This window comes from Pseudomonas sp. GW821-FHT09H03, assembly GCF_059415945.1.
This window is the reverse complement of the sequence record NZ_JBWKOF010000013.1, coordinates 1-105,205: the sequence shown is the minus strand read 5'-3', so window position 1 is coordinate 105,205 and position 105,205 is coordinate 1. Positions and strand designations below refer to the sequence as shown.

General features: G+C 60.1%; 104 protein-coding genes, 4 tRNA genes and 1 riboswitch. Of the genes, 31 read left to right on the top strand and 77 right to left on the bottom strand.

Going from position 1 to position 105,205, the window contains the following annotated elements; translation table 11 throughout:
- Positions 1 to 300 precede the first annotated feature (300 nt).
- Complete coding sequence (locus AC07OG_RS19180; protein ID WP_495067789.1) at positions 301 to 1,263, bottom strand: zinc-binding dehydrogenase; 963 nt, start codon at positions 1,261 to 1,263, stop codon at positions 301 to 303.
- Positions 1,264 to 1,401: 138 nt separating this feature from the next.
- Between AC07OG_RS19180 and AC07OG_RS19175 the strand changes: the two genes are divergently transcribed.
- Positions 1,402 to 3,483: a carboxy terminal-processing peptidase gene (locus AC07OG_RS19175; RefSeq protein ID WP_162237391.1), complete on the top strand. Its 2,082-nt coding sequence runs from the start codon at positions 1,402 to 1,404 to the stop codon at positions 3,481 to 3,483.
- A 228-nt stretch (positions 3,484 to 3,711) separates the two neighbouring features.
- Here AC07OG_RS19175 and AC07OG_RS19170 read toward each other — a convergent pair whose 3' ends face one another.
- The 9 genes from AC07OG_RS19170 to AC07OG_RS19130 all read right to left on the bottom strand — a co-directional run bounded on the left by AC07OG_RS19170 (position 3,712) and on the right by AC07OG_RS19130 (position 7,311).
- A complete protein-coding gene (locus AC07OG_RS19170; protein WP_218425125.1) occupies positions 3,712 to 4,116 on the bottom strand; it encodes an SEL1-like repeat protein in 405 nt (134 codons plus the stop codon).
- Complete coding sequence (locus tag AC07OG_RS19165; protein ID WP_003223109.1) at positions 4,117 to 4,488, bottom strand: hypothetical protein; 372 nt, start codon at positions 4,486 to 4,488, stop codon at positions 4,117 to 4,119.
- Positions 4,485 to 4,826, bottom strand: a complete 342-nt coding sequence (locus AC07OG_RS19160) for a helix-turn-helix domain-containing protein (protein ID WP_495067788.1) — start codon at positions 4,824 to 4,826, stop codon at positions 4,485 to 4,487. Before AC07OG_RS19160 ends, AC07OG_RS19165 begins: the two co-directional genes overlap by 4 nt.
- A 115-nt stretch (positions 4,827 to 4,941) precedes the next feature.
- Positions 4,942 to 5,397 (bottom strand): YkvA family protein, encoded by a 456-nt coding sequence (locus tag AC07OG_RS19155; protein ID WP_495067787.1) that lies wholly within the window; start codon positions 5,395 to 5,397, stop codon positions 4,942 to 4,944.
- A gap of 294 nt (positions 5,398 to 5,691) precedes the next feature.
- Positions 5,692 to 6,408 (bottom strand): BamJ family beta-barrel-assembly machinery protein, encoded by a 717-nt coding sequence (gene bamJ / locus AC07OG_RS19150; RefSeq protein ID WP_060541519.1) that lies wholly within the window; start codon positions 6,406 to 6,408, stop codon positions 5,692 to 5,694.
- A 361-nt stretch (positions 6,409 to 6,769) separates the two neighbouring features.
- Positions 6,770 to 6,846 (bottom strand) — tRNA-Asp (locus AC07OG_RS19145).
- 19 nt (positions 6,847 to 6,865) lie between these two features.
- Positions 6,866 to 6,941 (bottom strand) — tRNA-Val (locus AC07OG_RS19140).
- Positions 6,942 to 7,139: 198 nt separating this feature from the next.
- Positions 7,140 to 7,216 (bottom strand) — tRNA-Asp (locus AC07OG_RS19135).
- 19 nt (positions 7,217 to 7,235) lie between these two features.
- A tRNA-Val gene (locus AC07OG_RS19130) sits at positions 7,236 to 7,311 on the bottom strand.
- Between the two features lie 159 nt (positions 7,312 to 7,470).
- On the opposite strand from AC07OG_RS19130, the gene rdgC reads away from it, so the two are divergent.
- From rdgC to sugE, 3 genes are all read left to right on the top strand, one after another.
- Positions 7,471 to 8,391, top strand: coding sequence for a recombination-associated protein RdgC (gene rdgC / locus AC07OG_RS19125; RefSeq protein WP_007969735.1), 921 nt, complete (start codon positions 7,471 to 7,473; stop codon positions 8,389 to 8,391).
- A gap of 146 nt (positions 8,392 to 8,537) precedes the next feature.
- Positions 8,538 to 9,503, top strand: coding sequence for a bile acid:sodium symporter family protein (locus tag AC07OG_RS19120; RefSeq protein ID WP_060541518.1), 966 nt, complete (start codon positions 8,538 to 8,540; stop codon positions 9,501 to 9,503).
- A 119-nt stretch (positions 9,504 to 9,622) separates the two neighbouring features.
- Positions 9,623 to 9,937 carry a quaternary ammonium compound efflux SMR transporter SugE gene (sugE, locus tag AC07OG_RS19115; protein WP_060541517.1) on the top strand — a complete coding sequence of 105 codons (315 nt, stop codon included), beginning with the start codon at positions 9,623 to 9,625 and terminating at the stop codon, positions 9,935 to 9,937.
- A gap of 123 nt (positions 9,938 to 10,060) precedes the next feature.
- Here sugE and AC07OG_RS19110 read toward each other — a convergent pair whose 3' ends face one another.
- Positions 10,061 to 11,935, bottom strand: coding sequence for an MFS transporter (locus AC07OG_RS19110; RefSeq protein ID WP_495067786.1), 1,875 nt, complete (start codon positions 11,933 to 11,935; stop codon positions 10,061 to 10,063).
- A gap of 83 nt (positions 11,936 to 12,018) precedes the next feature.
- Positions 12,019 to 13,170 carry a TDT family transporter gene (locus tag AC07OG_RS19105; protein WP_495067785.1) on the bottom strand — a complete coding sequence of 384 codons (1,152 nt, stop codon included), beginning with the start codon at positions 13,168 to 13,170 and terminating at the stop codon, positions 12,019 to 12,021.
- Between the two features lie 297 nt (positions 13,171 to 13,467).
- Between AC07OG_RS19105 and AC07OG_RS19100 the strand changes: the two genes are divergently transcribed.
- On the top strand, positions 13,468 to 16,938 hold the full coding sequence (locus AC07OG_RS19100; protein WP_495067784.1) for a hybrid sensor histidine kinase/response regulator: 3,471 nt from the start codon (positions 13,468 to 13,470) through the stop codon (positions 16,936 to 16,938).
- A 77-nt stretch (positions 16,939 to 17,015) separates the two neighbouring features.
- Here the strand turns inward: AC07OG_RS19100 and AC07OG_RS19095 are convergent, their stop codons facing one another.
- The gene (locus tag AC07OG_RS19095) at positions 17,016 to 18,380 is read right to left on the bottom strand and encodes a DNA recombination protein RmuC (RefSeq protein ID WP_495067853.1); all 1,365 of its coding nucleotides are present in this window, start codon (positions 18,378 to 18,380) and stop codon (positions 17,016 to 17,018) included.
- A gap of 175 nt (positions 18,381 to 18,555) precedes the next feature.
- The gene (locus tag AC07OG_RS19090) at positions 18,556 to 18,879 is read right to left on the bottom strand and encodes an SEL1-like repeat protein (RefSeq protein ID WP_082457525.1); all 324 of its coding nucleotides are present in this window, start codon (positions 18,877 to 18,879) and stop codon (positions 18,556 to 18,558) included.
- A 991-nt stretch (positions 18,880 to 19,870) separates the two neighbouring features.
- Between AC07OG_RS19090 and AC07OG_RS19085 the strand changes: the two genes are divergently transcribed.
- From AC07OG_RS19085 to AC07OG_RS19075, 3 genes are all read left to right on the top strand, one after another.
- A complete protein-coding gene (locus tag AC07OG_RS19085; protein ID WP_007898912.1) occupies positions 19,871 to 20,095 on the top strand; it encodes a hypothetical protein in 225 nt (74 codons plus the stop codon).
- A gap of 274 nt (positions 20,096 to 20,369) precedes the next feature.
- Positions 20,370 to 20,852 (top strand): hypothetical protein, encoded by a 483-nt coding sequence (locus AC07OG_RS19080; RefSeq protein WP_495067783.1) that lies wholly within the window; start codon positions 20,370 to 20,372, stop codon positions 20,850 to 20,852.
- Positions 20,853 to 20,998: 146 nt separating this feature from the next.
- Complete coding sequence (locus AC07OG_RS19075; protein ID WP_060541510.1) at positions 20,999 to 22,270, top strand: OmpP1/FadL family transporter; 1,272 nt, start codon at positions 20,999 to 21,001, stop codon at positions 22,268 to 22,270.
- Between the two features lie 89 nt (positions 22,271 to 22,359).
- Here the strand turns inward: AC07OG_RS19075 and AC07OG_RS19070 are convergent, their stop codons facing one another.
- The 14 genes from AC07OG_RS19070 to cobO all read right to left on the bottom strand — a co-directional run bounded on the left by AC07OG_RS19070 (position 22,360) and on the right by cobO (position 33,910).
- Positions 22,360 to 22,911: a glutathione peroxidase gene (locus AC07OG_RS19070; RefSeq protein ID WP_218425131.1), complete on the bottom strand. Its 552-nt coding sequence runs from the start codon at positions 22,909 to 22,911 to the stop codon at positions 22,360 to 22,362.
- Positions 22,912 to 22,966: 55 nt separating this feature from the next.
- Positions 22,967 to 23,089, bottom strand: coding sequence for a hypothetical protein (locus AC07OG_RS19065; RefSeq protein ID WP_495067782.1), 123 nt, complete (start codon positions 23,087 to 23,089; stop codon positions 22,967 to 22,969).
- Positions 23,086 to 24,294, bottom strand: coding sequence for an MFS transporter (locus tag AC07OG_RS19060; RefSeq protein ID WP_495067781.1), 1,209 nt, complete (start codon positions 24,292 to 24,294; stop codon positions 23,086 to 23,088). Before AC07OG_RS19060 ends, AC07OG_RS19065 begins: the two co-directional genes overlap by 4 nt.
- Before the next feature lie 51 nt (positions 24,295 to 24,345).
- On the bottom strand, positions 24,346 to 24,750 hold the full coding sequence (locus tag AC07OG_RS19055; RefSeq protein WP_060541507.1) for a MarR family winged helix-turn-helix transcriptional regulator: 405 nt from the start codon (positions 24,748 to 24,750) through the stop codon (positions 24,346 to 24,348).
- Between the two features lie 139 nt (positions 24,751 to 24,889).
- On the bottom strand, positions 24,890 to 25,621 hold the full coding sequence (locus AC07OG_RS19050) for an adenosylcobinamide-GDP ribazoletransferase (RefSeq protein ID WP_495067780.1): 732 nt from the start codon (positions 25,619 to 25,621) through the stop codon (positions 24,890 to 24,892).
- Positions 25,622 to 25,623: 2 nt separating this feature from the next.
- A complete protein-coding gene (cobC, locus tag AC07OG_RS19045) occupies positions 25,624 to 26,199 on the bottom strand; it encodes an alpha-ribazole phosphatase family protein (RefSeq protein WP_495067779.1) in 576 nt (191 codons plus the stop codon).
- Complete coding sequence (gene cobT / locus AC07OG_RS19040; protein WP_060541504.1) at positions 26,196 to 27,251, bottom strand: nicotinate-nucleotide--dimethylbenzimidazole phosphoribosyltransferase; 1,056 nt, start codon at positions 27,249 to 27,251, stop codon at positions 26,196 to 26,198. Before cobT ends, cobC begins: the two co-directional genes overlap by 4 nt.
- Positions 27,248 to 27,769, bottom strand: a complete 522-nt coding sequence (gene cobU / locus AC07OG_RS19035; RefSeq protein WP_495067778.1) for a bifunctional adenosylcobinamide kinase/adenosylcobinamide-phosphate guanylyltransferase — start codon at positions 27,767 to 27,769, stop codon at positions 27,248 to 27,250. Before cobU ends, cobT begins: the two co-directional genes overlap by 4 nt.
- Before the next feature lie 147 nt (positions 27,770 to 27,916).
- Positions 27,917 to 29,368 carry a cobyric acid synthase gene (locus AC07OG_RS19030; RefSeq protein WP_495067777.1) on the bottom strand — a complete coding sequence of 484 codons (1,452 nt, stop codon included), beginning with the start codon at positions 29,366 to 29,368 and terminating at the stop codon, positions 27,917 to 27,919.
- Positions 29,365 to 30,357: a threonine-phosphate decarboxylase CobD gene (cobD, locus tag AC07OG_RS19025; protein ID WP_495067776.1), complete on the bottom strand. Its 993-nt coding sequence runs from the start codon at positions 30,355 to 30,357 to the stop codon at positions 29,365 to 29,367. The genes AC07OG_RS19030 and cobD overlap by 4 nt, the downstream gene beginning before the upstream one ends.
- Positions 30,350 to 31,258: an adenosylcobinamide-phosphate synthase CbiB gene (cbiB, locus tag AC07OG_RS19020; RefSeq protein WP_495067775.1), complete on the bottom strand. Its 909-nt coding sequence runs from the start codon at positions 31,256 to 31,258 to the stop codon at positions 30,350 to 30,352. Before cbiB ends, cobD begins: the two co-directional genes overlap by 8 nt.
- Complete coding sequence (bluB, locus tag AC07OG_RS19015; RefSeq protein WP_495067774.1) at positions 31,255 to 31,905, bottom strand: 5,6-dimethylbenzimidazole synthase; 651 nt, start codon at positions 31,903 to 31,905, stop codon at positions 31,255 to 31,257. Before bluB ends, cbiB begins: the two co-directional genes overlap by 4 nt.
- Complete coding sequence (locus AC07OG_RS19010; RefSeq protein ID WP_495067773.1) at positions 31,902 to 33,302, bottom strand: cobyrinic acid a,c-diamide synthase CobB; 1,401 nt, start codon at positions 33,300 to 33,302, stop codon at positions 31,902 to 31,904. Before AC07OG_RS19010 ends, bluB begins: the two co-directional genes overlap by 4 nt.
- A complete protein-coding gene (gene cobO / locus AC07OG_RS19005) occupies positions 33,299 to 33,910 on the bottom strand; it encodes a cob(I)yrinic acid a,c-diamide adenosyltransferase (protein ID WP_060541497.1) in 612 nt (203 codons plus the stop codon). The genes AC07OG_RS19010 and cobO overlap by 4 nt, the downstream gene beginning before the upstream one ends.
- Positions 33,911 to 33,991: 81 nt before the next feature.
- A riboswitch (cobalamin riboswitch) is annotated at positions 33,992 to 34,226 on the bottom strand.
- Positions 34,227 to 34,379: 153 nt separating this feature from the next.
- Here cobO and AC07OG_RS19000 point away from each other — a divergent pair.
- Positions 34,380 to 34,964 (top strand): hypothetical protein, encoded by a 585-nt coding sequence (locus tag AC07OG_RS19000; protein ID WP_495067772.1) that lies wholly within the window; start codon positions 34,380 to 34,382, stop codon positions 34,962 to 34,964.
- Positions 34,965 to 35,031: 67 nt separating this feature from the next.
- Positions 35,032 to 36,345, top strand: coding sequence for a PQQ-dependent sugar dehydrogenase (locus AC07OG_RS18995; RefSeq protein ID WP_495067771.1), 1,314 nt, complete (start codon positions 35,032 to 35,034; stop codon positions 36,343 to 36,345).
- Between the two features lie 140 nt (positions 36,346 to 36,485).
- On the opposite strand, the gene AC07OG_RS18990 is transcribed toward AC07OG_RS18995, so the two are convergent.
- From AC07OG_RS18990 to AC07OG_RS18965, 6 genes are all read right to left on the bottom strand, one after another.
- Positions 36,486 to 37,148, bottom strand: coding sequence for a class I SAM-dependent methyltransferase (locus tag AC07OG_RS18990; RefSeq protein ID WP_495067770.1), 663 nt, complete (start codon positions 37,146 to 37,148; stop codon positions 36,486 to 36,488).
- Between the two features lie 18 nt (positions 37,149 to 37,166).
- On the bottom strand, positions 37,167 to 37,703 hold the full coding sequence (locus tag AC07OG_RS18985) for a C40 family peptidase (RefSeq protein WP_060541493.1): 537 nt from the start codon (positions 37,701 to 37,703) through the stop codon (positions 37,167 to 37,169).
- A 166-nt stretch (positions 37,704 to 37,869) separates the two neighbouring features.
- A complete protein-coding gene (locus AC07OG_RS18980; protein WP_060541492.1) occupies positions 37,870 to 38,505 on the bottom strand; it encodes a C40 family peptidase in 636 nt (211 codons plus the stop codon).
- Positions 38,506 to 38,727: 222 nt separating this feature from the next.
- Entirely contained in the window at positions 38,728 to 39,432 is a 705-nt protein-coding gene (gene hda, locus AC07OG_RS18975) for a DnaA regulatory inactivator Hda (protein WP_007898944.1), read from the bottom strand.
- 229 nt (positions 39,433 to 39,661) lie between these two features.
- Entirely contained in the window at positions 39,662 to 40,735 is a 1,074-nt protein-coding gene (locus AC07OG_RS18970) for an AI-2E family transporter (RefSeq protein ID WP_495067769.1), read from the bottom strand.
- Positions 40,736 to 40,769: 34 nt separating this feature from the next.
- Positions 40,770 to 41,819: a DUF2066 domain-containing protein gene (locus AC07OG_RS18965; protein WP_495067768.1), complete on the bottom strand. Its 1,050-nt coding sequence runs from the start codon at positions 41,817 to 41,819 to the stop codon at positions 40,770 to 40,772.
- 386 nt (positions 41,820 to 42,205) lie between these two features.
- Between AC07OG_RS18965 and purM the strand changes: the two genes are divergently transcribed.
- The 5 genes from purM (at position 42,206) to AC07OG_RS18940 (ending at position 46,209) form a co-directional block, all read left to right on the top strand.
- Entirely contained in the window at positions 42,206 to 43,264 is a 1,059-nt protein-coding gene (gene purM / locus AC07OG_RS18960; protein WP_060541489.1) for a phosphoribosylformylglycinamidine cyclo-ligase, read from the top strand.
- Positions 43,265 to 43,275: 11 nt separating this feature from the next.
- Positions 43,276 to 43,926 carry a phosphoribosylglycinamide formyltransferase gene (gene purN / locus AC07OG_RS18955; RefSeq protein ID WP_060541594.1) on the top strand — a complete coding sequence of 217 codons (651 nt, stop codon included), beginning with the start codon at positions 43,276 to 43,278 and terminating at the stop codon, positions 43,924 to 43,926.
- Positions 43,927 to 43,934: 8 nt separating this feature from the next.
- Positions 43,935 to 44,648, top strand: coding sequence for a DUF3108 domain-containing protein (locus tag AC07OG_RS18950; RefSeq protein ID WP_218425144.1), 714 nt, complete (start codon positions 43,935 to 43,937; stop codon positions 44,646 to 44,648).
- 221 nt (positions 44,649 to 44,869) lie between these two features.
- The gene (locus AC07OG_RS18945; RefSeq protein WP_060541487.1) at positions 44,870 to 45,286 is read left to right on the top strand and encodes an OsmC family protein; all 417 of its coding nucleotides are present in this window, start codon (positions 44,870 to 44,872) and stop codon (positions 45,284 to 45,286) included.
- A gap of 62 nt (positions 45,287 to 45,348) precedes the next feature.
- Complete coding sequence (locus AC07OG_RS18940) at positions 45,349 to 46,209, top strand: pirin family protein (RefSeq protein WP_495067767.1); 861 nt, start codon at positions 45,349 to 45,351, stop codon at positions 46,207 to 46,209.
- 121 nt (positions 46,210 to 46,330) lie between these two features.
- Here the strand turns inward: AC07OG_RS18940 and AC07OG_RS18935 are convergent, their stop codons facing one another.
- From AC07OG_RS18935 to AC07OG_RS18920, 4 genes are all read right to left on the bottom strand, one after another.
- Positions 46,331 to 47,059, bottom strand: a complete 729-nt coding sequence (locus AC07OG_RS18935) for a dienelactone hydrolase family protein (protein WP_495067766.1) — start codon at positions 47,057 to 47,059, stop codon at positions 46,331 to 46,333.
- 67 nt (positions 47,060 to 47,126) lie between these two features.
- Positions 47,127 to 49,031, bottom strand: a complete 1,905-nt coding sequence (gene htpG, locus AC07OG_RS18930) for a molecular chaperone HtpG (protein ID WP_495067765.1) — start codon at positions 49,029 to 49,031, stop codon at positions 47,127 to 47,129.
- A gap of 81 nt (positions 49,032 to 49,112) precedes the next feature.
- Positions 49,113 to 49,565: a PaaI family thioesterase gene (locus AC07OG_RS18925; protein WP_060541484.1), complete on the bottom strand. Its 453-nt coding sequence runs from the start codon at positions 49,563 to 49,565 to the stop codon at positions 49,113 to 49,115.
- Entirely contained in the window at positions 49,562 to 50,038 is a 477-nt protein-coding gene (locus AC07OG_RS18920; RefSeq protein WP_495067764.1) for a PaaI family thioesterase, read from the bottom strand. The genes AC07OG_RS18925 and AC07OG_RS18920 overlap by 4 nt, the downstream gene beginning before the upstream one ends.
- A 158-nt stretch (positions 50,039 to 50,196) precedes the next feature.
- Between AC07OG_RS18920 and AC07OG_RS18915 the strand changes: the two genes are divergently transcribed.
- The gene (locus tag AC07OG_RS18915) at positions 50,197 to 50,433 is read left to right on the top strand and encodes a hypothetical protein (protein ID WP_034146354.1); all 237 of its coding nucleotides are present in this window, start codon (positions 50,197 to 50,199) and stop codon (positions 50,431 to 50,433) included.
- 66 nt (positions 50,434 to 50,499) lie between these two features.
- Here the strand turns inward: AC07OG_RS18915 and AC07OG_RS18910 are convergent, their stop codons facing one another.
- The 12 genes from AC07OG_RS18910 to sdhC form a co-directional block, all read right to left on the bottom strand.
- Positions 50,500 to 50,901, bottom strand: coding sequence for an MAPEG family protein (locus AC07OG_RS18910; protein WP_495067763.1), 402 nt, complete (start codon positions 50,899 to 50,901; stop codon positions 50,500 to 50,502).
- The gene (locus AC07OG_RS18905; protein WP_060541481.1) at positions 50,901 to 51,638 is read right to left on the bottom strand and encodes a DUF599 domain-containing protein; all 738 of its coding nucleotides are present in this window, start codon (positions 51,636 to 51,638) and stop codon (positions 50,901 to 50,903) included. Before AC07OG_RS18905 ends, AC07OG_RS18910 begins: the two co-directional genes overlap by 1 nt.
- A gap of 320 nt (positions 51,639 to 51,958) precedes the next feature.
- Positions 51,959 to 53,272 (bottom strand): branched-chain amino acid transport system II carrier protein, encoded by a 1,314-nt coding sequence (gene brnQ / locus AC07OG_RS18900; protein WP_060541480.1) that lies wholly within the window; start codon positions 53,270 to 53,272, stop codon positions 51,959 to 51,961.
- A 452-nt stretch (positions 53,273 to 53,724) separates the two neighbouring features.
- Positions 53,725 to 54,606, bottom strand: coding sequence for a succinate--CoA ligase subunit alpha (sucD, locus tag AC07OG_RS18895; protein WP_060541479.1), 882 nt, complete (start codon positions 54,604 to 54,606; stop codon positions 53,725 to 53,727).
- Entirely contained in the window at positions 54,606 to 55,772 is a 1,167-nt protein-coding gene (gene sucC / locus AC07OG_RS18890) for an ADP-forming succinate--CoA ligase subunit beta (RefSeq protein ID WP_007919879.1), read from the bottom strand. Before sucC ends, sucD begins: the two co-directional genes overlap by 1 nt.
- Before the next feature lie 338 nt (positions 55,773 to 56,110).
- On the bottom strand, positions 56,111 to 57,547 hold the full coding sequence (lpdA, locus tag AC07OG_RS18885; RefSeq protein WP_060541478.1) for a dihydrolipoyl dehydrogenase: 1,437 nt from the start codon (positions 57,545 to 57,547) through the stop codon (positions 56,111 to 56,113).
- Between the two features lie 97 nt (positions 57,548 to 57,644).
- Positions 57,645 to 58,865 carry a 2-oxoglutarate dehydrogenase complex dihydrolipoyllysine-residue succinyltransferase gene (gene odhB / locus AC07OG_RS18880; protein WP_495067762.1) on the bottom strand — a complete coding sequence of 407 codons (1,221 nt, stop codon included), beginning with the start codon at positions 58,863 to 58,865 and terminating at the stop codon, positions 57,645 to 57,647.
- 42 nt (positions 58,866 to 58,907) lie between these two features.
- Positions 58,908 to 61,739: a 2-oxoglutarate dehydrogenase E1 component gene (locus AC07OG_RS18875; protein ID WP_060541476.1), complete on the bottom strand. Its 2,832-nt coding sequence runs from the start codon at positions 61,737 to 61,739 to the stop codon at positions 58,908 to 58,910.
- A 260-nt stretch (positions 61,740 to 61,999) separates the two neighbouring features.
- Entirely contained in the window at positions 62,000 to 62,704 is a 705-nt protein-coding gene (locus AC07OG_RS18870; RefSeq protein ID WP_060541475.1) for a succinate dehydrogenase iron-sulfur subunit, read from the bottom strand.
- A gap of 11 nt (positions 62,705 to 62,715) precedes the next feature.
- On the bottom strand, positions 62,716 to 64,488 hold the full coding sequence (gene sdhA, locus AC07OG_RS18865; protein ID WP_060541474.1) for a succinate dehydrogenase flavoprotein subunit: 1,773 nt from the start codon (positions 64,486 to 64,488) through the stop codon (positions 62,716 to 62,718).
- 3 nt (positions 64,489 to 64,491) lie between these two features.
- Positions 64,492 to 64,860: a succinate dehydrogenase, hydrophobic membrane anchor protein gene (sdhD, locus tag AC07OG_RS18860; RefSeq protein WP_034146346.1), complete on the bottom strand. Its 369-nt coding sequence runs from the start codon at positions 64,858 to 64,860 to the stop codon at positions 64,492 to 64,494.
- The gene (sdhC, locus tag AC07OG_RS18855; RefSeq protein ID WP_016773673.1) at positions 64,854 to 65,228 is read right to left on the bottom strand and encodes a succinate dehydrogenase, cytochrome b556 subunit; all 375 of its coding nucleotides are present in this window, start codon (positions 65,226 to 65,228) and stop codon (positions 64,854 to 64,856) included. Before sdhC ends, sdhD begins: the two co-directional genes overlap by 7 nt.
- 364 nt (positions 65,229 to 65,592) lie before the next feature.
- Here sdhC and gltA point away from each other — a divergent pair, with 364 nt between their 5' ends.
- Positions 65,593 to 66,882 carry a citrate synthase gene (gene gltA, locus AC07OG_RS18850; protein WP_053156800.1) on the top strand — a complete coding sequence of 430 codons (1,290 nt, stop codon included), beginning with the start codon at positions 65,593 to 65,595 and terminating at the stop codon, positions 66,880 to 66,882.
- A gap of 199 nt (positions 66,883 to 67,081) precedes the next feature.
- Here the strand turns inward: gltA and AC07OG_RS18845 are convergent, their stop codons facing one another.
- Entirely contained in the window at positions 67,082 to 67,450 is a 369-nt protein-coding gene (locus tag AC07OG_RS18845; RefSeq protein WP_495067761.1) for a hypothetical protein, read from the bottom strand.
- Between the two features lie 225 nt (positions 67,451 to 67,675).
- Here AC07OG_RS18845 and AC07OG_RS18840 point away from each other — a divergent pair, with 225 nt between their 5' ends.
- Positions 67,676 to 68,974 (top strand): serine/threonine protein kinase, encoded by a 1,299-nt coding sequence (locus AC07OG_RS18840; protein ID WP_060541471.1) that lies wholly within the window; start codon positions 67,676 to 67,678, stop codon positions 68,972 to 68,974.
- Entirely contained in the window at positions 68,967 to 69,755 is a 789-nt protein-coding gene (locus AC07OG_RS18835) for an MlaA family lipoprotein (protein WP_495067760.1), read from the top strand. The genes AC07OG_RS18840 and AC07OG_RS18835 overlap by 8 nt, the downstream gene beginning before the upstream one ends.
- Positions 69,756 to 69,912: 157 nt before the next feature.
- On the opposite strand, the gene AC07OG_RS18830 is transcribed toward AC07OG_RS18835, so the two are convergent.
- On the bottom strand, positions 69,913 to 70,827 hold the full coding sequence (locus AC07OG_RS18830; RefSeq protein WP_060541469.1) for a DUF808 domain-containing protein: 915 nt from the start codon (positions 70,825 to 70,827) through the stop codon (positions 69,913 to 69,915).
- Between the two features lie 134 nt (positions 70,828 to 70,961).
- Here AC07OG_RS18830 and AC07OG_RS18825 point away from each other — a divergent pair, with 134 nt between their 5' ends.
- Positions 70,962 to 71,567: a TetR/AcrR family transcriptional regulator gene (locus tag AC07OG_RS18825; protein WP_060541468.1), complete on the top strand. Its 606-nt coding sequence runs from the start codon at positions 70,962 to 70,964 to the stop codon at positions 71,565 to 71,567.
- Positions 71,568 to 71,681: 114 nt separating this feature from the next.
- Here the strand turns inward: AC07OG_RS18825 and AC07OG_RS18820 are convergent, their stop codons facing one another.
- Positions 71,682 to 72,140: an REP-associated tyrosine transposase gene (locus tag AC07OG_RS18820; RefSeq protein ID WP_495067759.1), complete on the bottom strand. Its 459-nt coding sequence runs from the start codon at positions 72,138 to 72,140 to the stop codon at positions 71,682 to 71,684.
- Positions 72,141 to 72,337: 197 nt separating this feature from the next.
- Positions 72,338 to 72,778 carry a GlcG/HbpS family heme-binding protein gene (locus AC07OG_RS18815; RefSeq protein WP_495067758.1) on the bottom strand — a complete coding sequence of 147 codons (441 nt, stop codon included), beginning with the start codon at positions 72,776 to 72,778 and terminating at the stop codon, positions 72,338 to 72,340.
- A 267-nt stretch (positions 72,779 to 73,045) separates the two neighbouring features.
- On the opposite strand from AC07OG_RS18815, the gene gcl reads away from it, so the two are divergent.
- The 9 genes from gcl to AC07OG_RS18770 all read left to right on the top strand — a co-directional run bounded on the left by gcl (position 73,046) and on the right by AC07OG_RS18770 (position 84,147).
- Positions 73,046 to 74,821, top strand: coding sequence for a glyoxylate carboligase (gene gcl / locus AC07OG_RS18810; protein WP_060541466.1), 1,776 nt, complete (start codon positions 73,046 to 73,048; stop codon positions 74,819 to 74,821).
- A gap of 178 nt (positions 74,822 to 74,999) precedes the next feature.
- Positions 75,000 to 75,782 carry a hydroxypyruvate isomerase gene (gene hyi, locus AC07OG_RS18805; RefSeq protein ID WP_060541465.1) on the top strand — a complete coding sequence of 261 codons (783 nt, stop codon included), beginning with the start codon at positions 75,000 to 75,002 and terminating at the stop codon, positions 75,780 to 75,782.
- Between the two features lie 200 nt (positions 75,783 to 75,982).
- Positions 75,983 to 76,876, top strand: coding sequence for a 2-hydroxy-3-oxopropionate reductase (locus AC07OG_RS18800; protein WP_060541464.1), 894 nt, complete (start codon positions 75,983 to 75,985; stop codon positions 76,874 to 76,876).
- A gap of 151 nt (positions 76,877 to 77,027) precedes the next feature.
- Positions 77,028 to 78,308, top strand: coding sequence for a glycerate kinase type-2 family protein (locus AC07OG_RS18795; RefSeq protein WP_060541463.1), 1,281 nt, complete (start codon positions 77,028 to 77,030; stop codon positions 78,306 to 78,308).
- Positions 78,298 to 79,713, top strand: a complete 1,416-nt coding sequence (gene pyk / locus AC07OG_RS18790; protein ID WP_060541462.1) for a pyruvate kinase — start codon at positions 78,298 to 78,300, stop codon at positions 79,711 to 79,713. Before AC07OG_RS18795 ends, pyk begins: the two co-directional genes overlap by 11 nt.
- A gap of 147 nt (positions 79,714 to 79,860) precedes the next feature.
- Positions 79,861 to 80,775 (top strand): urea transporter, encoded by a 915-nt coding sequence (locus AC07OG_RS18785; RefSeq protein WP_495067757.1) that lies wholly within the window; start codon positions 79,861 to 79,863, stop codon positions 80,773 to 80,775.
- Between the two features lie 21 nt (positions 80,776 to 80,796).
- On the top strand, positions 80,797 to 81,621 hold the full coding sequence (locus AC07OG_RS18780; RefSeq protein ID WP_060541460.1) for an ion transporter: 825 nt from the start codon (positions 80,797 to 80,799) through the stop codon (positions 81,619 to 81,621).
- A 107-nt stretch (positions 81,622 to 81,728) separates the two neighbouring features.
- Positions 81,729 to 82,727, top strand: coding sequence for a sulfate ABC transporter substrate-binding protein (locus AC07OG_RS18775; protein ID WP_495067756.1), 999 nt, complete (start codon positions 81,729 to 81,731; stop codon positions 82,725 to 82,727).
- Positions 82,728 to 82,941: 214 nt separating this feature from the next.
- The gene (locus AC07OG_RS18770) at positions 82,942 to 84,147 is read left to right on the top strand and encodes an MFS transporter (RefSeq protein WP_495067755.1); all 1,206 of its coding nucleotides are present in this window, start codon (positions 82,942 to 82,944) and stop codon (positions 84,145 to 84,147) included.
- A 155-nt stretch (positions 84,148 to 84,302) separates the two neighbouring features.
- Here AC07OG_RS18770 and phnP read toward each other — a convergent pair whose 3' ends face one another.
- From phnP to ccmA, 23 genes are all read right to left on the bottom strand, one after another.
- On the bottom strand, positions 84,303 to 85,052 hold the full coding sequence (gene phnP / locus AC07OG_RS18765) for a phosphonate metabolism protein PhnP (protein WP_060541457.1): 750 nt from the start codon (positions 85,050 to 85,052) through the stop codon (positions 84,303 to 84,305).
- Positions 85,043 to 85,612, bottom strand: coding sequence for a phosphonate metabolism protein/1,5-bisphosphokinase (PRPP-forming) PhnN (gene phnN / locus AC07OG_RS18760; RefSeq protein WP_060541456.1), 570 nt, complete (start codon positions 85,610 to 85,612; stop codon positions 85,043 to 85,045). Before phnN ends, phnP begins: the two co-directional genes overlap by 10 nt.
- The gene (locus AC07OG_RS18755; protein ID WP_060541455.1) at positions 85,612 to 86,757 is read right to left on the bottom strand and encodes an alpha-D-ribose 1-methylphosphonate 5-triphosphate diphosphatase; all 1,146 of its coding nucleotides are present in this window, start codon (positions 86,755 to 86,757) and stop codon (positions 85,612 to 85,614) included. The genes phnN and AC07OG_RS18755 overlap by 1 nt, the downstream gene beginning before the upstream one ends.
- On the bottom strand, positions 86,747 to 87,466 hold the full coding sequence (phnL, locus tag AC07OG_RS18750) for a phosphonate C-P lyase system protein PhnL (protein WP_060541454.1): 720 nt from the start codon (positions 87,464 to 87,466) through the stop codon (positions 86,747 to 86,749). The genes AC07OG_RS18755 and phnL overlap by 11 nt, the downstream gene beginning before the upstream one ends.
- A gap of 28 nt (positions 87,467 to 87,494) precedes the next feature.
- Positions 87,495 to 88,301 (bottom strand): phosphonate C-P lyase system protein PhnK, encoded by an 807-nt coding sequence (phnK, locus tag AC07OG_RS18745; protein ID WP_060541453.1) that lies wholly within the window; start codon positions 88,299 to 88,301, stop codon positions 87,495 to 87,497.
- Positions 88,298 to 89,170 carry an alpha-D-ribose 1-methylphosphonate 5-phosphate C-P-lyase PhnJ gene (locus AC07OG_RS18740; RefSeq protein ID WP_495067754.1) on the bottom strand — a complete coding sequence of 291 codons (873 nt, stop codon included), beginning with the start codon at positions 89,168 to 89,170 and terminating at the stop codon, positions 88,298 to 88,300. Before AC07OG_RS18740 ends, phnK begins: the two co-directional genes overlap by 4 nt.
- Positions 89,163 to 90,239: a carbon-phosphorus lyase complex subunit gene (locus AC07OG_RS18735; protein ID WP_495067753.1), complete on the bottom strand. Its 1,077-nt coding sequence runs from the start codon at positions 90,237 to 90,239 to the stop codon at positions 89,163 to 89,165. The genes AC07OG_RS18740 and AC07OG_RS18735 overlap by 8 nt, the downstream gene beginning before the upstream one ends.
- Complete coding sequence (phnH, locus tag AC07OG_RS18730) at positions 90,239 to 90,829, bottom strand: phosphonate C-P lyase system protein PhnH (protein ID WP_060541450.1); 591 nt, start codon at positions 90,827 to 90,829, stop codon at positions 90,239 to 90,241. The genes AC07OG_RS18735 and phnH overlap by 1 nt, the downstream gene beginning before the upstream one ends.
- A complete protein-coding gene (phnG, locus tag AC07OG_RS18725) occupies positions 90,829 to 91,278 on the bottom strand; it encodes a phosphonate C-P lyase system protein PhnG (RefSeq protein ID WP_256352724.1) in 450 nt (149 codons plus the stop codon). The genes phnH and phnG overlap by 1 nt, the downstream gene beginning before the upstream one ends.
- 11 nt (positions 91,279 to 91,289) lie before the next feature.
- Positions 91,290 to 91,994, bottom strand: coding sequence for a phosphonate metabolism transcriptional regulator PhnF (phnF, locus tag AC07OG_RS18720; protein ID WP_495067752.1), 705 nt, complete (start codon positions 91,992 to 91,994; stop codon positions 91,290 to 91,292).
- 39 nt (positions 91,995 to 92,033) lie between these two features.
- Positions 92,034 to 92,816 carry a phosphonate ABC transporter, permease protein PhnE gene (gene phnE / locus AC07OG_RS18715; protein WP_060541447.1) on the bottom strand — a complete coding sequence of 261 codons (783 nt, stop codon included), beginning with the start codon at positions 92,814 to 92,816 and terminating at the stop codon, positions 92,034 to 92,036.
- A gap of 149 nt (positions 92,817 to 92,965) precedes the next feature.
- Positions 92,966 to 93,979: a phosphonate ABC transporter substrate-binding protein gene (phnD, locus tag AC07OG_RS18710; protein WP_495067751.1), complete on the bottom strand. Its 1,014-nt coding sequence runs from the start codon at positions 93,977 to 93,979 to the stop codon at positions 92,966 to 92,968.
- A gap of 43 nt (positions 93,980 to 94,022) precedes the next feature.
- The gene (gene phnC, locus AC07OG_RS18705) at positions 94,023 to 94,856 is read right to left on the bottom strand and encodes a phosphonate ABC transporter ATP-binding protein (RefSeq protein ID WP_095061677.1); all 834 of its coding nucleotides are present in this window, start codon (positions 94,854 to 94,856) and stop codon (positions 94,023 to 94,025) included.
- A 586-nt stretch (positions 94,857 to 95,442) separates the two neighbouring features.
- The gene (locus AC07OG_RS18700) at positions 95,443 to 95,850 is read right to left on the bottom strand and encodes a hypothetical protein (RefSeq protein WP_060541444.1); all 408 of its coding nucleotides are present in this window, start codon (positions 95,848 to 95,850) and stop codon (positions 95,443 to 95,445) included.
- 14 nt (positions 95,851 to 95,864) lie between these two features.
- The gene (gene ccmI / locus AC07OG_RS18695; RefSeq protein ID WP_218425163.1) at positions 95,865 to 97,067 is read right to left on the bottom strand and encodes a c-type cytochrome biogenesis protein CcmI; all 1,203 of its coding nucleotides are present in this window, start codon (positions 97,065 to 97,067) and stop codon (positions 95,865 to 95,867) included.
- The gene (locus AC07OG_RS18690) at positions 97,064 to 97,534 is read right to left on the bottom strand and encodes a cytochrome c-type biogenesis protein (protein ID WP_495067750.1); all 471 of its coding nucleotides are present in this window, start codon (positions 97,532 to 97,534) and stop codon (positions 97,064 to 97,066) included. Before AC07OG_RS18690 ends, ccmI begins: the two co-directional genes overlap by 4 nt.
- The gene (locus AC07OG_RS18685; RefSeq protein ID WP_060541441.1) at positions 97,531 to 98,067 is read right to left on the bottom strand and encodes a DsbE family thiol:disulfide interchange protein; all 537 of its coding nucleotides are present in this window, start codon (positions 98,065 to 98,067) and stop codon (positions 97,531 to 97,533) included. The genes AC07OG_RS18690 and AC07OG_RS18685 overlap by 4 nt, the downstream gene beginning before the upstream one ends.
- Positions 98,064 to 100,052, bottom strand: coding sequence for a heme lyase CcmF/NrfE family subunit (locus tag AC07OG_RS18680; protein ID WP_060541440.1), 1,989 nt, complete (start codon positions 100,050 to 100,052; stop codon positions 98,064 to 98,066). The genes AC07OG_RS18685 and AC07OG_RS18680 overlap by 4 nt, the downstream gene beginning before the upstream one ends.
- Before the next feature lie 3 nt (positions 100,053 to 100,055).
- Positions 100,056 to 100,511 carry a cytochrome c maturation protein CcmE gene (gene ccmE, locus AC07OG_RS18675; protein WP_060541439.1) on the bottom strand — a complete coding sequence of 152 codons (456 nt, stop codon included), beginning with the start codon at positions 100,509 to 100,511 and terminating at the stop codon, positions 100,056 to 100,058.
- On the bottom strand, positions 100,508 to 100,684 hold the full coding sequence (ccmD, locus tag AC07OG_RS18670) for a heme exporter protein CcmD (RefSeq protein ID WP_218425164.1): 177 nt from the start codon (positions 100,682 to 100,684) through the stop codon (positions 100,508 to 100,510). Before ccmD ends, ccmE begins: the two co-directional genes overlap by 4 nt.
- Complete coding sequence (locus AC07OG_RS18665; protein ID WP_060541437.1) at positions 100,681 to 101,436, bottom strand: heme ABC transporter permease; 756 nt, start codon at positions 101,434 to 101,436, stop codon at positions 100,681 to 100,683. Before AC07OG_RS18665 ends, ccmD begins: the two co-directional genes overlap by 4 nt.
- Before the next feature lie 92 nt (positions 101,437 to 101,528).
- Positions 101,529 to 102,197, bottom strand: a complete 669-nt coding sequence (gene ccmB, locus AC07OG_RS18660; protein WP_060541436.1) for a heme exporter protein CcmB — start codon at positions 102,195 to 102,197, stop codon at positions 101,529 to 101,531.
- On the bottom strand, positions 102,194 to 102,829 hold the full coding sequence (ccmA, locus tag AC07OG_RS18655; protein ID WP_495067749.1) for a cytochrome c biogenesis heme-transporting ATPase CcmA: 636 nt from the start codon (positions 102,827 to 102,829) through the stop codon (positions 102,194 to 102,196). Before ccmA ends, ccmB begins: the two co-directional genes overlap by 4 nt.
- Positions 102,830 to 103,028: 199 nt before the next feature.
- On the opposite strand from ccmA, the gene fliK reads away from it, so the two are divergent.
- Complete coding sequence (fliK, locus tag AC07OG_RS18650; RefSeq protein ID WP_495067748.1) at positions 103,029 to 104,603, top strand: flagellar hook-length control protein FliK; 1,575 nt, start codon at positions 103,029 to 103,031, stop codon at positions 104,601 to 104,603.
- Entirely contained in the window at positions 104,600 to 104,929 is a 330-nt protein-coding gene (locus tag AC07OG_RS18645; RefSeq protein ID WP_060541433.1) for an EscU/YscU/HrcU family type III secretion system export apparatus switch protein, read from the top strand. The genes fliK and AC07OG_RS18645 overlap by 4 nt, the downstream gene beginning before the upstream one ends.
- The last annotated feature ends 276 nt before the right edge of the window (positions 104,930 to 105,205 follow it).

Genomic DNA, 105,205 nt, shown 5'->3' with positions numbered 1-105,205 from the left:
TCCTGTGATTAGGGGCTTTCTGTGGTTAAAGGGCTTCCTGTGATTAGGGGCTTCCTGTGGTTAAAGGGCTTCCTGTGGCGAGGGGGCTTGCCCCCGTTCGGCTGCGAAGCAGTCGCAAAACCTGCTTATGCGGTTTTTCTGAAAGAATGCCGGGGAGCGCTTCGCGCTCCAACGGGGGCAAGCCCCCTCGCCACAGGCAAGCCCCCTCGCTCCAAGCCCCCTCGCTCCAGCCCCCCTCACTCCAGCCCCCCTTGCAGCAGCCACCTCACCACAGAGCTCGCACCCACAGACCCCGGGTTTTCAGCTCAGGCTTTCATCAATCACCAGTACCACCTTCCCCGCCACGGTATTGCTGGCCAGCTCGGCAAACGCTGCCTCGGCATCCTTGATCGCGAAAGTTCTGGCCAGTTGCGGGCGCAACCGTCCTTCGGCGAATAATGGCCAGACGTGCTGGCCAAGCTCACTGAACAAATCGGCCTTGAACTGATCGTCGCGACTGCGCAGGGTCGAACCCAGCAACTGCACACGCTTGGCCAGCACCTGGGCCAAGTCCAGTTTAGCCTCGCGGCCGCCCATCAGGCCGATCAGCACCCAGCGACCATCCTGGGCCAGCAGCTTGAGGTTCAGTTGCGCGTAATTGCCGCCCACCGGGTCGAGAATCACGTCGAACGGCCCCAAGTCGCTCAGGCTGTCCAGGTCGCCATTGCGCACCACGCCACCCTGGGCCCCCAGTGCCTCGCAATAGGCCAGACGCTCGGCGGAACCCACACTGACCCAGCACGGATTGCCAAATGCCTTGCACAGCTGAATGGCGGCTGAACCGATTCCACTTGCACCGGCGTGCAGCAGAACTTTCTCACCCGGCTTGAGCGCAGCCAGTTGAAACAAATTCAGCCAGACGGTTGCGTACACTTCCGGCAATGCAGCTGCTTCCACAAGCGACATCCCGTCGGGAACCAGCAGCACGTGCCGCCCGTCGACGACCACCTCCTGGGCCATCCCGCCCCCGGCCAGCAAGGCGCAAACCCTGTCGCCCACTTGCCAGGACGAGCCCGCCCCGACTTCGCTGATCACCCCTGAGCACTCTAGACCGAGCACCTGGCTAACGCCGGGCGGGGGTGGGTAAAGGCCAGCTTTCTGCAGCAAATCGGCGCGATTGAGGCCCGATGCCGCCACTCGAATACGAACTTGCCCTACATCGCATGTAGGACTCGGCTCATCTACCCACGCCACTTGACCGTCAACGCCTTGCAATGCTTTCACAGTGCCTCCATAGTGAGTCTGGACTGAGCCCGAAGCTGTAGCGCCGGGCTTTTTGCATTATGCGACCGGCCCTCGTGGTACCGGCGACTTCAAAGACGGCCTAATATGCGTTATCAATTGTCCCCGCGTCGAATCAGCATGAAGCATCTGTTCCCCAGCACCGCCCTCGCCTTATTCATCGGTATCGGCCTGCTGCCGATGTCGAGCAATACATTCGCAGCCAATAGCTGGGACAAGCTTCAACCTGATCGTGACGAAGTGATCGCCAGTCTGAACGTCGTGGAGTTGCTCAAACGCCACCACTACAGCAAGCCGCCGCTCGACGATGCGCGCTCAGTGATCATCTACGACAGCTACCTCAAGCTGCTGGATCCGTCGCGCAGCTACTTCATGGCCAGCGACATCGCCGAATTCGACAAGTGGAAGACCCAGTTCGACGACTTCCTCAAAAGCGGCGACCTCAACGCCGGGTTCACCATCTACAAGCGCTACCTGGACCGCGTCAAGGCGCGCCTGGACTTTGCCCTTGCCGAGCTGAACAAGGGTGTCGACAAGATCGACTTCTCCGCCAAGGAAACCTTGCTGATCGATCGCAAGGACGCCCCTTGGCTCAAATCCACTGCAGAACTCGACGACCTGTGGCGCAAGCGCGTCAAGGATGAAGTGCTGCGCCAGAAAATTGCCGGCAAGGATTCCAAGCAGATCCAGGAAACCCTGACCAAGCGCTACAAGAACCAGTTGGCGCGCCTGGACCAGACCCGTGCCGAAGACATCTTCCAGGCGTACATCAACACCTTCGCCATGTCCTACGACCCGCACACCAACTATCTGTCGCCGGATAACGCGGAGAACTTCGACATCAACATGAGCCTGTCCCTGGAGGGCATCGGCGCCGTGTTGCAGAGCGATAACGACCAGGTGAAAGTCGTGCGCCTGGTGCCGGCAGGCCCGGCGGACAAGACCAAGCAGGTCGCTCCGGCCGACAAGATCATCGGCGTTGCCCAAGGCAACAAAGAGATGGTCGACGTGGTGGGCTGGCGCCTGGACGAAGTGGTCAAGCTGATCCGTGGTCCGAAAGGCACGGTGGTGCGCCTGGAAGTGATTCCGGCGAGCAATGCGCCTAACGACCAGACCAGCAAGATCGTACCGATCACGCGCGAAGCGGTGAAGCTCGAAGACCAGGCCGTGAAGAAGTCGGTGCTGAACCTGAAACAGGACGGCAAGGACTACAAGCTCGGTGTGATCGAGATCCCGGCGTTCTATCTGGACTTCAAGGCCTTCCGTGCCGGCGATCCGGATTACAAGAGCACCACTCGCGACGTCAAGAAACTGCTGACCGAGTTGCAGAAAGACAAGGTCGACGGCGTGGTCATCGACCTGCGCAACAACGGTGGCGGCTCCTTGCAGGAGGCTACCGAACTGACCAGCCTGTTCATCGACAAAGGTCCGACCGTGCTTGTGCGTAACGCCGATGGCCGGGTCGATGTGCTGGAAGATGAAAACCCGGGCGCGTTCTACAAGGGCCCGATGGCGTTGCTGGTCAACCGCCTGTCCGCCTCGGCTTCGGAGATTTTTGCCGGCGCCATGCAGGACTACCACCGCGCATTGATCATCGGCGGCCAGACCTTCGGCAAAGGCACCGTGCAGACCATTCAGCCGCTCAACCATGGCGAACTGAAACTGACCCTGGCCAAGTTCTACCGGGTTTCCGGCCAGAGCACCCAGCATCAGGGCGTGTTGCCGGACATCGATTACCCGTCGATTATCGACACCAAGGAAATCGGCGAAAGTGCCCTGCCGGAAGCCATGCCGTGGGACACCATCCGCGCAGCCATCAAGCCTGCGGTCGATCCGTTCAAACCGTTCCTCGCCCAGCTCAAGTCCGAGCATGACGTGCGTACGGCCACGGATGCCGAGTTCGTGTTCATCCGCGACAAGCTGGCCCTGGCGCAGAAGCTGATGAACGAAAAAACCGTCAGCCTCAATGAAGTCGAGCGTCGTGCGCAACACACCGACATCGAAGCCAAGCAGCTTGCCATGGAGAATATCCGTCGCAAGGCCAAGGGCGAAGAACCGCTCAAAGAGCTGAAGAAAGAAGACGAAGACGCCATCGCGGCCGAGCCGGACAAAACCAAGCCGGAGGATGATGCCTACCTGAGCGAGACCGGGCGGATTCTGCTGGACTACCTCAAACTCAACACGGCGGTGGCCAAGCACTAAGGTACAACTTAAGGCTGACGCTTCGCAGAGCGTCAGCAAACAGTGATGGTTCTGTCGTTAGACTGGGAGCACCTCTTCAACCAAGAGCGCTCCCGGTCTTTTTTTTGGCTTCTCCAAGCAATTGCGCAATACCTGTAGGAGCGAGCATGCTCGCGATGGACCCAAGGGCGCCACGTGTAGCCAGTAAACACGCGTTATCGTCGACGACCATCGCGAGCAGGCGCGCTCCTACAGAGGGTCGCGAGCGGCCAGTTGTTTCAATTTGAGCGGAGCCAGCGGATGCCCGGCCCGGGCAGCAATCTCCCAGTACCGCGCCGCTTCAACCGGATCCGGCTCCTTGCTTGCCGTCCCCGCCAGACTGATCACGCCCACCTGATACGCAGCCTTGCCATCGCCCGCCAGCGCGGCCAGGCGCAACAAACGCACACCTTCTTCACGAGCCCCCAGGCCGACGCCGCGAAAGGCCAGGATGTGCCCATAGAAGCTCTGGGCACCGACATTGCCCAGGTTAGCCATGCGGGCGAACTGGCCTTCCAGCCAGCGCCACCCCCGTGGCTGGCGGACAAACCACGACCAGTGGAACAGCCTGCGCGCGAGCCAGTAGCCGGCTCGAGCCTTGAGTTGAAGAAACACTCAGGCCTCTGCCGATTCCGGGTATTCGTATTCAAACACCCGCACCACCTCCGAGGCGTGCCAGGAGGCCGCGGCGACACCGTCCGACGGCCCGGAAAAACGCCCGAGGCGCTCGACACATTCAAAGAAACCGGTGCGTGGCAGGCGGCTGGCGCCCTGGCTTATCACCAGCGAGCTGCGTAATGGTTGTTCGGCCTTGGCGTCCAGCGCAGCCAGATGCTCCAGGGCGGCGGTGAGGGTTTGCATGGCCGGTGTCGGCAGCTGCAAACGCTCAAGCAATGCCCGATAAGTCAGAAGATGGCGCTGGCGGCGGGCCTGATCCAGCTCGCCCAACAATCCGTCCCAGTGTTGACGACTGATGCGTACGCTCACGATTGCTCCCTCCACCCCGGCACCGTCAATTCCCAGGCCAGGCTGCGGCGAATGGCGGCGTCGGGCAGGCGTTCACCGCTTTCGATCATGGCCAGGTAAGACGGGCTGATGCCTACCGTGCGGGCCAGCGCCTCAATGGCGATGCCCTTCCCTTCACGCAAACTGCGCAGTTGATCCAGACCTGGAAGATCCTGGTCGGATGCCTGGGTTTGAACCTTTGCCGCTTCTTTTGGCGGCTGCTCCTTGATCCCCGCTGCGTTCAGCAAAGCCTGATACTGAGCCCATGGCACAACCGCATATTCGGGCTCGCCTTCGCGTGTAATTATCTGAATATCCATGACTACCCCGTAGGACAACAACACTTAGCGAGTCGGCACTTTTCCTTAGAAGTGTAATCCTAACAGCGGCCAAGGTCGCGGGGGTGTATCAATCTGTGAACAACAGGCTATCAGCTCAGTTTTTTTTCCGGCCTTCAAGGTGCAATTGCTTTGGATTTTTCGGCAGGCGCTCGACTACCGCAAGCTTCTCCGGTACTTGCCGATTGCGCCACGCCCGGAAGGCGGCCAGTTCGTCGTCGAAAACCTTCATCAGCCAGGCCAGCACTGCAATGTCATCGAGCATGCCCAAGCCTGGTATGAAGTCCGGGATCGCATCCACCGGACTGAGGAAGTACATCAGGCCTGCAACGATCGAGACCAGCGCCTTGGGGCTGATAGCTCGATACTCACCGCGCCACCAGGCCAGGCAGAGCGCCTGAAACAGGCGCAAGTCATCCTTGAGCTTACCCAGGCGATTGCCCTGGCTCGCACCTTTGCTGGCGACTGCGAACAACAGGGTGGGCAAGCGCCCGCGTGCGAGAAGGCGGCCAGCCAATGGCAGAAAACGAGCGAAACTCCAGGGTGCTTTCATCATTCCTCCCGTTGAAAGGTTATCCACACAAATTGTGGATAACCTTGTGAACAGAGCTGGTTTTCACCGCTGAAAGCCACGTCCTACAAGGGCTCGACTCAGATCGGGCGTTTTTTGCCCATCGAAAAAAACCCCATAATTTCATTGACTTGGCGGGCCCAGATGGCTAGTGCAGCTATCCATAGTGGGTATGACTCCAGTCAGCAGCATCTGTTCGCTTTGTTTACCGTTACCGCGGGCCAGATGCAACAACGCCCCGCTTGAGCGAGGCGTTGTCGTTGAAGCGGACGCTGATTACTTGGCAGCGGCGTCTTCTTTTGCCGGATCCTTGATCGCCAGCAGTTCCAGGTCGAATACCAGCACCGAGTTGGCCGGAATCGCCGGGCTCGGGCTTTGCGCGCCGTAAGCCAGCTCAGCAGGGATGTACAGCTTGTACTTCTCGCCAACGTGCATCAGTTGCAGGCCTTCGACCCAACCCGGGATCACACCGCTGACCGGCAGATCGATCGGGCTGCCGCGCTCGACGGAACTGTCGAATACGGTGCCATTGGTCAGCTTGCCGGTGTAGTGAACAGTCACTACGTCGGTAGGCTTAGGCTGAACGCCGTCGGCTTTTGTCACGACTTCATACTGCAGGCCCGAAGCGGTAGTGGTCACACCGGCTTTCTTGGCGTTTTCCTCGAGGAACTTCTTGCCAGCAGCGGCCGACTCTTCGCTCATCTTGGCCATGCGCTCTTCGGCGCGCTTTTGCAGTGCGGCGAACGCTTCAACCAACTCTTCGTCTTTGAGCTTCTGTTCTTTCTTGCCGACGGCATCTTCGATGCCCTGGGCTACAGCTTTGGAATCCAGGTCATCCATCCCTTCCTGAGCCAGGCTCTTGCCCATGTTCAGGCCGATTCCGTAGGAAGCTTTTTGCGCCGGAGTTTTCAGCTCTACACTGGTCTGCGAGTCACAACCCGCGAGTACCAGGCTAACCAGGGCTACCGCCGCCGCCAACCGATGCTGTTTCATGCTATTTCCTTGTTCATGCGCCTAAAGGGCAATCGAGTAAAGCCGCGAGCTTATCAGGCCGCCACGACCAATGGCTACCGGCATGAGAGCAGGAAATTTCCGATAAGTTCAGGTGTTTAAACGCATTTCAGGTTCGCGGGGATGAAGCTTCCTTCATCTTGCTCCGACACAAGCAAATTTCGGCGCACAAAACAAATGGGGTAATAGCCAATTGCCGCACTTTGCCGCTCAACATGACGCAGAATATACCGGCCGAAAGTCCGCTGGATTCGGGCTTTGCCAAATCCCGGACGGCAAAAAGCCCGCATAAGCGGGCTTTCTGCTTGGTGACCTGGCGTTCAGTGCTCCAGGTTACCGAATATGGCGCAGCGGACGGGACTCGAACCCGCGACCCCCGGCGTGACAGGCCGGTATTCTAACCGACTGAACTACCGCTGCGCGAAACGCTTGAAACGAATGGTGGGTGATGACGGGATCGAACCGCCGACATTCTGCTTGTAAGGCAGACGCTCTCCCAGCTGAGCTAATCACCCTTCGCTTCGTTACGGGACGCATTATGCCACAAGTTTTCTTAATGTGTTGATTTATTTGAAGTTTTTTTCAAATAAATCTGAAAACCGGTGAAACGACACAACCCGCTGGAACAAGGTACAAACTTGAGGCAGAAAAAAACCCGCCTAAGCGGGCTTTTCCGTGGTGACCTGGCGTTCAGTGTTCCAGGTTACCGAATATGGCGCAGCGGACGGGACTCGAACCCGCGACCCCCGGCGTGACAGGCCGGTATTCTAACCGACTGAACTACCGCTGCGCGTAACACTGAAAACGAATGGTGGGTGATGACGGGATCGAACCGCCGACATTCTGCTTGTAAGGCAGACGCTCTCCCAGCTGAGCTAATCACCCTTCGCTTCGGTGTGGCGCGCATTCTACGGAGCGACCCCACCTCTGGCAAGCACTTTTTAAAATAATTTTCTGAGGCCTTCCAAAGGCTTAGAGAAAGGTTGGCCTATGGCACACGGAGGACAATAATGCCCCCCTTTGTATAAAGGAGAGACTTGTCCCATGTGGTTCAAAAACCTGCTTATCTATCGCCTGACCCAAGATCTGCCTGTTGATGCCGAGGCGTTGGAAACTGCACTGGCCACCAAACTGGCGCGTCCATGTGCAAGCCAGGAGTTGACCACCTACGGTTTCGTCGCGCCATTCGGCAAAGGCGAAGATGCGCCACTGGTGCACGTCAGCGGTGATTTCCTGCTGGTGTCCGCGCGTAAAGAAGAACGCATTCTGCCGGGCAGCGTCGTGCGCGACGCGGTCAAGGAAAAGGTCGAAGAGATTGAGGCCGAGCAAATGCGCAAGGTCTATAAGAAGGAACGGGACCAGATCAAGGATGAAATCATCCAGGCCTTCCTGCCCCGCGCCTTTATCCGTCGCTCGTCGACCTTTGCCGCCATCGCTCCCAAGCAAGGCCTGATTCTGGTCAACTCGGCCAGCCCGAAACGTGCCGAAGACCTGCTTTCTACCCTGCGCGAAGTGATCGGCACCCTGCCGGTACGACCGCTGACCGTGAAAATGTCCCCGACCGCCACCATGACCGAATGGGTCACCACCCAGAAAGCCGCGGACGATTTCTTTGTGCTGGACGAGTGCGAACTGCGCGATACCCACGAAGACGGCGGCATCGTGCGCTGCAAGCGCCAGGACCTGACCAGCGAAGAAATCCAGCTGCACCTGAGCACCGGCAAGGTGGTCACCCAGCTGTCCCTGGCCTGGCAGGACAAACTGTCATTCGTCCTCGACGACAAGATGGTGGTCAAGCGCCTGAAGTTCGAAGACTTGCTCCAGGATCAGGCGGAACAGGACGGCGGCGACGAAGCCCTGGGCCAGCTCGATGCCAGCTTCACCCTGATGATGCTGACCTTTGGCGATTTCCTGCCGGCGCTGGTTGAAGCGTTGGGCGGCGAAGAGACACCTCAGGGCATTTAAAGTCTTGTGATGATCAAACTGTGGGAGCGGGCTTGCTCGCGAAAGCGGAGTGTCAGTCAACATACGCACTGACTGATAGACCACTTTCGCGAGCAAGCCCGCTCCCACGATGCTTTGTGATGTTACTTAATAATAAGGATCAGGCCATGCGCGCACTGGCTGCATTGAGTCGTTTTGTCGGCAACACCTTCGCTTACTGGGTACTGATTTTCGCGGTCGTGGCGTTCCTGCAACCAACGTGGTTCATCGGCCTCAAAGGCGCCATCGTGCCGCTGCTGGGATTGGTGATGTTCGGCATGGGCCTGACGCTCAAACTCGAAGACTTCGCCGAGGTCGCCCGCCATCCGTGGCGTGTGGCCCTGGGTGTGGTCGCGCACTTCGTGATCATGCCCGGCGTGGCGTGGCTGCTTTGCCAGGCGTTCCATTTGCCGCCGGAGATTGCCGTGGGCGTGATTCTGGTCGGCTGCTGCCCAAGCGGCACTTCATCGAATGTCATGACCTGGCTGGCACGCGGCGACCTGGCGTTGTCGGTGGCCATCGCCGCCGTCACCACCCTCCTCGCTCCGCTGCTGACTCCGGCACTGATCTGGCTGTTGGCCTCGGCATGGTTGCCGGTATCGTTCATGGAGCTGTTCTGGTCGATCCTGCAAGTCGTGCTGCTGCCGATCGTCCTCGGCGTCGTGGCGCAACGCTTGCTTGGCGACAAGGTTCGCCATGCGGTGGATGTATTGCCGCTGGTGTCGGTGGTCAGCATCGTGATTATCGTCGCTGCCGTAGTCGCCGCCAGCCAGGCGAAGATAGCCGAGTCCGGCTTGCTGATCATGGCTGTGGTCATGCTGCACAACAGCTTTGGCTTTCTGCTGGGTTACTTCACCGGGCGCCTGTTCAAATTGCCACTGGCGCAACGCAAATCCCTGGCGCTGGAAGTGGGCATGCAGAATTCCGGTCTGGGCGCAGCCCTGGCCAGTGCGCACTTCTCGCCGTTGGCGGCGGTACCGAGCGCGCTGTTCAGCGTCTGGCATAACATTTCGGGAGCGCTGCTCTCGACCTGGTTCCGCCGCATGAGTGAGAAACAGGATCGGGAAACGGCTGCCCGCCAGGCCACCGACTGAGCCGGAAACTTGATCCCCGGATTAATGCTGGGCACTATATTGCGCAAACGCGGGGACGACCCCGCGGCTCGATTGAGTCATTAATCTGGGGACGACCCCGTCAAGCGATGAGGTCTTTCATGTCCTGGATCATTCTGTTTTTCGCCGGTCTGTTTGAAGTCGGCTGGGCCGTTGGCCTGAAGTACACCGACGGCTTCAGCCGCCCTCTTCCCACTGCATTGACCGTTGCGGCCATGGCTATCAGCCTTGGCCTGCTGGGCCTGGCCATGAAGGAACTGCCGCTGGGTACTGCCTATGCGATCTGGACCGGGGTGGGTGCCGTGGGTACGGTGATTGCCGGGATCATTCTGTTTGGTGAGTCGATGGCGCTGGTGCGGTTGGCCAGTGTGGCGTTGATCATTATCGGGTTGGTTGGGCTCAAGGTCAGCGCCTAGGCCACTGGCCCCTTCGCGGGCAAACCCGCTCTCACAGGGCCTTTGTTGTTGCACAAATTTTGTGAACACCCAAGATCGCTGTGGGAGCTGGCCTGCCAGCGATGGGGCCAGCACAGCCACCCGCTATCTGGCAGCGCCCCGCAACTCCCCCACCAACGCCTGCAATCTGGCAGGCTCCGCCACCTCAACCGCCACCGCCGACCCCGCCACCAACGTCACCCGTGACCATAACCGGCGAAACAACCCTTTGCCCGGATCACGGCTGAAGAAGCTCCCCCACAATCCCTGCAACGCCAGGGGAATTACCGGCACCGGTGTCTCTTCGAGAATGCGCGTCAGCCCGCCCTTGAACTCATTGATCTCGCCATTGGTAGTCAGCTTGCCCTCGGGAAAGATACACACCAGCTCGCCGTCCTTCAGATACTGCGCGATGCGGGTGAAGGCCCTTTCGTAGATCTGTATATCCTCCTGACGCCCCGCGATGGGAATCGTCCCCGCCGTACGGAAGATGAAGTTCAGCACTGGCAGGTTGTAGATCTTGTAATACATCACAAAGCGAATCGGCCGACGCACCGCGCCGCCAATCAGCAACGCATCGACGAACGACACGTGATTGCACACCAGCAACGCCGCGCCTTCATCGGGGATCTGGTCGAGATTGCGGTGTTCTACGCGGTACATGGAATGGCTGAGCAGCCAGATCAGGAAACGCATGGTGAACTCGGGGACGATCTTGAAGATGTAGGCGTTGACGCCGATGTTCAGCAGCGACACCGCCAGGAACAGCTGCGGGATCGACAGCTTGGCCACGCTCAGCAGGATGATCGAGACAATCGCCGAGACCACCATGAACAACGCATTGAGAATGTTGTTGGCGGCAATCACCCGGGCCCGCTCGTGCTCGGCGGTGCGTGACTGGATCAGCGCATACAGCGGCACAATGTAGAAGCCACCGAAGATCCCCAGGCCGAGGATATCGAACAGCACCAGCCAGGCATGGCCAAAACCGAGGATTTCAATCCAGCCATGTCCCTGGGCACTGTCCGCAATTCCCCCTGAATGCCACCACAGCAACAGGCCGAAGACGGTCAGGCCGAACGAGCCGAATGGCACCAGGCCGATTTCGACTTTGCGCCCGGAGAGTTTTTCGCAAAGCAACGAGCCCAACGCGATGCCAACCGAGAACACTGTCAGGATCAGCGTCACCACGGTTTCGTCACCGTGCATCCACTCCTTGGCATACGCCGGGATCTGCGTCAGGTAAATCGCCCCGACGAACCAGAACCACGAGTTACCGACAATCGAGCGCGACACCGCAGGGGTCTGTCCCAAGCCCAGTTTCAGGGTGGCCCAGGACTGGCTGAAAATATTCCAGTTCAGGCGCATTTGCGGGGTCGCTGCCGCCGCGCGGGGAATGCCGCGACTGGCCAGGTAACCGAGCACCGCAATGCCGATGATCGCGGTGGACACAATGGGCGCGTATTGCGCGGACGACATCATCACCCCGGCGCCAATGGTCCCGGCAAGAATCGCCAGGAACGTGCCCATTTCCACCAGGCCGTTGCCTCCCACCAACTCATCTTCGTGCAGGGCCTGGGGCAGGATCGAATACTTCACCGGCCCGAACAGCGCCGAGTGGGTACCCATGGCGAACAGTGCCACCAGCATCAGCGACAGATGATCGAACATGAAGCCCACAGCACCTACCGCCATGATGGCGATTTCTCCGAGCTTGATCAGGCGAATCAGCGCGTCCTTGGCGAACTTTTCCCCGAACTGCCCGGCCAACGCCGAAAACAGAAAAAATGGCAGGATGAATAACAGCGCACATAAATTGACCCAGATCGAGCGGTCGCCTTCGATGGCCAACTTGTAAAGAATGGCCAGGATCAACGACTGCTTGAAGACGTTATCGTTGAACGCCCCAAGCGACTGGGTAATGAAGAACGGCAGAAAGCGCCGGGTGCGAAGCAAAGTGAACTGTGACGGATGACTCATTCCATGTGTCCCTGAGTGGCCTGGATACAGCTATTTGAGTGTCGTATATCGATCCAGGCCACACATTACCTAATCTTTGCAGGTTATTTCTTCAATCCTGCAATGCACGGCGAGACAAACAGCTCGCCGCGCCATGCTCCCAGCACCGTACGTTTGCCGACGATCATCCACATCACCGCCAGCAACGCCACCAATACACAGCCGAACACACTGAAGAACGTCAGACTCAAGGTGGTGGCCAGCTTCAGCGTCGCCAGAGAATAAACGCCCAAGGGAAAGGTGAAACCCCACCAGCCGAGATTGAAGGGAATGCCTTCACGCAGGTAACGCACGGTGATCAGCACCGCCATCAGCATCCACCACAAACCGAAGCCCCATAGCGTGATTCCGGCCACCAGCCCCAGCCCCGCGGCCGTTTCACCGATACCCGGCAAACCGTTGGCAGTAAAAATCAAGGGTGCATCGCCACCCAGCACCAGCATGCCCAATGCACCGGTGCCGATGGGACCAAGCGCCAGCCAACTCGAAGCGGCCATGTTTTCGTGGGGCAGCTTATGCAGCGCCATGCGCAACAACAAAATTGTCAGAATGCTGAATGCCACCGGCAAGGAAAACGCCCAGAGCACATAACTGGTCACCAGCATGACCAACTGCGAGTGGGCATCGGCCAGGTGCGGCGCCAGCAGACCACCGCTGGCGGCCGCGACTTCCGCCGCCACCACCGGCAACAACCAGACGGCCGTCATCTGATCGATGCTGTGCTCCTGACGGGTGAACATCATGTAGGGAATCAGCACCCCGCAAGCCAGCGACATGGCGACGTCCAGCCACCACAGCACCTCGGCAAGCTGAATCACCCCTTCCCCCCAGCGCGGCAGGCCGAACACCAGGAAACCGTTGATGATGGTCGCCAGTCCCATGGGAATGGTGCCGAAAAACATCGAAACCGTGGAATGGCCGAATATCCGCCGCGCCTCGTCGAAAAACATGACCCAACGGGCCGCGTACACCGCGGTGAACACCAGGAACAGCACGATATTGAAAAGCCAAAGGGCTTCGGCAATGGCACGCACGCCCGGCACGCCGCCAGGTAACTGCGCAAGCGCCAACGCCAGCACGCCGGTGCCCATGGTGGCGGCGAACCAGTTGGGTGTGAACTGACGGATCACTTCCCGCGGGTGCTGCAAATGAGTGAAAGGTTTGATTCCGGGCTTGACGCTATTGGCGCATGTCATGAAGAACTCCTGTCCTCAGGTGAGGTAGGAATCCATCTTAGATCCGCATCGAATATCTATATAACGGGTAATATCTCTATAACTTATCTATTTCACAGATAAGAGTTCAGATCCGCATTTCCATTGGCGGTGCAGAATGGCTCGCGACAGGCCAGTGAAAACACCTGAGCGTCACCACAAACATTCCCTGCGACACCCCGCCACGCCACGACCTTGGTCGACACTGACTAACGCAGGCGGTCGTGCGAGACTGTCTGTCCGGGCGGGAGGCCCGGATGTCTTTCGTCGGGAGTTTCCATGTCGCTGTCCACCGGGCTGATCGCCGCCGTCGCCCTGGCCTATATGGCCATCATGTTCGCCATCGCCTTCTACGGCGACCGTCGCAGCGCGCCTTTGCCGCCGCGAGTGCGAGCGTGGGTGTACAGCCTGTCGCTGGCCGTCTACTGCACCAGCTGGACCTTCTTTGGCGCCGTGGGCCAGGCCGCCGAACAGCTCTGGTCATTCCTGCCGATCTACCTCGGACCGATCCTGCTGTTGCTCGGCGCGCCGTGGGTGCTGCAAAAAATGGTGATGATCAGCAAGCAGGAGAACATCACCTCCATCGCCGACTTCATCGCTGCGCGCTACGGCAAATCCCAGTCATTGGCGGTGGTGGTGGCGCTCATCTGCCTGGTCGGCGTGCTGCCCTATATTGCCCTGCAGCTCAAGGGCATCGTCCTCGGCGTGAACCTGCTGATCGGCGCCGGTGCCGATGCCATGGGCACCCGGGCCCAGGACACCGCGCTGATCGTGTCGCTGGTTCTCGCACTGTTTACCATCGTCTTCGGTACCCGCAACCTCGACGCTACGGAGCACCACCGCGGCATGGTGCTGGCGATCGCCTTTGAATCGCTGGTCAAACTGTTCGCATTCCTCGCCGTCGGGGCGTTCGTGACCTACGGCTTGTACGACGGTTTCGACGACCTGTTCGACCAGGCGATGCTCGCTCCACGCCTTGAGCAATACTGGAAAGAAACCATCAACTGGCCATCGATGGTGGTGCAGACCGGCGTGGCGATGATGGCGATCATTTGCCTGCCCCGGCAGTTCCACGTCACCGTTGTGGAGAACATCGACCCGCAGGATTTGCGCCTGGCCAAGTGGGTGTTCCCGGCTTACCTCGCTCTTGCGGCACTGTTTGTCGTGCCTATCGCGCTGGCCGGCCAGATGCTGCTGCCCAGCTCAGTGCTGCCGGACTCATTCGTCATCAGCCTGCCGCTGGCCCAGGCGCATCCGGCGCTGGCCTTGCTGGCGTTCATTGGTGGCGCGTCGGCGGCCACCGGCATGGTGATTGTGGCCAGCGTGGCGCTGTCGACCATGGTCTCCAACGACATGCTCCTGCCCTGGCTGCTGCGCCGCAACAATGCCGAGCGGCCGTTCGAAGTGTTCCGCCAGTGGATGCTGTCGGTGCGCCGGGTGAGCATCGTGGTCATTCTGCTGCTGGCCTATGTCAGCTATCGCCTTCTGGGATCGACCGCGAGCCTGGCGACCATCGGCCAGATTGCCTTTGCCGCCGTGACTCAGCTGGCACCGGCCATGCTCGGCGCGCTGTACTGGAAGCAGGCCAACCGCCGCGGCGTGTTTGCCGGCCTGGCCGCCGGCACCTTCCTGTGGTTCTACACCCTGGTCCTGCCGATTGCCGCCCACAGCCTCGGCTTGCCCTTGAGCAGCTTTCCGGGATTGGCCTGGCTGCACAGCAATCCGCTGGGCCTGCCGATCACGCCATTGACTCAAGGTGTGGTGCTGTCACTGGCGGGTAACTTCACGCTGTTCGCCTGGGTCTCGGTGCTGTCCCGCACCCGGGTATCGGAACACTGGCAGGCGGGTCGTTTCATCGGCCAGGAAATCAATGCCCGTCCCAGAGCCCGTTCGATGCTGGCGGTACAGATCGAAGACCTGCTGCAACTGGCGGCCCGCTTCGTCGGTGAAGAACGTGCCCGGCAGAGCTTTATCCGCTTCGCCTACCGCCAGGGCAAAGGCTTCAACCCGAACCAGAACGCCGACGGTGAATGGATCGCCCACACCGAGCGCTTGCTGGCGGGCGTACTCGGCGCATCGTCGACTCGTGCGGTGGTAAAAGCTGCCATTGAGGGTCGGGAGATGCAACTGGAGGACGTCGTGCGAATCGCCGACGAAGCCTCGGAGGTCCTGCAATTCAACCGAGCCCTGCTACAAGGGGCTATCGAGAACATTACCCAGGGCATCAGCGTGGTCGACCAGTCGCTCAAACTGGTGGCATGGAATCGGCGCTACCTGGAACTGTTCAACTATCCTGACGGCTTGATCAGTATCGGCCGGCCCATTGCCGATATCATTCGCTTCAACGCCGAGCGCGGACTGTGCGGCCCCGGAGAAGCCGAAGTGCACGTCGCCCGCCGGCTGCACTGGATGCGCCAGGGCCGTGCCCATACTTCCGAGCGCCTGTTTCCGAACGGTCGGGTGATCGAACTGATCGGCAACCCCATGCCCGGTGGCGGCTTTGTCATGAGTTTCACCGACATCACTCCGTTCCGCGAAGCCGCGCAGGCACTGACCGAAGCCAACGAAGGGCTGGAGCAGCGGGTCGCGGCGCGCACCCAGGAGCTGTCCCAACTCAACGTTGCCTTGACCGAAGCCAAAGGCACCGCCGAAGCGGCCAACCAGTCGAAAACCAGGTTCCTGGCGGCCGTGAGCCATGACCTGATGCAACCACTCAATGCTGCACGACTGTTCTCCGCAGCGCTCTGCCATCAGGAAGACGGACTGTCCGCCGACGCGCAGAAGCTGGTCGAACACCTGGACAGCTCATTGCGCTCGGCCGAGGACCTGATCAGCGACCTGCTGGATATTTCCCGCCTTGAAAACGGCAAGATCAACCCTGCCCGCCAGCCATTTGTCCTGAACGAGCTGTTTGACACCCTCGGTGCCGAGTTCAAGGCGCTGGCCCGCCAGCAAGGGCTGACGTTCCGTGTACGTGGCAGTCAATTGCGCATCGACAGCGACATCAAATTGCTGCGTCGTGTGCTGCAGAACTTCCTGACCAATGCCTTCCGTTATGCCAAGGGTCCGGTATTGCTGGGTGTTCGCCGTCGCAAGGATGAGTTGTGCCTGGAGGTCTGGGACCGTGGGCCGGGTATTCCTGAAGATAAACAGCAAGTGATCTTTGAAGAGTTCAAGCGCCTCGACAGCCACCAGACCCGCGCCGAGAAAGGCCTTGGACTGGGCCTGGCGATTGCCGACGGGCTCTGTCGCGTGCTCGGCCATACCTTGCGTGTGCGTTCCTGGCCGGGTCGCGGCAGCGTGTTCAGCGTCAGCGTGCCATTGGCGCGCACGCAAGCAGCGCTGCCGGCCAAGGTGGTCGAACTCAACGGTAAATTGCTCAACGGTGCGCAGGTGTTGTGCATCGACAATGAGGACAGCATCCTCATCGGCATGAACAGCCTGCTCAGTCGCTGGGGTTGCCAGGTCTGGACCGCGCGCAACCGCGAGGAATGCGCCGCACTGCTTGACGAAGGGATACGGCCGCAGTTGGCGCTGGTGGACTACCACCTGGACGATGGTGAAACCGGAACCGAGTTGATGGCCTGGCTGCGCACCCGCTTGGGCGAGCCTGTACCCGGCGTGGTGATCAGTGCCGACGGCCGGCCCGAGACCGTCGCCCAGGTCCATGCGGCGGGGCTCGATTACCTGGCCAAACCGGTGAAGCCGGCGGCGTTGCGGGCGTTGCTTAGCCGGCATTTACCGTTGTAGGGTTTTCTGATCGTTCCCACGCGTGGGAACGATCAATACCGCGACGCGTTCGAACGATCTCTTGATCTTTTGATCCGTTATTCCGGCAGCTCAACCAACCCGTCGACATCCGTCATCGCCCGCTCCAGCAAATCCGCCGGCAAGCTCTTGCTCGCCCGCGCACCCAGCAATTTGAGCTGCTCACTGCGACTGACCAGGTTGCCGCGCCCCTCGGTCAGCTTGTTACGTGCCGAGCTGTAGGCCTTGTCCAGTTGCTGCAGGCGATTGCCAACCTCATCCAGATCCTGAATGAACAGCACGAACTTGTCGTACAGCCACCCGGCGCGCTCGGCAATTTCCCGGGCGTTCTGACTCTGGCGCTCCTGCTTCCACAGGCTGTCGATGACACGCAGGGTCGCCAGCAGCGTGGTCGGGCTGACGATCACGATGTTCCGGTCGAACGCTTCCTGGAACAGCGCCGGCTCTGCCTGCAACGCCGCTGAAAATGCCGCCTCGATGGGTACGAAAAGCAATACGAAATCCAGGCTGTGCAGACCGTCCAGGCGCTTGTAATCCTTGCCGGCCAAGCCTTTGACGTGACTGCGCAGGGACAGCACATGCTGCTTGATGGCGATCTGGCCGATGGCCTCGTCTTCAGCCGCCACATATTGCTGGTAGGCCGTGAGGCTGACCTTGGAATCGACCACTACCTGCTTGTCGCCCGGCAGGTAGATGATCACGTCGGGCTGGAAGCGCTCGCCGTCAGGGCCCTTGAGGTTGACCTGGGTCTGATACTCGCGCCCCTTCTCCAGCCCCGCATGCTCAAGCACCCGCTCCAGAATCAGCTCGCCCCAGTTGCCCTGGGTTTTTTGCCCTTTCAAGGCGCGGGTCAGATTGGTGGCTTCGTCGCTCAGGCGCAAGTTCAGTTGCTGCAGGCGCTCCAGCTCCTTGGCCAGGGAAAAGCGCTCACGAGCTTCGGCCTGATAGCTTTCCTCGACACGCTTTTCAAAAGACTGAATGCGTTCCTTCAACGGATCGAGTAACTGCCCCAATCGTTGCTGACTGGTTTCGGCAAAACGCTGCTCACGTTCATCAAAGATTTTCCCCGCCAGTTCGGCGAACTGCGCACGCAGTTCATCCCGCGAGCCTTGCAGGTCATTGAGGCGTTGCTGATGGCTTTCCTGTTGCTCGCGCAGCTCGGCATTGAGCGAAGCGGCCCGGGCATCCAGCCGGCGCAATTCGGCCTCTTTACCGGCACGCTCGATATTCCACGCATGGGCAGCATCGCGCGCGTCGTCGCGTTCGATTTGCAGCAGTTCGACCTCACGACGCAGGGCGGCCAGGTCTGCCTGCCTGGCGGCGTTGGCCTGGCTCAGATCACCGACTTCATCACGACTGGCTTCAAGTTGCACATTCAGCCCGTCCTGCGCCAATTGCGCCATGGCCAGCCGCTCTTCCAGCAGCAAGACCTCTGCCTGGCTGGAACTCGCCCGACGCTGCAGTTGCCAGGCCAGTACCAGTAATGGCAACGCAGCCCCTGCCAGACCGAGCAAAACGCTGGTCAAGTCCATAGCCATAGCGACTCCTGCCATTGAAATAAAGCCTGAAGGTTAACCAAGGTGTCAGGTCTTGGACAGCTCAGTCTTCGATCAGACCCAGTTCCTGCTGCGCGCGTCGATCCCCGGCGCGAGCGGCCTGGCGCAAGAGGTCCTGGCCGATTCGACGATCCCGGGCGTTGCCGCACTCACGGCACATCAACTGGCCCAGGCGGCTTTGCGCAGCGACTATGCCTTCGCGGGCCGGTTGCTTGAGCAAACGTCCGGCGATGTGTTTGACGTTAGTGTTTTCGCCCAGGCGCGGGCTATCCAGCAGCCACTCGGCCACGCGCATCGAAAAGCGCTTGGGAGGGGTAACAGTGGAGGGTGTAGAGGAAGTCGAAGGCGTTACTGAGCGAAACTTCATAAAGCACTGTGGGGCAGATCGGAAGGCGCGCCACTTTACTCTCTTTTTCTTACAGGTAAAGCTGAAAAAGCCCCAGCACGCCCGTGCTAGAGCAAGCGCTCGGGACAATCCACAGATCCTGTGGATAACTCAGTGGACAACCCCCCTTGAACCCGCGCAAAGCCCTGTGGAATGGGGCTTACAGTCAAACTGACGATTTTTTCACCAGTAAAAAAAAGCGAGATTTTTCATTGACTTAAATTTTGGTTACAGGCACCCATGATGCTGGAACCCGAGATGACAGTGCGGTGACAGTCTGCGCAACTTATGTGCACAAGTGCCTTCACGACGGTTATATCGGCGCACCAGTTCGGCGCATTTTTTCTGTTTTTTAGGGGATAAGCCCCGAAAACCCGGCGATAAGGCGGCTCACGATGTTACAAACTTCGATGACCGATGGTCGGATTCGGCCCGGATACGGGGTTGGCCAGTCAGTACCACCGCACAACCCATTACGGGCAAAACAGCCAAGCGAACCGTGACGAGCAGACTTTTTCGCTATCACACTTCCATTTACCAATTCAATACGTTAGTATCCGCGGCGTTAGTACCAAGCTGAAAGTCAATTCTGGTCGAACAAATCCCCCCGGTCGGTCTTCCCAACGGAAGGCTCCATCGAACAAGCGGGATCGGCCACCTCGATGGTTTCCAGGTAAATCTTGCGCCAACACAGCCTCTGCCAATGCAAAGGGTGTTGCCAGGCTCACTTACTCTGACCGAACCAGCCTGCAAATTGATCAGGATCTTCACCCCGGGCCCAGAACCTTTGCCCTCGATGTGTTGCCTGCCCTCCTAAGTACCTACCTGCCAGCCCAAGCGCGCCAACTTATCAGCGCTTCAAACTGGCTGCTTTGTTCCAGTCGGGTTCTTCGTTCGATCAATGGTGATCGACGTTACTGGAACGTTTTAACGTTGCACGGTTCTTATCCGTGTCATATGCAGGAACACAATAATGTCTACTCAAATCCACACTCAGGATGCCATTCGCACCCTAACCAACGCTTTTGCTCCAATGAACTGCCTGATCATGGCCGCTCGCAAAGGCTGCTTCAGCTTCACCCTGGTCAACGAACACGGCATCGCCCGTCACAGCGAACGCCTGTACCCCGATCAATACTCCAGCGCCGAGCCGCTGCAGGCCGTGATCGAGCGTACCCGTCAGGCACTCGTTGCCTGAGACGCCAGAAAGGCTGAAAACCTCAAAAGCCCTGCCGAAAATGCGGGGCTTTTTATTGCCCGAGATTTCATGTTTCAAAGCCATCGGCTAAGCACCAACCGATATAACGGTTATAACTGTCCGGCAGAAATATTTTAAAAACAGGCCTTTACAGCACGAATATGACACTACACTTCAACTCAAGCGGCCCGTCCGCTTCCGGCGAGCCTGAGCCGATCCATTGCTGCCAAAGCCCATTCAGGTATCGCCGCCCAATTCGGTTTTCGAGGGTCTTATGGGTATCGCTGCCAGCGAACTGTGCCGTTATGTGATTCGTCCAACCCTGATTTATCTTGGACGCCATAGCGCAACCGCCGAATCCCTGCTGCTGGGCATCGCCGCCAGTCAGTCAGCCCTTGGCTCCGCCCTGCATGACCGCCGTGGACACGGTTTGTATCGAATCGCTGAACTGCGTCACCAGGCCCTCTGGGACCATTACCTGGCCCTTGATCCCGAACGCGCCAGCCTGGTTCGCGGCCTGGCCAGCCAGCATGCTTTTCTCAGCGGCCCGCACCTGGAACTGACCGTTAATCTGCGTTATGCCACGGCCATTGCCTGGCTACTGATCGAAGAACAGAACACCCCCCTCCCCGCCCCGGATGATTTGCTCGGTATGGCCAGAATCTGGCGCCAGACCTTTCAACCCCAGGGGCGCCTGCGTGATTTTACGTGCGCCTGGCAAACCTGCGTTGCCCCCCTGAATCAAGTCGCTTGCTGACCCACCAGTTTCGCAAGATCGTGCAACAAGTGGCGAATCTGGTCTGATTGTCCTACAAAACCGCTCTAACTCAAGCGTTACAGCCTATGGCGCTGAGACGAAAATGTTGGTAATTTCCGCCCCGGTGATCACCAGGAGTTCTAATAATGAAAAAAGTAATGCTCAAAACCACCCTTAGCCTCGCTGTTGCCATGGCATCCACCCAGATCTTTGCAAGTGGCTTTGCCATCAACGAACAAAGCATCAGCGGGATGGGTACGGGCTTTGCCGGGCGATCTTCCGCAGCAGACGACGCTTCCACCATTTTTGGCAACCCTGCCGGCATGTCCCGCATCAAGCGCGAACAAGTCACCGGCGGTGTTGCAATGCTCGACGCACACACTGACATCAGCCAGGCAAGCTCCTTCCCGAACGGCGGCAGCAACGACGGCGACATGGTACCGTTCATCGCCGTACCCATGGGCTACTACGTCAAGCCAATCGACGACCAGTGGGCTTTCGGTGTGGGCGTTTACGCTCCGTTCGGTCTGGTAACCGACTACGAAAACGGCTTTGCCGGTCGCTACTTCGGCAGCAAGAGCGAAGTTAAAATCGTCACCGTGCAACCGACTGTCAGCTACGCCTTCAACGACAAGGTTTCCGTCGGATTCGGCCCGACCATCAACCGCATCGACGGCACCCTGGAATCGAATCTGTCGATCACCCAGGCCGCGCCGGACGGCAACGTCAAGATCAAAGGTGATGACACTGCGCTGGGCTACAACATCGGCGTGCTGGTGCAAGCCACCGACAGCACCCGTGTCGGCCTGACCTACCACTCGAAAGTGAAGTACAAGCTCGAGGGTGACACCAAGGTCAATTACAACGTGCTGGGCCTGATCGGCCAGAACCCAAGCCAGAAGTACGACGCATCGCTGGACCTGACCACCCCTGAGTCGGTGGACTTCTCGGTCACTCACCAGCTTGACGACAAGTGGACTCTGTACGCAGGCAGCACCTGGACTCGCTGGAGCCGCCTGAAAGAAATCACCGTCGAAAACAAAGGTGTTCCGGGTATTCTGAACGGTCAGTTCGGTACCATCACCGAAGAGCAGAACTGGCACGACACCTGGGCTCACGCCATCGGCGCGTCCTACCAGTTGAACAAGCAATGGGTATTGCGTACCGGTCTGTCCGTTGACCAGGCGCCGACCAACAACGTCGACCGTTCCCCACGCATCCCGACTGGCGATCGCAAGATTTTCAGCCTGGGCGCCGGCTGGAGCCCAACCGACGACCTGACCATCGACGTGGCGTACTCGTACCTGCGCGAAGATTCGGTCAAGGTCAACAACAGCAACGACCGTGGTCAGACCTACAACGCCAAGTATGAAAACTACGCCAACGGTTTCGGTGTCGGTGCGACCTACCGCTTCTGATGATTCCCGGCGAGCCTGAATCGCTCGCCGACCGAATCAAAAAAGCCCCGCTCTCTTGTACAGAGGCGGGGCTTTTTAGTGGGCGCAGTTCAGGGTTTGGAGGCCAGAGCCTGCTCCACTGCGGCAATGAACTCGGGGTCGTCAGGTTTTGTCAGGCTGGAAAAACTGGCAATCACATTGCCCTTGCGATCGATCACGTACTTGTAGAAGTTCCACTTCGGCGCGCTGCTCTGCTCGGCCAGGACCTTGAACAGGTGCGTCGCATCTGCGCCTCGCACCGGTTGCGGCTCGGTCATGGTGAAAGTCACGCCGTAATTGACGTAACAGACCTTGGCAGTCTCGGCGCCATCCTTGGACTCCTGCTTGAAGTCATTGGAGGGCACGCCGATCACCTCCAGCCCCTGGCCCTTGTAGCGCTGATTGAGCGCCTCAAGGCTTTTGAACTGCGGCGCGAAACCGCAGAAGCTGGCGGTATTGACCACCACCAACGGCTTGCCCTCGAACCGCTGGCACAGGTCGATGGATTCCTTGGCGCGCAGCTTTGGCAGTGAGCCCTGCAGCAGCTCCGGGCACTCGCCCGCGTGGGCCAGCCCGGTCATCGCCACCAGCAACGCAGGAACTGCAATCCAGCGCATCAGCATGTCGGTGCATCCTTATCAAGTAGTCAAAAACGAAGTTACTCGCCCTCGCCGCTTGCTAGCAAGCACCCATCCCCAACTGCATCAGCGCCAGCCCGCCCTCATGCCAGCCCCACCAGGACAACGCCAGCAGCAAGGCGCAGACGGCCGCTACAGCGATGCGCGGCCAGAGACTGTTCATATCGCCCCCACCTGCGCTTGCAGACGCGCTACCGGTCGCTCACGCACCGGCCAGTTCAGGGCGGCGGCCAACAGGCTCAAGAGAATCGCCATTTGCCAGATCAAGTCATAACTCCCGGTTCGGTCGTACACGACCCCGCCCAGCCAGCCACCGAGGAACGCGCCGAGCTGGTGAAACAGGAACACTATGCCGCCGAGCATGGACAGGTTTCGCACACCGAACAAGGTCGCCACGGTACCGTTGGTCAATGGCACGGTAGACAACCACAGGAAGCCCATCGCCATGCCGAACAGATAGGCCGTGGTGGTGGTGACCGGAGCCCACAGGAATAGCGTGATGACCACTGCCCGCAGCAGGTACAAACCGGTGAGCAAACGCGGTTTGGACATGCGCCCGCCCAGCCAGCCGGCGGTGTAGGTACCGAAGATGTTGAACAGGCCGATCAGCGCCAGCACCGTGGTGCCGACCGTCGCCGGAAGATGTTGATCCACCAGATAGGCCGGCAGGTGCACGCCGATGAACACCACCTGAAAGCCGCAGACAAAAAAGCCGAACGCCAGCAGCCAGAACCCGGAGTGGGAGCAGGCTTCGCGCAGTGCTTCACCCAGAGTCTGTTCATGGCCCAATACCGGCAACGGCTTGTCCTTGAGCATGCTCACCAACGGTACGATCAGCGCCACCAACAGACCCAGCACCAGCAAGGCCGCCGACCAACCCAGCCAGCCAATCAGCCCCAGGGTGCCAGGCAACATGGCGAACTGACCGAAAGAGCCAGCGGCACTGGCGATGCCCATGCCCAGGCTGCGCTTCTCCGGCGGCACTGCGCGGCCGACTACGCCAAGAATCACCGAGAATGAAGTGCCGGACAAACCGATGCCGATCAGCAGACCGGCACTCAAGGACAGGGTCAGCGGCGAGTCGGAAAGCGCCATGCAGATCAATCCTGCCGTGTAGAACACGCCACCGATCAATACCACTTTCGCCGCGCCGAAGCGGTCGGCCAGGGCGCCGGTGAAGGGCTGGGCCAGCCCCCAGATCAGGTTCTGCAAGGCGATCGCAAAGGCAAAGACTTCACGCCCCCAGCCGAACTCTGCGCTCATCGGCGCCAGAAACAGCCCGAAGCCATGTCGCACTCCCAGAGACAACGCAAGGATCAGCGCACTCCCCAACAGAACCCAACCGCACGTACGCCACATCGATGTCATTGTTCTTCTCCGGTGCGGGTATATACCCGCTTAAGATCGAACAAACTGGCATCAAGCCAGTTCGTCCAACAGCTTCAACAATATTTCGCGCTTCTCGGCGCCCAGCCGATCGACCAGGCGTTGCTGCGCCGCTTCCCAGGCCGGCAATGCCGCCGCAAGGCGTTCGGCACCGGCGTCGGTCAGCAGGACAATGCGGTTACGCATGTCTTCGCCCTCGACCAGCGTCACCAGACCTTCGCCTTCCAGCACCCGCAAGTTACGCCCCAGGGTGCTGCGATCCAGCCCCATGGCCTCGGCCAGGGTGGAAATACTCGGCTGATCCAGGCGCTGCAGGTTGCACAGCAAAGAATACTGGGCAACGTTGATCCCGAAGCCGTCGAGAGCGCCGTCGTAATGCCTGCTGACGCCACGGGCGGCGCGACGCAGGTTGATGCATAAACATTGGGAATCGAGCATGGTGCGTGTATATACCCGTGAATCGGTTAAATCAAGATACAGGATTGCACAGAAGATCAAAAGATCGCAGCCTGCGGCAGTTCCTACAGGGCAACGCGGTCCCTGCTGGGGCTGCCGCAGGCTGCGATCTTTTAAACCTTCAGGTCAACGCCAACCCCACCAGCACCCCAACCTCCAGCAGTTCGAGCAACGCTCCAGCCGTGTCGCCCGTCGTCCCGCCTAATCGCCGTACCATTACTTGGCGCAACCAGACGAATCCAATAGCCGCCAACACCACTGCCACTACACCGCTCAAACCGCCGATCAGCACACACGCCAGCCCGCTAGCCGCCAGTACCCGCCAACCCGCCGCACGCGGCAGATGGTCAGCCAATGCCTGACCCAAACCTGCGGCGCGAACATAGGGGGTACTCAGGAATAGCCCGAGCATTGCACTGCGCCCGATCAAGGGCACAATAATCAGCGCAACCGCCTGCTGCTGCTCGAACAACGCCAGCAGCGCAGCAAATTTCAGCAGCAACACCAACACCAGCGTGACCACCGCGATCGGCCCGCTACGCGGGTCTTTCATGATGGTCAGCGTACGCTCACGGTCGCCAAAACCGCCGAGCCAGGCATCGGCGCTATCCGCCAGGCCATCCAGATGCAGCCCGCCGCTGAGCAGTACCCAAACGCTCAGCAGTAACGCCCCGTGCAGCAACGTCGGTATGCCCAGTAACAGCCAGTTCACCACCCACAGAATGGCGCCAAAGAGCAATCCCACCAGCGGATAAAACAGCAGCGACCGCCCCAACTCCCGGGGCTGCGGCATGCCCGGCAGACGAATCGGCAGGCTGCTGAGAAACTGCAGGGCAATCCAGAACGGCAACATGGTCAGAGCGCTTCCCTTAACAATCCACCGGGCTCCACCGTCAGCGAAAACAGCGCCCCATGCCCCACTTCAACGTTGAGCAACTGCTCGCGGGGCAACCCCCGGGCCTGCGCCAGCAACAGGCGCATGACACCGCCGTGGCTGATCAGCAACACCCGCTCGCCTGCGCAGTTCGCGTGCAACCGCTCGATCGCTGCCAGCACCCGGGTCGCAAAGTCTGTGACCGGCTCCCCCTGGGGCGGCGTGAACAAATACGGATTCGCCCAGAACAGGCCGAGGGCTTGTGCATCGGTTTGCATCAACGCCGCAGCGCTCTGCCCTTCCCAAGTACCGAAGTGCAGCTCCTGCAGATCCTTTTCCAGCTGCACGGGCACAGTCAATTGCTCGCCCAGCTCTTGCGCGAATAGCGCACAACGCTGCAGGGGCGAACTGATCAGTCGATCCCACGGGCCCTGCTCAATTACCGCCGCGCGCATCTGCGCCCAGCCCGTGGCGGTCAGGGCATCGTCGAGGCTGCCACGCAGGCCGCCGCCGAGCTCGGTTTCGCCGTGGCGCAGCAGATCCAGGCGCAAGGTCATGCCGGACGATCCGCCACTGCGGCTTCGGCGAACGTCGCCATCTGCCCGTGCAGGTCACACGCCAGACGCAACAACGGCACAGCCAGAGCCGCGCCACTGCCTTCGCCCAGGCGCAGACCGAGATCGAGCAAGGGGTGCGCGTTCAAGGTCTCCAGCACATGGCGATGACCCGGCTCGGCTCCCCTGTGAGCAAACAGCAGCCACTGACGACACTCAGGGTTCAAGCGCACCGCGACCAGCGCAGCGACACTGCAGATGAAGCCGTCCACCAGCACCGCAATACCTTCCTGCGCGCACGCCAGATAGGCACCCACCAGCGCCGCGATTTCAAAACCACCCAGGTTGAACAGGGTCTGCAAGGCATCGCCACGCTGCGCATGGTGCAGCGCCAACCCACGCTCGATAACCTGCGCCTTATGGCTGACACCTGCGGCATCGAGCCCGGTGCCCGGCCCGGTCAAATGGGTCACAGGGCAATCGAGCAAAGCACAGGCCAGGGCGCTGGCCGCTGTGGTGTTGCCGATGCCCATTTCGCCACCGATGAACAATTGTGTGCCCGCCGCTTTGGCCCGCTGCACGCTGTCACGACCGGCCTGCAAAGCCAGTTGGCCCTGGGAACCGGTCATCGCTGGCCCCTGCACAAAGTTTGCCGTGCCGGCGCCGATGTTCAAGTGCCGCACGCCCGGCAGATTGAGCGTCGGCGTGATCGTGCCCAGATCAACCACTTCAAGGGAGGCGCCCAACTGCCGCGCCAGCACACTGATTGCCGCGCCACCGCTGACGAAGTTGTGCAGCATCTGCCCGGTGACTGCCTGGGGAAACGCCGACACCCCCTCGGCGACTACGCCGTGGTCGCCGGCGAAAATGGCGATCCATAGCTGATCCAGGCTCGGTTTGACCCGCCCTTGCAAACCGGCAAGCTGCACTGCCACCGACTCCAGCTCACCGAGAGAACCCGCCGGCTTGGTCAGTTGCTGTTGGCGCGCCTGCGCCTGTTCGAGCACTTGCGCATCGATCGGCTGGCACGGGTTCAGCCACCAGGATTGAGTCATAACGCAGTTCCTTTCAGAGTCAGGGGCAGGCCCGCCACGGTCAGCACGACTCGCTGACAGCGCTCGGCCAGGGCTTGATGCAGCCAACCGGCTTCATCGACGTAGCGGCGAGTCAATTCGCCCAGTGGCACGACACCCATTCCGGTTTCGTTGCTGACAAAAATGACTTCACCCGGCAAGGAAGCCAGGCAGTCGAGCAAGGCTTCGCGCTCGGCGTGCAGGCGTTCGGGGTTGTCGAGCATCAACAGGTTGGTCAGCCACAAGGTCAGGCAATCCACCAGCAGGCAACGGTCACTGCCGGCGTTTTCGCTCAGGACCCGGGCCAGTTCCAGGGGTTCTTCGACCAGCGCCCATTCGGCGGGACGGCGGGCGCGGTGGTGGGCCACGCGATCGCTCATTTCACCGTCCAAGGGCTCGCTGGTGGCGATGTAGGTCACCTGAAGCTGACTGTCTGTTGCCAGTTTTTCGGCCAGGCGACTTTTGCCGGAGCGCGCGCCGCCGAGGATCAGTTGGAGCATGGTTCATTCCTTAAGAACTTCGGTGAGGATGCAGGCCTATTCGCGGGCAAACCCGCTCCCACAAGGATCGGGGCTGTTCACAACTTTGGGCACAATCACCGACCCGGTGGGAGCGGGTTTGCCCGCGATGGCGCCCTCAAACTCACCTCAAATCCCACAGAGTTGCCGCAGCTGTCGGGTATCCAGATGCTTCTCCACCAGATCCGCCAAGCGCTCGATATCGCGTTCGCGCAAGGCGTGGTAATCCACCTCCTGTACATCCTGCAAACCTGCCCAGCGCAACAGCGCGCTGCACGCCGCCGGCGACTCGAACAGGCCATGCAGATAGGTGGCGAAGATCTGTCCGTCGGCGCTTTGCGCACCATCACAGCGACCGTCATCGAGTTGCACCGCTGCGCTTTCCAGGGCCGGCCCGGTGGTCACGCCGGCGTGAATCTCATAGCCGGCAACCGGCGCATCTTCCAGCGCCAGGCGACCGCGCACATTGCGCAACTGTTTCTCTTGTTCGAGCTGCGTCTGGAATGCCAGCAAGCCCAGGCCGGCGCTGGAGCCCGGCGCCCCTTCGAGGCCGAGCGGGTCGTGCACTTGCTCGCCGAGCATTTGCAGGCCGCCACAGATGCCCAGCAACTTGCCGCCGTAACGCAGGTGGCGGGCGATAGCGCTTTCCCAGCCGTTGGCGCGCAGATGAGCGAGGTCGCTGCGCACACTTTTCGAGCCGGGCAGAATGATCAGGTCGGCAGGCGGTATGGCCTGGCCGGGGCCGATGAATTGCAGGTCCACCTGCGGATGCAAGCGCAAAGGATCGAAATCGGTGTGATTACTGATGCGCGGCAGCACCGGCACCACGACTTTCAGGACCTGGTCGGCCTTGGCGGTCTGGCGCTGATCGATGCCGTCCTCAGCCTCCAGGTGCAGATCCATCACATACGGCAGGACGCCGATCACCGGCTTGCCGGTGCGTTGTTCCAGCCAGTCTAGACCCGGTTGCAGCAAGGCGATGTCACCGCGAAAACGGTTGATGATGAACCCCTTGACCCGCGCCTGCTCGCTCGCCGACAGCAGTTCCAATGTGCCCACCAGATGGGCGAACACGCCACCGCGATCGATGTCGGCAATCAGCACAACCGGGCAGTCCACCGCTTCGGCAAACCCCATGTTGGCAATGTCACCGGCCCGCAGATTGATTTCGGCCGGAGAGCCCGCGCCTTCGACCATGACCAGCGGATACGCCGCGCTCAGGCGCTCGTGGGAGGCCAGCACCGCCTGCATGGCGATGGTCTTGTAGTCGTGATAGGCGACAGCGTTCATGGAGGTGACCGCACGGCCATGAATGATTACCTGGGCGCCGGTGTCGCTGTTGGGCTTGAGCAGCACCGGGTTCATGTCAGTGTGCGGTTCGAGGCCGGCGGCCTGGGCCTGCACCGCTTGCGCGCGGCCGATCTCGCCACCGTCGGCGGTCACGGCGCTGTTGAGGGCCATGTTCTGCGGCTTGAACGGCACCACTCTCACACCCTGGCGCGTAACCCAGCGGCATAGCGCGGTCACCAGTGTGCTTTTGCCGGCATCCGACGTGGTGCCTTGCACCATCAGCGTGGTCATTGATTTTCCTTGGCGTAATCTTCAAAAGCCTGCGCCAGGCGCACCCAGTCAGCTTCTTCACCAGGCAAGCCGAAGCGCAGGCTGCTGTTGTGGGTGAACAAGCGCAGGAGAATGCCGCGCCGGGCCATGAACTCATGCAGCTCTTCGGCGCGCTCGGTGACCAGCCACTGGAACAAAGCGCAACCACCCTGAGGTTTGAAGCCGTATTGGTCCAGCAGCGCGGCGAGACGTTCGCTGGCCTCCTCGGCGCGCACTCGCTGCCTGATTTGCGCTTGCGTATCTCGCAGACAGGCTTCACCGACCACCCGGGTTGGCCCGCTGACCGCCCATGGCCCCACTTGCTCGGCCAGCAACTTGAGCAGCCTGCGCTCGGCCAGCACGAAGCCCAGGCGCACACCGGCCAGACCAAAAAACTTGCCGAACGAACGCAATACAATCAAACCGACCTGGTGGGCAAATGGCGCCAAACTCAGTTGCGGCGTGTTGTCCATGAAAGCCTCGTCCACCACCAACCAGCCACCGCGCTGAGCCAGTCGCGAGTGCCAGTCGAGCAAGCGAGCGGGCGTCAGGCTCAACCCCGTGGGGTTATTCGGATTAACCACCACCAGCACGTCGAGGCTGTCCAGGAAGAAGTCGACTTCATGCTCCAGCACTTCGCGCACGATGTAACCGTTGCGACGCCATGCTTCGGCATGCTCGGCGTAACAGGGCGACAACACGCCGACCTTGCCCGCACGACGCAAGCGCGGCAGCAGTTGAATGGCCATTTGCGAGCCGGCCACCGGCAAGGCCTGCAAGGTGCCGTAATAATCGCAGGCAGCCTGCTCCAGTCCATCGTCGGTTTCCGGCAAGCGCGCCCAAGCCCGCAACGGAATGTCCGGCACCGCAAAAGGCCAGGGGGCAAGGCCGGTGGACAGGTCGAGCCATTCGGCTTCGTCTATGCAGTAATCGAGCGCCGCCTTGCGCAATCGTCCACCGTGCTCAAGCATAAAATTCGGCCCCTATGCACAGGATCAGCAGCCATAACCATACCCCGCGCTGGACCAATTGCCAGCCCCGGTCGATCGAGTCGGCATCCGCCGGCAAGCCTTCGCCCAACTGTGGACGCTGATGCAGTTCGCCGTGATAAATCGCCGCCCCACCCAGCTCCACGCCCAGCGCCCCGGCTCCCGCCGCCATCACCGGACCGGCGTTGGGGCTGTCCCAGGTCGGCCCCTGGGTGCGCCAGCATTTAAGTGCCAGCCGGGTTTTGCCAAGCACAGCGTAAGTCAACGCCACCAGCCGCGCAGGGATGTAGTTGAGAACGTCGTCGATCTTCGCCGCTGCCCAGCCGAAGCGCTCGAAGCGCTCATTGCGATAACCCCACATCGCATCCAGGGTGTTGCTCAAACGATAGAGCACGACGCCCGGCGCTCCGGCCACGGCAAACCAGAACAACGCGGCGAACACCGCGTCACTGCCGTTTTCCAGCACTGACTCGGTGGCGGCACGGGCGACCTCGGTTTTATCCAGGTCAGTGGTCTTGCGGCTGACCAGATAGCTCACCCGGGTGCGCGCCTCCTCCAGGTCATCCCTGCGCAGCGCTCTGGCAACTGGCTCTACATGCTCGCCGAGACTGCGCATGCCGAGCGCGCAATAAAGCGCGAGGATCTCGACAATCCAGCCAACATAAGGCGCCCAGGAAAATGCGGTGGCCAGCAGAGTCAGCGGCAATACGGCGATCACCCAGGCGGTGACGCCATGGCTGCGCCAGCCACGCCCACCACCATTGAAACGTTGCTCGACGCGCTCGGCAAAACGGCCGAACGCCACCAGCGGATGCCAGCGTTTGGGTTCACCCAGCAGCGCATCCAGCGCCACTGCGGCGACACTCAACAACGCCACACTCATTGACTCACTCCCCAATAATTTTCGTACAGCAGTTCGCTCAACGGACGCGCTTGCGCCCAGCCTTCGAGTACCAGCATCGGCGCTGGATAGAATTCTTTGACCGGCCCCAGGCACAGCACCGCGAGGGGTTTGGCGCCGGGTGGCAATTTCAGTAGATCGGCCAGCGCCTGCGGTTCGAACAGAGATACCCAGCCCATGCCCAGCCCTTCGGCGCGGGAGGCCAGCCACAGGTTCTGAATGGCGCAGGACAACGACGCCATGTCCATTTCCGGCAGGGTGCGGCGGCCGAAGATATGTCGCTCGCGATCATCCATCAGCGCGGCGACCAGCACTTCGGCGCAATCGCTGATGCCTTCGACCTTGAGTTTCATGAACTCATCGCTGCGCTCGCCGAGTGCTTCGGCGGTGCGGATACGTTCTTCTTCCACCAGTTGCCGGATCTGCCCGCGCAGCGTTCTGTCGCCGATGCGGATGAAACGCCATGGCTGCATCAGGCCGACGCTGGGTGCCTGGTGTGCGGCTTCGAGCAGGCGCCGGAGCAGTTCGGGCTCGACGGTGCCGCCGCTGAAATGGCGCATGTCGCGGCGTTCGGCGATGGCGCGGTAGACGGCGGCGCGTTCGGCTTCGGAAAAGGCGTTGTCAGTCATGGCCTCTTCGCGGGCAAGCCCGCTCCCACAGGGTTCTGCATTTCTTCAGGCAATACATCAATCCTTGTGGGAGCTGGCTTGCCAGCGAAGGCGGCTTCAGGCTCGGGGGCAAATAGTGCGGCAATCGCTGATGGGTTGGATGGAAAATAGAAGTGCACGTAGGAAGCCGTCATCCGCCCCTCGCGATAAACCGCCTCGGCCCCACGTCCGCCATTCGGGCTCAAGCCTCGGGCAATCGGCTCAAGTCCAGTGGTGGTCAGCGAATGGTGATACGTGTGCCCACGCAGCACGCCCTCTGGCAACTCCACCGCTTGCAACGCCAGCGCCGCCAGACGCTTTTGCATGACAGCCTCACCCGGCAACAAACCGACCAGTTCGGCGCGGGTGCCCTCGACATCAGTCAACGAGTCGAGCAGGTAAAGCATGCCGCCACACTCGGCCAATAGCGGTTTACCAGCTGCATGGTGGGCGCGGATCGCCGCCAGCATCGACGTGTTCCGCGACAGCGCCACGTGATGCAATTCCGGATAACCGCCCGGCAGATACAAACTGTCCGCCTCAGGCAAACCACTGTCGCGGATCGGCGAAAAGAATGACAACTCGGCGCCCATCGCGCGCAGCAGATCCAGGCTCGCGCCGTAGGTGAAGGCAAAGGCTTCATCACGGGCGATGGCAATGCGCACGCCGGCCAGTAACGGTTCGACTTCAAGCACATCGGGAGTCGCAAACTCTACCGCCGGTGGCAGCGCTACTTCGCAACTGCTGGCCAGGGCGTCGGCCGCGGCATCGAGACGCAAGTCGAGATCGTTCAATTCACTGGCCTGGACAAGTCCCAGGTGCCGGCTCGGCAACTCGATCCCGGTCTCACGGGACAAGGCACCATACCAGCGCAACCCTTCGGTGAGGCTGCCTTCGAGCAATTGCGCGTGACGCTGGGTGCCCACGCGGTTGGCCAGCACTCCGGCAAACGGCAAGTCCGGTTGATAACGCGCCAGACCCAGGGCCAGCGCGCCAAACGACTGCGCCATGGCGGTGCCATCGATGACACCCAACACTGGCACACCAAAATGCCGGGCCAGATCGGCACTGGACGGCGTGCCATCGAACAGGCCCATGACCCCTTCGATAAGGATCAGGTCGGCCTCGCCGGCGGCTTCCCACAACAGGCGACGACTGTCCTGTTCACCGACCATCCACATGTCCAGTTGATACACCGGCGCACCGCTGGCGCGTTCGAGGATCATCGGATCGAGAAAGTCGGGTCCGCACTTGAACACCCGCACCTTGCGTCCTTGATTGCGATGCAAGCGGGCCAGCGCGGCGGTGACGGTGGTCTTGCCCTGACCGGAAGCCGGCGCGGCAATCAGCACCGCCGGACAATGACGGGATTGCTTCACAGCTCGACGCCTTTCTGCGCCTTGATCCCGGCCTGGAAGGCGTGCTTGATCATGCCCATTTCGGTGACGGTGTCGGCCAGCTCGATCATTTCCGCTTTCGCGGCGCGGCCGGTAACCACCACGTGTTGCATGGGCGGACGGGCCTGCAGGTCGCTGAGCACCAGATCGAGGTCGAGGTAGCCGTGCTTGAGGGCGATATTCAATTCATCGAGTACTACCAGGCCTATGGCAGGGTCACGCAGCAGCTCGCGGCAAACCTGCCACGCCGCTTGCGCGGCGGCGATGTCGCGCTGGCGGTCCTGGGTTTCCCAGGTGAACCCCTCGCCCATCACATGAAAGCGCACCTGCTCGGGGAAACGCCGGAAGAACAGTTCTTCTCCGGTGCTGTTGCGTCCCTTGATGAACTGCACCACGCCGCATTGCATGCCATGGCCCATGGCGCGCGCGAGCATGCCGAAAGCCGAACTACTCTTGCCTTTGCCGTTGCCGGTCAACACCAGCAACAGGCCGCATTCATTCGGGGAATTGGCGATGCGTTCGTCGATCACGGCTTTTTTGCGCTGCATGCGCGCCAGGTGACGTTCGTCACGATCGGGGGTATCAGTCATGGGGGAGCTCTCCGTTGAGTCTGGATAACGGCGGGCAGGCACAAGAATAGGTGGCAACAAGCCTGGCATCGCCCACCGTGATGCCACTGGATGAATCAGGCCGGTCTCCGGGCTCATGAGCGGCTTTGCGCCAGGCTGCGCGCCTTCCCATGTCGACAATGGACACAGTGGCTCAAGGCGCAGCTTTCACTCATTTACCGTTGCGGGGGCAGCGCCGGGATTGTGGGCTTTCGAACCCATCGAAGGCTCACTCACCGGCTTCCCTGTTTCACTCTGTCGACCCAAGCCACAGAGCACCTGAAACAAGCCGCGAAGGTTAGAGGGTTGGGGGTGGAGCGTCAATTAAAGCCGGGACGCTGGAGAGCAATTAAGTGCGCTGATCAATAATCCGACAGCGATCTTGTGCCTTGGCCCCAGCAGTGATATCAAAGCGCCATAAATTTACTACACAATAACAAGGGTGAACCCCATGCAAGGCATGATCATCAGCAATCCGAAGCTGGAATTCCTGCGCCCGGCGCTGGAACGCTGGTTCGACTGCATCGACCGTTACAACGCCATACGCGGCGACGGTGAAACGCCGTACTGGCACGACGAAAAGGCCAATCTTGGATTGCTCTCCGTGGCAGCCTGGATGGCCGAAATGGTCACCCTGCAACAGACGCAAACCCGCAAACAGACCGAAGAAGGCGAACGCAACAGCCGCGCCGATCTGTTTCTCGCGACACCCGACACCCGTGCCTACATCCAGACCAGCCAGCGCTGGCCACGGGTCAACAGCCTCAATGTGACTCAGGCATTGCTCGACGTCACCAGCGATGCCAGGCGCCTGAGTCATGCCAGCGAGCTGAAACTGGGCTGCCTGTTCGTCGCCCCGCACAAAGCCCAGCAGGGTGCCACGCCGGAAGAGCTGCAGGACATGGTCGACGACCTGCAAAAGGAGCATACCTGCGCCGTGGCTTGGTACTTCCCCTACGCCTATCGCAAGTTGCGCAACGAGGCCGGCAACTACCACCCCGGGATTGCCGTGCTTTTCAAAGAAGCTCGCACCTGAGGCGTTGAACCTTCGCGCGATAACGCTTCTCTATGATTAGAAGAAGGTATTCATAGGGAAGCCCAGCATGCGCACCTCCCAGCTCTTTGTCATGATTACGCTCGTCGGTGGGCTCGCCGCCTGCGGTGAAAGCGCCAGCCTGAAAGTCGCCGACGGCACCGGGCCGTCCCCCCAGCTCCCGCAACCCAACAAAACCCTGCTGCCGACGATGAACATAGCGCCGGCAACAGGCTGGCCGCAGGGCGCGAAACCGGTCGCCGCGACAGGAACTCAAGTGGCGGCGTTCGCCGAAAACCTGGACCACCCTAGATGGCTGTACGTGCTGCCCAACGGCGACATTCTGGTGGCGGAAACCAATGCGCCACCCAAACCCGATGATGGCAAGGGCGTTAAAGGCTGGGTAATGAAGAAGGTCATGGGTCGCGCGGGTGCTGGCGTACCGAGCCCGAATCGAATCACATTGTTGCGCGACAAGGACCACGACGGCGTTGCCGAAACCCGCACAGTGTTCCTGCAAAACCTCAACTCGCCGTTTGGCATGACCCTGGTCGGCAACGACCTGTACGTGGCCGACACCGACCGCCTGCTGCGTTTTCACTATGAAACCGGCGATACGGTGATCAAGGCGCAACCAATCAAAGTGCTCGACCTGCCGGGCGGCACGCTGAATCACCACTGGACCAAAAACGTCATCGCCAGCAAGGACGGTAGCAAGCTGTACGTTACCGTTGGCTCCAACAGCAACGTCGCCGAACACGGCATGGACAAGGAAGAGGGTCGCGCGGCGATCTGGGAAGTCGATCGCACCACCGGCAACCAGCGGATTTTCGCCTCCGGCCTGCGCAACCCCAACGGTATGGACTGGGAACCGAAAAGTGGCGCGCTGTGGACGGCGGTGAACGAGCGGGACGAGATCGGCAGCGACCTGGTGCCGGACTACATTACCTCGGTCAAGGACGGTGGCTTTTACGGCTGGCCGTACAGCTACTACGGCCAGCACGTCGACGTTCGCGTAGACCCGCAAAACCCGCAACTGGTGGCCAAGGCCATTGCTCCGGATTATGCCGTCGGCCCGCACACGGCCTCCCTGGGCCTGACCTTCGCCGAGGGCAGCAAGCTGCCTGCGCCATTTACCCAGGGTGCTTTCATCGGCCAGCATGGCTCATGGAACCGTAAGCCGCACAGTGGCTACAAAGTGATTTTCGTGCCCTTCAACGCTGGCAAACCCGCCGGGCCGCCGGTTGATGTGCTGACCGGCTTCCTGAATGACGAGGAGCAAGCCATGGGTCGGCCGGTAGGCGTGGTGATAGACCGGCAGGGTGACTTGCTGGTGGCCGATGACGTGGGGAACAAGGTGTGGCGGGTGTCGGCGGTCAAATAACCGCGACGCGCCCTTAACTGTAGGAGCGAGCATGCTCCGGGCGGCGTTCCGACGATGAACTCAAGAACACCGCGGGGTATCAGACTCCCCGCGTTATCGTTAACGCCCATCGCGAGCATGCTCGCTCCTACAGAGGGGCGCTAGCGTTTGCGGCAAAGGGTAAGCCCATCCCCCAACGGCAACAACGACAGATCCACCCGGGCATCCTCCTTCAACGCACGATTGAGCGTCTGGATGGCACGGGTGTCCGCACTCTCGGGATCGCTCTCCAGCACCCGCCCACTCCACAGCGTGTTATCGAAAACCACCAACCCGCCTGATCGCAACAAACCCAAGGCATGCTCCAGGTATTGCGGGTAATTGGCCTTGTCAGCGTCGATGAATACCAGGTCGAACTGCCCGCCCTGCCCTTGCCGTTCAAGCTCGGCCAGGGTTTGCAGCGCCGGCGCCAGGCGCAGGTCAATCCGCTCGGCGAGGCCGGCCTCCTGCCAGTAACGGCGTGCGGTAGCGTTGTAGTCCCCCGGGATATCACAGCAAATCAACGCACCGTCCGCCGGCAAAGCCGCCGCCATGCACAGCGCGCTATAACCGGTAAAGGTGCCAACCTCCAGCACACGCCTGGCACCGGTCAGTTTCACCAGCAGAGCAAGAAACTGCCCCTGCTCCGGTGCCACCTGCCAACGCGCCATGGCTAACGCCTGGGTTTCATCGCGCAGGCGCTCGAGCAACGGCGTTTCGCGCAGGGAAACATCGAGCAGGTATTGATACAAAGCGTCGTCAAGGTTGAGTGTGCGGGCGGTCATGGCCACAACCTCGGGCTACTACGGATTACGCGCCAGGTGCTCAGGTTCCAGCACACGCTTGGCACTCAGATAGGCCTTCTGCCAATACGCCTTGGACAAACTGTCGAGCTTGACCGTGCCACCCGTGGCCGGTGCGTGCACGAAGCGTCCCTCGCCGACATAAATCCCGGCATGGCTGACCTGGGAGCCGCCATTGGTGGCGAAGAAGATCAGATCGCCGGTCTGCAGGCCTTCCTTGCCCACGTTGGCCGCTCGCATGGAGATCATTTCGCGAGTGGTCCGCGGCAAGGAGATCCCCGTGACATCACGGTACACATAGGCGATCAACCCACTGCAATCAAATCCGGAATCCGGTGTGTTACCTCCCCAGCGATAAGGTGTACCCACAAGGCCCAGGGCGCGAAACAGCACATCTTCCGCTTCAGGTGAAAAGGCTTGTGAGGATCCGAATACGATGGGCGCGCGAACCACCGGCGCAGGAGGCGGTGTGCGACTGGCGCAGGCGCTGAGCAGCGCTGCGAAGCAGATGATTGCGAGGCGGGCCGAGGTCATCATTAGCAGTGCATCCTGATCTGGCTGCGGCTTTTTTCTGCCGGGAGTGCAGAAAAGAAAACCGCCTGCGTGTCACGCAGGCGGTTTGCCATCATTCGTAGATCAGAATTTTAGCGGCTACGCGGCAAACTTCAAGTAAGACTTTAAGTTAACCCTACAAAATGTCGGATTACTTGCGCGCCGTGACGATTGCAGGGCTTGCCGCCGGAGCCATCGCAAGGGCGCGCTTGGCTTCGATGAAGGTCTTGCTCCAGTAGCTGTCGCCCAGGCTATCGATGCGCACACCACCGCTGCGGCGGCTGCTGGAGTGGATGAACTGGTTGTCGCCCAGGTAGATGCCGGCGTGACTGACGCGACCGCGACGACCATTGGTAGCGAAGAACAACAGGTCGCCCGGCTCAAGCTTGCTGCGCGATACCAGCGGCGCATCGACGTTGATCATTTCGCGAGTGGAACGCGGCAGATTCATGCCCGCCTCTTCGCGGAACAGGTAACCGATGAAGCCACTGCAATCGAAGCCGGCTTCTGAGGTACCGCCGAAACGGTAACGGGTACCGATCAGGGACATGCCACGTTCGAGGATGCTGTCAGCCAGAACCGGGAGCTGGTACGACTTGCCATCGGCGAAGTCAGCCAGTTCTTTTTCAGTGGCCAGCTCTTCCTGAAAAACGCTGGAAGACTGGGCGGTAACAGAATTTTTTACCTGCTGTTGCGGGGCTTGCTCGGACACCGGAGTGTGGGCAGCGCAACCAAACAGAAGGGTAACGAGTGCGAGAGGCACGAGGGGTGCGAAGCGATTTAGCATGGGCACGACCGTGGCTGAAGTTGTAAAGAAGCCGAGACTATGCCCGCTATCAACCTCATTTGCAAATTCAATCAATCTTTTTGTGACTTATCAGTTTCTCGTTAACATCTAAGCGCTTAAGCCCATTTTGAAAAGTCGCGCAGCCTGCAACCCTGCAGGAAAGCGTGTTTTCTGGCGCCTGAAATATGCCGAGCCGGCCAAAAGCCCCGGTTTTAGCGGGCTCTACCAGCCCAGGGTTTCTTTGAGGAACGGGATGGTCAGCTTGCGCTGAGCCTGGAGCGAGGCCTGATCGAGACGCTCGAGCAACTCGAACAACGCACTCATGCTGCGGGTACCGCGAGTGAGGATGAAATGCCCGACTTCGTCGGTCAGGTGCAGACCGCGACGTGAAGCGCGCAATTGCAGGGCACGCAATTTGTCTTCATCGGAAAGCGGACGCATCTGGAAAATCAGCGCCAGGGTCAGGCGGGATTTGAGATCCGCCAGCTTGACCGGCAATTCGCGAGGCGAGGTCGATGCTGCAATCAGCAGACGTCGGCCACTGTCGCGCAAGCGATTGAATAGATGAAACAGTGCTTCTTCCCAGTCGGCTTTTCCGGCCACCGCCTGCAGATCATCCAGACAGACCAGCTCGTATTGTTCGAGGTTGTCGAGAATCTCAATGCCGCGATCGAGCAATTCAGCCAGCGGCAGATACACCGCAGGCTCCCCCAACTGTTCGAAACGCAGGCAAGCCGCCTGCAACAGATGCGTACGCCCTACCCCGTCCTTGCCCCAGAGGTAGATCAGGCTCTCGGTCCAGCCGGCGTCGGCTTCGCACAGCCGCTCGACATAGCCGAGTGCAGCGGCGTTGGCGCCTGGGTAATAGTTGATAAAGGTGGCGTCGTCACGCAGACGCACACCTAGGGGCAGCTGAATCGGTTTCATGCTGACTGAACAGTTCCAAAGGAACCGTTAGTGGCCTCTGTGTAAAGTTTGCGAAGTTTATACCCGTGAAGCTGGCCGCACAATGCGACAGACCACAAGCAAAATCAAAGGTTTGCGTTAACGCACTGGTTTTATGACAGTTTCTTTGGCGGTACATGTGACAGTCAGATGACGGACAAGGGCCACCCCGGCATCAAACCGGGTAGCCCGATGAACCCCGGCGACAACCTTATTGCCCAGGCCCCTCTACGTTGCCATAGGCATTTGAAACCTTATATAGGTCATGCATATGTCGCACCAGCACCATGATCACCGCCGCAACGGGCAACGCCAGCAGCACGCCGGTAAATCCGAACAGCTCACCACCGGCCAGAATCGCGAAGATCACTGCCACCGGGTGCAGGCCAATCCGGTCGCCCACCAACAGCGGCGTCAGCACCATGCCCTCCAGCGCCTGGCCGACCATGAAGACGGCGGCGATGCCCATCATCGGATACAGATCGCCACCAAACTGGAACAGACCCGCGATCAATGCCGCGCCAATGCCGATGATAAACCCCATGTACGGCACAATCGCGGCCAGGCCGGCAATCATCCCGATCAACAGCCCCAGCTCCAGGCCCACCAGCATCAGGCCGGCGGAGTAAATCACGCCCAATGCCACCATCACCAGCAACTGCCCGCGAATGAACGCACCGAGTACTTCATGGCATTCATCCGCCAGGGCGACAACGCGCTCTTCGCGATCACGGGGCAGCAGGCCGCGGATCTTGGCCATCATCAGATCCCAATCGCGCAGCAGGTAAAAACTGACCACCGGAATCAACACCAGATTGGCCAGCCAGCCAATCAACGCCAGGCCTGAAGCCGTTGCTTGCGTGAGTACCACGCCGACAATGTCGGATGTCTGGCCCACATGCTCGCTGATTGCCGCCTTGAGCTTGTCGAATTTCCAGAAACCTTCCGACAATCCGAACTTCGATTGCGCCCAGGGCAACGCCGTATGCTGCAGCCAGTCGAGCATTTGCGGCGCCAGCTCATACAAATGAAACAGCTGCCTGGCAAGCATTGGCACCAGCACCAACAGCAGCGCGCTGAAGATCAGGGTAATCAGCGCAAACACCGCGACCACGCTCCAGGTCCGTGACAACCCGGCCTTCTCCAGCCGGTCGACCACCGGATCAAACAGATAAGCCAGCAGCAACGCCACCAGGAACGGCGTCAGGATCGGATGCAGCAACCAGATAAAACCACAAAGCAGGAACACCCCACCAAGCCAAAACCACTGCCGCGTATCGGCCATGCACAACTCCTGCTTTTATATAAGGGAAGAAAAACTACCAGCGAAAACTCAACTGAGGCGTAGGCGCAGGCGCAGGCACAACAGCCGGTGCCGAACCGTCTGCCGCAGGCTGAGCCGGGGCTGGCGGCGCACTCACCGGCTGCTCCTGCAACCTCGCCAGCGACAGTTGCGCACGCAACTGGTCGGCGCTGCCATTGACCCGATAGAGAATCCGCTCGCCATTGACGCTTTGCACACGCCCGCCAAAGGGCTCCAGCAACCGCCCAAGCGTCGCATACCGCTCAAGGTTCATGCCCTGAACCTCGAGCAATTGCTGCCCCGTAGCGCCCGGCTTGGCGACGAATCGCGGCGCCAGGCGCTCGTTGACCGCCAGCATGACTGCATCGGCCACACCGGCCTGATCAGCACCCTGAACGCTGCCTGCCTCTTTCTGGTCGCCCAGCCACAGCCGCCAATTGGCTTGCCATTGCCCACCTTCCTCACGGGCATGCACCGCCAGCAACGCATCGGCGTTGTAGCGCTCGGAGGCAGCATGCAAAGGCGCCGGATCGGCGCTTTCCAGGTTCGGCGCGGTGGCTACTATCTGCTCATTCAGGTCCGCCAGCGGCAGACGCAAGGGCAAACCACGGTGTTGGGCCGCCCGCCGCAGCGCCGCCGCGCTGGCCTGACCGTCACCCACCAGGCTGGTTCCCTCGGCAGATTCGTTCAGCCACCAGCCCAGGATCGACGGCCGATTAGCGCCCCACATGGGTAATCCGGCACGGCGCAAGGCCTGCTCGGTGGTGCCCGGATCGAAATCGACTTTCAACACTTCCGGTGGTCCGGCATCAAAGCCGTACTGGCTGATGATTTGCTGAGGGTCTTTGCGAATGGCCGCCAAACCCGGACTTTGCGCGGCTTTTGGATCGCCGGTCAGGCGCACCACCAGCGTATCGAGTGCCCGCTGAGTGGCCTGATCGCGCTCCTCTGCGGACTGCCCATTCACCGGCTCGCGCACCTGATAAAGGCCTTTGACGGTTTCTGCATGGCTGATCAGGCTGAACAAGGACAGACAACCCACAAACAAGAATTTACATAAACGCATGGAAGATTCCTGAAGACAAGAGCGGCTGGAACTGACCGCATGAAGACAATAGAGCAAGGCTGTGACCCTCGCCCGACGCAAAACATTCACAGGTACCGGGTAAGTTTTCGCACTGTCATAACGATAGCCGGTTAATTGCGATACCTTTATACAGCCGTGCAGGATGCCACCGACACCGAGTCTGTAGCGGTTTTTTTAAGCGGATATGACCCTGTGGTCGGCCTGAGGATGGCCGCTGCGGCTCAAGCCTGATAAAATCGCGCGCCTTCGCAGACCGGCAACAGCCGGGCAGTGTCCGAATAGCGTGCAAGGCTCTCGCCTACGCAGTTTCGGCGTTCCCGCTGGGCTCGGTCGTTACCCAGAAATCCCCCCTAAAGGCCTGGATCATGAGCAAGCAACCCTCCCTGAGCTACAAGGACGCCGGTGTAGACATCGACGCCGGTGAAGCATTGGTCGAACGCATCAAGAGCGTCGCCAAGCGCACTGCGCGCCCGGAAGTCATGGGCGGCCTGGGCGGTTTCGGCGCCCTCTGCGAAATCCCGGCTGGCTACAAGCAGCCTGTGCTGGTTTCCGGTACCGACGGCGTCGGCACCAAGCTGCGCCTGGCACTGAACCTGAACAAGCACGACAGCATCGGCATCGACCTGGTTGCCATGTGCGTCAATGACCTGGTGGTGTGCGGCGCCGAGCCGCTGTTCTTCCTCGACTACTACGCCACCGGCAAACTGAACGTCGACACCGCTGCTCAGGTTGTGACCGGTATCGGCGCAGGCTGCGAACTGTCGGGATGCTCCCTGGTCGGCGGTGAAACCGCTGAAATGCCGGGCATGTACGAAGGCGAAGACTACGACCTGGCCGGCTTCTGCGTCGGCGTCGTGGAAAAATCCGAAATCATCGACGGCTCCAAAGTCGCTGCCGGCGATGCCCTGCTCGCCCTGCCGTCTTCCGGCCCGCACTCCAACGGTTACTCGCTGATCCGCAAGATCATCGAAGTGTCCGGTGCCGACATCGAAAACACCCAGCTCGACGGCAAGCCCCTGACCGACCTGCTGATGGCCCCGACCCGTATCTACGTGAAGCCGCTGCTCAAGCTGATCAAGGAAACCGGCGCTGTCAAAGCCATGGCCCACATCACCGGTGGCGGCCTGCTGGACAACATCCCGCGCGTTCTGCCAAAAGGCGCCCAGGCGGTGGTTGACGTGGCGAGCTGGACCCGCCCGGCAGTGTTCGACTGGCTGCAAGAGCAAGGCAACGTCGACGAAAACGAAATGCACCGCGTGCTGAACTGCGGTGTGGGCATGGTCATCTGCGTGGCTCAAGAGCACGTAGAAACCGCCCTGAAGGTTCTGCGCGAAGCCGGCGAACAGCCATGGGTCATCGGTCAGATCTCCACCGCTGCCGAAGGCGCGGCCCAGGTCGAACTGAAGAACCTCAAGGCACACTGATGCAAGAGCGGATGTCCAACACCTGTGATGTCGTGGTGCTGCTCTCCGGCTCCGGCAGTAACTTGCAGGCCTTGATCGACAGCACGCGGACCGGCGACAGCCCGGTCCGCATCGCCGCGGTGATTTCCAATCGTGCCGACGCCTACGGCCTGCAACGCGCCAGGGATGCGGGTATCGACACCCGTACCCTGGATCACAAGGCGTTCGAGGGCCGCGAAGCCTTCGATGCCGCGCTGATCGAACTGATCGACGCCTTCAACCCAAAACTCGTGGTACTGGCCGGATTCATGCGCATTCTCAGCGCCGGATTCGTGCGCCACTATCAGGGTCGCCTGCTCAATATCCACCCGTCGCTGCTACCCAAATACAAGGGGTTACACACCCATCAGCGCGCGTTGGAGGCCGGCGACACCGAACACGGCTGCTCCGTTCACTTCGTCACCGAGGAACTCGATGGCGGACCACTGGTCGTACAGTCAGTAATACCCGTAGAGTTGCAGGATTCGCCGCAGAGTCTGGCGCAGCGAGTCCATGTTCAGGAACACCTGATCTACCCGATGGCCGTACGCTGGTTTGCCGAAGATCGTTTATTGCTCGGCGAGCAAGGTGCTTTACTGGATGGACAGTTACTTGCGGCCAGCGGCCACTTGATTCGACCCTAGGAGATTTTATGCGTCGCGCCCTGCTCTTCGCTTGCGCTCTGCTCGCCCTGCCCTTTGCCCAGGCGGCAGAACTTCAACCTTTCTCCGCCAGCTACACCGCCGACTGGAAACAGTTGCCCATGAGCGGTACCGCCGAACGTAACCTGGAAAGTCTCGGCGATGGAAAATGGAAGCTCAGCTTCAAGGCATCGATGATGATCGCCAGCCTGACCGAAGAAAGCACCCTGACCCTGGACAAGGACACCTTGCTGCCACAGTCCTACCACTTCGAACGTGGCGGTCTGGGCAAGGCCAAGAAGGCCGACCTGGACTTCGACTGGGCCAGCAAAATGGTCACCGGTACCGATCGCGGTGACGCGGTCAAGATTCCACTCAACCGCGGCATGCTCGATAAATCCACCTACCAGTTGGCGCTGCAGCACGACGTCGCCGCTGGCAAGAAAAGCATGAGCTATCAGGTAGTCGATGATGGCGAAGTCGATACCTATGACTTCCGCGTGCTGGGTCCGGAAAAAGTCGACACCAAGGCCGGCCAGATCGATGCGATCAAGGTCGAGCGCGTACGCGACCCGACACAAAGCAAGCGCATCACCGTGCTGTGGTTCGCCAAGGACTGGGACTATCTGCTGGTTCGCCTGCAACAGGTCGAAACCGACGGCAAGGAGTACAACATCATGCTCCTGGACGGCAAGGTCAACGGCAAGGCCGTCAAAGGCAACTGATCCGCACCGATACGACAAGCCCCGCACTCGCGGGGCTTTTTTTTGTGAATCAAAAGATCGCAACCTGCGGCAGCCCCTACACCGATCTCTAAGCTGCAGCAGGCTGCGATCTTTTGATTTGCCCCCGAAGCAATCCATTGGAACGCGAATCCAGCGTAATGCTCTATACCTTCAAGATCTTTTTGATCGAATGATTTTTCCTGCTACCAGCGAGGTTTGCTATGACTGTTACCGTCAATACCGTCTCCGCCGAAGGTTTTCGCCACAGCGTACAAATCGATGAACACGAACTGTTTGCCGACGTGCCCGTCACGGCTGGTGGCGAAGGTTCTGCTCCCGAGCCCCACGATTATTTCGATGCCGCACTGGGAGCCTGCAAAGCCCTGACCCTGAAGCTGTATGCCAGGAAAAAAGACATTCCGCTCACTGGAGTAGGCGTCGAGGTCAAGCGCGACAACAGTCAGGAGAACAAAGGCCAATACGCGCTGCACGTCAAACTGACCCTCAAGGGCGTGCTCACCGATGCCCAGCGCGATGAACTGCATCGTGTGGCCGATCGCTGCCCGATCCACAAGCTGATGACCACCAGCGACGTCAGCATCGAAACTCACCTGTCCGAAGGTGCGTTCAGCCAATAGCGGCAAGGGCTGAGCAAGCGGGTTATGCTCGACCGCATCACCCGCTCAACCTGGAATGCACCATGAACACTCCGCTCGTGATCCGCCCTCGCGCCGAAGATGTAGAAGGCCAGCCGATTCTGCGTCCATTGCCGTCGGCCAAGTGTCGCAGCGTCGGGCCATTCGTGTTTTTTGACCACATGCTGGAAACCCGTTATCCGGCAGGTAAAGGCATGAACATCCGCCAGCATCCACATATCGGCCTGTCCACCCTCACCTACCTGTTCCAGGGGCAGATCCAGCACAAGGACAGCCTCGGTTCCGATCAGGTGGTGGACGCCGGAGACGTCAGCTGGATGACCGCAGGCAGCGCCATTGCCCACGTCGAACGCACGCCGCAAGCCCTGAAGGACAGCGGTTTCACGATGCATGGCCTGCAGATTTGGCTGGCCTCGCCCAGGGATCACGAACAGGGGCCGGGGCACTACAGCCATCATCCGGCGGCGACGCTGCCGGTCAGCGAAAACCTTGGGGTGAAGATCCGCATGATTGCCGGAACAGGCTTTTGCCTGGAATCACCAGTGCCGGTGCTTTCACCGACGCTGTACGCGCAATTGGAGCTGCAAACGGCGACGACGCTGGCGATTCCCACCGAGCATCAAGAGCGTGCGCTGTATGTATTGAGCGGCGAGGTGCAACTGGATGGCGAACTACTGGAGCCGCATTCGCTGGTGGTGCTGCCGGTCGGGGAAGAAATGACACTGTTCGCCGAGAGCGACTGTCATGCGGTGCTGTTTGGCGGTGCGCCGCTGGATGGGCCACGACGGATCAACTGGAATTTTGTCGCCAGCGACCCGGCGGCTATCGACGAAGCACGCCGGCGCTGGGCAGCCGGGGATTGGCCGACTGTGCCGGGGGAAGTTGAGCGGATCGAGTTGCCCTGATTTGTCTGGTGCCTGTGCTGGCCCCTTCGCGAGCAAGCCCGCTCCCACAGGGTTCGACGGTGAATCAAACCCTGTGGGAGCAGGCTTGCTCGCGAAGAGGCCGGTACAGGCGCCGACTGAGTCAGCCCTTGAACACTTCATCCAGCAAATTGTGCATCGAGGTGAACGCCCGAGCCGCGATCTTCGCGTCATACATCATCATCCCCGGCACCTGGGCGTGCGGGTCGGTGAACGAGTGGAACGCACCGCCGTAGCTGAGCAACTGCCAGTCCACCCCGGCCGCGTTCATTTCATCTTCGAACGCCGGCAACTGCTCTTTCGGCACTAACGGGTCGGAAGCGCCGTGCAACACCAGGACCTTGCCCTTGATGTTGTTCGCATCGGCCGGGTTCGGCGTATCGAGGGTGCCATGGAACGACACCGCCGCTTTCACTGGCGCACCGGTACGGGCGAGCTCCAGCGCACAGCAACCGCCAAAGCAGAAACCGAACGTCGCCAGTTTCGAGCTATCGACCACCGCCTCACCCTGGCTTTGCAGCTGTTCGAACGCCACTTGCATGCGCTTGCGCAGCAATGCCCGGTCATCCTTCAACGGCATCATCGCCGCGCCCGCCTCGTCGTTGTTCTGCGGGCGAAGTGATTGGCCATAGATGTCCGCGATCAACACCACGTAACCCTTGGCTGCCACCGATTTGGCAATCTCTTCGGCACCGGCGCTGACGCCCATCCAGTTCGGCGCCATCAACAGGCCCGGGCGCGGGCCTTTATGGTCAGCGTCGAAGGCCACACGACTTTCATATGGCTGGCCGTCAATCTGATAGACAACGGAACGTACAGTGACTTGGCTCATTTGTGACTCCTGATTGTTGAACACCAGAATGAAAAAACCCGCCGAAGCGGGTTTTTCTGCAACACAGTTAAGCCGATAACTCGACCAACAGCTTGTTCAGTCGGCGCACATATTCCGCCGGGTCTTTCAAGCTGTCACCGGCCGCCAAGGCTGCCTGATCGAAGAGGATGTGCGACAGGTCGCCGAAGCGCTCGTCGCTCTGCTCGTTGTCGAGCTTCTCGATCAGCGGGTGAGCCGGGTTGAATTCGAAAATCGGCTTCGAATCCGGAACCTTCTGACCGCTGGCTTCGAGGATCTGACGCATTTGCAGGCCCAGGTCCTGTTCACCGATGGCCAGGATCGCCGGGGAATCGGTCAGGCGATGGGAAACCCGCACTTCAGCCACGGATTCGCCCAATGCGGTTTTCAGACGCTCAACCAGACCTTCTTTGGACTTGGCGACCTCTTCTGCGGCTTTCTTGTCTTCTTCCGAATCCAGATTGCCCAGATCGAGGTCACCGCGAGCCACGTCGACAAAACTCTTGCCGTCGAAATCGCTCAGGTAGCTCATCAGCCACTCATCGATGCGGTCGGTCAGCAGCAGCACTTCGATGCCTTTCTTGCGGAAGACTTCCAGGTGCGGGCTGTTCTTGACTTGCGCGTAGGTTTCGCCAGTCAGGTAGTAGATCTTGTCCTGACCTTCCTTGGCGCGAGCCAGGTACTCGGCCAGGCCGACAACCTGTTCGCCGTCGTTACCGTTGGTCGAGGCGAACCGCAGCAGGCCGGCGATTTTTTCTTTGTTGGCGAAGTCTTCCGCCGGGCCTTCTTTCATGACCTGGCCGAAGTTTTTCCAGAAGCCCTGATACTGCTCAGGCTCGTTTTTCGCCAGTTTTTCCAGCATGTCCAGGACGCGCTTGGTCAACGCCGACTTCATGGAGTCGATGATCGGGTCTTTCTGCAGGATTTCCCGCGACACGTTCAGCGACAGGTCATTGGAGTCGACCACGCCCTTGATGAAACGCAGGTAAAGCGGCAGGAAGGACTCAGCCTGATCCATGACGAACACGCGCTGTACATACAGCTTCAGGCCCTTTGGCGCTTCACGCTGGTACAGGTCGAACGGAGCACGGGTCGGCACGTACAGCAGCGAGCTGTATTCCAGCTTGCCTTCGACCTTGTTGTGGCTCCAGCTCAGCGGTTTTTCGAAATCGTGAGCGATGTGCTTGTAGAACTCCTGGTATTCCTCGTCCTTGATTTCGGTGCGAGGACGGGTCCACAGGGCGCTGGCGCGGTTGACGGTTTCCCACTCGACAGCCGGCTGCTCTTCGCCTTCGACAGCGGCCACTTCTTTTGGCAACTCGATCGGCAAGGCGATGTGGTCGGAGTATTTCTTGATGATGTTGCGCAGGCGCCAACCATCGGCGAACTCGTCTTCACCGGACTTCAGGTGCAGGACGATGCGAGTGCCGCGCTCGGCCTTGTCGACGGTTGCAACTTCGAAATCGCCTTCGCCTTTGGACGACCAATGTACGCCTTCGCTGGCCGGGCTGCCGGCGCGACGGCTGAACACGTCGACTTTGTCGGCGACGATGAAGGCGGAGTAGAAACCAACACCAAACTGACCGATCAGGTGCGAATCTTTCTTCTGATCACCGCTCAGGTGCTTCATGAAATCTGCGGTGCCGGATTTAGCGATAGTACCCAGGTGGGTGATCGCATCTTCGCGGCTCATGCCGATGCCGTTGTCTTCGAGAGTGACGGTTTTAGCGTCCTTGTCGAAGCTCACACGGATTTTCAGTTCCGCGCCACCTTCCAGCAATTCTGGTTTGGCCAAGGCCTCGAAACGTAACTTGTCGACGGCGTCAGAGGCGTTCGAGATCAATTCGCGAAGGAAAATTTCCTTGTTGGAATACAGCGAATGGATCATGAGGTGCAGCAGTTGCTTCACCTCGGTCTGGAAGCCCAGGGTTTCCTTTTGAGTTTCCACACTCATGGTCATCAAACTCCAATCAGATGGCATAAGCCGCGACCTTGAGGGTCGGCGGCGGGTTGTCATCAGAGTTTGGGGCGCCGTTCAGGATTTCAAGGGCTCCTGGAGTTTGAAATGTGCCCGGGCCGTCGCGATGGGTTCGGCCTCGGTGCTTTGCCAGGCGGTAATCGCCACGTTGGCGACCCGGCGGCCCTGGCGGCAAACCTGGCAACGGGCCCAGGTGTCGCGAAATTGTCCCGCCCGTAAATAGTCCAGGGAGAAGTCGATGATCTTCGGCACTCCGGGCGAGCCGGTAAAAATCAGCAGGTGCAAGGCTGCTGACAATTCCATGAAACCGGCAATCACCCCCCCATGGATTGCCGGCAACAGCGGGTTGCCGATGTTGTCCTTGTTGGCCGGGAGGCGGAACAGCAACTCATCGCCAACGCGAGAGCATTCGACACCGATCAGTCTGGCGTAGGGAATAAGATCGAGCAGCGAGGCGTAGTCGCCCTGCTCATGGGCCTGGCGCAATTGCTCCTGCAAAAACTCAGTCATTTCGCACCTCCGGCAATCCTGCCGGCCATGCCTTTGCCGCCCTTGATGCCCGTGCCCATGCGCATGAAGGTGCCGACTACATGCGCGATCGGTTGTTCGGGATCGTCCTGATAGGCAAAGCCACGGGCGAAAATCACGTCAGTGGTCACTCGGTAACACTGGGCAAAGCCGAAAACATCTTTGTGTGGTTCGGCGGCATGCATGTAATCGATGCGCAAATCGAGGGTCGGGCAGACTTCGAATTCGGGTAGAACGCAGAGCGTGGCCATGCCACACGCCGTATCCATCAATGTGGTCAAGGCACCACCGTGAATGACCCCGGTCTGTGGATTACCAACGATTTGCCGGCTGTAGGGCAGAATGATCGTCATTCCATCGTTGCTGGCGCTGTGAACCTGCAAACCGAGTACCTGACAGTGCCGCAGGGCCGACATAAACCGTGTTGCGCGCTCAAAAACGGTGTTTTCAGCCATTTCATTAAACTCTGATGAGTGTCCGCGCTGTGGGGTAAAAACCCCTGCAAAAGTTCCGTTTTACTCTAAACATATATATCTGAAGGTTTTGAGGAACTTAACCCTGATGCCTGTGCTCGAAAGGCCAAGTAGATATTTTCCATAAGGAGAGACACCCCATGCGTAAGACTTTAGCTATTGCCTTGATGTTGACCGCTTCCCTCGGTCTCGCTGCCTGCGATAAAAAATCCGAGGACAAAGCTCAAGATGCAAACCAACACGCCGAGCAAGCTCAGCAGGACATGAACAAAGCTCAGGATAAAGTGAACGACGCTGCGAAAGAAAACGCCGAAGCCGCCAAAGCTCAGGCTGAATCGAACGAAGCCGCTGCAAAAGAAGCTGCACCTAAAAACTAAAACAGTTTTTAGCGTGATAAAGAAAACCCGCCTGCTGCGGGTTTTCTTTTGCCTGCGTTTTTTTGTTTACAGCAAGATCGTTCTGAAAGTCGGACTGACCATCAGCAACAACGAACACACCAGCCCAACCAACCACACCAGACTGCGCTGCCAGGCCAGGTCTGCCCAGTAGCACAACAGGTACAGGATTCGTGCAATCAAAAAGATGATTGCAAACGCGTCGATCAGCCATCCCGCCGTTTGAGTGGTATGCGCCATCAACACCCCCACCGCGAACAATATGAACGCCTCGAAACTGTTCTGATGAGCCGCAACCGCGCGGGCGCCGAAACCTGTGAGCTGTGCCTGTTGCTGACGCGGCAGGTGATTGTCGTAACCGCCCTGCTCTTTCATGGCCTTGGCCACCGGCATGCGGGCGACATAAATCAACAGTGCACTGATAAACACACACCAGAACGGAATACTCATCAAGCGGCCTCTTTATTCACCTCAGGCAACGGCGCCTCTGTAGGGGTATAGACCATCACGTCGAGAACGTCGGAATGAAACTCGCGGCGATACAACACCAGCACCACGCCGGCACTCATCAACATGAATAGCCAGGGGCTGACGAACCAGGCCAGCATGGTCATGCCGAAGTAGTAAGAACGCAGGCCGAAGTTGAACTGGTTGGCGGCCATGGAGATCACCCGTGCCGCCCGGGCGGCAAAGGCTTTGCGCTCTTGTTCGGAAACAAGGCGCTCGCCGACCATGGGCGCCGAGCCAACCAGAATCGCTGCAAAGTTGTATTGGCGCATGCACCAGCTGAAGGTGAAGAATGCATAGACGAACACCAGCGCCAGGCACAGCAGCTTGATCTCGGACATGCCTTGGGAGGCTTGCTGCACCATCGGGATATCCGCCAGCAACGAGACTGCCCGCTCTGATGCGCCGAGCACGGTGAGAATACCGGCGAGGATAATCAGTGTGCTGGAGGCGAAGAACGATGCGTTGCGCTCCAGATTGCCAATCACGCTGGCGTCGGCGATGCGGTTATCGCGCAGCAGCATGCGACGCATCCAGTCCTCACGGTACAGATGCAGCACACTGGCCAGGCACGCGGTGTCGCGGCCCTTCCACGTTGCGTAACGGGTGTAGCCACCCCAGCAGATGACGAACCAGAGGGCGGCGAGGATGTGGATCAAATTGGCTTGGATGAACGACATGCAGGTCCTTGTGATGTAGTGGCAGAACACCGAAACCTTGTGGGCGCGGGCTTTTGTGTGAGGGGCTTTTGTGGCGAGGGGGCTTGCCCCGTTGGGGCGCGTAGCGGCCCTTTACCAGTGTTCCGGGACTGCTACGCAGTCCAACGGGGGCAAGCCCCCTCGCCACAAGAGCACCCCCCCACATTCGGGTTTTGCATTGCTTCGACGTTAGCCCAAGAAAAAAGACACTGCATCCACTCCATAAAAAAATGCCCCGCATCGATTGATACGGGGCATTTCTTCAAGGCTCGAGACCCGCTTGTGGCGGGCCAATAAGCAGCTTAAGCCAGCGCTTCTTCGCGCTTGCCCAGCAGACGATCACAAACCACCGCAACAACCAGCGTCATCACCGACGGCACCAGCCAGGCCAAGCCCTGCTCACTCAATGGCAGGTGAGACATCTGCTCCGGCATCCAGTCCGCCAGGCCGGCGCCCTTGAGGGCATCGATCAGACCGAAGATGAACGACACCAGCATCACCGGACCGACAATGCGGCCCTGCTCATGCCAGAAGTCCTTGCAGAAGCTCAGGGCCACCAGAGCGATGCATGGCGGGTAGATCGCGGTCAGCACCGGGATCGAGAACGCAATCAGCTTGGTCAGCCCCAGGTTGGACACCAGCAGGGAGAACGCGGCCAGGATAATCACCAGGGTCTTGTAGGACAGTGGCAGCACACGGCTGAAGTATTCAGCGCAGGCACAGGTCAGGCCGACCGCCGTCACCAGGCAGGCCAGGGAAATCAGCACGGCCAGGAAACCGCTGCCCAGCGAGCCGAAGGTGTGCTGCACGTAGGCGTGCAATACCACCGCACCGTTGGTTGCACCGGCGGCCACTTCATGGCTGCCGGAACCGAGGCGGAACAGGCTGACATAAACCAGCACCAGGCCCAGACCGGCGATCAGACCGGCAATGATCGCGTAACGGGTGATCAGCGCCGGCGACTCGACGCCACGGGAACGGATGGCGTTGACGATGACGATGCCAAAGACCAACGCGCCCAAGGTATCCATGGTCAGGTAACCATTGATGAAGCCCTGGGAGAACGGTGCGGCAACGTATTCCGGTGTGGCGACACCGATGTCACCCGCCGGCAGGGCAAATGCCGCGATGCCCAGCACGGCCAGGGCGACGATCTTCAACGGTGCGAGAAAACGCCCCACGGTATCGAGCAGACGCCCCGGGTACAACGAGATGAAGAACACCAGCAGGAAGTACACCGAGCTGTAGAGGAACAGCGCCAGCGGGCTTTCGCCGGTCAACGGTGCCAGGCCGACTTCAAACGATACCGTCGCGGTACGCGGAGTCGCGAACAACGGGCCGACGGCCAGGTAGCAGGCAGCTGCCAGCAGGCCACCGGCAATTTTACCGATCGGGCTGCTCAATGCATCCATTGCCCCGCCGACCTTGGCCAGGGCGACAACGGTGATCACCGGCAGACCGACTGCGGTGACCAGGAAGCCCAGCGCCGCCATCCAGACGTTGGGGCCGGACTGCAAACCGACGATAGGCGGGAAGATGATGTTGCCAGCCCCGACGAACAGGGCAAACGTCATAAAACCAAGTGCCAGGATGTCCTGGCCTTTCAACACTTTCATTAAGGAAATACCACACTACTGAATCGGAATTTAGAGAGGGATTTCCCTATGGGTGAGGGAAATGCTGTCGGTCCGTATGGGACCAACCCTTTAAGCGCGTTACGGCCTTGTGGGCTGCGGACGCAAAAATGGCGCGTAGCCTAACGAATTTGTCTGACAAACGCACTGTTTGGGGGCGAACATTCCGATACGCGACATTTCCATGTCGCATTTACATATCTAATTTACCTCCACAGAACCCTGTGGCGAGGGGCTTGCGCCCGTTGGGCTGCGAAGCAGCCCCGTATGCAGGCGATTGCACGTTGTCAGGTAGTCAATGATCGCTGGTTTTGCGACTGCTGCGCAGCCGAACGGGTGCAAGCCCCCTCGCCACAAATAATGCAAACCCCGGAAACGACAAAGGCCACCCGAAGGTGGCCTTTGTTTGGTGAAGCGTCAGCTAAGCGCGAGGCTTACTTGACAGCCCAACCGGTCAGCTCGGCCAGGGCCTTGCCGATGTCTGCCAGCGAACGCACGGTTTTAACGCCTGCGTCTTGCAGAGCAGCGAATTTCTCGTCTGCAGTGCCTTTGCCGCCAGAGATGATTGCGCCAGCATGGCCCATGCGCTTGCCCGGAGGAGCAGTCACACCAGCGATGTAGGAAACAACCGGCTTGGTCACGTGTGCCTTGATGTAGGCAGCCGCTTCTTCTTCAGCCGAACCACCGATCTCGCCGATCATCACGATCGCTTCGGTCTTCGGGTCTTCCTGGAACAGCTTCAGGATGTCGATGAAGTTCGAACCCGGGATCGGGTCACCACCGATGCCGACGCAAGTCGACTGACCGAAACCGGCGTCAGTGGTCTGCTTCACAGCTTCGTAGGTCAGGGTGCCGGAACGCGAAACGATACCGACCTTGCCTGGCAAGTGAATGTGACCTGGCATGATGCCGATCTTGCATTCGCCTGGAGTGATCACGCCTGGGCAGTTAGGGCCGATCAGGATGACACCCAGCTCGTCGCACTTAACTTTAGCGTCCAGCATGTCCAGGGTAGGAATGCCTTCGGTGATGCACACGATCAGCTTGATGCCGCCGAAAGCAGCTTCCAGGATCGAGTCTTTGCAGAAAGGAGCCGGAACGTAGATAACGCTGGCGGTTGCGCCAGTGGCTTCTACTGCGTCTTTAACGGTGTTGAACACTGGCAGACCCAGGTGCTCGGTGCCGCCTTTGCCCGGAGTTACACCACCAACCATCTTGGTGCCGTACTCGATGGCTTGCTGGGTGTGGAAACTACCTTGCGAACCGGTAATACCCTGGCAGATAACTTTGGTGTCTTTATTGATCAGGACGCTCATTATTTGCCCTCCGCAGCTTTGACAACTTGTTGAGCAGCGTCGGTCAGGCTGGTAGCAGCGATGATGTTCAAACCGCTTTCTGCCAGTACTTTAGCGCCCAGCTCAGCGTTGTTGCCTTCAAGGCGAACAACAACCGGGATTTTCACGCCGACTTCTTTCACTGCACCGATGATGCCTTCGGCAATCATGTCGCAACGAACGATGCCGCCGAAGATGTTAACCAGTACTGCAGCGACGTTGGTGTCGGACAGAATGATTTTGAACGCTTCGGTAACGCGTTCTTTGGTAGCACCGCCGCCCACGTCGAGGAAGTTGGCTGGCTTGCCGCCATGCAGGTTGACGATGTCCATGGTACCCATGGCCAGGCCAGCACCGTTGACCATGCAACCGATGTTGCCTTCCAGTGCCACGTAGTTCAGTTCGAACTTGGCAGCGTGCGCTTCGCGCGGATCGTCTTGCGACGGATCGTGGAAAGTCTTCAGCTTAGGCTGACGGTACATGGCGTTGGCGTCGATGTTGATCTTGGCGTCCAGGCAGTGCAGATCGCCGTCAGCCTTGATCACCAGCGGGTTCACTTCCAGCAGGGCCAGGTCGTGATCCTTGAACAGTTTGGCCAGACCTACGAAGATCTTGGCGAACTGAGCAACTTGCTTGCCTTCCAGGCCCAGCTGGAATGCCAGCTCGCGACCCTGGAATGGCTGAGCGCCAACCAGTGGATCGATAGTGGCTTTCAGAATTTTTTCTGGAGTGTCGTGAGCGATTTTCTCGATGTCCACGCCACCTTCGGTGGAAGCCATGAACACGATGCGACGGCTCGAACGGTCAACGACAGCGCCCAGGTACAGCTCTTTAGCGATATCAGTGCACGATTCAACCAGGATCTTGGTGACTGGCTGACCATTGGCGTCAGTCTGGTAAGTCACCAGACGCTTGCCCAGCCACTGCTGTGCGAAGGCTTTGGCGTCTTCTTTGCTGCGAACCAGCTTGACGCCGCCCGCTTTACCGCGACCACCGGCGTGGACCTGGGCTTTGACAACCCACTCACTGCCGCCGATTTTGTCGCAAGCTTCTGCTGCTGCTTCCGGGGTGTCTACTGCGTAACCAGTGGAAACTGGCAGGCCGTATTCAGCGAACAGCTGCTTACCCTGATACTCGTGAAGATTCATGCTTTTTACCGTCTTCGTTAGGTACTGCGCATTCGGTGCTGCACTTGTTCAAGTGCCGCACCACCTGTGACTGCTGCTTGCGTAGCCTTTCCGGACAACCGGTGCAGCTACGCAAGACTGCGTCCAGCGGATATTCCGCGGTGAGTCTTGCGTGCAAGGCTCACGACGGGCCATGCCGCCGTGGTTTCTTATTATCTCTTTCGGACATGTGAAAACTGCTGCGCTAGGAAATACTGCGTTAAAAACAGGTTCGAAATGCTCATTGACTGACGTCAACTCCGCTTCCTCACCTGTTTTTGCCTTGTCTTTCCGTCGCTCGCTACGTTTTCACAAAGCCCTCAACGCTTCTTGCGGTTGGCGATGTGGATGGCGCCGCCATTCACTGCCAAAGCAGCTTCGTGCAAGGCTTCAGACAGGGTCGGATGGGAGAAAACCATCATGCCCAGGTCTTCAGCGCTGGTGCCGAATTCCATACCGATTGCGCCCTGCTGAACCAGTTCGGCAGCGCTTGGGCCAATCACGTGGACGCCCAGTACGCGGTCAGTCTTGGCATCAGCGATGACCTTGACGAAACCACCGGTGTCGTTGGCAGCCATGGCACGGCCAGAGGCTGCGAACGGGAAGGTGCCGACGTTAACTTCAACGCCTTCAGCTTTCAAGGCCTGCTCGGTTTTACCAACCCACGCGATTTCCGGGTGAGTATAAATAACCGACGGGATCAGATCATAGTTCATCTGGGCCTTGTGACCCTTGATGCGCTCGACGACCATGATGCCCTCTTCCGAGGCCTTGTGCGCCAGCATCATGCCGCGAACCACGTCGCCGATGGCGTAAACGCCCGGTACGGTGGTAGCGCAGTGATCATCAACGTGCACGAAACCGCGCTCGTCCAGGGTCACGCCGCAGTCGGCTGCCAGCAGATCAGTGGTCACCGGACGGCGACCAACGGCTACGATCAGCTTGTCGAAAGTGATGGTCTGTTCGCCGTTGGCATCGGTGTAGTTCACCACGACTTCGTCGCCGTTCACTTTGGAGCCGGTCACGCGAGCGCCCAGTTTGATGTCCAGACCCTGTTTGGTCAGGGTTTTCAGCGCTTCCTTGGAGACAGCGGTGTCTGCTGCCATCAGGAAAGTGTCCAGGGCTTCCAGGACAGTCACTTCTGCACCCAGACGCGACCATACCGAACCCAGTTCCAGACCGATCACGCCAGCGCCGATAACGCCCAAGCGCTTAGGCACGGCCTGGAATTCCAGGGCGCCAGTCGAATCGACGATCACATTCTGGTCAACCGGAGCCGGTGGAATGTCGATCGGACGCGAACCAGGGGCCAGGATGACGTTCTCGGCTTCGATGACTTCTACCGAACCGTCTGGCTTGGTGACTTCGACTTTCTTGCCGGCCAGCAGCTTGCCGTGACCCTGGATGGAGGTCACACCGTTGGCTTTGAACAGGGTCGCGACACCGGAGGTCAGGCCTTTGACGATGGTGGCTTTACGGCCGACCATCGCTGGCACGTCCATGGTCACGCCGGCGTGGTTGATACCGTGGATCGCGAAGCCTTCTTTGGCTTCCTTGTACTTCCAGGAGCTGTCCAGCAGCGCCTTGGACGGAATGCAGCCGACGTTCAGGCAAGTACCGCCCAGAGCCAGTTTGTCATCCTTGTCGGTGTACTTCTCGATGCAGGCGGTCGAAAGACCCAGTTGGGCGGCCTTGATGGCAGCCACGTAGCCGCCAGGGCCAGCGCCGATCACTACTACGTCAAATTTCTGCGACATTCAAAAAATCCTCTTTAGCGAAAAGCTTCAAGCCGCAAGCTGCAAGCCAGGCCGCGGGTTTTCCGCCCGCCCGACTTGCAGCTCATGGCTGCTTCTATCAGATATCCAGCAACAGACGAGCCGGATCTTCCAGCAGGTTCTTGATGGTCACCAGGAAGGTTACAGCTTCTTTGCCATCGATCAGACGGTGATCGTAGGACAGTGCCAGGTACATCATCGGACGGATAACGACCTGGCCGTTGATGGCCATAGGACGCTGGATGATGTTGTGCATGCCCAGGATGGCTGCTTGTGGCGGGTTGACGATCGGGGTCGACATCATCGAACCGAAGGTACCACCGTTGGTGATGGTGAAAGTACCACCGGTCATTTCGTCCATCGACAGTTTGCCGTCACGGGCTTTCTTGCCGAAAGTGGCGATGCCGCCTTCGATTTCAGCCAGGCTCATCAGTTCGGCGTTACGCAGAACCGGTACAACCAGGCCGCGGTCGCTGGACACTGCAACGCCGACGTCAGCGTAGCCGTGGTAAACGATGTCGCCGCCGTCGATCGAGGCGTTGACAGCCGGGAAGCGTTTCAGCGCTTCGGTGGCCGCTTTCACGAAGAACGACATGAAGCCCAGGCGCACGCCGTTGTGGGACTTCTCGAACAGATCCTTGTACTTCGAACGCAGCGCCATGACTTCGGTCATGTCGACTTCGTTGAAAGTGGTCAGCATCGCCATGTTCGACTGAGCTTCAACCAGACGCTTGGCCACGGTGGCGCGAACGCGGGTCATCGGTACGCGCTTCTCGATGCGGTCGCCAGCGGCGAACACAGGAGCGGCAGCCGAAGGAGCAGCAGCCTTGGCAGGCGCGGCAGCCGGAGCGGCTTTCTTGGCAGCAACGGCTGCAACCACGTCTTCCTTGGTCACGCGACCGCCTTTGCCGGTGCCGGCAACGGAAGCGATGTTGATGCCGTTTTCTTCAGCCAGCTTGCGAGCAGCCGGTGCAGCAACAGGATCGTCTTCGCCTTCAGCGGCAGGAGCAGCAGCTTGGGCAGCGGCAGCCGGAGCGGCAGCGGCTGGAGCGGCAGCAGCGCCGCCCGCTTCGATGGAGCCCAGGACTTCGTCGGACAGAACGGTCTCGCCTTCGCCCTTGACGATAGCGCCCAGCACGCCGTCAGCGGTGGCCAGCACTTCCAGTACGACTTTGTCGGTTTCGATGTCGACGATCAGTTCGTCGCGCTTGACCGCGTCGCCCGGTTGTTTGTGCCAGGTGGCAACGGTGCCATCGGCAACCGATTCCGGGAAAGTGGGGGCTTTGATCTCGATAGCCATTGTCTGTGGTTCCTTAAATTCGGTTTCAGGTGCGCGAAGGCGTTAAACAGTAAAGGCCGTTTGCAGCAGTTGTTCCTGCTGTTCGGCGTGCATCGATGCGTAACCGCATGCAGGTGCAGCAGAAGCCTCACGGCCCGCGTACTCGAGTACGAGAGACTTGTTGAGGTTGCTGATGCTGCGACGCATGTGGTGTTGGCTGCAGTACCACGCACCCTGGTTCATCGGCTCTTCCTGACACCAAACGGCATGCTTGACGTTGGTATAAGGAGCCAGGACTTCTTTCAAGTCGTCCTCAGGGAATGGGTACAGCTGCTCGATACGCACGATGGCGATGTCGTCACGACCTTCGGCACGGCGTTTTTCCAGCAGGTCGTAGTAGACCTTGCCGCTACACAGAACAACGCGCTCGACCTTTTTCGGGTCTTGGGCATCGATTTCCGGGATAACGGTCTGGAACGAACCTTCGGCCAGATCTTCCAGCGTCGAGATGGCCAGCTTGTGGCGCAACAGCGACTTGGGAGTCAGGACTACCAATGGTTTGCGCAGCGGGCGAATCACCTGACGGCGCAGCAAGTGGTAGATCTGAGCCGGCGTCGTCGGCATGCACACCTGAATGTTGTGCTCGGCGCACAGCTGCAGGTAACGCTCCAGACGAGCCGAGGAGTGCTCCGGACCCTGACCTTCATAACCGTGCGGCAGCAGCATGGTCAGACCGCACAGACGGCCCCACTTGTGCTCGCCACTGGTGATGAACTGGTCAATTACAACCTGGGCGCCGTTGGCGAAGTCGCCGAACTGGGCTTCCCAGATAACCAGGGCATTAGGCGTGGTGGTCGAATAACCGTATTCGAACGCCAGTACCGCTTCTTCGGACAGGAACGAGTCGTACAGGTCGAAGCGTGGCTGACCGTCGTACAGGTTCTGCAGCGGGATGTAGGTCCCTGCGTCTTTCTGGTTGTGCAACACGGCATGACGGTGCGAGAACGTACCGCGGCCGATGTCCTGGCCAGTCATGCGGATCGGGTGACCTTCGAACGCCAGGGTCGCGTACGCCATGGTTTCGGCGTAACCCCAGTTGATCGGCAGGCCGCCGGCTTGCATCTTCTGACGGTCTTCGTAGATCTTCGCAACCTGGCGCTGAACCACGAAGCCTTCCGGGATTTCCAGCAGCTTGGCGGACAGTTCCTGCAAGGTCTTCAGATCGAAACGAGTGTCGTGACGCGCGGTCCAGGCGTGGCCCAGATACGGACGCCAGTCCACGAACAACTCTTTGTTCGGCTCTTTGACCAGGCTTTTCACTACGTGCAGACCGTTGTCCAGCGCGTTGCGGTACTCGTCGACCTTGGCCTGAACACGTTCAGCGTCCAGTACACCGGCCTGAGTCAGACGATCAGCGTACAGCTCACGGGTGGTGCGCTGCTTGGTGATCTGCTGATACATGATCGGCTGGGTGCCGCTTGGCTCGTCGGCCTCGTTGTGGCCGCGACGACGGTAGCAGACCAGGTCGATCACTACGTCACGTTTGAACTGCATGCGGTAGTCGATGGCCAGCTGGGTCACGAACAATACGGCTTCCGGATCATCACCATTCACATGGAGGATCGGCGCCTGGATCATTTTCGCGACGTCGGTCGCGTACTCGGTGGAACGCGAGTCCAGCGGGTTGCTGATGGTGAAACCGACCTGGTTGTTGATCACGATGTGCACGGTGCCGCCGGTCTTGAAACCGCGGGTCTGCGACATCTGGAAGGTTTCCATCACCACGCCTTGACCGGCGAATGCCGCATCACCGTGGATGGAGATCGGCAGAACCTTCTCACCGGTAGGGTCGTTGCGACGATCCTGACGGGCGCGAACCGAACCTTCGACCACTGGAGAAACGATTTCCAGGTGGGACGGGTTGAACGCCATGGCCAGGTGAACTTCACCACCGGTGGTCATCACGTTGGACGAGAAGCCCTGGTGGTATTTAACGTCACCGGAACCCAGCTCGACCTTCTTCTTGCCTTCGAACTCGTCGAACAGCTCACGCGGGTTCTTGCCGAAGGTGTTGACCAGTACGTTCAGACGACCACGGTGGGCCATGCCGATGACGATTTCCTTGGTGCCGTAGGAACCGGAACGCTGGATCAACTCATCGAGCATCGGGATCAGGCTTTCGCCGCCTTCCAGACCGAAACGCTTGGTGCCCGGGTATTTGGTGCCCAGGTATTTTTCCAGGCCTTCGCCAGCAGTCACGCGCTCGAGCAGGTGGCTCTTGATGTCGGCGGAGTACACCGGACGACCGCGCACGCTTTCCAGACGCTGCTGGAACCACTGGCGCTGCTCGGAATCGGTGATATGCGTAAATTCAGCGCCGATGGTGCGGCAATATGTCTGCTGCAACGCTTCGTGAATTTCGCGTAGGCTCGCTTCCTCTTTGCCGATGAACAGGTCGCCGGCACGGAAGGTCGTATCAAGATCGGCATTGGTCAAGCCGTAATGATTGATCGACAGGTCTGCAGGTGCAGGACGCTGCCACAGCCCCAGCGGATCAAGCTGGGATGCCTGGTGGCCACGCATACGGTAGGCCTGGATCAATCGCAGCACTTCAACTTGCTTCTTCTCGTGCTCACTGCTCACGCTGCCGGCGGAAACCGGTTGGGCGCGGCGCTGGTTCTTTGCCAGCAGGACGAAATGATCGCGAATTGTGGAGTGCGAAACATCGGTGGCAGAGTTGCCGTCAGCAGGCAACTTCTGGAAGTAGGTGCGCCACTCTTCTGGCACAGCGTTAGGGTCGTGCAGGTAGAGCTCGTAGAGCTCTTCCACATAGGCAGCGTTACTACCGGACAGGTAGGCGCTGTTCCACATGCGCTGCATCACGCTTTCTTGCATGCTTGGTCACCCTCGGTTAGGGGAACACCACCGGTGTCGACACCGAGCAAACTTGCAGAAGTCCGAATGCAGCGACCAAAACAAGCCACTAGGATCACACTGATAGTCCGGGTACCAGCCCGGATGCCCCTGCTTGTCTCATTTCTTCAAAATAAGAGCCGCTGCCTTTAAAGCAGCTGCTCTGGTTATAGCTACGGCGCGGGTTGAAGCCCGCGCCGAAGCCTCTACGGCACAGCAGTACTACATTTACAACAGCTGAATCACACGCCGCTCGAGAGCAACATGTTACGGATGTGACCGATGGCCTTAGTCGGGTTCAGGCCTTTCGGACATACGTTGACGCAGTTCATGATCCCGCGGCAGCGGAATACGCTGAACGGGTCATCCAGCGAAGCCAGACGCTCGGACGTCTTGGTGTCGCGGCTGTCTGCCAGGAAGCGGTACGCTTGCAGCAGGGCAGCCGGGCCCAGGAACTTGTCCGGGTTCCACCAGAAGGATGGGCAAGAAGTCGAGCAGCAGGCGCACAGGATGCACTCGTACAGACCGTCAAGCTTTTCACGCTCTTCAGGGGACTGCAGACGCTCGATGGCCGGAGCCGGCGTGTCGTTCTGCAGGTAAGGCTTAACCTTCTCGTATTGCTTGTAGAAGATGCTCATATCCACCACCAGGTCACGGATAACCGGCAAACCTGGCAGAGGACGAACGATCAACTTGTTACCTTTTACGACGGCAGACAGCGGCGTGATGCACGCCAGGCCGTTTTTGCCGTTGATGTTCATGCCGTCCGAACCGCAGACGCCTTCACGGCAAGAGCGACGATAGGAGAAACCCTCGTCCTGCTCTTTGATCAGGGCCAGCACGTCCAGCACCATCAAGTCTTTACCACCGGTATCGACCGAAAATTCCTGCATGAACGGCGCAGCGTCCTGATCAGGGTTGTAGCGATAAACACTGACTTGCAACATGGCGGTCACCCTTAATAAGTCCGAATCTTAGGTTCAAAAGTCGGAACAGTCTTCGGCGAGAAGTTCACGGCACGCTTGGCAACGCGTTTCTCACCCGGGAAGTACAGGGTGTGGCACAGCCAGTTTTCGTCGTCACGGTCTTCGAAGTCTTCACGGGCGTGAGCACCGCGGGACTCTTTACGTACTTCGGCAGCGATGGCGGTGGCTTCAGCCACTTCCAGCAGGTTCTGCAGTTCCAGAGCTTCGATACGCGCAGTGTTGAAAGCCTGCGACTTATCGTTGATCTTCACGTTGGCGATACGCTTGCGCAGGTCGGCCAACTGGGCAATACCCTTCTGCATGTATTCGCCAGTACGGAATACACCGAAGTAGTTCTGCATGCAGCTTTGCAGCTCGCGACGCAGGGTAGCCACGTCTTCGCCATCGGTACGCTCGTTCAGAGCGGACAGACGTGCCAGGGCAGCATTGATGTCGGCGTCGGTGGCTTCGTCGTATTCGATGCCGTCGGTCAGCGCCTTTTCCAGGTGCAGGCCGGCAGCACGGCCGAACACCACCAGGTCGAGCAGCGAGTTGCCGCCCAGACGGTTGGCGCCGTGAACCGATACGCAAGCCACTTCGCCTACAGCGAACAGGCCAGGGATGATGGTGTCTACGCCTTCGGCGTCCTGAGTGATCGCCTGACCATGAATGTTGGTGGCAACGCCGCCCATCATATAGTGGCAGGTAGGAACAACAGGAACCGGAGCGACAACCGGGTCAACGTGTGCAAACGTTTTCGACAGTTCGCAGATGCCTGGCAGACGGCTGTGCAGCACTTCCTCGCCCAGGTGGTCGAGCTTGAGCATCACGTGGTCGCCGTTCGGGCCACAGCCGTTGCCAGCGATGATTTCTTTAACCATCGAACGGGCAACAACGTCACGACCAGCCAGGTCTTTGGCGTTCGGAGCATAACGCTCCATGAAACGCTCGCCGTGCTTGTTGATCAGGTAACCACCTTCACCACGGCAACCTTCTGTAACCAGTACACCGGCGCCGGCGATGCCGGTCGGGTGGAACTGCCACATTTCGATGTCCTGGACCGGCACGCCGGCACGCAGTGCCATGCCGACGCCGTCACCGGTGTTGATCAGGGCATTGGTGGTGGAGGCATAGATACGACCTGCACCGCCGGTGGCCAGAACGGTGGCCTTGGCACGGATGTAGGTGGTTTCGCCGGTTTCGATGCAGATAGCGATAACACCGACAAAGTCGCCTTGGGCGTTCTTTACCAGGTCAACAGCGTAGTACTCGTTCAGGAACACGGTACCGGCTTTCAGGTTGCCTTGATAAAGGGTGTGCAGCAGCGCGTGACCGGTACGGTCGGAAGCAGCGCAAGTACGGGCAGCCTGGCCGCCTTTACCGTAATCCTTCGACTGACCGCCGAATGGACGCTGGTAGATACGCCCCTGCTCGGTACGCGAGAACGGCATACCCATGTGGTCCAGCTCGTATACAGCGGCCGGGCCTTCCTGACACATGTATTCGATAGCGTCCTGGTCACCGATGTAGTCGGAACCCTTGACGGTATCGTACATGTGCCAGCGCCAGTCATCGTTCGGGTCAGCGGACGCGATTGCGCAGGTGATGCCGCCCTGTGCCGACACAGTGTGCGAGCGGGTCGGGAAAACCTTGGTGATTACGGCAGTCTTGTGGCCGCCTTGAGCCAGCTGCAGCGCAGCGCGCATGCCGGCACCGCCACCACCAATAATGATGGCGTCGAAAGAAATCGTTGGAATGTTAGCCATGACTCAGATACCCCAGAGAATCTGCACACCCCAGACGAAGTAAGCGAACATCGCAACGCCGCATACTGCCTGGAAAAGGAAACGTATTGCAGTCGCGGACTTGCCGAACGCCATTGGCGTCAGGTAGTCGGTCGCAATGGTCCACATGCCGACCCAGGCGTGAGCGCCGAGGGCAACGAGAGCCAGGAGACTGAAAATACGCATCCAGTTATTGGCGAACAGTTCATGCCATTGGGCGTACTCGAGGCCAGGATGGGCCACGACGTATCCGATCAGGAAAATGAAGTAAGCCGCGAGAACGACCGCAGACACACGTTGCGCCATCCAGTCATAGAGGCCCGAACGCGACAGGTTCGTGACGTTAGTTACCATATCCAAACTCCTGCCAGAACGATTACCACCACGGAAACGGCGATAACGATTTTCGAGCCCAGCTTGCCGCCTTCCAGCGTCTCACCGATGCCCATGTCCATGATCAAATGGCGCACACCGGCTACCAGGTGATACAGCAGAGCGGACAGGATGCCCCAAATCACTAGCTTGGCTAGCGGACTGGTCAGACACGCTTTCACCTGACCGAAGCCTTCCTCGGAGCTCAGCGACTTGTCCAATGCGTAAAGCATGATGGCAAGGCACACGAAGAGGATGACACCGGAAATTCGGTGAAGGATGGACGTGTAAGCAGTGACTGGGAGTTTGATGGTCCTTAGGTCTAGGTTTACAGGTCGTTGGCTTTTCACGGCTTTTTTTTCACACTGAAGAGCCCCTAACAATCAGGGCAAAGTTGTTGGGGAGTGCACTGGTCAGGTAACCACCACCCAGGGATGCGACCCCCAATAAAAGCAAGCCCAAAAGCCCTTGGCGGTCGGTGGCCGAGTATAGACAGTTAGGCTACTAATGACAACGCAAACACCTAACCCAAACAGCTGATTGCGCAACTGACATAAAAGGCGTAAATGGCTGGCAATTTCGAGAAAAAAGTGCGGTTAAAGCCTTCTGGAGCAAGACTTTAGGCAAATTGACATTCAAATTTATCTCACTATAGTGGTGCGGGCCCTGCGTGGGGGGTCTGTCTGATGATTTCAAGCATAAATAGGAGGCCACATGGCTGACAAAAAAGCGCAGTTGATCATCGAGGGCGCAGCCCCCGTCGAGCTGCCCATTTTAACCGGCACCGTTGGTCCCGATGTTATCGATGTTCGGGGCCTGACGGCCACGGGCCGCTTCACCTTCGACCCAGGCTTCATGTCGACCGCTTCGTGCGAGTCGAAGATCACCTATATTGACGGTGACAACGGCATTTTGTTGCACCGCGGTTACCCGATCGAACAGCTGGCTGAAAAATCGGACTACCTGGAAACCTGCTATCTGCTGCTCAACGGCGAACTGCCGACCGCAGAACAGAAGGCTCAGTTCGTCAGCACCGTGAAGAACCACACCATGGTTCACGAGCAGCTGAAGACTTTCTTCAACGGTTTCCGTCGCGACGCCCACCCGATGGCCGTCATGTGCGGCGTAGTCGGCGCCCTTTCGGCGTTCTACCACGACTCCCTGGACATCAATAACCCGCAGCATCGCGAAATCTCCGCGATCCGCCTGGTTGCCAAGATGCCTACCCTGGCTGCAATGGTTTACAAGTACTCCATGGGTCAACCCATGATGTACCCGCGCAACGACCTGTCGTACGCGGAAAACTTCCTGCACATGATGTTCAACACCCCGTGCGAGATCAAACCGATCAGCCCGGTACTCGCCAAGGCCATGGACCGGATTTTCATCCTCCACGCCGACCACGAGCAGAACGCATCGACCTCCACCGTACGCCTGGCCGGCTCTTCGGGTGCCAACCCGTTCGCCTGTATCGCTGCCGGCATCGCCGCACTCTGGGGCCCGGCTCACGGCGGCGCCAACGAAGCGGTGCTGACCATGCTCGATGAAATCGGCGATGTTTCGAACATCGACAAGTTCATTGCCAAGGCCAAGGACAAGAACGATCCGTTCAAGCTGATGGGCTTCGGTCACCGCGTTTACAAGAACCGCGACCCGCGCGCCACCGTAATGAAGCAGACCTGCGACGAAGTCTTGCGCGAACTGGGGATCAACAACGATCCGCAACTCGAACTGGCCATGCGCCTGGAAGAGATCGCCCTGACCGACCCGTACTTCATCGAACGCTCGCTGTACCCGAACGTCGACTTCTACTCGGGGATCATCCTCAAGGCGATCGGCATTCCAACCAGCATGTTCACCGTGATCTTCGCCCTGGCGCGGACCGTCGGCTGGATCTCCCACTGGAAAGAAATGCTCTCCAGCCCGTACAAGATCGGCCGCCCGCGCCAGCTGTACACCGGCTACGAGTCGCGTGACATCACCAAGCTGGAAGACCGCAAGTAAGACCTGTCTTGCGATAGCGTCCTGGTTGTAGCGCAAACGGCCTCTATATAAATAGAGGCCGTTTTCGTTTGTGCCGTATTGCCCCACTTCCAGTATTGCATCGCCTCACAGTCAGCCATCGCCAGCAGGCTGGCTCCCACAGGGGTTTTGGAGGGTGTAGATCCATTGTGGGAGCAAGCGTGTTCGCAATGGCGGAATGTCAAATTCCACGAGATCCCCTGACCAGTCGCAACCCCGCAATCACCACCGCAAATACCGCCAATGTCGTGTTGTACAACGCCAGCGCCGGGAACCCGAGCGCCAGTGCCAGCACGCCCAGCCACCACCCTGCCCGCCCCGGCAGCACGAACCCGATCAACGCGGCCGCCAGTGCGCCATACCCCATCACCTTGAAGTGAATCATCAAGCCCAGGCTCGACCGCACCTGACATTCCCACCGACTCGCCTCATCCACACAGACACCGACCCATTGCGCATCTTCCATGAAGCCATAGCGCGCACCATAGCTGGCGGCCAGCCAGACAGGCAGTAAAACAAGCAGCAGAATCACGGGCAGACGGCGGGACATGAAGCACTCCAATAGACGAAAAGCGGCGGTCAGCTTAATCGCCCGAAAGCGTTAAGCAAGTACCAACAACAGTTACTGGCCTTTCAATCACTGCAAAGTGTATCGTCAAGCTACTATTACTTGGGATTCTGGCCTATTTGGTGCCGATGCTTGGCACTTTGGCGCAACTCCGGTGGTCATAGCCTGCGAAATTCAATCGGCAACTTCCTTCTAAGGGATCTAGTCATGCTCCGTTCCTTGCGCTTCGCCGCCCTGTTTGGCGGCCTTATATTGAGTGCGTCCGCACTGGCGGTCGACATCGACGCCGCCAGTTATGGCTATCCCCTGACCAACCCGTTCGAGGCAACCATTGCCACGACACCACCGGATTTGCGTCCGGAACTGCCGCTGGACGACGACATCGATCAATCTACGCGCAGCGTTACACTGCGGCCTGAGCGTGAGTTCCAATTGCCGGACAACTTTTGGGCGGTGAAGAAACTCGAGTACCGTATCGCCACGCAGGACAAGGCCGCGCCGCTGATTTTCCTGATCGCCGGTACTGGTGCACGCTATGACAGCACCCTGAACGAATACCTGAAGAAGCTGTACTACAAGGCCGGCTACCACGTGGTGCAACTGTCGTCGCCTACCAGCTTCGACTTCATCAGCGCCGCATCACGCTTTGCCACTCCGGGCATCACCAAGGAAGACGCCGAAGACATGTACCGGGTGATGCAGGCCGTTCGGGCACAGAACCCGAAACTGCCAGTCACCGACTACTACCTCACCGGCTACAGCCTGGGCGCACTGGATGCGGCCTTCGTCGCGCACCTGGACGAAACCCGCCGCAGCTTCAACTTCAAGAAAGTCCTGCTGCTCAACCCGCCAGTCAACCTCTATACCTCAATCACCAATCTCGACAAGCTGGTACAAACCGAAGTAAAGGGCATCAACACCTCGACCACCTTCTATGAACTGGTCCTGGAAAAACTGACCCGCTACTTCCAGCAAAAGGGCTACATCGACCTCAACGATGCCCTGTTGTATGACTTCCAGCAGTCCAAGCAGCACCTGACCAACGAACAGATGGCCATGCTGATCGGCACCTCGTTCCGCTTCTCGGCGGCCGACATTGCCTTCACCTCGGACCTGATCAATCGTCGCGGACTGATCACCCCGCCGAAGTTTCCGATCACCCAGGGCACCAGCCTCACGCCATTCCTCAAGCGCGCCTTGCAGTGCGACTTCGATTGCTACATCACCGAACAAGTGATCCCGATGTGGCGCGCGCGCACCGACGGCGGCAGCCTGCTGCAACTGATCGACCAGGTCAGCCTGTATGCACTGAAGGATTATCTGCAAAACAGCCCGAAAATCGCCGTGATGCACAACGCCGACGACGTGATCCTCGGCCCGGGCGACCTGGGCTTCCTGCGCAAGACCTTTGGCGATCGCCTGACTGTTTATCCGCTGGGCGGCCATTGCGGCAACCTTAACTACCGCGTCAACAGCGACGCCATGCTGGAGTTCTTCCGTGGCTAAATATCTCCTGGTTATCGCAGCGTTACTCTGTGCAGGTGTCGCCAACGCCGACAACAGCAACGCCAACGCACCCGTGGTGGTCAATGGTGACGGCTACAAAGAACCGCTGAGCAAACTCAAGTTCAACCCGGGCCTGGACCAACGCGAGTTCGAGCGTTCGACGCTAAACGCCCTGGCGGTCTACGACCCGCTGGAGGAGTGGAACCGTCGTGTTTACCACTTCAACTACCGCTTTGACCAATGGGTGTTCCTGCCAGTGGTCGATGGCTATCGCTACATTACGCCAAGCTTCTTGCGCACCGGGGTGAGCAACTTCTTCAACAACCTGGGCGATATCCCGAACCTGTTGAACAGCATGCTGCAACTCAAGGGCCAGCGCTCACTGGAAACTACCGGTCGCCTGCTGCTTAACACCACCCTCGGCGTCGCCGGCCTGTGGGATCCGGCCACTGCCATGGGCCTGCCACGCCAAAGCGAAGACTTCGGACAGACCCTGGGCTTCTACGGGGTCCCGGGCGGCGCGTACTTCGTACTGCCGATCTTCGGCCCTTCGAACCTGCGGGATACAGGCGGCCTGGCAGTGGACTTCACTGCCGAGTCGGCAATCAACTTCCTCAACGTCTCCGAAGTCAGCTCCAACCATCCGGAAGTCTTGATCCTGCGCGGCATCGACAAGCGCTACCAGACCAGCTTCCGTTATGGCCAGATGAACTCGCCGTTCGAATACGAGAAAGTGCGTTACGTTTACACCGAGGCCCGCAAACTGCAGATCGCCGAGTAATACCGGCGACCGCAAGACACCTCGGGACCTGTGGGAGCGGGCTTGCTCGCGAATGCGGTGTACCAGTCAAGATCAATGCTGACTGACGCACCGCATTCGCGAGCAAGCCCGCTCCCACAGTTGTTTATGTGTTGCACATAAACGGGCTTCCCAGGCTTCAGCCTTTGAGCGTTTTCCATATTTTGCTGGTGAGCATCACTCCTGCCAGCACCACCGCCCCCGCCACAATCCCCGCCACCGCATTGAGCAGCACCGGCACGATAAATCCTCCACCACCTGCCGCCGCGCTGACACTCTCGATCCAGTGATGCACCACCGGCACGCCGTGAGTGAGAATCCCGCCACCCACCAGAAACATCGCCGCCGTGCCGATCACCGACAGGCTTTTCATCATGTAGGGTGCCGCGCGCAGAATCGCGGCGCCAATGCCTTTGGCCATCCGCCCGGGTTTTTGCGTCAGCCACAGGCCCAGGTCATCGAGCTTGACGATGCCGGCGACCAGGCCATAGACGCCGATGGTCATGACAATGGCAATGCCCGACAGCACGATGACTTGCTGGGTCAACGGCGCATCAGCCACAGTACCGAGGGTGATGGCGATGATTTCCGCCGACAGAATGAAGTCGGTGCGGATCGCCCCCTTGATCTTGTCCTTCTCGAACGCCACCAAATCAGTGGCAGGGTCGGCCACGGCCTCGACCAATTGCGCATGCTCGACTGCGTCTTCAACCTTGCTGTGCAGGAACTTGTGGGCGAGTTTCTCGAAGCCCTCGAAACACAGATAAGCGCCGCCAACCATCAGCAACGGAGTGACAAGCCAGGGTACGAACGCACTGATGGCCAATGCCGACGGCACCAGGATCAGTTTGTTGATAAAAGAACCCTTGGCGACCGCCCAGACCACCGGGATTTCCCGCTCGGCACGCACGCCGCTGACCTGCTGGGCATTGAGCGCCAGGTCGTCACCGAGGACACCGGCGGTCTTCTTGGCGGCCATTTTGGTCATCAACGCCACATCGTCCAGTACCGCGGCGATGTCATCGATCAGCACCAGCAAACTGCTTCCAGCCATGGATCGGGTTTCCTTCTTGAATGATTGCCGTGCAGCATAGCGCGACACAACTGCGCGTGGCGCATTCTTGAGCGCTGCGCGAGGCCGGTGATACCATGCGCAACCGCCAGAGCAGGCAAGGAATCACCCGGTTTATGAGCACTATCCGCGAGCGCAACAAACAACTGATCCTGCGTGCCGCCAGTGAAGAATTTGCCGACAAAGGCTTCGCTGCGACCAAAACCAGCGACATCGCCGCCAAGGCGGGATTGCCCAAGCCGAACGTCTACTACTACTTCAAGTCCAAGGAAAACCTCTATCGCGAGGTCCTGGAAAGTATCATCGTGCCAATCCTGCAGGCCTCGACACCGTTCAATCCGGACGGTGAGCCCAGCGAAGTGCTCAGCGGCTACATCCGCTCGAAAATCCGCATTTCCCGCGACCTGCCCTTCGCCTCCAAAGTGTTCGCCAGTGAAATCATGCACGGTGCACCGCACTTGAGTGCCGACCTGGTCGAGCAACTGAATGGCCAGGCCAGACACAACATCGACTGCATCCAGACCTGGATCGACCGCGGCCAGATCGCCCCGATCGACCCCAACCACCTGATGTTCAGCATCTGGGCTGCGACCCAGACCTACGCCGACTTCGATTGGCAGATCAGCGCCATCACCGGCAAGGCCCGGCTGGATGAAGAGGATTACGAGGCGGCCGCGCAGACGATCATCCGGTTGGTGCTCAAGGGGTGCGAGCCGGACTGATGCACCGCGGCGCGGCCATTCGCCATCAGCCTGACTCCCACAGTTGATCTCTGACACTCAGATAACACCCTGTGGGAGCCAGCCTGCTGGCGATGGGGACGACTCGGTTTTGAATCAGACCCAGACAGCATCCCACAGCGGATAGTCACCAAGACGCTCGACCAACCCTGCCCGCAATGGGTTAGCCACAACATACCGGGCAAGCTTTACCAAGTCCTCTTCACGACGCAGCGCTCGATCATGAAAACCTCGCTGCCAAAGACTCACCCCACGACCGGTAGACAGCTTCACTGCCTTGGTCGTCAAGGATTTAGTCCTTTGCACCAAACTGCCCAAAGAGCCCTGCCGCAGCTCAATCAACCAATGAAAGTGATCGGGCATGACAACCCAGGCCAATGAATTGGCGAAGCCTTGATCCTGAGCGCAACGAAATTGATTGACCACCACCCTGCCCAAGCCGAAGTCATTGAATATCGGCTCTCTGTCGTGAGTATTAATCGTCAGCAGGTAAATGCGGCTGGATTCGGTATAGCGGCCGATGCGCAAGCGATTTGAAGCGGGTAGATCAGGCATTCCTTTGCCCCTTGCATGATTGATTCATGAGGAAGGCTAGACCTGATATCACCCAAGGGCGGGGCAGACATTTAGCTGGATGTGTCTGGTAGTCCGCCATCGCCAGCAGGCTGGCTCCCACAGGGGATTTGTGTGCGCCACGGATCCAGTGTGGGAGCCAGCCTGCTGGCGATGGAGATAGACCAATCAATACAAAATCAAGCAACCACCCCCGCATCCGCCCTCAACCCCAACGCCTCGATCGCAGTGATAGCACACTGCTCATCAACATCCGACAAATCCCCGCTGATCCCCACCGCTCCCAGCACACTCCCGGCCTGGTCGCGAATCAGCACACCACCCGGTGCCGGCACAACGCTGCCCTGCCCCAGGCTGTTCAGCGCGGCAATAAACGCCGGGCGTTGCTGCGCATCCAGCGCGAGCAGGCGCGAGCCTTTGCCTAATGCGATGGCCCCCCAGGCTTTGCCGATGGCGACGTGCGGGCGCAGCAGGCTTGCGCCGTCTTCGCGTTGCAGGGTGACCAAGTGCCCACCGGCATCGAGCACCGCGATGGTCAGGGGTGCCGCTGAAATGGCCCGCCCTGCAGAGATGGCCTCATTGACCAGGTTGACTGCGACTTTCAAGGTTAAAGCGCTCATGGTGCCGTCCTCATTTTGTTTTTCGGAAAGCCAGTGGGCTGCGCGTTTGTGCCGCAGCCAGATGCAACAAATAGAACACAATGAGTTATTTTTTTGTATACAATAATTCTCGAAAAGCGCCACATGCGACGAAAAGCCACAGTAGATTGGGCTTCAGACAAATGAAACGAGCGCTTGAGAAAATGGATTGACCTGCGCCGTCCGCCGTGAATACACTCTGCGCAAAGCCACTTGTATACAATTACAAAACGTAAGAGGCACAAAACCATGAGCAAAATGAGAGCAATCGAAGCCGCCGTTCTGGTGATGCGCCGTGAAGGGGTTGATACCGCTTTTGGCATCCCGGGTGCCGCCATCAACCCGCTGTACTCCGCCCTGCAAAAGGTCGGTGGCATCGATCACGTCCTCGCTCGCCACGTTGAAGGCGCGTCGCACATGGCCGAGGGTTACACCCGCACCAAGGCCGGCAACATCGGCGTGTGCATCGGTACTTCCGGCCCGGCCGGCACCGACATGGTCACCGGGCTCTACAGCGCCTCGGCCGACTCGATCCCGATCCTCTGCATTACCGGGCAAGCACCCCGCGCCCGTATGCACAAGGAAGATTTCCAGGCTGTCGATATCACCAGCATCGTCAAGCCAGTCACCAAGTGGGCAACCACCGTTCTGGAACCTGGCCAGGTGCCTTACGCGTTCCAGAAAGCCTTCTATGAAATGCGCTCTGGCCGTCCAGGCCCAGTGCTGATCGACCTGCCGTTCGACGTGCAGATGGCCGAGATCGAATTCGACATTGACGCTTACCAGCCATTGCCGCTGGCCAAGCCAACCGCCAGCCGCGTTCAGATCGAGAAAGCTTTGGCCCTGCTCGATCAGGCTGAGCGTCCATTGCTGGTAGCGGGTGGTGGCATCATCAATGCCGACGCCAGTGAGTTGCTGGTGGAGTTCGCCGAGCTGACCGGTATTCCGGTCATCCCGACCCTGATGGGCTGGGGCACCATCCCGGACGATCACCCGCTGATGGTTGGCATGGTCGGCCTGCAGACTTCGCACCGCTACGGCAACGCAACCATGCTCAAGTCCGACGTGGTGCTGGGTATCGGTAACCGTTGGGCCAACCGCCACACGGGCTCGGTAGACGTGTACACCGAAGGCCGCAAGTTCATTCACGTCGACATTGAAGGCACCCAGATCGGCCGTGTATTCACTCCGGACCTGGGCATCGTCTCCGACGCCGCTGCCGCGCTGACCGTGTTCATCGAAGTCGCTCGCGAATGGCAAGCCGCCGGCAAGCTGAAAAACCGCAGCGCCTGGCTGCAAGACTGCCAGCAGCGCAAAGCCAGCTTGCAGCGCAAGACCCACTTCGACAACGTACCGGTCAAACCCCAGCGCGTTTACGAAGAGATGAACCAGGTGTTTGGCAAAGACACTTGCTACGTCAGCACCATCGGTCTGTCGCAGATTGCCGGCGCGCAGTTCCTGCACGTCTACAAGCCGCGTCACTGGATCAACTGCGGCCAGGCCGGTCCCCTGGGCTGGACCATTCCGGCAGCGCTGGGTGTGGTCAAGGCTGACCCGAACCGCAAGGTTGTCGCGCTGTCGGGCGACTATGATTTCCAGTTCATGATCGAAGAACTGGCGGTGGGCGCGCAATTCAAGCTGCCGTACATTCATGTTGTGGTAAACAACTCGTACCTGGGGCTGATCCGTCAGTCGCAGCGCGGTTTCGACATGGACTACTGCGTGCAGTTGTCCTTCGATAACCTGAACGCGCCGGAACTCAACGGTTACGGTGTCGACCACGTCGCGGTTGCCGAGGGCCTCGGTTGCAAGGCACTGCGTGTGTTCGAACCGGCCCAGATCCAGCCAGCACTGCGCAGGGCCCAGGAGCTGATCGAAGAGTTCAAGGTGCCGGTGATCGTCGAGATTATTCTGGAGCGTGTGACCAACATTTCCATGGGTACCGAGATCAACGCCGTCAACGAATTCGAAGACCTGGCGCTGGTCGGCAACGACGCACCGACTGCGATTTCGATGCTTGATTGACTCGATCTGGCTCCCTCTCCCTCCGGGAGAGGGCTGGGGTGAGGGAAAGGTTTTGCGGTGTTCGCAGGATCGGGATCAGACTCAAGATTCCCCCTCACCCTAACCCTCTCCCCAGGGAGAGGGGACTGATTGCGTTTAGTCAGACCTACCCGTATCAAATCTGTTTCAGGAGACCACCATGCCGCGTTTCGCAGCCAACCTGTCCATGCTGTTCACTGAACAGGATTTCCTCGCCCGTTTCGAAGCGGCCGCCAAGGCCGGCTTCAGTGGTGTCGAATACCTGTTCCCTTACGACTTCAGCTCCGCCGAAATCAAGGCCCAGCTCGACGCCAACGGCCTGACCCAGGTGTTGTTCAACCTGCCGGCCGGTGACTGGGCCAAGGGCGAGCGCGGTATCGCGTGCCTGCCGGATCGGGTTGAAGAATTCCGCGCCGGTGTCGATCTGGCGATCGCCTACGCGCAAGTGCTGGGCAATACCCAGGTCAACTGCCTGGCCGGCATCCGCCCACAAGGCGTTGACGATGCCACCGTGGAAAATACCTTCGTCGCCAACCTCAAGTACGCAGCCGACAAGCTGCAAGCAGCAGGTATCAAACTGGTGATGGAAGCGATCAACACCCGTGACATTCCAGGCTTCTACCTGAACAACACGGCCCAAGCCCTGTCGATTCGCGAGCAGGTCGGCAGCGCCAATCTGTTCCTGCAATACGACATCTATCACATGCAAATCATGGAAGGCGACCTGGCCCGCACCCTGCAATCGCACCTGGGCGAGATCAACCATGTGCAGCTCGCAGACAACCCGGGGCGCAACGAACCTGGCACCGGAGAAATCAACTACCGCTTCCTGTTCGAACACCTGGACCGCATCGGGTACCAGGGTTGGGTCGGCTGCGAATACAAGCCGCTGACGACTACGGAAGCGGGCCTGGGATGGCTGAAAACCCATAACGCAATCTGATTGTCAGAAGCGCTTTTGTGGCGAGGGGGCTTGCCCCCGTTCGACCGCGAAGCAGTCGTATAACCGGCAAATGCGTTCTATCTGACTGACTGCGTAAATACATTGGGGCCGCTTCGCGACCCAACGGGGGCAAGCCCCCTCGCCACAAAGAGCTCACCGGCCAAGTGCCAGGAGCTACACAAAAACAAGAGGATTTTCTCATGGCTAAAATCGGATTTATCGGCACCGGCATCATGGGCCACCCAATGGCGGCGAACCTGCAGAAAGCCGGTCACAGCCTGTTCCTGTCGGCACACCACGACGCTGCCCCGGCAGACCTGGTCGCCGCTGGCGCCATTGCCCTGGCGAACCCGAAAGAAGTCGCCCAGGAAGCCGAATTCATCATCGTCATGGTCCCGGATACCCCGCAGGTCGATGACGTGCTGTTTCGCGCAGACGGCATCGCTGCCGGCGTTGGCAAAGGCAAGGTGGTGATCGACATGAGCTCGATCTCGCCGACCGCTACCAAGGCCTTCGCCGCGAAGATCAACGAAAAAGGCGCGCAATACCTCGACGCCCCGGTATCCGGCGGTGAAGTCGGCGCCAAGGCCGCGACCCTGAGCATCATGGTCGGTGGCGATGCCGACGCCTTCGAACGCGCCCTGCCACTGTTCCAGGCCATGGGCAAGAACATCACCCTGGTCGGTGGCAACGGCGACGGTCAAACCGCAAAAGTGGCGAACCAGATCATCGTCGCCCTGAACATCCAGGCCGTGGCCGAAGCCCTGCTGTTCGCTTCGAAAAACGGTGCCGATCCAGCCAAGGTGCGTGAAGCACTGATGGGCGGGTTCGCTTCGTCGAAGATCCTTGAAGTACACGGCGAGCGCATGATCAAGGGCACCTTCGATCCAGGCTTCCGCATCAGCCTGCACCAGAAGGACCTGAACCTGGCCCTGCAAGGCGCCAAGGAACTGAACATCAACCTGCCGAACACCGCCAACGCCCAGCAAGTGTTCAGCACCTGCGCGGCCATCGGTGGCAGCAACTGGGACCACTCGGCGCTGATCAAAGGCCTGGAGCACATGGCGAACTTCTCGATTCGCGACAAGAAGTAAGCCCTGCCTGAACCTGTGGGAGCCAGCCTGCTGGCGATGAAATCAACGCGGTGTGTCTGATGGACCGCAGCGCCTGAATCGCCAGCAGGCTGGCTCCCACAGGAGTCCGGGTTGCTCCATTTTCCAATAACAAGAATTCCGGGAGCCCGCCATGTCGGTCGAACCACAACAATTGCTACGCGAACTGTTCGCTACAGCCATCGACGCGGCGCATCCGCAACATGTCCTCGAAGCTCATCTGCCCAAGGACCGCAGTGGTCGCGTGATCGTCATCGGTGCCGGCAAGGCCGCGGCCGCCATGGCCCAGGTGGTCGAGCGCTGCTGGCAGGGCGAAGTCACAGGGCTGGTAGTCACCCGCTACGGTCACGGCGCTTGCTGCGAAAAAATCGAAGTGGTCGAAGCCGCGCATCCGGTTCCCGATGCCGCCGGCCTGGCGGTAGCCAAGCGCGTGCTGGCGCTGGTCAGTGACCTCAGCGAAGACGACCGGGTGATCTTCCTGTTGTCCGGTGGTGGTTCGGCGTTGCTGGCCCTCCCTGCTGCCGGCATTACCCTGGCCGACAAGCAAGCGATCAACAAAGCCCTGCTCAAATCCGGCGCGACCATCGGCGAGATGAACTGCGTGCGCAAGCACCTCTCGGCGATCAAGGGCGGCCGCCTGGGCAAAGCCTGCTGGCCGGCAACCGTTTACACCTACGCGATTTCCGACGTGCCGGGCGACCTTGCCACGGTCATCGCCTCCGGCCCTACGGTGGCCGATCCGAGCACCTCGGACGAAGCCCTGGCGATCCTCAAACGCTACAACATTGAAGTGCCAGTCTCGGTGCGCAACTGGTTGCAAAGCCCGGAATCGGAAACCGTCAAGCCCGGCGACCCGAGCCTGGCGCGCAGCCATTTCCAGCTGATCGCACGCCCCCAGCAATCCCTCGAAGCCGCTGCGGTGAAGTGCCGCCAGGCCGGCTTCAGCCCTCTGATCCTCGGTGACCTGGAAGGCGAATCGCGCGAAGTGGCGAAAGTCCACGCCGGCATCGCCCGACAGATCGTCCTGCACGGTCAACCATTGGCCGCCCCCTGCGTGATTCTCTCCGGTGGCGAAACCACCGTCACTGTGCGCGGCAATGGCCGTGGCGGGCGTAACGCCGAGTTCCTGCTGAGCCTGACCGACAGCCTCAAAGGCTTGCCCGGCGTCTACGCCCTGGCCGGTGACACCGATGGCATCGACGGCTCCGAAGACAACGCCGGCGCGATCATGACCCCGGACAGCTACGCCCGCGCCGAGTCCCTCGGTTTGAGCGCCAGCGACGAGCTCGACAACAACAACGGCTATGGCTACTTCGAGGCGCTGGACGCACTGATCGTCACCGAGCCGACCCGCACCAACGTCAACGACTTCCGTGCCATCCTGATTCTCGAGAACCCTAAACATGACGCCTGATAAAAAGGTCAAAATCCTCGCCACCCTCGGCCCCGCCACATTAGGCATCGACGATATCCGTGAGCTGGTCGAGGCCGGGGTCAATATTTTTCGCCTGAACTTCAGCCATGGCGATCACGCCGATCACGCCCAGCGCTATCAGTGGATTCGTGAAGTCGAGCGCCAGCTCAATTATCCGCTGGGCATTCTGATGGACCTGCAGGGCCCGAAACTGCGGGTCGGCAAGTTCGCCGAAGGCAAGGTCCAACTGGTGCGCGGCCAGGCCCTGCGCCTGGACCTCGATGCCACGCCGGGGGATGAGCGCCGGGTGAACCTGCCGCACCCGGAAATCATCGCCGCGCTGGAGCCGGGCATGGACCTGCTGCTGGACGACGGCAAACTACGCCTGCGGGTCGTGAGCAAATACGCCGACGCGATCGACACCACCGTTCTCAACGGCGGCGAACTGTCGGACCGCAAAGGCGTGAACGTGCCGCAAGCGGTGCTCGACCTCAGCCCGCTGACGGCCAAGGATCGTCGCGACCTGAGCTTCGGTCTGGAACTCGGTGTGGACTGGGTGGCGCTGTCCTTTGTGCAGCGCCCGGAGGATATCCGCGAAGCCCGTGCGCTGATCGGCGACAAAGCGTTTTTGATGGCCAAGATCGAAAAACCGTCGGCGGTCAACCAACTGCGGGAAATCGCCGAACTGAGCGATGCGATCATGGTCGCCCGGGGTGACCTGGGCGTGGAAGTGCCGGCCGAAAGCGTGCCGCAGATCCAGAAGAACATCATCAGCACTTGCCGCCAACTCGGTAAACCGGTGGTGGTGGCGACGCAGATGCTGGAGTCGATGCGCTTCTCGCCTGCACCTACTCGTGCCGAAGTGACCGATGTCGCCAATGCCGTAGCCGAAGGCGCCGATGCGGTCATGCTGTCGGCGGAAACCGCGTCCGGCGAATACCCGCTCGAGGCCGTGCAGATGATGAGCAAGATCATCCGCCAGGTGGAGAACGGCCCGGACTATCAGACCCAACTGGATGTCAGCCGGCCGAAAGCCGAAGCGACCCTCTCCGATGCCATCAGCTGTGCGATTCGCCGCATCAGTAACGTGCTGCCGGTAGCGGTGCTGGTCAACTACAGCGAGTCCGGCGCTTCGAGCCTGCGCGCGGCACGGGAACGGCCCACGGTGCCGATCCTCAACCTGACACCCAACCAGCAGACCGCTCGCCGCCTGACCGTGGCCTGGGGCGTGCACTCGGTGGTCAATGATCGGCTGCGCCAGGTGGATGAAGTGTGTTCGACGGCCCTGGAGATTGCCCAGGCCCAGGGCATGGCGCAGCGTGGCGATACATTATTGATTACCGCCGGTGTGCCGTTTGGGCAGCCGGGGTCGACTAACTCATTGCGCATCGAGACGTTGATCTAGAGCGCCCATACCGGCCTCATCGCCAGCAGGCTGGCTGCCACATTGGTTTTGTGTCGATCACACAATCAAGACTGAACAAAGATTCAGTGTGGGAGCCAGCCTGCTGGCGATGCAGGAAACCCGGTTTCACTGACTTTCAGACTTGCCATGCCTGCCAATCACTTCAACACCCACTGCCCCGACTGGGCCACTGCCCTGCTCAACGGCTTTAGCCAGATCTTCCTGCAGCGCCACCCACTGTTTGGTCTGCTGTGCCTTTTGGCAGTACTTTTCACGGCGCCAGCCCTGCTTGGCGGCGCATTGCTCGGTGGCGTCGCCGGGCTGCTCACCGCACAGCGTCGCGGCTATGAAAAGGCTGACCGTCAGGCCGGCCTGTTCAGCTATAACGGCGTATTGCTCGGCCTGCTGCTGAGCCTGTACTTCCCCTGGTCAGCCATGCTGCCTTTAATGATCATTGCCTGCGGCGGCTTGAGCGCGATGCTCACCCAACAGTGGCTCAAGCGCTCCCGGATCAGCCGATACCTGCCCGCCTACACCGCGCCCTTCGTGGGCCTGGGCTGGTTACTGCTGGGTTTCGCCACGCCGTCGACCCAGGCGCATCTGATCGAAGTCACCGCACTGAACATGCTCGCCGCACCACTCAAAGGCCTCGGCCAGGTGATGTTCCTCGGTCATCCGCTGGCCGGAGCTTTGATTGCCGCCGGCTTGCTGATCGCTGACCGTCGCGCATTCTGCTGGGCGTTGTTGGCGTCTGTCGCGGGCATGGGCTGGAGCCTGCTGCACCACGACTTCTACACCGCCCTGCTCGGCCTTGGTGGCTATAACGCGGTGCTCGCTGCCCTCGCCTTCAGCGCGCAGCGCCAGCAGCCGTGGCTACCACTGATCGGCATTGCAGCGGCGCTGCTGCTGACGCCAATGTTTGCCGCTATTGGCCTGCCCACGCTGACCGCGCCGTTCATCCTCGCCTGCTGGCTGCTGCGTACGGTTGTTCAAGTGCTCGGCAAAGCCACGAATGCCAGTGCACCTTGCACTCCCGGGGAGAATCAACCTAGGCTGCGTTGATTCCCGGTTCAGGCGTTCTCCATGGACAGCAGCAAAAACTGGCGTGAAGACCTTTACGTCATGATTTTCCAGAGCGACACCAAGGCTGGTCGGCGCTTCGACGGCATTTTGCTGTTGATCATCCTCGCCAGCCTGGTGATCGTGATGCTCGACAGCATCGACAGCATTCACCGTGACTACGCCGATGTGCTGGCGTACATCGAGTGGGGCTTCACCGTTATCTTCCTGGGCGAGTACATCCTGCGCCTGTACTGCTCGCCCAAGCCCCTGCGCTACGCCTTCAGCTTTTACGGCCTGGTGGATTTGCTGGCGATCGTGCCCGGGATACTTGCGCTGTATTACGCCGATGCGCAGTACCTGTTGATCATCCGGATCATCCGCATGCTGCGGATTTTCCGCGTGCTCAAGCTGAGCCCCTACCTGAAACAAGCCAACTACCTGATGTCCGCGCTGCGCGGCAGCAAGCAGAAGATCGTGGTGTTTCTGGTCAGCGTCTGCACTCTGGTGACGGTGTTCGGCACCTTGATGTACGTGATCGAAGGCCCGGAACATGGCTTCACCAGTATTCCCAAAGGCATCTACTGGGCTATCGTTACGCTGACCACCGTGGGCTTCGGCGACATAGTGCCGAAGACGCCTCTGGGCCAGGTGATTTCGTCACTGGTGATGATCACCGGTTACTCGATCATCGCCGTGCCAACAGGGATTTTCACCGCCGAGCTGGCCAACGCCATGCGCGGCGAACAACTGCAACACGACTGCCCGGTGTGCCGCAAAAACAGCCACGAACACGGCGCAGCGTTCTGTTCACGTTGTGGTAATGCGCTGTTCAAGAAAATGGAATAAGCAAAGTACTTTTTAATCTTTAAAGGACTATGAAAGCACGGCTATAGTCGCTGGCAAAACGCAATCACCCCTATTTCAACAACACCCTGTAGAACAAGGAATGCGCAGTGAAAAAACTCTTTGGCGCCTCACTTCTCGCCGCTGGCCTGGCCTTGGGCAATATCGCCCACGCCGCACCGACCCTGCTCAACGTTTCCTACGACGTGATGCGAGATTTCTACAAGGACTACAACACTGCGTTCCAGAAGCACTGGCAAGCTGAACACAACGAAAACATCACCCTGCAGATGTCCTTCGGCGGCTCCAGCAAACAGGCGCGCTCGGTGATCGACGGCCTGCCGGCTGACGTCATCACCATGAACATGGCCACCGACATCAACGCCCTGGCGGACAACGGCAAGCTGGTCCCGGACAATTGGGTGACCCGCCTGCCGAACAACAGCGCGCCATTCACCTCGGCCACGGTGTTCATCGTCCGCAAAGGCAACCCGAAAGCCCTCAAAGACTGGCCAGACCTGCTCAAGGATGGCGTACAGGTCATCGTTCCGAACCCGAAAACCTCCGGCAACGGCCGCTATACCTACCTCTCGGCCTGGGGTTACGTGCTGAAAAACGGCGGTGACGAGAACAAGGCAAAAGAGTTTGTCGGCAAACTGTTCAAGCAAGCGCCAGTGCTCGATACCGGTGGCCGTGCAGCCACCACCACCTTCATGACCAACCAGATCGGCGACGTGCTGGTGACCTTCGAAAACGAAGCCGAGATGATTGCCCGCGAGTTCGGTCGCGAGCAGTTCGAAGTCATCTACCCAAGCGTCTCCGCCGAAGCCGAGCCACCGGTGTCGGTGGTCGACAAAACCGTCGACAAGAAAGGTACCCGTGCCGCCGCCGAGGAATACCTGAAGTACCTGTGGTCGCCTGAAGGTCAGGAAATCGCGGCCGCCAACTACCTGCGTCCCCGCGACCCGGCCGTGTTGGCCAAGTACACCGATCGTTTCCCGAAAGTCGACTTCCTGTCGGTGGAAAAAACCTTCGGCGACTGGCGTACCGTGCAAAAAACCCACTTCAATGACGGTGGCGTTTTCGACCAGATTTACACCGGCCAGTAAACGCTGAGTGGCAATGCCAAAGGCGACCTGCGAAGGTCGCCTTTTTTATGGGCTCTGCGATTTGTTACGCAAGCTACGCAGGCTGTGCATCCAGGCAGTCGTGGTTCAGGCCACCCATGCCGCAAGGGAATAATCACTATCACTGCAATTACTCTTCCGCCCTCTGCGTCTGCCGCTTAACCTGCGCACATTCCAATGTTCAGCGAGACACGTCATGACCCCTGCGACCCAGGCGCCCCACAGTGCCGCAACGATGACCCGAGGCATGGTGCTGCTGTTCGCCTTTTGCTGCGGCGCGATCGTCGCCAACATCTACTACGCCCAGCCGATAATTGGTCTTATCGCGCCCGACATCGGCCTGACCAACAGCATGGCCAGCCTGATCGTTTCGCTGACCCAGATCGGTTATGCACTGGGTCTGTTCTTTCTCGTGCCCCTGGGTGACCTGCTGGAGAATCGCCGGCTGATGATCACCACCACGCTGGTGGCAATTGCCAGCCTGCTGGGTGCGGCGTTCACCGATCAGCCCAATGTGTTTTTGCTGATCTCGCTGCTGGTGGGCTTCAGTTCGGTGTCGGTGCAGATCCTGATCCCGCTGGCCGCTCACCTCGCCCCGGAAGAATCTCGCGGCCGGGTAGTCGGCGGGATCATGGGCGGCTTGTTGCTGGGGATTCTGCTGGCGCGGCCGGTATCCAGCGTGGTGGCCGATCATTTCGGCTGGCGCGCGATGTTTGTTATCGCCGCGCTGTTGATGGCAGCGATCAGCATTGTGTTGGCGGTCACGATCCCCAAGCGCCAGCCTGATCACAGTGCGTCTTACGGTCAGCTGCTGGGCTCGCTGTGGACACTGTTGCGCAAGCAACCGGTGCTGCGCCAGCGTGCGTTTTACCAAGGCTGCATGTTCGCTACCTTCAGCCTGTTCTGGACCGCCGTGCCGCTGGAACTGACACGTAATCACGGCTTGTCGCAAAGCCAGATTGCGATCTTCGCCCTGGTCGGTGCCATCGGCGCCATCGCCGCGCCCATCGCCGGACGCCTGGCAGATGCCGGGCATACCCGCATCGCGTCCTTGCTGGCCCTGTTGTTCGCCAGCCTGAGCTTCCTGCCCGCATTCATCCATCCGGTCTACAGCGTCATCGGTCTGGCCGTGACGGGCGTGGTGCTCGATTTCTGCGTGCAGATGAACATGGTCCTCGGTCAACGCGCGGTTTACGCTCTCGACGCCAAAAGTCGCAGCCGTCTGAATGCGCTGTACATGACCAGCATCTTCATCGGTGGCGCGTTTGGCTCTTCGGTGGCCAGCCCGGTATACGAACACGGTGGCTGGTTGTGGATCGTGATTGTCGGCAGCGCATTTCCACTGTTGGCGTTGTTGCGGTTCTTGAGCGTTTCGCAAAAGGGTTCGTTGGCGACGGCGTAAGCATTAAAGGCTTGCCCGCGAAGGCCACGTACGAGTACGACTCAATTTCGAACCAGCTTCTCCATCGCCGCATCCGCCAGGAAGGAGGGGCTGCGCCAACTCCTACAGGGCCATATGCACGATTAACGCAGGAACTGGCGCAGCCTGCGATCTTTTTACAGCTCACACCCATCAAACCCGACACTGACATTGCCCGGCAATTCATCGCGATGCTCAATCAACCACGCATCCAACGTATGCCCGACATGGGTCAACACCGCTGACGTTGGCTGCAGTTCGTCAATGCACTGCAAGGCCAGGTTAAGGTCGTTGTGATTGCGCGGCGCCTGAGGTTGCGGTGGTATGGAGCAGTCCAGCACCAGCACATCCAGCGGTTCACGCAGCAGCCAGTTCAAGGTGTCCGGTGGCAGGCCCACGGTGTCAGTCAAATAGGCGATCCGTCGCCCCTCGCCCTCCAACAAGTACCCCAGGGTCGGTTTGGAATGCAGCAACGGCAACGCTGTAACACCCAACGTGCCGAAAACACGTGTTTCAAAGGCCTCGAACGGCTGACTGAAATCGAGAATGCCGGGGTGTTTGTAGAGGTCGGCCAGGCCTTCCGGGTCCACCGGGCCGTGGACCGGGATCACCAGGCCCTGACCCCAGCGCAGATGCAACAAGCCCTGTGCGTGATCGGCGTGGTAGTGGGTCTGCAATATGCCGTTGAAGCTGCGCGGCGCAAAACGCTCGCACAGGTCTGGCAGGCCGCTGTCGATCAACCAGCGCTGATCGCCACACTCGATCAGCGCACAGCAGGGTCGACGTTGCTGACGCGGATCCTTACGCGCCCGGTCGCAAGCCACGCACTCGCAGCCGTAGACCGGAACTTGCCGGGCATCACCAGTACCGAGCAACGTCAAGCGCATATGGAGGGTTCGTCGATGCAGCCGAGCAAGCGTTCCACCGTATTTTCCAGTGCCCCGGAGTTATCGAGGACATGCACCATCGGGTCGTCGTCGGCCAGTACGCTTTGGTTGAATCGGGTGTTGCGCGCCAACCGTGCGTCTATTTCCACCACGGACTCCCGTCCTCGTGCCAGCAAGCGCTCGCGCAACACCGCTTGATCCACGGTCAGCAGCACCACAAGCATGTGCGGGTAGCGCTCACGGGCATTGTGCAAATGCCCGCGCGAGCCATTGACCAGCACATCTTGTCCGGCCTTCAGCCAATCGTCGATTTCCCGCGGGATGCCGTAGGACAGACCGTTGGCGTGCCAGCTCAGGGCAAACGCGCCCTGAGCCTCCATCTCGGCGAACTGCTGCGGGCTGACACCCAAGGCCGCCTCGCCCACCGCCTCCGCAGAACGGGTGATGACCCGCCGCACGATGCGGCAGCCTCTTTCGGCCAACCGGCCGCGCGCCGCGTCCAACAGGCTGTCCTTGCCCGACCCGGAAGGTCCGATGAGATAGATCAACCTGCCCGACATCAGTACACCCTCTTCGCTTGCCGCCATACTTGTTGAACCGCCGTCAGACCGTCGTGACTGCGTGCTTGCACCAGATCGGCCCGCAGGCCCGCTGCAATTTCGCCACGATCATGCAAACCCGCAGCGCGGGCCGGGTTCAGGCTGACCATGCGCACTGCTTCGGCCAGGCCGATGCGATTGTTCTGCGCTGCCAGCGCGAACGTCGATTGCAACAGGCTCGCCGGGTAGTAATCGCTGGACAGGATATCCAGCAAGCCTTCGGCCGCCAGTTCCGCGGCGGCCACGTTACCCGAGTGCGATCCGCCGCGCACGATGTTCGGTGCGCCCATCAACACTTTCATGTCCCGTTCCCGGCATCCGCGCGCCGCCTCGACCGTGGTCGGGAACTCGGCGATGGTCATGCCGTAGCGCGCCGACTCCTCGACGTGGGCCAGGGTCGCGTCATCATGACTGGCCACCGACAGGCCAAGGGCCAGACAGTGCTCGACAATTGCCGCACGATACCTGTCGCTGTACTGCCGCGAGTTGGCCATTTGCAGGGTGATGAAGTCATCCATCTGCGTCGTGGTCAGGTGGTACTTGCCCATGTAGTACTCACGGTACTTGGATTGCAGCACAAACTGGCGCTGGCCCGGCGAGTGGTCCATCACTGACACCAGTTGCACCAGCGGGTTTTCCACAAGATCGCGGAACACACTCAAGGTGTCCGGGTGGCACAGCTCGCAGCGCAAGTGCAAACGGTGTTCGGCGCGGGTAAGGCCGGCATCGGACGCTTTGGTGATTGCCTCCAGCATCGCCGGCAATTTCTGCATGCGATTGCCCTTCGGGTTTACGTCGCCGATGGACACCGCATCGAACACCGTGGTGATGCCCGCCGCGATGATCTGTGCATCGTGGCTGAGCACCGCCGGTACCGACGGCCAGTCCACACCGGGGCGCGGGGTCATGTGACGCTCCAGGTTGTCGGTGTGCAACTCCACCAGACCCGGCAGCAGGTAATCACCATGCAGATTTTGCGCCTGAGGCAAGCGGCTCGGACCTTCGCAGACTTCAGCGATCAAGCCGTCGCGCAGCACCACGGTGCCGTAGAACACACGGTCAGCGGTGACCAGTTGGGCATTGCTGAGGATCTGTTCAACGGGCATCGGCGTATTCCTCTTGGCTGACTGCGGCTGGGGTCATGTCGAGATGGCGGTCGGCAACCGCTTCACGGGCGATGCGGTCGTGGAAGATGCCGATCAGTGCAGCCCCTGCCGCTTTTGCTTCATTCATCAGTTCCAGCACCACCTGGCGATTGTTGTCGTCGAGAGATGCTGTCGGCTCGTCGAGCAACATCACCGGCCACGCCACCATGAAACCCCGGGCAATGTTGACCCGTTGCTGCTCGCCCCCGGAGAACGTGCCGGGCGCCAGTTGCCAAAGACGTTGCGGAATGTTCAGACGGCTGAGTAGCGATTCGGCACGCGCTTGCGCCTGCTCTTTCGCCCAGCCCCGGGCCAGCGCTGGTTCCATGACCACATCCAGGCAGGCCACGCGGGGGATCACCCGCAGGAACTGGCTGACATAACCCAACGTGCGCTGACGCACTTGCAGGATGTCCCGGGGTTCGGCGCCCACCAGCTCCAGCCATTGGCCATCGTGCTGCACGCGAATGCTGCCGCCTGCGGGCAGATAGTTGCCGTACAAGGTGCGCAGCAAGGTGCTTTTACCGGCACCGGACTGACCGTGCAGCACCAGGCATTCACCGGCCGCCACACTGAAATCGATCCCGCGCAACACATTGAGGACCACGCCGTGCTGCTGATGCAGGGTGAAAGTTTTCGAGAGGTCACGGACCTCGATCAAGGTATTCATCGCTCGGTTTCCACTATTGAACGGGGCTTCAGGGCTGCAACACCGACGACACCAGCAGTTGCGAATAAGGGTGCTGCGGATCGTCGAGGATCTGATCGGTCAGTCCGGTTTCCACCACCCGCGAGCGGCGCATCACCATCAAACGGTCAGCCAGCAGACGCGCAACAGCGAGATCGTGGGTGACAATCACCACCGCCAGATCCAGTTCACGCACCAGTCCGCGCAACAAATCGAGCAAGCGCGCCTGCACCGAGACATCGAGGCCACCGGTTGGCTCGTCCATGAACACCAACCGTGGACTCGACACCAGATTGCGGGCGATTTGCAGGCGCTGCTGCATGCCGCCGGAGAAGGTCCGGGGCAGGTCATCAATGCGCTGCGGATCGATTTCCACCTGACTCAACCAGTCGAGACCGGCCCCGCGCAGCTGCTGATAATTGCGCACACCCTGGGCCATCAGGCGCTCACCGATGTTGGCGCCAGCGGACACGCCCATGCGCAAACCATCACGCGGGCTCTGCTCGACGAACCCCCATTCGGTGCGCAGCAAGGTGCGACGTTCGGCTTCGCTGGCGCTGTACAGGTCCAGCCATTGGTCCTGTTTGTCGCGGTAACCGATACTGCCGCGCTGCGGCGGCAGGCGGCCGCTGAGCAGCGAGAGCAAGGTGGATTTGCCCGAGCCGGATTCGCCGACAATTCCCAATACTTCACCGGGGTACAGGTCGAAACTGACGTCCTGACAGCCCTTTTCCGGCCCGTACAACAGCGACAGATCACGCACTCGCAGCAGCGGTTCAGTGGACACGGACAGATCGTTTTTCAGCGCCTGGTTCATTGGCCCTGCTCCTGCTGGCTGACGCGCTGGGCGCAGTAATAAGTGTCGGAACAGACGAAGCTCTGGGTGCCGGCGTCGTCGAGAATCAGCTCGTCGAGGAACGATTCACGGCTGCCACAAATCGCGCAGCACGCTTGCCACTTCTGCGCTTCGAAGGGATGATCCTCGAAGTCGAGGCTGGTGACCTTGGTGTAAGGCGGCACCGCGTACAGACGCTTCTCGCGGCCAGCGCCGAACAACATCAGCGCCGGGCTCATGTCGAGCTTCGGGTTGTCGAATTTGGGGATCGGCGACGGGTCCATCACGTAGCGCTCGTCGACCATCACCGGGTAGGCGTACGCCGTGGCGATATGGCCGAAGGTCGCGATGTCTTCGTAAAGCTTGACGTGCATGACCCCGTAATCGTTGAGGGCGTGCATGGTCCGGGTCTCGGTTTCCGACGGTTCGATGAAGCGCAGCGGCTCGGGAATCGGCACTTGATAGACCATGATCTGATCGGCGTGCAGCGGGGTTTCCGGGATGCGGTGACGGGTCTGGATCACCGTCGCGTCAGGCGTGCTTTCGGTGGTTTCGACGCCTGCGGTGCGGGCGAAGAAGCGGCGGATCGACACGGCGTTGGTGGTGTCGTCGGCGCCCTGATCGATGACCTTGAGCACGTCTTCGTCACCTAGAATCGCGGCGGTCAACTGCATGCCACCGGTGCCCCAACCGTAAGGCAGCGGCATCTCGCGACCACCGAACGGCACCTGATAACCGGGGATCGCCACGGCCTTGAGCAAGGCGCGGCGGATCATGCGTTTGGTCTGTTCATCGAGGTAGGCGAAGTTGTACGCCGCATCGCGCACGGGTGCCTGGCTCACGTCATTCATGGTTTTGGCCCTCGGCAGGCTTGCGCAGTTTGCGGATCAGTTCCAGTTCGGCCTGGAAGTCGACGTAGTGAGGCAGCTTGAGGTGCGAGACAAAACCGGCGGCCTCGACGTTGTCGCAGTGCATCAGCACGAATTCTTCCTGCTGCGCCGGGGAAACAACTTCTTCGTTGTATTCGTCGGCGCGCAACGCACGGTCCACCAGCGCCATGCCCATGGCCTTGCGCTCCGCGTGTCCGAAGGCCAGGCCGTAGCCGCGAGTGAACTGCGCCAGCTCCGTGGCCGAGCCGACGAACTGGGTGACCATCTCGCACTCGGTGACTTCGATGCTGCCCAGGTTGATCGCAAAACCCAGCTCTTCAGGGTCGATCCAGACCTCGACTTCACCGATGCGAATCTCTCCAGCGAAGGGGTGGTTTCGGCCATAACCGCGTTGGGTCGAATAGCCCAGCGCCAACAGGAAACCTTCGTCGCCACGGGCCAGGGCTTGCAGGCGTTGAGCGCGACTGGCGGGCAACTCCAGCGGGTCGCGGGTGATGTCGGCCACGCTTTCGCCGCTGTCGGATTCGGTCTTGATCAGGCCTTCCTGCGCCAGCAAACCGAGGACTCGCGGGCACGCTTCGAGGCTGGCATTCGGCGTGGTTTGCGGCCCCGGATATTCGCCTTCGGCCAGCAAGGCAAAGTCCAGCAGACGGTGGGTGTAATCGAAGGTCGGCCCCAGCAGTTGCCCGCCCGGCACGTCCTTGAAGGTCGCGGACAAGCGTCGGCTGAGCTGCATGTTCTGGGTATCGATCGGCAGGCTCGGGTTGAAGCGCGGCAACGTGGTGCGGTAGGCGCGCAGCAGGAAGATTGCTTCCACCAGATCCCCCGCCGCTTGCTTGATCGCCAGCGCGGCGAGTTCTTCGTCGTACAGCGAGCCTTCGCTCATCACCCGCGCCACTGCCAGCGGCAGTTGCTGACGGATCTGCTCGACACTCAACTCAGTGACTGCGGTATCGCCCCGACGTTTTTTTGCCAGCAGGCGGTGGGCATTGTCGATGGCCTGTTCGCCACCCTTGACGGCTACGTACATCAGGCACGCTCCTCTGCGATGCGGGTACTGCGCGGCAAACCGATCAGGTCGTGGCCGGCAGTGAAAAACAGGTCGAGGCCACGGGGGAATTCGTTGCGACGTTCACGTTCGCGCCACAAGCCATCGGCTACCGGCAGCGCCACGTCGTGTTCGCTTTCAATCCCCGGTCCACGCCACTTCAGCCCTGCCCCGCCATCGAGACTGGGAAGCTGAATGAACAAAGTGCAGGACTGGTCGGGATAACGATCATTGCCGGTGTCGAAACCGCTCAGGTCGAGCAGATCCTCGGTGGCAAGCAAGGCGAATCGCGCGTCTTCACGCTGGGTCGTCAGCGGGCAACCACAGTGGAACGCCAGGTTGGCGCGGATCAGCGGTGTGTCGAAGGACGGCGCCAGCCACAGCGGTGTGTCGACATCGAACATTGCCAGGCACAGTGCATATGTCGCGGGTGCCAGGCCTTCAAGGGTCGGCGTGGGGTGCAACGTCTGGATCAGACCGGGACCGGCCAAGGCCTTGAGTGCAGCGCGAAATCCGCGCTGGGCATCCAGCACCGGGTCGCTGAAGGCCGGTTGCAACAGCTGTGCGCTCATCAGTTTTCTCCTCGCACGAGGGTGAAGAATTCGACTTTGGTGGCGGCGGTTTCCGCCTCTTTTTGTGCCCGGCGCTCAGCTTGAGCGCCAGCCAGAGGCGTGATCATGTCCGCCAGCCAATGGCGCTGTTGCACGCCCTGCAAATGCGCGTCGGCCAGGGCGGCCAGTTCGGCGTGAACCTTGTCGCGCCCCGCCAGATAGCTGTAGCCGGTGCGGCCATCGGCCAGGCGCACCACGCAGCGGGTCACGCTCATTTCGCCGACGTTGAACGGCGCGCCATTGCCACCCATGCGGCCACGGACCAGGGTCATGCCGATTTCCGGGGCGCGGATCAGTTGGTATTCAATGTCGCGCAGCGCATCCTCAAAGGGCTGCAATTCACTGCGACGGGCGCGGGCCAGTACGCCGATCCAGTGCTGCCGTTCGGCGTGAGGAACAGGGTTTTGCATGGCATTCTCCATCAGGTGACGACCTGGTACTGGAAGCGATCCGAACGGCTGGTGGACTGGGCCAGCTCCACCGCACGGCCGTCGCGGTCGCGGGAAAGGGTGAAGACACTCAGCGCCGGCAGATGCCGGGGCATCAGCAGCAGCGCGGCTTCTTCGCGGTTGGGCAATCGGGCGCCGATCAGGCTCTGGGTACGGGTCAGCGGCAGGTCCCGTTCGCTCAGGTATTTGCGCAAAGAGCCACCGACGTAGTCGGCCAGCAGCGGCGCGTGAGTGGCGCAGTAGCGATGGCGGATCAGGCTGACTGGTTGATTGTCGAGCTTGCGCAAGGTCTGCAATTCGATCATCGGCGCCATCTCGGCGATGCCCAGATATTGGGCTTCTTCGCGGCTGGCAAAGCAGTAACGGCGCTTGAGCAACAATGCTTCGACGCCATGCCCCTGGGCCGACAGCGACTGGCTGTAGGCACTGTCGGCGGTCATCGAATAAATCAGCGGCCGCTCCAGCACTTGGGTACCTTTGCCCTGGCGGCGCAACAGGCTGCCTTCGAACACCAGTTCATCGATGGCACGGCGCAAGGTGTGGCGATTGACGCCGAAGCGCTCGGCCAGCATCACCTCGCCCGGCAGGAAATCCCCGGCGCGGTACTCCGCCAGCTCCCGCCGCAGGATGTCGGCCAATTCGCGGTACACCGGCTCATCTTGTCTAGACAACTGCATGCTTTAAAAAAAGCGCCCGGGGGCACCCCTCCGAAAAAGTCAGATGAACTGCTTGCGCAGGCGTTGCGACAGGATGTCGATCAGGCTGACGATAACGATGATCACCAGCAGCACGGCGCAGGTCTGCGTGAACTGGAAGGCGCGGATGTTCTCCCACAGAATCACCCCGATCCCGCCTGCGCCGACCATTCCCACCACCGTCGCCGAACGCACGTTGGCCTCGAAGCGGTACAACGCGTAGGACACCCACAGCGGCATCACTTGCGGAATCACGCCGTAGATCACCTCTTGCAAGGCACTGGCACCAGTGGCGCGAACACCTTCGACCGGGCCCGGATCAATCGCTTCGACGGCTTCGGCGAACAGCTTGGCGAGTACGCCGGTGGTGCTGATCCACAGCGCCAATACCCCGGCAAACGGCCCCAGCCCGACGGCCACCACGAACAACATGGCGAAGACCATTTCGTTGATCGAGCGGAACGCATCCATCACCCGGCGCAGCGGTTGGTGGATCCACCACGGTGTGATGTTTTCCGAGCAGAGAATGCCCAGCGGCACCGAGCAGACAATCGCCAGCACCGTGCCCCACAGGGCGATTTGTACGGTGACGAGCATTTCCTTGAGGTACATGCGCCATTCATGGAAATCCGGCGGGAAGAAGTCCCCGGCGAACGTCGCCATGTTTCCCGAGTCGCGGTACAGCGCCATCGGATTCATTTCAGCGCCGTGCCAGGCCCAGGCCAGCAGGACCAGAAACAGGCCCCAAGCGGCGTATTGCGGCCAGGTACGCTTGCCAACAGCTTCAGCGTGCAGAGTGGTCATGAGGGTTCTCTAGATTGCGTAATGCAGAACCTGCAGGAGCGAGCCTGCTCGCGATGGTCGTCAACGATGACGCGGGAAACCGGGAGAAACGCGGTGTCCATACGTTCATCGACGGAACGCCGCCCGGAGCAGGCTCGCTCCTACCGGGGTTAGCCGTTGGCTGCGGATTTTTTGTCGGCGGTTTTGTCGAGCAAAGTGATGCGCTCTTGCAACTTCGCCAGCTCGGCATCGATCTCGGCCAGTTTCTTGGCTTTATCCGCCGCCTCAAGCTTGGTGTCCGCACTGATCGTGGTGCGTTGCTTGAACAACTCGAGCTGACGAATCGGCAGCAACTGGTCGTCGCTGGACTTCAGGAACTTGCCCAGTTGCATGCCCTTGAGCACCGCTTTCTCTTCGTCGGTGTCGCCGTAGCTGAAGATGAAATCGCGGATCTTGCTCTTCTCGCTGTCACTCAGCGCTTTGCTCCATACCAACGGGTCGGCAGGGATCAGCGGCGACTTCCAGATCACTTTCAGCAGCGCAGCTTTGTCGGGCTGGGTGACTTCCAGGCGATCCCAGCTTTCGGTGTTGAACGTCGCCACATCCAGTTGCCCCTTGGCCACGCTCAAGGCGTTGACCTCATGGCTGGAATTGAGCGTGCGCTTGAACGCGGTGGCGGCATCGACGTTGTTCTTGGCGAACACGTAGTAGCCCGGCACCAGATAGCCCGAGGTGGAGTTCGGATCACCGTTGCCGAAGGTCAGGTTCTTGGCGTCTTTGAGCATGTCGTCGACCGAGTTGATCGGGCTGTCTTTGCGCGCGATCAACACGCTCCAGTAACCGGCAGCGCCACTGGCTGCAGCGGTCTGGGCGAAGATCTCGCCGTTGGAACGGTCCACGGCTTCGATGGCGGCCTTATTGCCCAGCCACGCCACATCGACCTTGTTGAAACGCATGCCCTGGATCAGGCCGGCATAGTCGGAAGCGAATGTGGCGTTGATCTTCAAGCCAGTTTGCTTCTGCATGTCATCGAGGAATGGCTGCCAGACGCTCTTGAGGTTTTGCGAAGACTCGGTGGACATGATGCCGAAGTTGATGGCTTTTTCTTCAGCCTGGGCGGTGCCCATCAAACAACCGGTGAGCAGTGCTGCACCAGCAAAAACGCGACCGATACGGTTCAACATGGAAAAGTTTCCTAAGGGTGAACGGTTGGGGAATCCGGAGTGATCAAACACGCGCCAGCACCAGCCGGGGTGCAGCTTCGTTGTGACGGGAAGGCTCGGAGCACATGAGGCTGGTGTCGATGTCGGCACCGTACAGATCGTTGAGGAACGCGCCACTGAGCTCAGTACCCGGGCCATCGAAATGAATCCGACCGGCCTTCAGCGCCACGGCGCGCGGGCAATAGCGGGTGGCGTAGTCGACCTGATGCAGGGTCACCACCACGGTCTTGCCGTCGCGGCGATTGATGTCGGCGAGGATTTCCATGACCTTGCGCGCCGATTCCGGATCCAGGGAGGCGATCGGCTCGTCCGCAAGGATGACTTCGGCACGCTGGGTCAGCGCACGGGCAATCGCCACGCGTTGCTGCTGCCCACCTGACAGGGTCGAGGCGCGCTGTGCGGCGAGGTCAGCCAGGCCGACGCGGGCCAGGGACTCCATGGCGAACTGTTTTTCCTCGGCATTGAACAGGCCCAGGTTGCCACGCCAGCGCGGCATGCGGCCCAGGCAACCGAGCAGCACGTTGTCGAGCACGCTCAGGCGATTGACCAGGTTGAACTGCTGAAAGATGTAGCCGATGTCGGCGCGCAAGCGGCGCACCTTGCCATTGAGCCGTCCGCTCGCCTGTACTTCCCGCCCCAGCACTTTGACGCTGCCACCGTTGTTTTTATCGCAACAGGCCAGGCCCGCGAGATGGCGCAACAAGGTGGATTTGCCGGAGCCGGACGCGCCGATCAGCGCGACCATCTCACCGGCCGCGATGGTCAGTTCGAGGTCGACCAGTGCGGTCTTACGCGCAAAGGTCTTGTTCAGATGATCGACATGGATAGCTGCGTTCATGGGCTTCTCTGTCTGGTTGAACAGCCATCCGTGGCCGTATTTGAGTTCAACAGACTTTAGGCACGTCGCATGTCAGCCCTATGACTTGCACATGTCACTGGGTGAATCATTTGATGAAGGTTTTGTGAAAGGTTGAGCTGGAGGGCTGCCGCGTTTGGTCTTGATTCACCCGCCCCCTCGGGAGGCTGAGTGGAGGTGTTTATCCGGGGATTGGCGCGCAGCGCCGTTCGACGCAGTCGAACTCATTGCATGTAGGTCGAAGCGAAGCCGACCGGAGGGCAATGCCCCCGGATGAATACCGGAGCGAAGGAACGCCGAGCCTCAGCGAGGGGCCGTACGTAAGGGGCGAGACCTTTTGGTTCCTTTTGGCTGGGCCGGCACTCCGGGCGTTTGCCAAAAGTGACCCGCTGTAAGAGCGGAACCATAAGTCGCCATTACCGCAGAAACGGATATGTATCCGGTCAACAAAAGACAGGCCGGCTATCAGGCCGCCTTCGCGAACAAACTCATTCCCAAAGAGTTCACACGCCGCCCGAAAAACAATCAACGCCCACAAAAAAGGCGACCCGAAGATCGCCTCTCTGCGTTACTGCTCGAACTGCCGTCCCAACCCGCCCGGCACCCCGTGGATATCCGTTTCCTCCCAAGGCCCTTTCGGGCTGATCGAACGGCTCCAGCCATTATCCCAACGGTAGTAAGTCCGCTGGCGATAGAAGGTATTGGGTTGGTCATCAAGCACATAAACCCCCAGCTTCTGATCCCAATGACTGTTCCCGCCCGGCGGCGGCGCGAAGCTGGCCGAGGTACGCGGCATCGGCTTGGCCGGTTTGGCCGGGACGCTCGGTTTGCTCGGGGTGGGCGACGTCGATGGCGTAGGTTTGGGCTGCGACGGCGGCATCGGTGTCGGGGTCGGCTGTTCCGGTGGACGCTGGACCGCACAAGCGCTTAACCCCAAAACAGCGCTGAGCAGGGCAATACGAGCAATGGCGGTCATGGTGGCGTTTCCTGTTATTTATCCGGGCTGTCGATGGTCAATTGTTGTAGCGCGGTGGTGCTGCTGGCCAGGGGCTGGCTGCGACCGATCCACTCGCCTGCCGTTGGTTTGCCGGCACGGGAAATGCGCGCAACCAGTTGGACTTCAGGAAAGTTCGACAGTTTCAATTGCGGCATCATTGCATCGGCATCGCCCAGTTCGACGGTGACCGGCAGGTCTGCCACGGTCAGGCGCTTGACCGCCAGCGGAGCCGGTGGACCGGATACCGCACGGGCGAAAATGAACACGCTGTCGCCGGGCTGGACCTTGGTTTTGAGCTCCGCTGCCAGATCGACGCTGACCTTGAGCAGTGCCGCAGCCTTCGCCACAGGTGCTGTTGCAACCTTGCCGCCACTGGCCACCAGTTTCTCCGTGGCCCGGGTAATGCCGCCTTGCAAGGCTTCGCGGGACTTGTCCTCAGGTGCCAGTTGCGCCAGCAGCCGGTTCCAGTAGTCGATGGCGTCCTGATAACGCTCGCTTTCAAACGCGGCGATACCGAGCAGGCCGAGACTGGTGACTTCTTTCGGATCGGCCTTGAGCGCTTCATCCGTCAGGGCCTGGACTTTGTCCGACCACTTCTTGCCATCGGCGAAATACTGCGCCTGGGCCCACTGGCCGAGCAGTTCCGGCTCGCGACCGGCGAGGCTCACCGTGCGCTCGAACATCTTCGCCGCATCCGCTGGACGATCCTGCGCCATGTAGGTACGAGCGAGGAAATACACGCCTTCTGCGGAATCCGGTTGAGCGGCGACGGTGCGCTCCAGGCGACGGGTCATTTCTTCCATCGTTTGCGGTGCATGGGCGAATTCGCGGGTCAGTTCGACCTTGTCGCTGGCACCGTAATGCAAGTACAAGCCCAGACCGAGAACCGGCACCAGAACTGCCGCCAGCAATGGCAAGGGCTTGCCCAAACGAGACACCCGCGGCGCTTCGACCCCCTCGGTGTCCGCCAGCAACTCCCGGGCTGCCTCGGCGCGCCCGGTATCCATCTGCGCCGCATCAAGCACGCCCTCTTCCTGCTGAGTCTGCAACTCAGCCACGCGCTCCTGATACAAGGCGACGTTCAGGGCGGTACGATCCTCTTCGAGTTGTGCACGACGACTGCGCAGGATCGGGATCAACAGAAAACTCAGGGCAACCAGTAGCAGCAGACCTGCAGCAAGCCAGAAATCAATCATTCTTGGTTTTTATCCAACAGGTGGTCGAGGCGCGAGCGCTCCTCGGCGGAAAGCTCATCCTTGGTATCAGAGCGTTGCACACGACGGCGGCGCACGATCACCGCGATGATCACCACACCGCCGAGCAGCAGGCCGGCCGGGCCGAACCAGAGCAGCGCGGTCTTGGCGTTCAGGGCTGGTTTGTAGCGCACGAAGTCACCGTAGCGATCGACCATGAAGTCGATGATCTGCTGGTTGTCCTTGCCCTCGCCGAGCATGCGGAAAATTTCCTTGCGCAGGTCGGCGGCGATCGGTGCGTTGGAGTCGGCAATATCCTGGTTCTGACACTTGGGGCAACGCAGCTCCTTGGTCAGCTCGCGAAAGCGCTCGCGATCGCCTTCCCTGGCGAACTCGTAGGTGTCGATGGCTGCATGTGCGACGCCGGCCATGCTCAAGCCCAGAACAGCGGCGGCAATCCAGCGCTTCATGGCTTGGCCTCGTCGACCAGCGCCTGATATTTGGCCGCCAGTTTTTCGCGCCAGACCTGCTCGTCGATCACGCCGACAAACTTGTCACGGATGATGCCCTTGGCGTCGATGAAGAAGGTTTCCGGCGCGCCATACACGCCGAGGTTCAGGCCCAGCGAGCCTTCATCGTCACGAATGTCCAGCACATAGGGGTTGTGGAATTCGCTCAGCCACTTCAAGGCATCGGCATTGACGTCCTTGTAGTTGATGCCGTAGATCACCACGCCCTGCCCGGCCAGCTTGTTCAGCACCGGGTGCTCGACCCGGCAGGAAATGCACCAGGTACCCCAGACATTGACCAACGCCGGTTTGCCGAGGATGTCGGCACGGGTCAGGGTCTTGTCGCCCTGCACCGCCGGCAGGGAAAATTCCGGGAACGGCTTGCCGATCATCGCCGAAGGTAACTCGGCCGGGTTCAGGTAAAGCCCACGGTACAGAAATACGGCGACCACCAGAAAAATCGCCAGTGGCAACAACATCAACCAACGTCTCATGCAGTGGCTCCCGACATGCCCAGTGCTTCACGCACACGGCTTTTCACCTTGACCCGATAACGCCGATCCAGCGCCGCCAGCAATCCGCCCAAACCGGTCAGCAGACCGCCGAACCAGATCCAGCGCACGAACGGTTTGACGTGAACGCGCACGGCCCAGGCGCCATCGCCCAGGGGTTCGCCGAGGGCAACGTAGATGTCACGGGTAAAACCGGCGTCGATCCCGGCTTCGGTCATCACCGAGTTCTGCACGGTGTAGAGACGCTTCTCCGGGTGCAGCACGCTGACTTCCTTGCCGTTGCGGATGACGCGAACAGTGCCCTTGTCGGAGGTGAAGTTGGGGCCTTCGTAGTGCTTGGCCCCTTCGAACACGAAGTGATAACCGGCCAGGTCCATGGACTCGCCCGGTTCCAGGCGCAGGTCACGCTCGGCGCTGTTCTGGCTCGACAACACGACACCCAGGGCGCATACGGCGATGCCCAGGTGCGCAACCTGCATGCCCCAGTAGCTGCGGGTCAGGGTCGGCAAGCCCTTGATCAGGCCTTTGTGCCGGGTCTTGTCGAAGATGTCACGCACGCCGGCCAGCAACACCCAGGCCGCGAGCATGAAGGTCGCCAGGACCGCCCAGTTGAAATCGCCATACGCAATACCGGCCACAACGGCCAGGGCGGCGCTGCCGAGCAGTACCGGCGTGAGCATGCTCAACAGCCATTTCACCGGCGTGTCTTTCCAGCGCACGATCATACCGACTGCCATCACCACCATCAGCAACGCCATCAACGGAATGAACAGCGCGTTGAAGTACGGCGGGCCGACCGACAGTTTGGCGCCCGTCATGGCATCGAGAATCAGCGGATACAAAGTGCCCAGCAGGATCATCGAAGCCGCTACCACCAGCACCAGGTTATTGCCCAGCAACAGCGTTTCCCGCGACCACAGGTTGAAGCCGACCTGGCTCTTGACCACCGGCGCGCGCAGGGCGAACAGGGTCAACGAACCACCGACCACAAACAGCAGGAAAATCAGGATGAACACGCCACGCTCCGGGTCGGAGGCAAAGGCGTGCACCGAAGTCAGTACGCCGGAACGCACGAGAAAGGTGCCCAGCAGGCTCAAGGAGAACGCGGCGATGGCCAGCAGCACCGTCCAGCTCTTGAACACGCCACGTTTCTCCGTGACCGCCAGGGAGTGAATCAGCGCGGTGCCAACCAGCCATGGCATGAACGAGGCGTTTTCCACCGGGTCCCAGAACCACCAGCCGCCCCAGCCGAGTTCATAGTAGGCCCACCACGAACCGAGGGTGATGCCGATACCGAGGAAGGCCCAGGCCACGATGGTCCATGGACGCGACCAGCGTGCCCACGCGGCATCCAGGCGTCCGCCCATCAGCGCCGCAATGGCGAAGGCGAAGGCCACGGAAAACCCGACGTAACCCATGTACAGCATCGGCGGGTGAACGATCAGGCCGATGTCCTGCAACAACGGATTAAGGTCGGCGCCATCGGTGGGCACTTGCGGCAGGATGCGCTTGAACGGGTTGGAGGTCATGATCAGGAACAGCAGGAAACCGGTGCTGATCATGCCCATCACCGCCAGCACGCGGGCCAGCATGACTTGCGGCAACTGCCGGGAGAACACCGATACCGCGAAGGTCCAGCCACCCAGAATTAACGCCCACAACAGCAAGGAACCTTCGTGGGCACCCCACACGGCACTGAACTTGTAGTACCAGGGCAAGGCGCTGTTGGAGTTATTGGCCACATAGGCGACGGAAAAATCATCCACCATGAAGGCATAAGTCAGGCAGCCGAAGGCAAACGCCAGAAAGGTGAACTGCCCCCAGGCGGCCGGCTGGGCCAGGCTCATCCACAGGCGGTCACCGCGCCAGGCACCGAGCAACGGCACCACGGCTTGGGCCAGGGCGAAGCACAGGGCCAGGATCATGGCCAGGTGCCCAAGTTCGGGAATAAAGATACCGGACGTCATGGATCAACCCTCCTTCGCGGGCGTTGGAGCTGATTGACCGCTGTCTTTCAAAGCCTTGGTCACTTCCGGCGGCATGTACTTCTCATCGTGCTTGGCCAGCACTTCGTCGGCCACTACCACGCCATCGGCGTTGATCTTGCCCAAGGCGACAATGCCCTGCCCTTCGCGGAACAGGTCCGGCAGGATGCCGCGGTAGGTGATGGTCACGGATTTGTTGAAGTCGGTGACGACAAACTTCACATCCAGGGAATCGCCCGAGCGCTGCAGCGAGCCCGCCTCGACCATGCCGCCGGCACGGATGCGCGTGTCCTGCGGGGCTTCACCGTTGGCGATCTGGGTCGGTGTGTAAAACAGATTGATGTTCTGCTGCAGGGCGCTCAGGGCCAGGCCGACGGCAGCGCCGACCCCGACCAGGATCGCGAGAATGATGATAAGACGCTTTTTGCGCAGCGGATTCACTTGCCGTTCTCCCGGCGCAGACGACGCGCCTCTTGTTGCAGATACCGCTTGCGGGCCAGGATTGGCGCCGCCACGTTGAGGGTCAGCACCACCAGGCAGATGCCATAGGCTGACCAGACATACAGGCCATGATGACCCATGGCGATGAAGTCGCCGAATGAAGCGAAACTCATCGAGCGGCCTCCAGGCTGTTTTCCACTTCGGCTTTGACCCAACTGGCCCGGGCTTCGCGCTTGAGCACTTCAAGGCGCATGCGCAGCAGCAGGACCGCGCCGAAGAAACAGTAGAAACCCAACGCCGTCAGCAGCAATGGCAGCCACATCTCGGCGGGCATCGCCGGTTTTTCCGTGAGGGTGAAGGTCGCGCCCTGGTGCAGGGTGTTCCACCACTCTACCGAGTATTTGATGATCGGGATGTTGATCACACCAACAATCGCCAGCACCGCACAGGCCTTGGCCGCGCTGTCACGATTGCTGATGGCGTTGCCCAGCGCAATGAGACCGAAGTACAGGAACAGCAGGATCAACATGGACGTCAGGCGTGCATCCCAGACCCACCACGAGCCCCAGGTCGGTTTGCCCCAGATCGCCCCGGTGACCAGCGCCACGGCGGTCATCCAGGCACCGATGGGCGCGGCGCATTGCAGGGCGACGTCGGCCAGTTTCATTTTCCAGACCAGGCCGACGATGCCGCACACGGCCAGCATCACGTAGATGGACTGCGCCAGCATGGCAGCCGGGACGTGGATGTAGATGATGCGAAAGCTGTTGCCCTGCTGGTAATCCGGCGGCGCGAAGGCCAGGCCCCAGACCACGCCAATGCCGATCAGCAGCAACGCCGCGACGCTCAGCCAGGGCAGCAGTTTGCCGCTGATGCCGTAAAACCATTTGGGCGAGCCAAGCTTGTGAAACCACGTCCAGTTCATACTCTGTTTCCGTCACGGTTGCTCTTTACTGTGTAGAGCCAGGGCCTGCTTTTTTTCAAAAAGAGTGGTTAATTTTTAACCAGGCCTCATTATTATTCGCCGACGCTGATCTTCAGGCCAGCGGCTATTGCAAAAGGTGTCAGAGTTATCGCCAGGGCGGTCAGGCTGCCAAGCCACAGGAGATAACCGGTCGCCGGCATGCCCTGCAAGGCTGCCTGCAAGGCGCCACTGCCAAGGATCAACACCGGGATGTACAGCGGCAGAATCAGCAGCGCCAGCAACAGTCCGCCGCGCTTCAATCCCACCGTCAATGCCGCGCCCACTGCACCGAGCAGGCTCAGCACCGGTGTACCGAGCAGCAACGAAAGCAGCAACACCGGCAGACAGGCGGCAGGCAAACCGAGCATCAACGCCAGCAAAGGCGCGAGCAACACCAGTGCCAGGCCGGAAAACGCCCAGTGTGCCAGCACCTTGGCCAAAACCAGAAGAGCCAGGGGGTGCGGCGAAAGGACCCACTGTTCGAGCGATCCATCCTCGAAATCACTGCGGAAAAGCCCGTCCAGCGAGAGCAAGACCGATAAAAGTGCCGCCACCCAGACCAGTCCCGGAGACAAGGTTTGCAACAATTGAGACTCGGGTCCGACCGCCAGCGGGAACAGCGCAACCACGATGGCGAAAAATACCAGCGGATTGGCCAGCTCCGCGGGACGACGAAACAGCAGGCGAGCCTCGCGGGCGACCAACAGGCCGAAAACACTCATACGGCCCAGTTCCCCAGATCAATGTTGCGATAACCGGCCGGCATCCGGCTCAGGGTGTGGTGAGTCGTCAACACCACCATGCCGCCACGTTCACAGTGGCCGGCCAAGTGTTCTTCAAGCTGCGCCACGCCTTGTTTATCGAGGGCGGTAAACGGCTCATCGAGGATCCACAACGGCGGACTGTCCAGGTACAAGCGCGCCAGCGCGACGCGACGCTGCTGGCCGGCGGACAGGGTGTGGCACGGAACGTCCTCGAACCCACGCAGCCCGACCGCCGCCAAAGCCCGCCATATCGCCTCATGGTCAGCCGGATGATGCAAGGCACACAGCCAGCTCAGATTCTCCTCCGGCGTCAGCAAATCCTTGATGCCGGCGGCGTGACCGATCCACAGCAGATTGCGCGCCAGCTCGCTGCGTTGCGCGTTCAACGGCTGGCCATTGAGCAGCACCTGGCCCGCGGTCGGCTGCATCAGCCCGCTCAGCAGGCGTAAAAGACTGGTCTTGCCACTGCCGTTGGGGCCGCTGATCTGTACCATTTCGCCACTGGCCAGTCGCAACTCGAGGTTTTCGAAGAGCAGCCGAAGGTCTCGCTCGCAGGCAAGGTCAACGGTTTGCAGGACGGGACTGGTCAAGGGATCACGGGCCTTATACGGTTCAAGTCGGCACTGGCGCGGCCGTTAAAGAGATGCAGCATAAATGCAATGACGGCTTGTTCCAGAGAGCTGCGTCAAATAATTGCAAAGTTTTCGCCATTTTTGGATACAACGGCGCCGCATTATACATGCCATGCCTTACTCTAAAGAGTGCATTTTCCTCAGGTTGTGACCGCGTATGACAGGCGAAATGAACATCCTGCCGCTACCGCAAATCCTCCCGGCGACTTCGCGCCCGCAGGTGCTCAGCGGTGAGTTGCTCAAGTTGCTGACGCCGATGGACGGGTTGATCAGCGTCGGTCAAACCGCCCAGGCCGAAGTGTTGTCGCTCAAGCAGGCGGACCAGACTTTCCAGATGCTGCTCAAGGTCACACTCGACAGCGGCCGCCAGACCACGGTCCAGACTACCGGTAATCAACCGTTGGCCCTGGGCACCACACTGGTCGTCAGCCAACCCTCGGCCGGCAGCCTGGCCGTGACGGTACAACAGGCCATTGCTTCCAGCATCGCCACCCTCACCCGCCTCGACACCGCGCAACTGCCCGTTGGCACCTTGCTGCAGGGTAAAGTGCTGACCTCGCAAGTGCTGCCCCGGTTGCCCGGCCAGCCCCTGGTATTTCATTCGATGGTGAGCCTGCTCAACACCGCACTGAGCGGCAGCACCCTGAGCATAGACAGCCCGCAGCCCTTGCGCATCGGCACCTTGTTGAGCGCGCAGGTGCAGGACGCCCAGACCGTGAAATTCGTGCCTCTGAGCAGTCGACAGGAACAACTGGCGGTGACCCGGCAACTGGTCGACCAGCAAAGTCGCCAGGGATCGCTGGATGGCTTGCTCAAGCTCCTGCAGAGCCTTCCACCCTCGGACCAGACATCCGCTGAGTTGCGCAGCGCCGCTACCCGTTTGCTCGCCGGCCTGCCGGATGTTCAACAGTTGAGTACGGCCAAAGGCCTTGCCCAGGCCCTTGCCGGCAGCGGTGTGTTTCTCGAAAGCAAACTGCTCACCGGGCAAAACCCGACGCTGGCGCCCGACATGAAGGGCGATCTGCTCAAACTGGTGGCGCAATTGAGTCAGGGCCTGCCGGCCAACACCAGCCTCGGCGCAATCGTTGCGGCCAACACCCTGGCCCAGACCATGCCGAGTTTCGTGCGCAACGCCCTGGGCATGCTCGGCCAGGTCAGCGCCAAACCGTCGCCGACCGGCTTTCCGCTTGCCGAGCGCCAACTGCCAGGCGCCGAGGGTGAGGAGGACCTCGAACACCTGCTGCGCCTGGCCGCCGCCGCGGTTTCACGCCTGCAGAGCCACCAGCTGGCAAGCCTGGAACAAACCGGCGTCACCGCCGACGGACGGCTGATGAGCACCTGGCAGCTGGAAATCCCGATGCGCAATCTGCAAGACATCGTGCCCTTGCAGGTCAAGTTCCAGCGTGAAGAAGCCCCTGAGCACGACCACCCCAATGAGCGCCGCGAAGAACGCGAAACGAAACAACAACTATGGCGTGTAGAGCTGGCCTTCGACATGGAAGCCTTGGGCCCCTTGCAGATTCAGGCACAGTTGATCAAAGGCAGCCTGTCCAGTCAGCTGTGGGCCGAACGGCCTTATACCGCCAGCCTGATTGAAAGTAACCTGGCCGCTCTGCGCGAACGCCTGCTGTCCTGCGGCCTGAACGTCGGCGACCTCGACTGTCACCACGGCTCGCCGCCCCAAGGCCCCCAAACCCGCCTCGATCAACGCTGGGTCGACGAAACCGCATGAAAAACCCCAACGCCCCACGCCAGGCCATCGCCCTCAAATACGACGGCAGCCACGCCCCTACCCTCACCGCCAAGGGCGACGAAGAACTGGCCGAAGAAATCTTGCGCATTGCCCGCGACTGCGAAGTGCCAATCTATGAAAACGCCGAGCTGGTGAGAATGCTGGCGCGCATGGAGCTGGGGGACAGTATTCCTGAGGAGCTGTATCGGACGATTGCCGAGATCATTGCGTTTGCCTGGAACTTGAAGGGGAAGTTTCCGGCGGGGCAGGATCCGGATGCGCCGAGGGTGGAGAAGGACATCAGCGAACGCGGGGATGACTATTGAGGTTTAGAGGACGTCTTCGCGGGCAAGCCCGCTCCCACAGCTAATCTGCGGTGAACGCATGTTCTATGCCGGACATAAAACCACTGTAGGAGCGAGCCTGCTCGCGATGGAGGTATGAGCGCCGCGTTTCTCCAGAAGGCCCGCGTCATCGTTAACGTCCATCGCGAGCATGCTCGCTCCTACAGATTTCTATCAGTGTTTGTGCAACTTGCTCATCAACTGCGCCTCCCACAGCTAATCTGCGGTGAACACATGTTCTGTGCCGGACATAGAACC

What these genes read in the sequence shown, in the direction of transcription:
- cbiB (WP_495067775.1), bottom strand. Translation starts at nt 31,258, where the DNA reads ATGAGTGTGGCGTTGTTGAGTGTCGCCGCAGTGGCGCTGGATGCGCTG.
- AC07OG_RS18795 (WP_060541463.1), top strand. Translation starts at nt 77,028, where the DNA reads ATGTCGGTCGAACCACAACAATTGCTACGCGAACTGTTCGCTACAGCC.
- phnL (WP_060541454.1), bottom strand. Translation starts at nt 87,466, where the DNA reads ATGAATACCTTGATCGAGGTCCGTGACCTCTCGAAAACTTTCACCCTG.
- rdgC (WP_007969735.1), top strand. Translation starts at nt 7,471, where the DNA reads ATGTGGTTCAAAAACCTGCTTATCTATCGCCTGACCCAAGATCTGCCT.
- AC07OG_RS19080 (WP_495067783.1), top strand. Translation starts at nt 20,370, where the DNA reads ATGGGTATCGCTGCCAGCGAACTGTGCCGTTATGTGATTCGTCCAACC.
- AC07OG_RS18645 (WP_060541433.1), top strand. Translation starts at nt 104,600, where the DNA reads ATGAAAAACCCCAACGCCCCACGCCAGGCCATCGCCCTCAAATACGAC.
- cobU (WP_495067778.1), bottom strand. Translation starts at nt 27,769, where the DNA reads ATGCTCCAACTGATCCTCGGCGGCGCGCGCTCCGGCAAAAGTCGCCTG.
- AC07OG_RS19070 (WP_218425131.1), bottom strand. Translation starts at nt 22,911, where the DNA reads ATGCTGATGCGCTGGATTGCAGTTCCTGCGTTGCTGGTGGCGATGACC.
- AC07OG_RS19030 (WP_495067777.1), bottom strand. Translation starts at nt 29,368, where the DNA reads ATGACCACGCTGATGGTGCAAGGCACCACGTCGGATGCCGGCAAAAGC.
- gcl (WP_060541466.1), top strand. Translation starts at nt 73,046, where the DNA reads ATGAGCAAAATGAGAGCAATCGAAGCCGCCGTTCTGGTGATGCGCCGT.
- AC07OG_RS18945 (WP_060541487.1), top strand. Translation starts at nt 44,870, where the DNA reads ATGACTGTTACCGTCAATACCGTCTCCGCCGAAGGTTTTCGCCACAGC.
- AC07OG_RS19110 (WP_495067786.1), bottom strand. Translation starts at nt 11,935, where the DNA reads ATGAGTCATCCGTCACAGTTCACTTTGCTTCGCACCCGGCGCTTTCTG.
- ccmI (WP_218425163.1), bottom strand. Translation starts at nt 97,067, where the DNA reads ATGATTGATTTCTGGCTTGCTGCAGGTCTGCTGCTACTGGTTGCCCTG.
- phnP (WP_060541457.1), bottom strand. Translation starts at nt 85,052, where the DNA reads ATGCGCTTGACGTTGCTCGGTACTGGTGATGCCCGGCAAGTTCCGGTC.
- AC07OG_RS18920 (WP_495067764.1), bottom strand. Translation starts at nt 50,038, where the DNA reads ATGGCTGAAAACACCGTTTTTGAGCGCGCAACACGGTTTATGTCGGCC.
- AC07OG_RS19175 (WP_162237391.1), top strand. Translation starts at nt 1,402, where the DNA reads ATGAAGCATCTGTTCCCCAGCACCGCCCTCGCCTTATTCATCGGTATC.
- AC07OG_RS19120 (WP_060541518.1), top strand. Translation starts at nt 8,538, where the DNA reads ATGCGCGCACTGGCTGCATTGAGTCGTTTTGTCGGCAACACCTTCGCT.
- AC07OG_RS18840 (WP_060541471.1), top strand. Translation starts at nt 67,676, where the DNA reads ATGCTCCGTTCCTTGCGCTTCGCCGCCCTGTTTGGCGGCCTTATATTG.
- gltA (WP_053156800.1), top strand. Translation starts at nt 65,593, where the DNA reads ATGGCTGACAAAAAAGCGCAGTTGATCATCGAGGGCGCAGCCCCCGTC.
- AC07OG_RS18735 (WP_495067753.1), bottom strand. Translation starts at nt 90,239, where the DNA reads ATGTACGTAGCCGTCAAGGGTGGCGAACAGGCCATCGACAATGCCCAC.
- htpG (WP_495067765.1), bottom strand. Translation starts at nt 49,031, where the DNA reads ATGAGTGTGGAAACTCAAAAGGAAACCCTGGGCTTCCAGACCGAGGTG.
- AC07OG_RS19160 (WP_495067788.1), bottom strand. Translation starts at nt 4,826, where the DNA reads ATGGATATTCAGATAATTACACGCGAAGGCGAGCCCGAATATGCGGTT.
- AC07OG_RS19090 (WP_082457525.1), bottom strand. Translation starts at nt 18,879, where the DNA reads ATGAAGTTTCGCTCAGTAACGCCTTCGACTTCCTCTACACCCTCCACT.
- cobT (WP_060541504.1), bottom strand. Translation starts at nt 27,251, where the DNA reads ATGACTCAATCCTGGTGGCTGAACCCGTGCCAGCCGATCGATGCGCAA.
- AC07OG_RS18905 (WP_060541481.1), bottom strand. Translation starts at nt 51,638, where the DNA reads ATGTCGTTCATCCAAGCCAATTTGATCCACATCCTCGCCGCCCTCTGG.
- ccmD (WP_218425164.1), bottom strand. Translation starts at nt 100,684, where the DNA reads ATGAGTTTCGCTTCATTCGGCGACTTCATCGCCATGGGTCATCATGGC.
- AC07OG_RS18755 (WP_060541455.1), bottom strand. Translation starts at nt 86,757, where the DNA reads ATGCCCGTTGAACAGATCCTCAGCAATGCCCAACTGGTCACCGCTGAC.
- AC07OG_RS19055 (WP_060541507.1), bottom strand. Translation starts at nt 24,750, where the DNA reads ATGCTCGATTCCCAATGTTTATGCATCAACCTGCGTCGCGCCGCCCGT.
- AC07OG_RS18680 (WP_060541440.1), bottom strand. Translation starts at nt 100,052, where the DNA reads ATGACGTCCGGTATCTTTATTCCCGAACTTGGGCACCTGGCCATGATC.
- AC07OG_RS18690 (WP_495067750.1), bottom strand. Translation starts at nt 97,534, where the DNA reads ATGAAGCGCTGGATTGCCGCCGCTGTTCTGGGCTTGAGCATGGCCGGC.
- phnN (WP_060541456.1), bottom strand. Translation starts at nt 85,612, where the DNA reads ATGTCGGGCAGGTTGATCTATCTCATCGGACCTTCCGGGTCGGGCAAG.
- AC07OG_RS18950 (WP_218425144.1), top strand. Translation starts at nt 43,935, where the DNA reads ATGCGTCGCGCCCTGCTCTTCGCTTGCGCTCTGCTCGCCCTGCCCTTT.
- purM (WP_060541489.1), top strand. Translation starts at nt 42,206, where the DNA reads ATGAGCAAGCAACCCTCCCTGAGCTACAAGGACGCCGGTGTAGACATC.
- AC07OG_RS18665 (WP_060541437.1), bottom strand. Translation starts at nt 101,436, where the DNA reads ATGAACTGGACGTGGTTTCACAAGCTTGGCTCGCCCAAATGGTTTTAC.
- hda (WP_007898944.1), bottom strand. Translation starts at nt 39,432, where the DNA reads ATGAAACCGATTCAGCTGCCCCTAGGTGTGCGTCTGCGTGACGACGCC.
- AC07OG_RS18830 (WP_060541469.1), bottom strand. Translation starts at nt 70,827, where the DNA reads ATGGCTGGAAGCAGTTTGCTGGTGCTGATCGATGACATCGCCGCGGTA.
- AC07OG_RS18685 (WP_060541441.1), bottom strand. Translation starts at nt 98,067, where the DNA reads ATGAGACGTTGGTTGATGTTGTTGCCACTGGCGATTTTTCTGGTGGTC.
- AC07OG_RS19105 (WP_495067785.1), bottom strand. Translation starts at nt 13,170, where the DNA reads ATGACATGCGCCAATAGCGTCAAGCCCGGAATCAAACCTTTCACTCAT.
- AC07OG_RS18910 (WP_495067763.1), bottom strand. Translation starts at nt 50,901, where the DNA reads ATGAGTATTCCGTTCTGGTGTGTGTTTATCAGTGCACTGTTGATTTAT.
- AC07OG_RS19100 (WP_495067784.1), top strand. Translation starts at nt 13,468, where the DNA reads ATGTCGCTGTCCACCGGGCTGATCGCCGCCGTCGCCCTGGCCTATATG.
- sdhD (WP_034146346.1), bottom strand. Translation starts at nt 64,860, where the DNA reads ATGGTAACTAACGTCACGAACCTGTCGCGTTCGGGCCTCTATGACTGG.
- phnC (WP_095061677.1), bottom strand. Translation starts at nt 94,856, where the DNA reads ATGAACGCAGCTATCCATGTCGATCATCTGAACAAGACCTTTGCGCGT.
- brnQ (WP_060541480.1), bottom strand. Translation starts at nt 53,272, where the DNA reads ATGAAAGTGTTGAAAGGCCAGGACATCCTGGCACTTGGTTTTATGACG.
- AC07OG_RS19050 (WP_495067780.1), bottom strand. Translation starts at nt 25,621, where the DNA reads ATGTTGCCGTTCTGGATTGCCCTGCAGTTTCTCAGCAGCCTGCCGATT.
- AC07OG_RS18985 (WP_060541493.1), bottom strand. Translation starts at nt 37,703, where the DNA reads ATGATGACCTCGGCCCGCCTCGCAATCATCTGCTTCGCAGCGCTGCTC.
- AC07OG_RS19000 (WP_495067772.1), top strand. Translation starts at nt 34,380, where the DNA reads ATGCAAGGCATGATCATCAGCAATCCGAAGCTGGAATTCCTGCGCCCG.
- AC07OG_RS18700 (WP_060541444.1), bottom strand. Translation starts at nt 95,850, where the DNA reads ATGACCGCCATTGCTCGTATTGCCCTGCTCAGCGCTGTTTTGGGGTTA.
- phnE (WP_060541447.1), bottom strand. Translation starts at nt 92,816, where the DNA reads ATGACCACTCTGCACGCTGAAGCTGTTGGCAAGCGTACCTGGCCGCAA.
- phnH (WP_060541450.1), bottom strand. Translation starts at nt 90,829, where the DNA reads ATGAGCGCACAGCTGTTGCAACCGGCCTTCAGCGACCCGGTGCTGGAT.
- purN (WP_060541594.1), top strand. Translation starts at nt 43,276, where the DNA reads ATGTCCAACACCTGTGATGTCGTGGTGCTGCTCTCCGGCTCCGGCAGT.
- AC07OG_RS18970 (WP_495067769.1), bottom strand. Translation starts at nt 40,735, where the DNA reads ATGGCCGATACGCGGCAGTGGTTTTGGCTTGGTGGGGTGTTCCTGCTT.
- ccmB (WP_060541436.1), bottom strand. Translation starts at nt 102,197, where the DNA reads ATGAGTGTTTTCGGCCTGTTGGTCGCCCGCGAGGCTCGCCTGCTGTTT.
- bamJ (WP_060541519.1), bottom strand. Translation starts at nt 6,408, where the DNA reads ATGAAACAGCATCGGTTGGCGGCGGCGGTAGCCCTGGTTAGCCTGGTA.
- sucC (WP_007919879.1), bottom strand. Translation starts at nt 55,772, where the DNA reads ATGAATCTTCACGAGTATCAGGGTAAGCAGCTGTTCGCTGAATACGGC.
- AC07OG_RS18915 (WP_034146354.1), top strand. Translation starts at nt 50,197, where the DNA reads ATGCGTAAGACTTTAGCTATTGCCTTGATGTTGACCGCTTCCCTCGGT.
- AC07OG_RS19075 (WP_060541510.1), top strand. Translation starts at nt 20,999, where the DNA reads ATGAAAAAAGTAATGCTCAAAACCACCCTTAGCCTCGCTGTTGCCATG.
- cobD (WP_495067776.1), bottom strand. Translation starts at nt 30,357, where the DNA reads ATGCTTGAGCACGGTGGACGATTGCGCAAGGCGGCGCTCGATTACTGC.
- hyi (WP_060541465.1), top strand. Translation starts at nt 75,000, where the DNA reads ATGCCGCGTTTCGCAGCCAACCTGTCCATGCTGTTCACTGAACAGGAT.
- AC07OG_RS18780 (WP_060541460.1), top strand. Translation starts at nt 80,797, where the DNA reads ATGGACAGCAGCAAAAACTGGCGTGAAGACCTTTACGTCATGATTTTC.
- AC07OG_RS18820 (WP_495067759.1), bottom strand. Translation starts at nt 72,140, where the DNA reads ATGCCTGATCTACCCGCTTCAAATCGCTTGCGCATCGGCCGCTATACC.
- AC07OG_RS19060 (WP_495067781.1), bottom strand. Translation starts at nt 24,294, where the DNA reads ATGACATCGATGTGGCGTACGTGCGGTTGGGTTCTGTTGGGGAGTGCG.
- phnF (WP_495067752.1), bottom strand. Translation starts at nt 91,994, where the DNA reads ATGCAGTTGTCTAGACAAGATGAGCCGGTGTACCGCGAATTGGCCGAC.
- sdhA (WP_060541474.1), bottom strand. Translation starts at nt 64,488, where the DNA reads ATGGCTAACATTCCAACGATTTCTTTCGACGCCATCATTATTGGTGGT.
- phnK (WP_060541453.1), bottom strand. Translation starts at nt 88,301, where the DNA reads ATGAACCAGGCGCTGAAAAACGATCTGTCCGTGTCCACTGAACCGCTG.
- AC07OG_RS18925 (WP_060541484.1), bottom strand. Translation starts at nt 49,565, where the DNA reads ATGACTGAGTTTTTGCAGGAGCAATTGCGCCAGGCCCATGAGCAGGGC.
- cobO (WP_060541497.1), bottom strand. Translation starts at nt 33,910, where the DNA reads ATGACTGATACCCCCGATCGTGACGAACGTCACCTGGCGCGCATGCAG.
- AC07OG_RS18965 (WP_495067768.1), bottom strand. Translation starts at nt 41,819, where the DNA reads ATGCGTTTATGTAAATTCTTGTTTGTGGGTTGTCTGTCCTTGTTCAGC.
- AC07OG_RS18825 (WP_060541468.1), top strand. Translation starts at nt 70,962, where the DNA reads ATGAGCACTATCCGCGAGCGCAACAAACAACTGATCCTGCGTGCCGCC.
- AC07OG_RS19155 (WP_495067787.1), bottom strand. Translation starts at nt 5,397, where the DNA reads ATGAAAGCACCCTGGAGTTTCGCTCGTTTTCTGCCATTGGCTGGCCGC.
- AC07OG_RS18740 (WP_495067754.1), bottom strand. Translation starts at nt 89,170, where the DNA reads ATGAATGACGTGAGCCAGGCACCCGTGCGCGATGCGGCGTACAACTTC.
- AC07OG_RS18995 (WP_495067771.1), top strand. Translation starts at nt 35,032, where the DNA reads ATGCGCACCTCCCAGCTCTTTGTCATGATTACGCTCGTCGGTGGGCTC.
- pyk (WP_060541462.1), top strand. Translation starts at nt 78,298, where the DNA reads ATGACGCCTGATAAAAAGGTCAAAATCCTCGCCACCCTCGGCCCCGCC.
- AC07OG_RS18875 (WP_060541476.1), bottom strand. Translation starts at nt 61,739, where the DNA reads ATGCAAGAAAGCGTGATGCAGCGCATGTGGAACAGCGCCTACCTGTCC.
- lpdA (WP_060541478.1), bottom strand. Translation starts at nt 57,547, where the DNA reads ATGTCGCAGAAATTTGACGTAGTAGTGATCGGCGCTGGCCCTGGCGGC.
- AC07OG_RS18770 (WP_495067755.1), top strand. Translation starts at nt 82,942, where the DNA reads ATGACCCCTGCGACCCAGGCGCCCCACAGTGCCGCAACGATGACCCGA.
- odhB (WP_495067762.1), bottom strand. Translation starts at nt 58,865, where the DNA reads ATGGCTATCGAGATCAAAGCCCCCACTTTCCCGGAATCGGTTGCCGAT.
- bluB (WP_495067774.1), bottom strand. Translation starts at nt 31,905, where the DNA reads ATGACTGACAACGCCTTTTCCGAAGCCGAACGCGCCGCCGTCTACCGC.
- fliK (WP_495067748.1), top strand. Translation starts at nt 103,029, where the DNA reads ATGACAGGCGAAATGAACATCCTGCCGCTACCGCAAATCCTCCCGGCG.
- phnD (WP_495067751.1), bottom strand. Translation starts at nt 93,979, where the DNA reads ATGTTGAACCGTATCGGTCGCGTTTTTGCTGGTGCAGCACTGCTCACC.
- AC07OG_RS18980 (WP_060541492.1), bottom strand. Translation starts at nt 38,505, where the DNA reads ATGCTAAATCGCTTCGCACCCCTCGTGCCTCTCGCACTCGTTACCCTT.
- sucD (WP_060541479.1), bottom strand. Translation starts at nt 54,606, where the DNA reads ATGAGCGTCCTGATCAATAAAGACACCAAAGTTATCTGCCAGGGTATT.
- phnG (WP_256352724.1), bottom strand. Translation starts at nt 91,278, where the DNA reads ATGCAAAACCCTGTTCCTCACGCCGAACGGCAGCACTGGATCGGCGTA.
- sugE (WP_060541517.1), top strand. Translation starts at nt 9,623, where the DNA reads ATGTCCTGGATCATTCTGTTTTTCGCCGGTCTGTTTGAAGTCGGCTGG.
- AC07OG_RS18940 (WP_495067767.1), top strand. Translation starts at nt 45,349, where the DNA reads ATGAACACTCCGCTCGTGATCCGCCCTCGCGCCGAAGATGTAGAAGGC.
- AC07OG_RS18815 (WP_495067758.1), bottom strand. Translation starts at nt 72,778, where the DNA reads ATGAGCGCTTTAACCTTGAAAGTCGCAGTCAACCTGGTCAATGAGGCC.
- cobC (WP_495067779.1), bottom strand. Translation starts at nt 26,199, where the DNA reads ATGACCTTGCGCCTGGATCTGCTGCGCCACGGCGAAACCGAGCTCGGC.
- AC07OG_RS18785 (WP_495067757.1), top strand. Translation starts at nt 79,861, where the DNA reads ATGCCTGCCAATCACTTCAACACCCACTGCCCCGACTGGGCCACTGCC.
- AC07OG_RS18845 (WP_495067761.1), bottom strand. Translation starts at nt 67,450, where the DNA reads ATGTCCCGCCGTCTGCCCGTGATTCTGCTGCTTGTTTTACTGCCTGTC.
- AC07OG_RS18870 (WP_060541475.1), bottom strand. Translation starts at nt 62,704, where the DNA reads ATGTTGCAAGTCAGTGTTTATCGCTACAACCCTGATCAGGACGCTGCG.
- AC07OG_RS18800 (WP_060541464.1), top strand. Translation starts at nt 75,983, where the DNA reads ATGGCTAAAATCGGATTTATCGGCACCGGCATCATGGGCCACCCAATG.
- AC07OG_RS19085 (WP_007898912.1), top strand. Translation starts at nt 19,871, where the DNA reads ATGTCTACTCAAATCCACACTCAGGATGCCATTCGCACCCTAACCAAC.
- AC07OG_RS18935 (WP_495067766.1), bottom strand. Translation starts at nt 47,059, where the DNA reads ATGAGCCAAGTCACTGTACGTTCCGTTGTCTATCAGATTGACGGCCAG.
- AC07OG_RS18990 (WP_495067770.1), bottom strand. Translation starts at nt 37,148, where the DNA reads ATGACCGCCCGCACACTCAACCTTGACGACGCTTTGTATCAATACCTG.
- AC07OG_RS19065 (WP_495067782.1), bottom strand. Translation starts at nt 23,089, where the DNA reads ATGAACAGTCTCTGGCCGCGCATCGCTGTAGCGGCCGTCTGCGCCTTG.